This is a genomic window from Amycolatopsis orientalis, assembly GCF_000943515.2.
GTDB lineage: Bacteria > Actinomycetota > Actinomycetes > Mycobacteriales > Pseudonocardiaceae > Amycolatopsis > Amycolatopsis orientalis.
In genome coordinates this window covers 3,078,221-3,191,889 of the sequence record NZ_CP016174.1, presented here as the reverse complement: position 1 = coordinate 3,191,889, position 113,669 = coordinate 3,078,221, and the positions used below count along the sequence as shown (strand labels likewise).

Here is a 113,669-nt window from a genome sequence, read left to right as displayed (position 1 = left end):
ACGCCACGCGTGGTCAAGTCCGAGCAGGAATGGCGGGAACAGCTCAGCCCCGACGAGTACGCCGTGCTCCGCCAGGCGGGCACCGAGCGCCCCTTCACCGGGGAGTACACCGACGAGAAGACCACCGGTGTCTACCAGTGCCGCGCCTGCGGTGCCGAACTGTTCCGCAGCGACACGAAGTTCGAGAGCCATTGCGGCTGGCCGTCGTTCTACGACCCGGCCGATTCCGACGCCGTCCTCCTCCGGGAGGACACCACCATGGGGATGCGCCGGATCGAGGTGCTGTGCAAGTCGTGCCACAGCCACCTCGGGCACGTCTTCGAAGGCGAGGGCTACGCCACGCCGACGGATCAGCGGTACTGCATCAACTCGATCTCGCTGAAGCTCGTTCCCGAGTCGTAACCAACCGAAGCGAACCACCGCCCTCCCTGACGCGTTTCCTGTGCACAGAGCAGCGTCGGGGAGGGCGGTGTTTTCATGAACGAACCCTGGGGAATCTCCGGACCGGCTTTCGCGTGGCTTTACGGCTGCTTGGTCGTCCTGCCCCTCGCGCTCGCCGAACTGCACGCGAGGTGGCTGCGCCGTGACACCGGCGCACGTGAAGTACCCGGCGTCCACCACCTGGCCGCGCTGGCAGGCGGTTCCGACCGGGTCACCGACACCTCCGTCGCCGGTCTGCTCGAACGGAGCGGTATCCGGCTCGACAGCCACGGCGTCCTGTATCCGACCAAGCCCGTTCCGGCCGATCCCTTCGAGCGCGCGGTCGTGTCGACTTTGCCCAGCCTCGGAATCGGCCTGCGCGAGCTGCGCTCGAAGATGGCGCGGCACGAGGTCGTCTTGGAGTTGCGCGCCGACCTGCAGCGGAGAGGGCTGCAGGTCGGCGAGAAACGCCGACGGGTGGGCTGGCAATGCGCGATGGCCGCGTATGTGCCGATCTTCGCGCTGGGGGTCGCCCGACTGGCGAACGCCGTTCCGCTGCGGCGGCCGTCCGACATTCTCATCATGCTGCTCCTCGCCGTGCTCGGGGCGATCGCTCTCGCCGGAGGGCTCCAGTGGCCGGATCGCGCGGGCCGCGCGACCACCGCGGGCATGCTGGCACTCCACTACGGCCAGTGGGACCGAAGCCTCGGCAGGACCACGACCGGCCGGGTCGCCCTGCACGGCTTGGGCGCCTTCCCCGAACCGGTGTTCGCCGCCACGCTGGTCAGGACCGGCGGCTCGCGACAGAGCCGGTCCGCGGCGGGCGGTGCGAGCGGTTGCGCCCAAGCCGTTTCCTCCTGCGGGGGCGGCGATGGCGGTGGCGGCGGTTGTGGCGGATGAGGGTCCAACTGCCGTCGTGAGAACCCACCCCGGCTGTTCGAATCACGGAACCACGACCGGACGGAAAAGCGTCCGACTACGGTAACTGCACCTGCTCGTGAAAGGCCCGTGCGATGAAGGACACCTGGGGCATCCCCGGACCCACTTTCCTGGCGATCTACGGCGTCCTGCTGGTGTTCCCGCTGGTCGTCGGTCTGCTGTGGACGGTCTTGGTCAAGCTGGGCCGCAAGGCACCGCGCCCCGCCGTGCACGGACCGCAGCCGACGGTGTACGAACTCGCCTTTCTGGCCGGAGGACCGGACCGTGTGGTCGACACGGCCATCGCGGCACTGGTCGACCGCGGGACGTTGCGGGTCAGCAGCTCGAAGCAGCTCCAGCTGACAGGCGCCGAACCCGCCGACCCGATCGAAAAGGCCGTCGCCAAGGGCGCACGGCCGGGCTACAACGCCACGACCCGCGGCATCCGCGACCGGCTGCGGATGTCGGGGCCGATGCAGGCGCTCGCCAAGGATCTCCAGGCCCGGGGACTCGTGGCCGCGGACCGGGCGCCCCGGATCCGCCAGGTCGTGTTCTTCCTGTACCTCGCCGTGCTCGTCGTCGGTGTGGCGCGCCTGATCGCCGGGATCTCCGGCGACCACCCCGTCGGCTTCCTCATCCCGCTGCTGATCGTGGCCGGATTCGCGACGCTGGTCGCCAAGGCGGTCAAGAACAAGCGGCAGGGGCCGCGCCCGACCGGCGAGGGTGACCGGGTCCTTCACCGGGCCAGGTCCGCCCACGGACGGGAGCGCAAACGCGGCATCCCGAACGGACCGGGATACGTCGGCATGGCCGGCGGCGCGGTGCTGGGCGGCGCCGCCGCGGCGGTCGCGTTCGGCGGGCTCGCCTCCTTCCCGGACGAGGAACTGAGCGCAGCCTTGATCCCGCCTCCGGTCTCCAGCGGTTTCGGCGGCGGTTCGTCCGGCGGCTCCTCATGCAGCAGCGGCTCTTCGTGCAGCAGCTCCAGCAGTAGCTCCTGTGGCGGGGGCAGCTCCTGCGGCGGCGGGGGTTGCGGGGGCTGACCGGCCCGGACGGCTCGGGATCGGCATCGGCTGGCGGCACGAGCTGGACCTGTCGATCGCGCGGCTGCCCGGCGTCGACTGGGTCGAGGTCGTCGCCGAGAACCTGCACGCCGGGCATCTGCCCGAGACTCTGGTCGCCTTGCGCGACAAGGGAATCCCGGTCCTGCCGCACGCGGTCTCACTGTCGCTGGGCGGCGCGGAACCGCTGGACACGGTCCGCGTCGAGCAGCTCGCGGAGGTCACCCGCGAACTCGGCGCGCCGATGGCCAGCGACCACGTGTGCTTCGTCCGCGCGGGCGGCCTCGATTCGGGGCATCTGATGCCGCTGCCCCGCACCCGGGAAGCGCTCGACGTCCTGGTGGACAACGTCAAACTCGCTCAGTCCATTGTGGACGTACCGTTCGCGCTGGAGAACATCGCCGCGGTACTGGACTGGCCGGACGCGGAGTTCTCCGAGTCGGAGTTCTTGCGGGAGCTGACCGACCGGACCGGCTGCCTGCTGATCATCGACGTCGCCAACCTGTACGCCAACGCCCGCAACCTCGGCACCGATCCCGAACGGTTCCTCGACGAGATCCCGTGGGAACGGCTGGCGTACACGCATATGGCGGGCGGCGTCGAACGCGACGGCGTCTACCACGACACACATGCCCATCCGGTGGTCCCGGAGGTGCTGGACCTGCTGCGCGAACTGCGGCGGCGCACCGAGCCGCCGGGTGTGCTCCTGGAACGCGACGACGACTACCCGCCCGACAGCGAACTGGCGGCCGAACTGGCCGCGCTGCGGGAAGCGGTCTCGCCGTGACGTCGCCCCGGGAACGACTCGCCGGGCAGCAGGCCGAACTGCTCAGGGCACTGCTCGCCGGGGGCGACGCTCCGGCGGGCTTCGACGCGGACAGGCTCCGTATCGAGGCGAACGTCCTGCGGAACAAGCAAAGCAGGCTGGCCGCCTACCTTCGCCCCGATCTCGCCGAAGCACTCGGCGACCGGTTCGCCGCGCTGTTCCGCGAGTACGCGACAGCGCACCCGAAGACCGACGCGATCCGCGCGAGGGCCTACGCGGACGCGTTCGGCACGTGGCTCGTCGAGCGCGGTGAGGTACCGAAGCCGAAGGGCCGCCTGGCGAGGTGGCTACGCCGCGTTTAGTCCTCTGAATGCGTTCTGGGCGACACGCGTTCAGAGGACTAAACGCGAGGTCACCAGACCGCGCGGTCGCTTCCGGGCACGTGCGTCGCTTCCGCCCAGAAGGGATTCGCGCCCGGCAGCGTGCCCGCCATCTTGACCCGGGTCAGCCGGCCGAGCGGGCTGTCGACGTCTTCCAGCCATTCGGCGCCGTCGAAGCCGGAGGGACCGGGTTCCTTGCGCCCCAAGGAGTTCAGCCACTCCCCCGTCCCGGCGAGCGAGGTGCGGACGTGCTGGCTGCCGCCCTCGGTGGCCGCCCGGCGGACGGCGGTCATGATCGCCGCCGCGGTGAGCCAGCCGGTCGCGTGGTCGAGCGCCTGCACCGGAAGCGGACCCGGACCGTCGAGCCCGGCGGCCTTCCCGCCTTCGTCGGCGATGCCCGACGCCATCTGCACCAGGCTGTCGAACCCCCGCCGCCGGGCCCACGGCCCTTCCCAGCCGTAGGCGGACAGGTCCGCGACGACGATGCCCGGCCGGAGCTCGGCGATCGCTTCGGGCGAGAAACCCTTGGCCACCAGCGATCCCGGCCGGAAACCCTGCAGCACGACGTCGGCGCGGGCGATCAGCTTGCGCAGCCGCGAGCGCCCCGCCTCGGTCTCCAGGTCGACGTACGCCGAGAGCTTGCCCATCCCGGTGTCGACGGCCAGCGGCGGCACCGTCGGCAGCTGGGCCGACCCGATGTGCATGACGACGGCGCCGTGCGCGGCGAGCACACGGCCCGCGACCGGTCCGGCGATGACATGGGTCAGGTCCAGGATCCGCACGCCGCCCAGCGGCCGGTCGGAGTCGAACAGCCGCACCGGGTCCGACGGCCCCAGCGGGCGGATCTCGGCGACCGGCAACCCGCTCGACGCCTGTCCCTGCTTGTGCGCCAGCCATTCCTCGCGCGTGCGCATGACGGCGGCGGCCCCGCCGGCGCCGATGACCGCCGATTCGACCTCGTACTTCGACTTGGCCGCCACGACCTTCTCGAACGCCGCCCGGGTCGCGGGCACCCCGAGGCCCCAGCACACGGCGGAGACGTGCCGCGGATAGTTGCAGTGCAGCCGCACCCAGCCGTCGTTCGCGCGGTAGTCGCCGGACAGCGGCGCGCTGAACGGCACCGGCTCCCCGTCGACGCGGAGGTACTGCTCGCTGTGGAACGACGCCGCGGCGTGCCGGGTGTCGACCGACACCTTGCCCGGCTCGATCCCCCGCGACCGCAGCAGTTCCCCCGCCGCCAGGGTCGCCGCGGCGATGCTCGTGACCGCCGCCTCCTCGACCCGGAAGATCCCGGGCAGCACCGACTCGGGACCGGTGACCTCGACGGCGTCCTCGGCGAGCTTGTCGCCGGTGAGCGTGGTCCAGACGCGGGGGTCCAGTGAGGCGTTCACTAGGGCAGCAGGGCGATCAGCTCGGCGGGCGGCACCTTCGTCCCGGTGTAGAACGGGATCTCCTCGCGGACGTGGAGGCGGGCCTCGGTGCCGCGCAGGTGACGCATCAAGTCGACGATGCGGTGCAGCTCGTCGGCCTCGAAGGCCAGGATCCACTCGTAATCGCCCAGCGCGAACGACGCGACCGTGTTGGCGCGGACGTCCGGATAGTCGCGGGCCTCCTTGCCGTGGTCGGCGAGCATCTTGCGGCGCTCGTCGTCCGGCAGCAGGTACCACTCGTAGGAGCGCACGAACGGATAGACGCAGATGAACTTGCGCGCCTCTTCACCGGCGAGGAACGCCGGGATGTGGCTCTTGTTGAACTCCGCCGGGCGGTGCAGCGCGACCTGGCTCCACACCGGCACCGACGCGCGGCCGAGCGGCGTGTGGCGGAAACCGCTGTAGGCCGCCTGGACCTGCTCGATCTCCTCGGCGTGCCACCAGATCATGTAGTCGGCGTCGGCACGCAGCCCGGAAAGGTCGTAGACACCGCGGACGACGACGCCCTTGGCCTCCAGCGCGTCGAGGTACTCGGTGGTCTCCGCGGTCGCCTGGGCGCGGTCGTCGCCGAGCTTGCCCTGCTCGGCCCGGAAGACCGACCAGGCGGTGTAGCGGATGGTGTCATTGAGCTCGTTGTAGTTCAGCCGCGCCATACCGCCATCTTGGCACTGCCGGTGCTCAGGAGCCCTCGTGGGTCGGTGTGATCCCGGCGATGCGCCGGGCGGCCGCGTCGGCGGTGGCGATACAGGCCGGGAGCCCGACGCCGTGCAGGGTCGCGCCCGCCACCGCCAGCCCCGGAACGGCGGCGACGGCGCGTTCGATCCGCTCGACACGGACGAGGTGCCCGGTGCCGTACTGCGGGAGCCCGCCGCCCCAGCGGGTCACCAGGGTGTCGATCGGCTCGGCGGTGACGCCGGTCAGCCGGGCCAGGTCGTCGCGGACCACGCGCACGAGTTCGTCGTCGTCGGCGTGCAGCGCCCCCGGTTCGCCGAAGCGGCCGACCGAGCCACGCACCAGCACCGGGCCTTCGCCGTACTGCGCCCACTTGCGGGAGGAGAAGGTGAACGCCTTGGCGGCGAACGGCTTCCCAGCCGCGTCCCGCTCTCCCGCGCCGATCAGCACTCCGGACGACTCCGGCAACACCGTCCCCGGCGGAAGCGCGAGCGCGACCACCGCCATCGACGCCAGTTCGACCTTGGCGAACACCGACGAGGCCACTCCCGCGACACCGTCGAGCAGCCGTCGTGCCGAAGGCGCCGGGACGGCGAGAAGAACGGAGTCGGCGTCGAGGTCGTCGACCTTCCAGCCGCCGGCGGTGCGCTCGAGCGCCGTCACGGTGGTCCCGGTCCGGATCTCGGCGCGGGACAGCTCCGCGAGCCGGGCGATCAGGGTTCCGAGGCCGCCCAGGAGGGTGCCGAAGACCGGTGCCGTACTCGGCGAGGCGGGCATGAGCGAGGCGGCGCCTTCGGTGAGCGAGCGTGCGCCGCGATCGATCGCGGACGCGAGACCGGGCATGGTCGCGCGCAGCCCGAGCCCGTCCGCTCCCCCGGCGTAGACCCCGCCGAGCAGGGGATCGACCAGCCGGTCCACGAGTTCGTCGCCGAACCGCTCGCGCAGCAGCGGGCCGAGCGGCACGTCACCGGCGGGCAGTTCCAGCGGAGACAACGAGGCCTCGGCCTCGACCAGGACGCGGCCCTTCTCCGACAACACCCCCGCGACCGCTTCGGCCGAGGCCGGAACGCCCATGACCGTGCCCGGCGGCAGGCCGAGCACGGAGCCGCCGGCATGGATCTTGGCGCGGGCCTTGGTGGGGTGGACGAGACTTTCCCCCAGTCCGACCTCGCGGACCAGGGCGAGCGCCTCGGGACGGCGAGCGAGGAAGGCCTCCGCGCCGACGTCGTAGCGTTCCCCGGCGAATTCCACCGTGCGGAGCTTCCCGCCGAGCGACCCTGCCGCCTCGAAGACGACGATCCGGGCGTCGTCGCCGAGCAGCGTCCTCAGACGATAGGCCGCCGTCAGTCCCGAGATACCGCCACCGACGACGGCGATCGTGCTCACGGCTGAAGCTCGTGCACCAGCCCGACCACACGCGTCAGGACGTCGGGGTCGACGCCGGGCAGGACGCCGTGGCCGAGGTTGAAGATGTGGCCGTCGGCCGCGCGGCCCTCGGCGAGGATGCGCCGGACCTCCGCTTCGAGCACCGGCCAGGACGCGTGCAGCAGCGCCGGGTCGAGGTTGCCCTGCACGACCCCGCCGCCGAGCCGCCGGACCGCTTCGTCGAGCGGGATGCGCCAGTCGACGCCGACCACGTCGGCACCCGCGTCGCGCATGGCCACCAGCAGCTCACCGGTGCCGACGCCGAAGTGGATCCGCGGCACGCCGTAGCGCGCCACCGAGGACAGCACCTTCGCCGAATGCGGCAGGACGAACTCGCGGTAGTCCCGCTCCGAGAGCGCGCCCGCCCACGAGTCGAACAGCTGGATCGCGTCGGCTCCGGCGTCCAGCTGCGCGGACAGGAAGGTGATCGCCATATCCGCCAGGCGCCCGGCCAGCTCGTGCCACAGCTCCGGTTCGGAGTGCATGAGCGCCTTGGTGTGCTCGTGGTTGCGGCTCGGCCCGCCCTCGATGAGGTAGGAGGCCAGCGTGAACGGCGCGCCGGCGAAACCGATCAGCGGCGTCTCGCCCAGCGACCCGACCAGCAGCCGGACGCCCTCGGCGACGCGCTCCACCTGCTCCGGATCGAGGACCGGCAGCGCGCGCACGCCCGCGGTGTCGCGGATCGGCGAGGCCACGACCGGGCCGGTGCCCGCGACGATGTCGATGTCGAGGCCCGCCGCCTTGAGCGGGACGACGATGTCACTGAAGAGGATGGCCGCGTCGACGCCGTGACGGCGGATCGGCTGGAGGGTGATCTCCGCGAGCATCTCGGGGTCGAAGCAGGCTTCGAACATCGAGGTGCCTTCGCGTAGCGCCCGGTACTCCGGCAGCGACCGGCCTGCTTGGCGCATGAACCACACGGGGGTGCGGGCCGGGCGTTCGCCGCGCGCGGCGGCCAGGAACGGCGCACCGGGCAGGGCGCGACGGGCCGCAGGGACGGTCTGCGCGGGAGAAGCAGCTGAAGGAGACATCACGGTTCATGGTGCCATGGGCGCTCAGAGGCCTTACTCTCGGCGCGTCTGCGCCCCGAACCGGACTATCGCGTCCTACAGTCAATTGGTGACCGCGATGACGTCAGTACCCGACCTCTTCCGCGAAGCCGTCGCGGCGTTGCAATCGGTCCGCCCCCGTCCCGAAGTGCAGCTGGAGACGATGCGCCCGCCGCAGCGCCTGGCGCCGTGGTCCTACGCGGTGAGCTGCGAGGTGGAAGGCCCCGCGGACGTGCTGGCGTCGGGACGCCTGGTGCTCCTGCACGATCCGGACGGGCAGGAAGGCTGGGACGGCGTCCTGCGGCTGGTCATGTACGTCCGCGCGGAACTCGACCGGGAACTGGCGACCGATCCCTTCCTGCCCGCCGTGGGCTGGTCGTGGCTGACCGACGCGCTGGAAAGCTCCGGCGCGGAGTGGACGGCGCTGGGCGGCACCGTCACCGAGACCTCGTCGGCCCGCTTCGGCGACATCTCCGGGCCCGCGCGCACCGACGATCTGGAGCTGCGGGCGTCCTGGACGCCGACCGACGCCGCGCTGCGGCCGCACGGGCAGGCGTTCTGCCAGGTGATGGCGAGTGTCGTCGGGCTGCCGCCGGTCGGCGTGACGCTCTTCGGGCAGCGCCAGTCCTCCTGACCTTTCGGCCCGCGTCCCCCGGGATGCCTCCGTTGAATCCCAGCCGGACTCGATGATCGCCACAGGCGGCCCACCAGCATCAGCAGTCACCACCGCTGCGCGTGAAGGCCCCCCTCCCTACCGAGAAGGTCAGGGCCCCGGCAGGCCGACGATGAAGGAATTGGGACGTTGAGTGTCCCAATTCCTTCATCAACGCGGGGTTCGCACCCGGTCGCACAGCTTGATCAACACAGGATCAGGGACACCCCCGAGCGTGGAGGATCCGGGACGTTCAACGTCCCGAATCCTCCACGCTCGAACCCGGCCCCGGCCGCCGAGGCCGCGTCGCCGCGCTCCACTCACCGGAGACAGCTCGCCGAGGGCCCGACACGCCGGGAATCCCACTAATCGAGACATAGCATTCGGGTTATTTTGCGCTCCAGGCTCGCTAGCGTCGCTAGTAAAGCTGGCGATACTAAAGGTCCCTTGCTCCCCCCGCCCGATCCGCGACCCAAGGACGTGAAGGACCCCTTCACTGCGTCCGACGCAGTGAAGGGGTCCTTCACGTACTCCCGAAGCGCCCGCGAAGCACCCGAAGGCGCCTTCGCCTACTCCGGACACGAGGCCCTGAGAGCGTCTGTAAGCGTCCAAGAGGTCCCGGGGGGCCATCTGGCCTAGAGCGGCCCCGACCAGCGCGGAGCACGGCAGACAGAGGTCTGGACCACCCCGTTCGTGCTACGCACAGTGTCACGGACCGCAACAAGATCAAGTTCGCCGGAACCGGCCCTCCGGAGGCACCCTGACGCTTCCGGAGCGTTACCATCGCGGTTACCGAGCGAAGCGATCATGACTCTCCGCGAAGTTGATCAAGCCCCATGCCGGAGGGGGTTTTCGCGCTCTGATGGACTGTCGTCCAGCGGTCCCGGGAAGCGGCACCGGCAGGTGCACGGCCCATCTGCACAGTCGGTTGGACCCCGGTAACTCAAGTGCATCGCGTTCATTTGGCGATGTGTTAGCCACCGGCTGTGTACTAGCCCGATCGTGTTACAACGAACTCCCTGAGTAACTACTCGTTTGAGATAGATACCCGTTCGATCCCCCCGCGAAGGCCTCAGGGCGGCTACAGTGCCATCGACGACACCACTTTCGGTCTAAAGCTGGCGCGGCTAAACGGCCGAAAGTCCCGGTGCCGGTCGGGGGGCACGACCGACTCCAGGGAGGTAGTGACGTGGCTACCGTCGGCATTTCTCAGGCCGTCCGATCCACGCCAGCCGGTTCATTGCCGGCGAGCATGGTTCCGCACCCGCGGGAAGAGCTTTTTTCCGTGTTGGTGGTCGATGACCACCCGCTGTTGAGGGAGGCAATCTCAGCAAGACTCGCACAGATGGGTGCGGGCACCGTCCACGAGGCCGCCACGGTGGCCGAGGCGAGGGCGCGAGCACAGGCCACTGGGCCTTGTGATCTGGCGATCCTCGATCTCGGACTGCCGGATGGCAGCGGCATCGAGCTGGTTACGGAACTCCGTAGCCATGGCTGGCCTCGAGTAGTGGTGCTCGCTTCATCAGACGACCCGTACGCGGTCAGGTCGGCGTTCCAGGCCGGCGCCCAGGCATACCTGCTCAAGTCGGCATCGCCGGTCGTAGTGACCGACGGCGTCCGCAGGGTGCTCGAGGGCGGCGTCTACGCGGACCCGAGCGTCGCACCGGTCCTGGCCACCGGCACCCGAGTCGCCGGCACCGACAACACCCCGCGCGAGCTTTCGGCGCGCGAGGTCGAGGTGCTGCAGCTCGTCGCCGACGGCCAGTCCAACAAGGAGATCGGTGAGGAACTCAGCCTCTCCGCTCTCACGGTGAAGTCTCACCTCTCCCGCATCGGGCGCAAGCTCGGCACGGGTGACCGGGCTCAGATGGTGGCGCTGGCCATGCGTGCCGGCGTGATCCGCTGACAAAGGCGAACTGCCCTGCGGGGCGGGCGGACCAGGCGCGGCCCGCTCGTCCCGTAGGGTCTTCACCTATGGAAGGCGACCGACCCGGAGAACCGCAGACGGACTCGAAGACCGCCACCGACGACGTCGGTGCGCCGGTTCTGTTACGCGAGCCCGCCGAGGGCACTCCACCGGTGATCGCCGACGCGACAGCCCTCGCCGAAGCCTGCGTGAAGATCGCGGGCGGCAGCGGGGCCATCGCGGTGGACACCGAACGCGCGTCCGGCTACCGGTACTGGCCGAAGGCCTATCTGGTGCAGCTGCGCCGTGAAGGTGCCGGCTCCTTCCTCATCGACCCCATTCCGCTCGAAGGGCAGCTCGAACCCCTCGCGGAAGTGCTCAACAACGCCGAATGGGTGCTGCACGCGGCCTCACAGGACCTGCCGTGCCTCGCCGAACTCGACCTGCGCCCGAAGAGCCTGTTCGACACCGAACTCGCCGGGCGCCTGGCCGGGTACGAACGCGTCGCCCTCGGCACCCTCGTGGAACTCCTCCTCGGCTACCAGCTGGAGAAGGGGCACAGCGCCGCCGACTGGTCGAAGCGCCCGCTCCCGGTCGACTGGCTCAACTACGCCGCCCTCGACGTCGAGCTGCTCATCGAACTGCGCGAGAAGCTCGAAGCCGACCTGGCCGCCCAAGGCAAGCTCGAATGGGCCCAGCAGGAGTTCGAGGCCGTCCGCACCGCGCCGCCGCCCGCACCGAGGGCCGAGCCGTGGCGCCGGACCTCCGGGGTGCACAAGATCCGCAGCGCCCGCGGGCTCGCCGCGGTGCGCGAGCTGTGGCAGGCACGCGACGAACTCGCCCGCAAACGGGACAGGGCACCGAGCCGGATCCTGCCCGACAGCGCGATCATCAACGCCGTCACCGCGGATCCGAAGACCATCGAACAGCTGCAGGCACTGCCGGTGTTCAGCGGCCGGGTCCAGCGCAAGTACACCGCGAGCTGGCTGCGGCATCTGCAGAACGCCCGCTCGCTCCCGGCCGACGAACTGCCGACCCCTGCCCAGCAGACCGACGGCCCGCCGCCGGTGAACCGCTGGTCCGACAAGGATCCCGACGCCGCCGCCCGGCTTTCGGCCGCCCGCGCCGCACTGTCCGCGATCGCGGAGGAGCGCCGGCTGCCGGTGGAGAACCTGCTGCTGCCGGAACTCGTCCGCCGCACCTGCTGGCGCCCGCCCGCCGACCTCAGCGAGGACTCCGTCGCCAAGGTCCTCGGCGACGGCGGCGCCCGGCCTTGGCAGATCGAGCTGACCGCGGCGGCGCTGAGCAAGGCGCTCCAAGCCACCGCGGCCTGACGAGAGACGAAAGCGTCCTTCGCCTCATCTCACGCGGCGAAGGACGCTTTCGTCTCATCGCATGAGGGGAAAGTCCCCTTCAGCTCTCCAGCAGCGACCGGGCCGAAGCACGCAGCCCGGCGTCCGGTTCCCCGAGACCGGCGAGCCTCAGCACGCTGTCGGCACCTTCGACGGCGTGCGCCTCGACGTCCAGATCCGGCCGGTCGCGCCGGACGATCGCGATGCTCTCCACGAGCCCGAACACCAGGTCGGTCCGGATCCCCGACAGGTCACCGGGGACCCCGGCCGCCGCGACGAGCGCGCCGTAGACGCGTTTGAGTTCCGCCCGCTCGGCCCGGAACCGCGCCAGCCTCGGCGAGGAGATCTCCGGCAGGAGGTACAGGGCGCCGAGGTTGTGCCGCGCGCTGCCGAGCAGGTGGATGTCCGCGTAAGCCAGCGCCCACAGCCGTGTGCCGACCGGCGCGTGCTCGGCCGAGAGCCCGCCCGCCACGTCGAGCGACGGCCGGACGGTGTCCTCCAGCAACGCGGCGAGAATGTCCTCTTTGGACGGAAAGTGGTAGTAGAGCGACGCCTGGCGCAGGCCGGCGCGTTCCGCGATGGCCCGTGTGGTCGTCGCCGCGTATCCGGCTCCGGTGAACAGCTCCCCCGCCGCGTCCAAAACCGCGAGCCGCGCCTCCCGCTTGCTCGCCGCCGCGCCACTGGCCCTCGGTCTGCCCACCCCGGTCGTTTTCGTCATCTATCCGATCCTGCCATTTCTTCGCGGCGATCTTTGTTACGTCCGGTGGTCGGCCCAGGTTACCGAATCCGGTAGTTGTTAACACCGCGCTTACCCGGCGGAGATCAGAAGGACCCCGCACGCGCTTAATTTCGGTCGGCCGATCGAAATTCGGTCCTTCAGACAGGAGCCCCCGCAAATGCCCGCCGAAGACCTTTCCGCCTTCGGGTACCGCCAAGAACTCCGCCGGACGCTCGGCGGCTTCTCGGCCTTCGCCGCCGGTTTCTCGTTCGTTTCCATCCTGACCACGGTGTTCCAGCTCTTCGCCTTCGGCTATTCCTTCGGGGACACGCTGTTCTTCTGGACCTGGCCGCTGGTACTCGCCGGGCAAATGCTCGTCGCGCTCAGCTTCGCGGAACTCGCCGCCCGTTTCCCGCTGGCCGGATCCGTTTACCAGTGGGCGAAACATCTGTCGCCCGGATTCGCGGGCTGGCTCGCGGGCTGGATGATGCTGCTGGGCTGCGTCGTCGCGCTCGCCGCGGCCGCGATCGCGCTGCAGGTGGTGCTCCCCTCGGTCTGGAGCGGGTTCCAGCTCGTCGGCGGCGACCCGGCGGTGACGTCGCCGACGGGCGCCACCAACGCGGTCCTGCTCGGCGCCCTGCTGATCGTCTTCACCACGGCGGTCAACGCCGGCGGCGTGCGGCTCATGGCGCGGATCAACGACGTCGGTGTCGCGGCCGAACTCGCCGGCGTCCTGGTGCTGATCGCCGGTCTGGCGCTGTTCGCCGTCCGCGGCCCGCAGGTCGTGCTTCAGCCCGCGGGCGAAAACCCGGGCGTGGGCGGCGTTCTCGCTTCGGCGCTCATGGCCGCGTACGTCCTATACGGGTTCGACACCGCGGCCTCCGTCGCCGAGGAGACCAAGGACGCCCGCCGCACCGCCCCGCGCGCCGTGCTTCGCGCGCTCCTGATCTCCGGGCTCGGCGGGCTCGCGGTGGTCCTCACCGCGCTGATGGCGGCACCGAGCCTGACCGACGGGCAGCTGGCCGGAAAGGGCCTGCCGTACGTCATCACGGCCGTCTTCGGTGACACGCTCGGCAGGATCTTCCTCGCCGACGTCGCGATCGCGGTCGTCGTCTGCACCCTGACCATCCAGACCGGCACCGTCCGGCTGATCTACGCGATGGCCCGCGACGGCGCGCTTCCCGGCGCGCACCGGCTTTCCGCGGTCAACGCCCGCACCGGGACCCCGATCGCGCCCGCGATCCTGTCCGGCGCGCTCGCCATCGGCCTGCTGCTGCTGAACCTCGGGAATCCCACCGTCTTCAGCACCATCACCGGCACCTCGGTGGTCGTGGTCTACCTCGCCTACCTCCTGGTGACCGGGCCGCTGCTGAGGCGCCGCCGCCAGGGTCGCTTCACCGCCGAGCCCGGCCATTTCTCCCTGGGACGATGGGCTATTCCGGTCAACGTCGCGGCAGTAGGGTACGGCGCGATGATGATCGTCAACATCGCTTGGCCACGAGCCGAGATCTACGACCTCGCGGGCACCGGCTCCGTCTGGGTCCGGTTGTTCCCGATCGAATTCGTCGGCGCCGCGCTGCTCACCGGCTACCTCTGCTGGCGCCGCCGCTCCGCGCTCACCACGGTTCCCGTCCCCACGATCTGAAGGAAGGTTCCATGAGCACGACATCGACCACGTACGGCGCTCGCGACCACGCCCGCGCCCAGGCGGGGAAGGTCGCCGACGCGATGCCGTCCATCCCGGCGTCCACCTGGCCGGATCCGCCGCCCGGGATCGACCCGGCGAAGCTGGTCTGGGCCGAGACCGTCGCCGGTGGCGGCTACACGCACAAGGTCCTCGCCCGCGGCACCGAACTCCGGCTGACCGACGTCGAGGGCGACGCCTGCGCGCATCTGCTGCTGTTCAACGCCGACCAGCCGTGGGAGCGGCTGAACGTGGCGGACACGGTGAAGGTCCAGTGGAACGCCTACCTCGGCGAAGGGATGGCGCTGCTGTCCGATCAGGCCCGCGTGCTCGCGACGGTCGTCACCGACGAGAGCGGCAAGCACGACGCCCTGTGCGGAACGTCCACTGTGGACGGGAATGCCGAGCGCTACGGTGACGGCAGCCCGCAGGGCGGTTCGCCGTCGGGGAACGCGCTGTTCACCCTGGCCGCGGCGAAACACGGCCTCACCCCGCGCGATCTCCCGCCGAGCCTGTCCTTCTTCCAGGGTATCCACGTCGAGGCCGACGGCGGGCTGACCTTCACCGGCTCGGCCGGACCGGGCAAATCCGTGGTCCTGCGCACCGAACTCCCGGTCGTCGTCCTGATCGCCAATGTCGCGCATCCGCTCGACCCGCGCCCGGACTACACGGTCACCCCGTTGCGCGTCCTCGCACAGCGCGGTACCCCGTCCACTCCGGACAGTACTGAATGGACAGCGACGCCGGAAGCCCAGCGCGCCTTCGAGAACACCGCCGACTACCTCACCGCCAGGGGGATGGCATGACCACCACGATCATCTCCGACGCCGAGGTCCCCGCGCGGGCGCCGTACTCCACCGTCCTCCGGCGCGGTGAGACCCTCTCGATCATCGACCTCGGCGGCAACCAGGCCGTCGACTTCCTCTGCTACGACGCCGCCGACACGGCGAAGAGGTACTCCGCGGCCGCCACGATCGCCGCGCAGCGCAACATCTTCCTCACCACCGGCAGCGTGCTGCGCACCGGTGAGAGCGCGCCGCTGCTGACCGTCGTCGAGGACACCTGCGGGCGGCACGACACCCTCGGCGGCGCGTGCAGCAAGGAGTCGAACAGCCTCCGGTACGGCCAGCACACGCGGTACCAGCACGCCTGTGTGGAGAACTTCCTCACCGAGGGCGCGAAATGGGGTCTCGGCAAACGGGACCTGGTCAGCAATGTCAACTGGTACATGAACGTCCCGGTCGAACAGGACGGCACGCTCGGCATCGTCGACGGCATCTCCGCGCCCGGCCTCGAAGTCAAGCTCCGCGCCGAGACCGACGTCCTGGTGCTCGTGTCGAACTGCCCGCAGATCAACAATCCCTGCAACGGTTTCGACCCGACGCCGGTCAGGATGATCGTCACCGGTGGTGGCGAGTGAAGCTGCTCGTCGCCAACCGGGGGGAAATCGCGGTCCGGATCCTCCGGACCGCGAAGGAGATGGGCATTCCGACGGTCGCCGTCCATTCCGACGCCGACCGTGCGGCCGCGCACGTACGGCTTGCCGACGAAGCCGTCCGGCTCGGCCCGGCACCGGCGAGGGAGAGCTACCTCCTCGCCGACGCCATCATCGAGGCCGCGCTGAAGACCGGGGCCGACACGATCCATCCCGGCTACGGTTTCCTGTCCGAGGACACCGCTTTCGCGAGGGCGGTGGAAGCGGCCGGGATCCGGTTCGCCGGGCCCACCGCGGCCCAGCTGGAGGTCTTCGGCAGCAAGCACACCGCACGGGACAGGGCCGTGGCCGCCGGTGTCCCGTTGCTGCCGGGCACCGGACTGCTGGACACGCTCGCCGACGCCGAAGCCGCGGCCGCCGAGATCGGCTATCCGGTGATGCTCAAGGCCACCGGGGGCGGCGGCGGGATCGGCATGCGCGCCTGCGCCTCGGCGGGAGAACTGCGGGACGCCTGGGACGCGGTCCAGAGCATCGCGGCGAAGAGCTTCTCGACCTCGGGTGTGTTCCTCGAACGGCTGGTGACCCGCGCCCGGCACGTCGAGGTGCAGGTGTTCGGTGACGGCGCGGGTGAGGTGCTGGCGCTGGGCACGCGGGACTGCACCCTGCAGCGGCGCAACCAGAAGGTGCTCGAAGAATGCCCCGCCCCCGGACTTTCCGAAGCGGTACGCGGGAAACTGGTCTCGGCGGCCGTCGATCTCTGCGCGTCGGTGCGCTACCGGTCGGCGGGCACGGTCGAATTCATCTACGACCCGGTCCGCGAAGAGGCCGCCTTCCTCGAAGTGAACACGCGGCTGCAGGTCGAGCATCCGGTCACCGAAGCGGTCTACGGCATCGATCTGGTGGCGTGGATGCTCCGGCTCGCCGACGGCGACACCGGGATGTTCGCCAGCGCACCGGAACCACGCGGGCACGCGGTCGAGGCCCGGGTCTACGCCGAGGATCCGGCGGCCGGGCACCGGCCGAGCGCCGGCCTGCTGACCCGCGCCGACTTCCCCGCCGGGGTCCGCGTGGACACGTGGGTGGAAGCCGGGACGAAGGTGACCACGCACTACGATCCATTGCTTGCCAAGGTGATCGCCGTCGGCGAGGACCGGGCCGGAGCGCTGGCCGCGCTGGGCACCGCGCTCGGGGAAAGCCGGGTGGACGGTGTCCGCACGAACCTCGGGCAGCTGCGCGCGGCCGCCGCGGACCCGCGGCTGCGTGCGGCCACGCACGACACCGCGACGCTCGACGCGATCACCGATCCCGAGCCGCGGATCGAGGTCCTGCGGGGCGGCACGATGACCACCGTGCAGGAATGGCCGGGACGGCTGGGCTTCTGGCACGTGGGCGTGCCGCCGAGCGGGCCGATGGACGACCTTTCGCTCCGGCTGGGCAACCGCGCGCTGGGCAATCCGGAAGGCGCGCCGGGACTCGAGTGCACTGTGGACGGTGTCTCGCTGCGGTTCACCGACGCCGCAATCGTTTGCGTCACGGGTTCCCCGTCACCGGTCACCGTGAACGGCGAGACCGTTCCCCAGTGGACACCGGTCGAGGTGCCCGCGGGCGGCGTCCTCGACGTCGGCACCGGCACCGCCGGGCTCCGCGCGTACGTCCTCGTCCGCGGCGGGATCGACGTGCCGGCTTTCCTGGGCAGCGCGGCGACGTTCACCCTCGGCGGTTTCGGCGGGCACGGCGGACGCGCGCTCGCGACCGGCGACGTCCTCTCCCCCGGGCCACTGCCGGAGAACGCCGTCACCGGTCCGGTTCCCGAGGCCGAACGCCCCGTTTTCGGGACGCGTTGGGAGATCGGCGCGGCCGAGGGACCGCACGCCGCCCCGGAGTTCTTCACCCCGGACGACGTCGAAACTTTCTACGCCACCGACTGGGAAGTGCACTTCAACTCCGCGCGCACCGGTGTCCGGCTCGTCGGGCCGCGGCCGCGCTGGGCACGGGAGGACGGCGGCGAGGCGGGCCTGCATCCGTCGAACATCCACGACACGCCGTACGCGATCGGCGCCGTCGACTACACCGGCGATCTGCCGATCCTGCTGGGCCCGGACGGGCCGAGCCTCGGCGGGTTCGTCTGCCCGGCGACCGTGGTGACCGGGCAGCGCTGGAAACTCGGTCAGCTGCGGCCGGGGGACACCGTGCGGTTCGTGCCGATCACCATCGACCACGCGGCTTCGCTGCGGAAGGCCCCCGGCACGGCGGTCAAGGCGAGCCGGAAGCCGATCGACGACGGCGGCATCTTCGGCCGTCTGTCCACATCGGACGAGAACCCCGAAGTCACCTACCGGCGCAGCGGCGACGACAACCTGCTGATCGAGTACGGGCCGATGAAGCTCGACCTGGCCTTGCGGATGCGGGTCCACGCGCTGGCCGACAGGCTGGCCGCGGAAGGCCTCGACGGCGTCGTCGACCTGACGCCGGGCATCCGCTCGCTGCAGGTCCACGTCGATCCCGACGTACTGCCGGTCTCGAAGCTGCTCGGCCTGGTGCGGGAGGTGGAACACGAGCTGCCGCGCACCGGCGATCTCGTGGTGCCGAGCCGGACCGTGCGGCTGCCGCTGTCCTGGGACGACCCGGCGACCCGCGAGGCGATCGAGCGGTACATGGCCGGCGTGCGCGACGACGCGCCGTGGTGCCCGTGGAACATCGAGTTCATCCGGCGGGTCAACGGTCTGTCCAGTGTGGACGATGTCTACCGGACGGTGTTCGACGCGGAATACCTGGTGCTGGGCCTGGGCGACGTGTATCTCGGCGCACCGGTGGCCACTCCGCTGGACCCGCGGCACCGGCTGGTCACCACGAAGTACAACCCGGCACGCACCTGGACCGCGGAGAACTCCGTCGGCATCGGCGGTTCGTATCTGTGCATCTACGGAATGGAAGGTCCCGGCGGCTACCAGTTCGTCGGGCGGACCACGCAGGTGTGGAGCGGCTGGCGGCAGCGCGGCTCCTTCGAGCCGGGTTCGCCGTGGCTGCTGCGGTTCTTCGACCGGATCTCGTGGTATCCCGTCTCCGCCGAGGAACTGCTGGACCTGCGGGCCCGAAGTGAGGCGGGGGAACTGGAACTCGACATCGCCGACGGCGAATTCGCGCTGGCCGACCATGAGCGGTTCCTGGCCGACAACGCCGCCGACATCGCGTCGTTCCGGGCGAAACAGAGCGCGGCGTTCGAAGCCGAACGCCGGGCGTGGGCGGCCGCGGGCGAATTCGACCCGAGGCCGGAACCGGTGGGCGCGAAGGTCCCGACCACGAAGATCGAAGCCCCGCCCGGCGGGCACGTCGTCGAAGCGCCGTTCGCCGCGACGGTGTGGCGGGTGGACACCGAGCCGGGCAAGCGGGTCGGCGCGGCGGAGACGCTGGTGATCCTCGAAGCGATGAAGACCGAGGCGCGGATCCCCGCGCCCGCCGCCGGGGAGGTCGTCGAGGTGCTCGTCTCCCCCGGCGATCAGGTTGCCCCCGGTACGCCGCTGGTGGTTCTGGGAAGGAGCGCGGGATGAGCGTGCTGGAACGGGTACGCGCCGCGTACCACCGGATCGCCCGGGTCGACCGGCCGGAGATCTGGATCGACTTGCGTCCCGAGGCGGACGTGCTCGCCGACGCCGAAAAGCTGGAAGCCCGTCGCGCGGCCGGGGAGCCCTTGCCGCTGTACGGGAAACTCGCCGCCGTCAAGGGGAACATCGACGTCGCCGGGCTGCCGACGACGGCCGCTTGTCCCGAGTACGCCTACCTTCCGGACGAGGACGCGCCTGTGGTGGCGCGGCTGCGCGCGGCCGGGGCGCTGATCCTGGGCACGACCAACCTCGACCAGTTCGCGACCGGGCTGGTCGGCACGCGCAGTCCGCACGGCGCGGTGCGGAACGCGATCGACCCGGCGTACGTCTCGGGCGGGTCGAGTTCGGGTTCGGCGGTCGCGGTGGCGCTCGGGATCGCGGACCTCGCGCTGGGCACGGACACCGCCGGCTCCGGGCGGATCCCGGCGGCGTTCAACGGGATCGTCGGCCTGAAGCCGACGCGGGGACTCCTGCCGACGGCCGGGGTCGTGCCCGCGTGCGCGAGCATCGACTGCGTGACGGTGTTCGCACGGACGGTCGACGAGGCGGTGGCGGCGTTCGACTGCCTGAGCGAGCCGCGCGAGCTTCCCGCGGTCAACCGCCCCGTCCGGATCGGCGTGCCGGACGCTCTCGGTCCTTTGCAGGACGGGTGGGCCGAGGCGTTCTCCGCGGCGGCTCGGGAATTCCGGGACGCGGGCGCCGAACTGGTCACTGTCGACATATCGGCGTTCCTGGCCGCGGCGCGGCTGCTGTACGAAGGCGCGTTCGTGGCCGAGCGGTATTCGGCGGTCGGCGAGTTCATCGACGCGCGTCCGGACGCCGTCGATCCGGCCGTGCGCCGGATCATCGGCGCGGCCAAGGACATCCCGGCGCACCGGTTGTTCACCGATCTGGCGACGCTCGGCGGCCTGGAACGGGAAGCGGCCGCGGTGCTGTCCACGGTGGACTGTCTCTTGCTGCCCACGACGACGGAGCATCCGACGATCACCGAGGTCGAAGCCGATCCGCTGGGCGTGAACGCCCGGCTGGGCCGGTTCACGAACTCGACCAACCTGCTGGGCCTGTCGTCGCTGGCCGTGCCCGCCGGAACCGTCGCCGGCCTGCCGTTCGGGGTGATGCTCGTCGGAGCCGCCCACGCCGACCGGATCCTCGCCGACGTCGCCCGCCTGGTGCCGCGCCGGACGCGGATCGCCGTCGTGGGCGCGCATCTGCGCGGGCAGCCGCTGAACCACGAACTGACCTCGCGGGGCGGCCGGTTCGTTTCGGCGGGGGCGGCGGCGGCCGAGTACCGGCTCTACGCGCTGGACACCGTCCCGCCCAAACCCGGCCTCGTCCGGGTCGCCTCGGGTGGCGAACCGATCGAGGCCGAGGTCTGGGACCTGCCACTCGCCGGGTTCGGCGAATTCGTGGCGGGTGTGCCCGCGCCGCTGGCGATCGGGAAGGTGCGCCTGGCCGACGGGAGCGAGGTGCCCGGATTCGTCTGCGAGCCTTCAGCCATCGAGGGTGCCGAGGACATCACGCGCTTCGGCGGCTGGCTCGGCCACCTGGCCCGTTAGGCGCTGGTGCGGCGCGGGCCAGGCTCGCGCCGCACCAGCAGACAGGCCGCCGCACCGAGCGCGACCACCGCGATGGGCAACGCCAGTGTCGGGCGCAGCGCGTCGGTGAACGCCGCGTGGTGGGCGAGGCGGTTCTGCAGCAGGGCACCGACCGCGGCGCTGCCGAGCACCGTGCCGACCTGGCGGATCGTGTTCAGCACCCCGGACGCGGCCCCGGTCAGTTCCGGTGCCACGCCCGCCATCGCGAGCGAGACCATCGGGCCGAACACGCAGCCGATCCCGGATCCGGCCACGATCAAGGCGGGCTGGAACGCCCACCAGGCGCGGCCGTCGTCGGCGAGCACCGCGAACCACGCGAGCCCGGCCGCGAACAGGACCAGCCCGGTCATCAGGACATACTTGCCACCGAGCCGGTCCGCGACCCGGCCCGCGATCGGCGAGAGGACCGCCGACACCACCATCGCGGGCGCCATCACCAGCCCGGCGACGAGCGCGCTGAAGTTCAGCACCGTCTGCAGGTACAGCATCACCGGGAGGAAGAGGCCGATCATGCCGACCTGGACGGTCGCGGCCACGAACCCCATGACCGCGTAGCCCCGGCTGCGGAAGAGCGCGAACGGCAGCAGCGGTTCGCCGTCCTGCCCACGCCGCTGATGGAGCAGGAACACCGCCAGCAGCACCACCGAGCCACCCAGCAGCGCCCAGATCCCGGTGTTCCAGCCGTAGCGCTGGCCTTCGGTGAGCGCGAAGGTCAGGGAGACCAGCGCCGCCGTCACGAGTCCCGCGCCCAGCAGGTCCAGTTTGTGGCGGGTGCCGCGCCGGACGTCCGGGATCAGGGCGAGCGCCAGGACGAGCACGAGCACCCCGATCGGCACGTTCACGAAGAAGATCCAGCGCCAGCCGACGGTGCTGACCAGCAAGCCGCCGAGCGTCGGCCCGGCGATCGTCGCCACCCCCGCGACCGCTCCCCAGACCCCGAGCGCCGTCCCCCGGCGTTGCGGCGGGAAGGTGGCGATGATGAGCGTCATCGACTGCGGGATCAGCGCCGCCGCGCCGAGTCCCTGCAGCGCGCGGGCGGCGATCAGCTGGGCCGGGTCATCTGACAGTCCACAAAGGATGGACGCGACGGTGAACAGCGCGACCCCAACGACGAACATCGTGCGCGGCCCGCGCAGATCACCCAGCCTGCCCGCGGTGATCAGCAGGGCGGCGAGCACCAGGACGTAGACGTTGATGACCCACAGCAGCTCGTCCAGCGGCGCGCGGAACTCGTCGAGCATGCCCGGGAGTGCGACGTTGACCGCCGTCAGGTCCAGCAAGGTCATGAAGAACCCCAGGCTGAGGATCAGCAGGACCACCCAGGGGCCACCGCGCCTCATGCCGTCTTGGCGGCCTGGAGACTCCAGATCCGGCCGTCGGGGTCGCGGACGGTCATCTCCCTCGTGCCGTAATGCGTGTCCTCGAACGGCGTGACCACCTCGACGACCGGGTCGGGGCGGAAACCGTCCTCATCGGACACCTTCAGCGCGATCTGCAAACCGGGGTCACGGTTCTCGGGGACCTCGACGACGACGAAGTACGCGCCCTCGCCGTTGCGGAAGACCCCGGAGCCGTCGCCGCTGGTGAGTTCCAGCTCGAAACCGAGTTCTTGGAAGAACTTCGCGGTCTTGCCCCAGTTCCTGGTCTCCAGGAAGACCGCTTCGATTCCTTCGGTCGCCATGTCAGTTCTCCTTGCCTTCGTCGTCTTCATCGAGGTAGGCGCGCAGGGCGTCGGCGACCAGCGCCGACAGGGACGAGCCCGACTCGATGGCGCGGAACTTGACCTGCTTGATCAGCCCGACCGGCAGGTACACGTTGAACTGCTTGACCTCCTCGTCACCCATGACCCGATGCTAGCACCCTAGGTTGCTAGCAAGCTAGTCCGGCGACACAGTGCGCTCACGGTCTCGTGAGTGGTAACGACGGCTATTGAGGGGTAAGGCAGATGTGGCGCGCCCCGGCGCGGGTCCGGACTGACTGACGGAAGCCGGGCCGTGATCACGGGTGTCCACAAGGGACACTTTCCCGACGATCAGTGTCCGACCTGAGCAGTTTGCCCGGTATCGCAAGGTGGTCGTGAGTGGCAAACAGCGTTCTAACCCTCATTGCCACTCACGACCCCGTCCAGGACCGGACGAATAAGCACCAATCGGACAGCGATTCGCTGGAAACTGTCCCTTATGGACAGTCATGAGGCGAACCCCGCCTCCTCGGGTAACCCCTCGCCGGGCACACGGTAGTGAAGGCCTCCTTCACTACCGTGAGGGCAGACAAGGGGACCTTCGCGGCAGCGAGCCGATCGCGCCAGGTTTGCCTTACCCCTCTGTAGAACCGTCATTACCACTCACGAGGCGGCCCGCTCACCTGGTCTTTTCCGATTTGGTTGGCCTGCCACGGCAATCTGGGAAGAAGGTCACAAACCCTGGCGGCTCGCCGGGCGCTGGGTAGCTTCGGAGTGGTGCCGACCACATCCGCCCCCAGCCGCAGAACCGTGATCAGCGTGCTCGTGGCGCTGGGGCTCGCCGCCGTCGCGATGGCGACGCTGGGAGCCACCGGTGTCACCGCCAAGCCGGTGAGCGGGCAGGCACTCGCGGTACTCGAGGAGGTCCCCGGCCCCGAGACCGGACCGACGTGCGCCGTCGACAAGCGCTATGTCGACGAGCAGACCTACGGTATGCGCCCGGACGTGGTCGACGCGTGGAAAGCCCTGCTGGCCAAGGCCAAAGCCCAGAACATCACGCTCTGCGTGAACGACGGCAAGCGCAGCCGGGCACAGCAGCAACGCGAGTTCGACAAGGCCGTCGAGCGATTCGGTTCGGTGGAGCAGGCCAAGAAGTGGGCGCTGCAGCCGGAGACGTCCATGCACGTCAAGGGGATCGCCGTCGACATCCAGCCGCTGAACTCGGCTATCTGGGTGGACAAGAACGGCGGCGCGCTGGGGTGGTGCCGCCGCTACGACAACGAGAAGTGGCACTTCGAGTACGACCCGGCCTACGCCACCAACGGCTGCCCGCCCCTGCTCCCCAGCGCGACCGGCAACTAAGCGGTCGGCCCAGTGCCTCGTGAGTGGTAATGACGGTTAGAACCGTCATTACCACTCACGAGGCAGTGAGCTTTTCGACCACGTACTTCGCGGCCTCGGCGAGCAGCGCCTCGTCGTAAGGGGCGTCCTTGGCCGCCTTGCTCGACATGATCGCCACGACGATCGGCGCCTTGCCCGGCGGCCACACGATCGCGAAGTCGTTCATCGTGCCGTATTCGCCGGTGCCGGTCTTGTCGGCGACGGTCCAGCCGCCGGGCAGGCCCGCCCGGATCCGCCGGGCGCCGGTGACGTTGCGCCGCAGCAGATCACTGAGGAAGTCGCGTTTGTCAGCCGTCAGCGTGTCACCCAGCACGATCTTCTGGTAGTCGGTGCCGAACGCCCGGGGTGTGGTGGTGTCGCGCGGGTCGCCGGGGGCGGCCTCGGTGATCGCCGGTTCGATCCGGTCCATCCGCGTGACGGTGTCGCCGATGCTGCGCGCGAAGGCCGTCAGCTCCCCGGGGCCGCCGAGATCCCGCAGCAGCAGGTTGCCCGCGGTGCCGTCGCTGAACCGGACGGCGGCGTCGCACAGCTGGCGGATCGTCATCCCGGTGGCCACGTGCTGCCCGGTGACCGGGGCGTGCTTCATCAGGTCGTCCCGCGCGTAGGTGACCCGGGTTTCCAGATGCGACAACGGATTGCGCTGCAGGACCGCGGCGGCTGCGACGCCTTTGAAGGTCGAGCAGAACGCGAACCGCTCGTCCGCGCGGTGTTCGACCGTGGCGCCGCCCTCGGTGTCGAGCGCGTACACACCGAGTCTGGCGTCGAACTTCTTCTCCAGCTCCAGCAGCCTGTCGTGGAACTGCCGGGTGGGCGGAGGCGGCGGAGCGGGGACCGACGACGGCGCGGGCGGGGCGGCCCGGGTGCAGGCGGCCAGCGGCATGAGGACCGCCACCCCCAAGAGCGCACGACGGGTGACGGCCGGCCCCGGCGTTGTCATCGTGATCCCTCCCCCTGATCACCTCGAACATAGCAACTTCCCCACGGCCTCCGGATCGGCCAAGCGGCCGACGCCGATGAACCCGTGAGTGTGCCTTCGCCCACTCGACCGGGCCACCATCCTGGTTACCGACCGGTAACCAGGACTAGGGTGCGGTCAGGACTACCTCTACTTCAGGAGCATTCGTGGCCGCAGGAGCAACACCGCTCGCGCCGAACGCGCGGTCGGTACGCAATGTCGCCTTCGTCGAAGGGGTGCGAACGCCCTTCGGCAAGGCAGGCGAAAAAGGTATGTACGCCGGCACCCGTGCCGACGACCTCGTCGTCAACGCCATCCGTGAACTGCTGCGGCGGCATCCCGAGCTGCCGCCCGAGCGCATCGACGAGGTGGCGATCGCCGCCACCACCCAGATCGGCGACCAGGGCCTGACCATCGGCCGCACCGCCGCACTGCTGGCGGGCCTGCCGAAGTCGGTGCCCGGTTTCGCGCTGGACCGCATGTGCGCGGGCGCGATGACGGCGGTCACCACGACCGCGAGCGGGATCGGTTTCGGCGCCTACGACATCGCCATCGCCGGCGGCGTCGAGCATATGGGCCGTCACCCGATGGGCGAGGGCGTCGACCCGAACCCGCGCATCATCGCCGACAAGCTCGTCGACCCGACGGCGCTCGTCATGGGCCAGACCGCGGAGAACCTGCACGACCGGTTCCCCGAGATCACCAAGCAGCGCACCGACGCCTACGCCGCGCGCAGCCAGGAGAAGTACGCCGAGGCCGTGAAGACCGGCAAGATCGGCCCCGAGCTGGTCCCGGTCGCCACCCGGTCCAAGGAACTCGGCTGGGGTCTCGCGACCGAGGACGAGCCGCCGCGCCCGGGCACCACCGTCGAGCAGCTCGCCGGGCTGAAGACGCCGTTCCGCCCGCACGGCCGGATCACCGCGGGTAACGCGGCGGGCCTCAACGACGGCGCCACCGCCGCGCTGCTCGCCGACGAGGACACCGCCCGCGAACTCGGACTGCCGATCGGCATGCGGCTCGTCGGCTACTCCTTCGCCGGCGTCGAGCCGGAGGTCATGGGCATCGGCCCGGTGCCCGCCACGGAGAAGCTGTTCAAGCGCACCGGCCTGTCGATCGACGACATCGGCCTGTTCGAGATCAACGAGGCGTTCGCCGTCCAGGTGCTCGCCTTCCTCGACCACTTCGGCATCGCCGACGACGATCCGCGCGTCAACCAGTGGGGCGGCGCGATCGCCTGCGGTCACCCGCTCGCGTCCTCCGGCGTCCGGCTGATGACGCAGCTTTCGCGTCAGTTCGCCGAGCGCCCCGACGTGCGCTACGGCCTGACCACCATGTGCATCGGCATCGGCATGGGCGGCACCGTGATCTGGGAGAACCCGGCCTACAACGGCTCCGAGGGGGCGAAGTAATGACTTTCACCGCTGAGCAGGCGAAAGCCGCCTTCCCCGACGAGGTCGTCACAAACGCGGTCACGCGTCTGGTGAAGGTGCCCGGGCTGGAGAAGCCGGTCGCGCTGATCACCTTGGACAACGGCCACGACCACACCCGGCCGAACACCTTCGGCCCGCAGGGCCTGGTGAGCCTCAACGCCGCGATCGACGCGGCCTTCGCGGCCGGGCCCGCCGCGATCGCGGTCACCGGCAAGCCGTTCATCTTCGCCGTGGGCGCCGACCTTTCCGGTGTCGAAGCGGTCTCGGATCCGGCGCTGGCGCGGGAAATCGCGCAGACCGGGCACGACGTGTTCCGGCGTCTCACCGAGTCCGAGATCCCCACCTTCGGATTCATCAACGGCGCGGTGATGGGCGGCGGGCTCGAACTCGCGCTCTCCTGCCACTACCGCACGCTGTCGGAGAACACCGCCGCGATCGCGTTCCCCGAGGTCTTCCTCGGCCTGTTCCCCGGCTGGGGCGGCACGCAGCTGCTGCCGAACCTGATCGGACCGGACGCCGCGGTCACCGTGATCATCGAGAACGCGCTGGCGCAGAACAAGATGCTCAAGGTCGCGCAGGCGGCGGAGCTCGGCATCGTCGACGAGGTCTTCGGTTCGGCGGACTACCTGGAGCAGTCGCTGCTGTGGCTGGCGAAGGTCGTCAACGGCGAGATCACCCCCGCCCGTCGCGAGATCGACCGCGGCGCGGGCTGGGACGCCGCGATCGCCCGCGCCAAGTCCATTGTGGACGGCCGCACGAAGGGCGCCTCGCCGGGCGCGACCAAGGCCGTCGAGCTGCTGGAGCTGGCCCGCGAGAACGACCTCGACCGCGGCTACGCGGCCGAGACCGACGGGCTCGCCGAGCTGCTCATGGACGACACCCTGCGGGCCGGGCTGTACTCGTTCAACCTGGTCAACAAGCGGGCGAAGCGGCCGGCCGGCGCGCCGGACAAGTCGCTGGCGCGCAAGGTGAACAAGGTCGGCATCGTCGGCGCGGGCCTGATGGCCAGCCAGATGGCGCTGCTGTTCGTCCGCCGCCTCAAGGTGCCCGTGGTGCTCACCGACGTCGACCAGGAACGGGTCGACAAAGGTGTGTCCTATGTGCACGGTGAGATCGACAAGCTCCTGGCCAAGAAGCGGGTTTCGCCGGACGGCGCGAACCGGCTGAAGGCACTCGTCACCGGTTCGCTCGACAAGGCCGCGTTCGCCGACGCCGACTTCGTGATCGAAGCGGTGTTCGAGGAACTGGGCGTCAAGCAGAAGGTCTTCGCCGACCTGGAGCAGTACGTCTCCCCCGAGGCGATCCTGGCGACGAACACCTCGTCGCTCTCGATCACCGCGATGGCCTCGCAGCTCAAGCATCCGGAACGCGTGGTCGGGTTCCACTTCTTCAACCCGGTCGCGGTGATGCCGCTGCTGGAGATCGTCCGCGCGGAGAAGACCGACGACGCCGCACTGGCCACCGCGTTCGCGCTCGGCAAGCAGCTCAAGAAGTCGAGCGTGCTGGTCAAGGACGCGGCCGCGTTCGTGGTCAACCGGCTGCTGCTGCGTTTCCTCGGCGAGGTGCTGGTGACCGTCGACGAGGGCACGCCGTTCGAGGTCGCGGACAAGGCGCTGGAACCGCTGGGCCTGCCGATGACCCCGCTGACGCTGATGCAGCTGGTCGGCCCGGCGATCGCCCTGCACGTCGGGGAAACCCTGCACGAGGCGTTCCCGGACCGGTTCACCGTCAGCGAGAACCTCGACCGCTTCGTCAAGGCGGGCAAGAAGGGCGTCTGGCAGTGGGACGCTCACGGCACCGCCACCGTCGACCCCGAGGTCGACGAGCTCTGGCAGCGCGGCGACTCGCCGTCGACGTCCGAGCAGGTGCGTGACCGCGCGCTGGCCGCGATCGCCGAGGAGATCCGGATCATGCTCGACGAGGGTGTGGTCGCCGAGGCGCAGGACATCGACCTGTGCCTGATCCTCGGCGCGGGCTGGCCGTTCTGGCTCGGCGGCATCACGCCGTACCTGGACCGGGCCGGGGTGTCCGAGAAGGTCAACGGCAAGCCGTTCCTGGCCCCGGGTGTGGCGAGCGTGCCGCTCTCCTGAGCCTGTGACGCAAAAGGCCACCGTCGGCGATCTTCTGGTCGCCGACGGTGGCCTTTTGCGTATTTCGTGACTTCTGTGGCGAGATACCGCGTTTTCCGGAACACTCGGCCTACACCTGGTTCTTCCAGGTACTGGGGAACAACAGAAAAGGGAAGGAAAGCCGATGAAGAAGATCGTCGTGCGCGTGGGCCTGGGGGCCGGCGCGGCGGTTCTGGGGTTGATGCTCGGAGCGGGTGTCGCGGGCGCTGACGACAGCGTCCGGATCACCGGCGACGAGACCGGCAGTGTCCGGATCACCGGAGTGGACAACCGCGAGTTCGGCGTCGCTCCGGCGAACCGGGACTTCTAGCGGGGAGGCCCGGCTCCCCAGCCATCCTCCGGGGAGCCGGGCTTTCAGCGTTCGCCGCCCGGCGGGCAGGGCGGGAGCGTGGTCTTCATCTGTTCGGCGATCGGCGCGGGGTCGAGCACCTCGACCTTCTCCGCCTGGGGGAAGCGTTGTCGCAGGTCTTTCGCCCAGGCTTCGGCGTCGGTCCCGGCGACGGGCACGAGGTGCACGGCCGCCGAGAGGGTCTCCGGCCGTACCACCTCCAGTAGATCCGGCCTGTCCGCGAAAAGCTTCTTGAAGCGCTCATACGCCTCCGCCTTGGTTTCGGTCAGCACCCGGCGGGCCTTCTGATCGTCCTGGAACGCCTGAGCGGCGAGAGTCATGCTTTCGTCGCTCTCCAGGTACATGAGCAGGTGGATCCCGCAGAACTCCCGCTTCCCCAGTGGGACGGGCACCGTGTCGCGCGGCAACGCCGCCGGGGCGGGCGGATCGGTGACCCGGTTCAGGACGACGACGGCCGTCGTCACGACGGCGGCGGCGAACAGGACCGCGACGATTCCGGCCACCCAGAGCAACCGCCGCGGCGCCTTGGGTATCCGTTCCGGTTCTTCCACGGGGACAATCGTCACACGGCGCGGTACATTCGCCTTCCGGACATCACCCGTTCAGCCGGGCTCTTTAGCGTGCCGCCGGTGAACAGCGAAAAACCGGGCGTCGACCGCCGCGGATTCCTCAAACGCGCGGGCCTCGTGTCCGCGGCGGCCGCGGGCGCGCCGCTCGCCGCCACCGCCCCGGCGGAAGCCCTCGATTTCGACCTCGATCTCGGCCGCCTCTTCGGCCGGGACCGGTACCAGTGGCTGGTGGGCGATCACCACATCCACACGCAGTACTCCTACGACGCGATGTACACAGTGGACGGAATCGCCGACGCCGCCCGCGCGCACGGCGCGGACTGGGCGGTGATCACCGACCACGGCCACGCGACCCACGAGAAGTCGTCGGTGGAGCGGACGAACGCCGCGGTCCGGGCCGCGCAGCGCGAGCACCCTGATCTCCTGCTGTGGCAGGGCATGGAGTGGAACGTGCCCGGTGCCGAGCACGCGACGCTGTTCTTCCAGGCCGGTGCGGACCAGGCCGCGAAGCTGCGTGAGTTCGAGCGCTCCTTCGACTGGCGGCTGACCGGCACCGAATCGGGCACGCCGGACAACGAGGCCTTGGCCGTGCGGGCGATCCGCTGGCTCGCCGCCGAAGAACGGGCACGCCGGATCCACGCGCCGGTGGTGGTGATCAACCATCCGCTGCGCAACGGCCGGATCGCGCCGCACGAGATCCGCGCGCTGCGCGACGCCGCGCCCGGCATCGTCATCGGCATGGAGGGCGCCCCGGGCGCCCAGGCCGACGGTTTCCCCAAACCGCTCGGGAGCGGCGGTGGCGCGCGTGGCGGGTACGGCAACTCCCCCGGCTCGAACTCGTGGCCGGGCTTCCCGGAGTCGGCCTACCGCACTTACGGCGGCTTCGACTGGAGCACCGCGACCGTCGGCGGGTTGTGGGATTCGCTGCTGGCCGAAGGAAAGCCGTGGTGGATCACCAGCAACTCCGACTCGCACTACAACCGCGGCGACACGCACGTGCGACCCGGTGTCCCCGACGGCTACTACGACGAGCACGGCAACTACCCGGACCCGATCGACACCGGTGTCCCGCAGACTCTCCCCCCGTACGCGGATTTCGCCCCCGCAGAGTTCAGCCGGACGGTCGTCGGTGTGACCCGCCGGAGCCACGAAGGGGTGCTGGAAGGGCTGCGCGCGGGACGCGTCTGGGTGGTGCACGGCGGGCTCGCCCAGGAGCTGGAGTTCGGCGCGCACAGCGGCTGGAGTTCGGCCACGATGGGCGGCAGGCTGCGGGTCCGGCGCGGGGACGACGTCACGGTCGTCGTCTCGGCGAAACTGGCGGCCCGGCCGAACGGCGGCGGCGCGATCCCCCGGCTCGCGCGGCTCGACCTCGTCTCCGGACCGGTGACCGGCCCGGCCGCCGACCGCGACACGCAGACCGCCCCGGGCACCCGGGTGGTGCGGTCGTTCGAGCCGCGGTGGGCGCCCGGGCGGCGGGTCGTCTTCCGGCACACCTTCCGTGACGTGCGCGAGCCGTTCTTCGTGCGGGCACGCGGAACGGACGGCAGGGAGCACGTGCCCGGCGGGATCGAGCCGAGCGCCGACGTCATCGGGCGGTCGAACCCGTTCGAGGATCTGTGGCTCTACGGGAACCCGATCTTCGTGGACGTGCGGTAACCCCTGGCGCCTCGTGAGTGGTAATGACGGTTCTAACCGTCATTACCACTCACGAGCCGAGTGTGTCCGGATCCGGTCCCAGTCGCTTCCCCTGCTCCAGGGTCGCGATCGCGGCGCCGTCGTGCGCGTCGAGCGCGAAGTCGAAGACGTCCATGTTCTCCTCGATCCGTTCCGGCGTGACGGACTTCGGGATCACCAGATGGTTCATCTCGATATGCCAGCGCAGCACGACCTGCGCCGGGGTCTTGCCGTGTTTTCCCGCGATCGTGGTGATCTTCTCGTCGGCGAGCAGATCCCCGCCGCGGGCCAGCGGGCCCCAGGCCTCGGTGACGATCTCGTGCTTCTCGTGGAAGTCGCGCAGCAGCGGCTGCTGCAGCCACGGATGGCACTCGATCTGGTTCACCGCCGGGACGGTCCCGGTCTCCTCGATCAACCGCTCCAGATGCGGGATCTGGAAGTTCGACACGCCGATCGCCTTCGCGCGGCCGTCGGAGGCGATCTTTTCCAGCGCCCGCCACGTTTCCACGTACTTGTCCAGCGACGGCAGCGGCCAGTGGATCAGGTACAGGTCGACGTAGTCCAGGCCGAGTTCGCTCAGGCTGGTGTCGAAGGCGCGCAACGCCGAGTCGTAGCCGTGCTCGGTGTTCCACAGTTTCGTGGTGACGAACAGCTCCTCGCGGGGTAGTCCGCTGGTGCGGACGGCCTCACCGACGCCCCGCTCGTTGGCGTACAGGGTCGCCGTGTCGATGGCGCGGTAGCCCGCCTCGATGGCGGTGCGGACCACGCCGGCGACCTCGTCGTCGCCGATCTTGTACACCCCGAACCCGAGCTGGGGCAGGGACGTTCCGTTGTTCAGCCTGATGCTGGGGACCATCCTTGAACCGTAACCCCGGCGGCGGGTCAGGGCAGAGCGGGCAGGTGGACGGTCACCGAAAGACCGCCGCCTACAACGGGTTCCGCGGACACCGTGCCGCCGTGGGCCTGGACGGCGGCGCGCACGATCGAGAGTCCCAGCCCCGCCCCGGTGCGGGCGGTCCTGGCGACGCCGGCGCGGCGGAACGGTTCGAACAGTTCGGGGACCGCGGCCGGGTCGAGCAGGCCGCCGGACGACCGCACCCGGAGCACCGACCATTGTGGACCGGCCTGGGTGACGACGTCGAGCCAGCCGCCCTCGACGTTGTGCCGCACCGCGTTCTCCAGCAGATTGCCCGCGATCCGTTCCAGCAGCGCGGGATCACCGAACGTCGGCGCCCCCGGTGTCGCGAATTCGGTGCGGATACCGCGTTTCTCGGCTTCGGCCCGCACCGCCCGCCACGCGCTCGCCACGATCACCGCGAGGTCGACCGGTTCCCTGGCCACCAGTCCCGCACCGTCCGTGCGCGCGAGCAGCAGCAGCGAGCCGACCAGCCGCTCGGCCCGTTCGGTCGCGTCGCGGACCACCCCGGCCATCCGCCGCAGTTCGGCTTCGTCGGCGTACTCGTCGGCCAGGGTGACGTCGAGTTCGGTGCGGATGACCGCGAGCGGCGTCCGCAGTTCGTGGCTGGCGTTCGCGACGAAATGCCGCTGCGCGTCGAACGCGGCCTGCAGGCGGTCGAGCATGTCGTCGAAGGTCTCGGCCAGTTCGGCGAGTTCGTCCTTGGTGCGGACCTCGCCGATCCGCTCCCCCATCGACTCGATCGACAGCCGTCGGGCCGTACCGGTGATCTCGCGCAGCGGCTGCAGGACCCGCGCGGTGAACGTCCACGCGAGGATCCCCGCCGCCAGCACGACGAAACAGAACGCGACCGCGCCGAACAGCAGCACCCGGTTCCGCGAGTACACCCGCAGATGCTCGGTGACGGCGGAGGCGTCGACGTCGATGCCGTCCACCCGCACCGTGGTCCCCGGCGGCAGTTGCGGAACGGCGGAAACCGCGTCGCCGACCAGGTTCCAGGTCAGCCAGAGCAACAGGAGGCTGACCAGTGCCACCAGCCCGGTCGCGAGGAGTGTGACCCGCGCGCGCAGGCTGCGGGCACCGGAGGGGATCACCCGCGTGCGGTCCCTTGCTCCGGCACCCGGTACCCGGAGCCGACGACGGTCTCGATGATGCCCGGCTCGCCGAGTTTCTTCCGCAACGTCATCACGGTGACGCGGACGGTGGTGGTGAACGGATCGGCGTTCTCGTCCCACACGCGCTCGAGCAGTTCCTCGCTGCTGACCACCGAACCGGCGGCCGACAGCAGCACCTCCAGGACGCCGAACTCCTTGCGGGTGAGCTCCACCGGACCGCTCGCGCGGCGTACGGTCCGCTTCGCCGGATCGAGTTCGACGTCGCCGGAGGTCAGCAGCGGCGGCGCGGCCGGGGTGGCGCGACGGCCCAGTGCCCGCACGCGCGCGACGAGTTCGGGGAACGCGAACGGTTTGGCGAGATAGTCGTCGGCGCCGAGGGAAAGCCCGTCCACGCGGTCCGACACGGAACTGCTCGCGGTGAGCATGAGCACGCGGGTCAGCTCGCCGGACGCGACGATCTCGCGGCACAGGTCGTCACCGGACATGCCGGGCAGGTCGCGGTCGAGCAGCACGACGTCGTACCGGGTGACGGCGGCCTTCTCGTGCCCGTCGTCACCGGTGAGCGCGATGTCCACCGCCATCCCCTCGCGCCGCAGGCCGCGTGCGATCGCGTCGGCGAGGGGTTCTTCGTCTTCGACTACCAGAATTCGCACGACCCTACGTTGCCACAGATTCCTGAGAGTGACCTGATTGGACTCGTGAGTGGTGATGACGGTCAGAACCGTCTTTACCACTCACGAGGCCCAGCGCAAAGCGAACCACAGCCGCATCCGGATCTCCGGATCCGCCAGATCCGCGCCCAGCGCCCGTTCGATCTGCCCGATGCGGTGCCGGACGCTGTTGCGGTGCACGCCTAGTTCGGCGGCCGTCCGGTCCCAGCCGCCGTGGTGCGCCAGCCAGGTCCGCAAGGTCTCGACCAGTTCGCGGTCGCCCTTCGTGTCCAGTTCGCGCAGCGGCGCCAGCACCTGTGCGGCGAACCCGGCCGCCGCCTCCGGCGTGATCAGCGCGTCCAGCCCGAGTCCGGCCGCCTCCGCCACCACCGGCCGTTCCAGCGCGGCGGCCCGCTTCAGCAGCAACTCCACCTCGGTGGCCGCCTCGGGGAGGCGATCGGGCGGGACGGGGGAAGCCACCACGGCGAGCCAGCCGTCGGCGCGCAGCCGGTCGAGATCCCCGATCTCGGGCGCCTCACGGACGATCGCGTCGAACCTCGGCCCCGGCCGCAGCCGCACGAACGGGGTGTCGAGCCGGGCGCGCAGCCAGTCGTAGCGGGCCGCGACCTCGTCCGGCCCGCGGCGGTAGGCGATCCCCGCGACCAGCCGGCGTTCCTCCCCGCCGATCGCGTCGGTCTCGCCCAGCAGCAACGCGGTGGCGGCGGCCCCCGGTCCGGCCGCGTCCGAACCCGCGCGGCCGACCAGTCCGAGCAGGGCCGCGCCGACCGACAGGATCGACCGGTCCGCGCCGTCGAACCGGCCGGGGCGGCCGACCACGACCAGATGCGAGGCCGTCGCCTGCGGATACACCGGCTGCGCGACGACGTGCGTGCCGTCGGGCAGCTCCGTCGTCGCGCTGCGGATCCCCCGTCCGGCCCGCAGTGTGGCGAGCAGCTCGCCGACCTCGGCGGGCAGCGGCGACGGCGTGCCGTGGTCGGCCGCGAGGACGTCGCCGGCGCCGACCAGCGCCACCCACGCCCGCAGCCGCCCGCCCAGCGTGCTCGCCAATTCGCCGAGCCCGGCACCGGCCGCCCTGGTCAGCGCCTCGCGCGCGACCGCGATCCGCCGTTGTTCCCGCTTCCCGGCCTCGGCCAGCGCGACCGAAACCGCCCGGCTGATGGCGAGGAACGGCGTCCGCGGCGGGACGATCAGCAGCGGGAGGCGGTACCGCGCGCACGCCGTCCGCAACGGCGGCGGCAACGTCTCGTAGGTGCCGGGGGTGAGCCCGAACCCCAGCGCGGAGATCCCGCTGTCGGCCAGCCGCCGGACATAGCGGTCGATCTCGCGCGGCTCCACCGGCAGGTTCACCCCGGCGGTGAGCAGCAGTTCCGCGCCGAGGAGGTACGGCGCAGGATCCCGCAGCTCGCTGACGTGGGCCCAGCGCACCGGGGCGTCGAGCGCGCCCGGCCGCAGCGTCTCCACGACCGGGTCGAGTGCCAGTTCCGGGTTGCCGACCACGGCCCGTAACGGGACATTCACATCCGAACCGAGTGGATCGTGGGCTTGGGTCATTTCGTCCTCACCTGAGCGCAACTTTGGACGGATCATCCCATGTCGTTCACCGGGCGAACGAACCTACGGTGACCCGGACGAAGCGAACAGCCCAAGGCAAGGAGGACACCGTGGCCGGTGACTACGCGGTGATCGCGCTCTACATAGCGGGCATGATCGGGGTCGGCTGGTTCGGTCTGCGGCTCGCCAAGACCAAATCCGACTACCTGGTCGCGGGCCGCCGCCTCGGCTGGTTCATGTACTCGGGCACGATGTCCGCGGTCGTCCTCGGCGGCGCCTCGACGGTCGGCGGGGTGAAGCTCGGCTACACCTACGGCATCTCCGGCGCCTGGCTCGTGATCGCGATCGGCGTCGGCATCCTGGTCCTGCACACGCTGTTCGCGCGGCGGCTGGTGAAACTGCGCGTCTACACCGTCGGCGAGATGCTCGACCTGCGCTACGGCGGTTCCACCAGCACGATCTCCGGCGTGGTCATGTGGGCGTACACGCTGATGCTGACGGTCACTTCGACGCTGGCGTTCGCCACCATCTTCAAGGTCCTCTTCAACGTCCCGAGCTGGGCGGGCATCGCCATCGGCGGGTCGATCGTGGTGCTCTACTCGGTGCTCGGCGGCATGTGGTCGATCACGCTGACCGACATCGTCCAGTTCGTCATCAAGACCATCGGCATCCTGCTGATCCTGCTGCCGGTCTCGATCGTCTCGGCGGGCGGTTTCGACGGGATGGCCGCACGGCTGGACGAGAGCTATTTCGAACTGACCGCCATCGGCGGCGACACGATCTTCACCTACTTCCTCATCTACAGCTTCGGCCTCCTCATCGGCCAGGACATCTGGCAGCGCGTGTTCACCGCCCGCACGCCGGGCATCGCCACCGGCGGCGGCGTCATCTCCGGCGTCTACTGCCTGGTCTACGGCCTAGCCGGCGCGCTCATCGGCACCGCGGCGAAGACGCTATACCCGAACCTCGCCAGCGCGCAGGACGCGTTCGCGACCATCGTCGAGCAGCAACTGCCCGCCGGGATCCGCGGCCTGGTGCTCGCGGCCGCGCTGTCGGCGATGATGTCGACCGCCAGCGGCGCGCTCATCGCCTGCTCCACGGTCAGCACCTCGGATCTGCTTTCCAAGCTGGGCCTCAAGAAAGCCGCCTCCGAGGTCGGCAGGAACCGGCTCACCACCCTGATCCTCGGCGTGGTCGCGATCGGCATCGCCATGGTCGTCGACGACGTGGTCAACGCGCTGACCATCGCCTACGACATCCTCGTCGGCGGGCTGCTGGTGGCGATCATCGGCGGGCTGGCCTGGAAGCGCGGTACCCGGCAGGGCGCGCTCGCGTCGATGGTCGTCGGCACGGTGGTGGTCGTGGCGTTCATGTTCATCGACGGTGTCGAGGCCAACAGCCCGATCTACTGGGGCCTCGGCTCCAGCCTGGCGGTGTACCTGCTGGTCAGCTTCCTGACACCGCGCACCTCGGACGAGATCCTCGCCGTGTGGACCCGCCGCCTGAACGGCAGCGCGGTCGCCGAAGAAGAAGAGGCGGAACTCGATGAGGCTAAGGCGACGAAGGTCCCTTGATCTTTTGAGGTCGCGCGTTTTGGCCGACAGGCCCCGCTATCACGATGGCAGGGCGCCCTACTACCCGACAACCACCTGACCGCGAAAGTCGCGCCCTGGTAGCGCGATAGCGGTCGCGCGATAGGAGACACAGTGGCTGTGCAGAACCCGATCGGACCCGTCGACTCCGCGAAGGTGCCCCGGTTCGCCGGTTTCGCGACCTTCGCGAGACTGCCGAGGATCGATCAGGTCGAGCGTGCGGACGTCGCCGTCGTCGGGGTGCCGTTCGACGCCGGCGTGTCCTACCGCCCCGGCGCGCGGTTCGGCCCGGCCGCGCTGCGTGAGGCGAGCCGCCTGCTGCGCCCGTACCACCCGGAACTCGACATCTCCCCGTTCGCGGAAACACAGGTGGTCGACGCCGGTGACATCGCGCTCAACCCGTTCAACATCGGGGAGGCGATCGAGACCCTGCAGGACGAGGCCGAGGCGCTGACCGCGGACGGCACGCGGCTGGTGACCATCGGCGGCGACCACACGATCGCGTTGCCGCTGCTGCGGGCGGCGGCGAAGAAGCACGGACCGGTGGCACTCCTGCACTTCGACGCGCACCTCGACACCTGGGACACCTACTTCGGTGAGCCGTACACCCACGGCACCCCGTTCCGGCGGGCGTCCGAGGAAGGCCTCCTCGACACCGAAGCGCTGTCCCACGTCGGCACGCGCGGCCCGCTGTACGGCAAGCGGGATCTGGAAGAGGACCGCCGCCTCGGCTTCGGCATCGTCACCTCCGGCGACGTCCTGCGCCGCGGGGTCGCCGAGACCGTCGACGCGCTGCGCCAGCGCATCGGCGGCCGCCCGCTCTACATCTCCGTCGACATCGACGTGCTCGACCCCGCGCACGCCCCGGGCACCGGCACCCCCGAAGCGGGCGGCATGACCAGCCGCGAGCTGCTGGAGATCCTGCGCGGCCTGCGGGACTGCAACCTCATCGGAGCCGACGTGGTGGAGCTGGCCCCGGCTTACGATCACGCGGAGATCACCGCCATCGCGGCCTCCCACGTCGCCTACGACCTGGTGAGCCTGCTCAGCTTGGGGAAGGGCGAATGACCGACGCACAACGGATAGGCGGCGACGTCGTCGTCGAAACCCTCCGCGCGCTCGGCGCGGACACCGTGTTCGGCCTGCCGGGCCAGCACGCGCTCGGCTTGTTCGAAGCATTGCGGCGCGCGGAAAACGTCCGGGTGATCAGCTCGCGGGTGGAGAACAACCTGGCGTTCGCGGCCGACGGGCACGCCCGTGCCCGGCTCGCGGCGGATCCCGACGGCCCGGTCCCGGTGACCCCGATGATCGTGTCGACCGGCCCCGGTGCGCTGCTGACTTTGGCTTCCCTGCAGGAATCCCGGGCGGCGTCGGTGCCGGTGCTCGGGATCTCCAGTCAGATCCCGGTCGCCGGGCTCGGCGGCGGACGGCACGGGTATCTGCACGAACTGCCCGATCAGCAGGCCAGTTTCCGCGATGTGGTGAAGTCGGTGCACGTGGTGCGGACCGTCAGCCAGATCCCGACGGCGCTGCGCGAGGCGTGGGAATCGGCGTCGACGGCGCCGTACGGCCCGGTGTGGGTCGAAATCCCGCAGGACGTCCTGCTGGAGCCGACGGAGCTGCCCCGGATCACCTCGGTGACGGCACGGCCCGCGCCGCTCGCACCGCTGCCCGAGCTGCTCACCGAGGCCGCGAATCTCCTGGGAGCCGCGAAGAAACCGGTGATCCTCGCCGGCGGTGGCGCGCTGCGTTCGGGTTCCCACGCCGAACTGAAGGCGCTCGCCGAGGCGCTGCGCGCGCCGGTGCTGTCGACCTTCGGCGGCAAGGGCGTCTTCGGCTGGGAGCACGAACTGTCCGGGCAGTCGTGGCTCGAAGACTGGCACAGCACGGAATTCCTGGCGGACGCCGACGTCCTGCTGGTGCTGGGGTCGGGGCTGGGCGAACTGTCCAGCAACTACCGCGAGTTCGCCCCGCGCGGACGGCTGATCCAGGTCGAGGCCGACCTCGGGAAGCTGGAGTCGAACTACCCGGCGCTGGGCATCCACGCCGACGTCCGCCTTGTCCTGCAAGGACTTCTGGAGCAGGTGCCGTTCCGCCGCGCCGACGGTGCGGCCGAGACCGCGGTGGCCGCGTTGCTGGACAAGGTGCGCGAACGGCTCGACGGCCAGCCGCTCGAAGCCGAGCGCAAGCTCATCGACGACATCCGCGCGGCGGTCCCCGAGGGCACGCAGACGTTCTGGGACATGACGATCGCGGCCTACTGGGCCTGGTCGGCCTGGAACCCCGATGGCGCGCCGATCCACACCGCGCAGGGGGCGGGAGGGCTCGGTTACGGTCTGCCCGGGGCGCTCGGCGGCGCGGCCGCGACCGGCAAGCCGGTACTGGCGGTGTCCGGCGACGGTGGCGCGATGTACGGCATCGCCGAACTCGCCACCGCGGTCCAGCACGGGCTGGACGTCACGTGGCTCGTCGTCGACGACGGCGGGTACGGGATCCTGCGCGAATACCTGACCGGGGCCTTCGGGCAGTCCACCGCCACCGAACTCGCGCGACCCGATTTCGAGGCGCTGGCGCGCTCTTTCGGCGTCCCGGCCACGGTGTCCTCTTTGGACACTATCGGCAAGGACCTCGCCAGTGCACTGGGCACTCCCGGCCCGTCGGTGGTCGTCCTCCCCGCTTTGCTGAAGATGTTCGAGCCGACCCACCTGGAGAAGAAATGACTCAGGTCCTGAACTTCGTCGACGGCACCGAGGTACCGGTGTCGGGCACGCGGACGCTCGACCTGGTGGATCCCGCCACCGGCGACGTCTTCGGCACCAGCGTGCTGTCCGAGCAGTCCGATGTGGACACCGCGCTGGCAGCCGCGGAACGGGCGTTCGCGGTCTGGCGCAAGAGTACGCCCGCCCAGCGTCAGCTGGCGCTGCTGAAGATCGCGGACGCGGTGGAGGCCCGCGCGGAGGAGTTCGCCGACCTCGAGATCCGGGAGACCGGCAAGATCCGGTCCGTTGTACTGGACGAGGAGATCCCGGAGTGCGTCAGCGCGCTGCGGTTCTTCGCCGGCGCGGCCCGGCAGCTCGACGGCACCGCGGCCGGGGAGTACCTGCCGGGGCACACCTCGGTGATCCGCCGCGAGCCGGTCGGCGTCTGCGCGCAGATCGCGCCGTGGAACTACCCGCTGATGATGGGCGTCTGGAAGATCGCCCCGGCGCTGGCCGCGGGGAACACGGTCGTCCTCAAACCCGCGGAGACCACCCCGTCGACGGCCGTGCTGCTGGCGAAGGTCGCCGCGGAGTTCCTGCCGCGGGGCGCGTTCAACGTCCTGTGCGGCGACCGCGACACCGGCCGCGCGCTGGTGCGGCATCCGATCACCGAGCTGGTGTCGATCACCGGGTCGACGCGGGCGGGGATCGACGTCGCCACTGTCGCGGCGGCCGATCTCAAGCGCACGCACCTGGAACTCGGCGGGAACGCGCCGCTGCTGGTCTTCGGTGACGTGGACCTGGCCGAGACGGCGGAAGGCATCGTCGGCGCGGCGTTCTACAACGCCGGGCAGGACTGCACCGCGGGCAGCCGGGTGCTGGTGGACGCGGCGATCCACGACGAATTCGTCGCGGAACTGACCAAGGCGGCCGCCGCCCAGGCTCCCGGCCGGGACTTCGGCCCGCTCAACAGCGAGGCGCAGTTCGGCCGGGTCCGCGGACTCGTCGAGCGGCTGCCGTCGCACGCTCGCGTGGAGACCGGCGGCAACCCCGCCGGTGACCGCGGTTTCTTCTTCTCCCCCACCGTGATCTCGGGTCTGAAGCAGGACGACGAGATCGTGCGGGAGGAGATCTTCGGCCCGGTGATCACCGTCCAGTCCTTTGTGGACGAGGACGAAGCGGTGAAGCTGGCCAACGGCGTCCCCTACGGGCTGGCGTCGTCGATCTGGACCAACGACCTCGGACGCGCGACCCGCGTCTCGGGCGAACTCGACTTCGGCTGCGTCTGGGTCAACACCCACGGGCCGCTGGTCGCCGAAATGCCCCATGGCGGCTTCGGGCACTCCGGCCACGGGAAGGACCTCTCGTCCTACTCCTTCGCCGAGTACACGCGCGTGAAGCACGTCATGACCCGCTTCGCCTGACCGGGTTTCGTACTTGGAGGTCCCCATGGGTGACAAGGTCACCGAAGTCGAGCAGCACGGTATCGCGCCGATCCCGCCGGAGGAGCAGACGTCGCGGCCCCGAGACCTGTTCCGGATGGCGTTCGGCGGCGCGAACACCTTCGCCACCATCATCCTCGGCACGCTCCCGATCGCCTTCGGCCTGAGCTTCTGGTCGGCGGTGACGGCCACTGTCGCCGGGGTGGTCGTCGGCGCGCTGGTGCTCTCGCCGATGTCGTTGTTCGGCCCGCTCACCCGGACCAACAACGCCGTCTCCTCCGGCGCGCATTTCGGCGTCGTCGGCCGTTGTGTCGGCTCCTTCCTCTCCCTGCTGACCGCGATCACCTTCTTCGCCATCTCGGTCTGGGTCAGCGGTGACGCCGTCGCCGGTGCGGCACAGCGGCTCTTCGGCTTCGACGGCGGCGAGGTGCTCCGCGGCGTCGCATACGGCGTCATCGCGATCGCGACGCTGGTCGTGTGCATCTACGGCTACCGGTTCATGCTGCTGGTGAACCGGGTCGCCGTCGTACTGGGCACGGCGATCATGCTGCTCGGGATCGTCGCCTACGGCGGCACGTTCGACCCCGGGTTCGCCGGCACCGGCGCCTACGCGCTCGGTGAGTTCTGGCCGACGTGGATCCTGGCCGCGCTCACCACGATGGCGAACCCGATCTCGTTCGGCGCCTTCCTCGGGGACTGGACTCGCTACATCCCCGCACGCCACAGCCGCCGTTCCCTGCTGGCCGCGCCGTTCCTGGCGCAGGTGGCGACGTTGCTGCCGTTCGGCTTCGGCATCGCCACCGCGACCCTGGTGGCCGACCCCGGCGACTACATCACCGGCCTGACCGCGATTTCCCCGCTCTGGTACGCGATCCCGCTGATCGTGGTCGCGCTCATCGGCGGGCTCTCGACCGGAACGACCTCGCTCTACGGGACGGGGCTGGACTTCAGTTCGATCTTCGTGAAGCTGAGTCGCGTCCAGGCGACACTGCTGATCGGCTCGCTCAGCGTCGTGTTCATCTTCGTCGGCAATTTCGTGCTGGACATGGTCTCCAGCATCAACGCCTTCGCCACGCTGATCGTGCTGTGCACGTCGCCGTGGATGGTGATCATGATGATCGGCTTCGTGCTGCGGCGCGGGTTCTACGACCCGGACGACCTCCAGGTGTTCAACCAGGGCCGCAAGGGCGGCCGCTACTGGTTCACCCGTGGCGTGAACTGGCGTGCGATGGCCGCGTGGATCCCGGCGACGACATTGGGCCTGCTGACCGCCAACACCCCGATGATCGCCGGGCCGTTCAAGGACATCGCGGGCGGCGTCGACGTCAGCATGGTCATCACGCTGTGCACGGCGGCCGTCGCGTATCCCTTGCTCGTGAAGCTCTTCCCCGAACCGCGTGAGGTCTACTCGTACGCGGAGCCCGTCGCGGAACCGGCCGTCGCGGTCTAGGCGAACCGGCGCAGCGCGCCGAGGAACAGCGCGTCGAAGGCGCGGTCCGGGAGCACCCGGCGCACGAACAGGATCGGCTTGGCCCCCAAGCCCGCCGCGTAGCGGGTCTTCGGGCGCCGGGCCCGGACCGCCTTCACGATGACGTCGGCGATCACCTGGGGCTTGGAGCCGCGAGCGGCCTGCTCGAAGAACTTCGCCAGGGCCTTCGCCTGTGCCCCGTAGGCGGTGTCGCCCGAGGTCTTCATCAGGTTCTCGACGGCGATGCCGCCCCATTCGGTCTTGATGGCGCCGGGTTCGATCACCACGACGTCGATACCGAACGGCTTGAGTTCCAGCCGCAGCGAATCACTCAAGCCTTCGACGGCGAACTTCGTCGAGTGGTACCAGCCGCCGAGCGGTTCGTAGATCTTGCCGCCGATCGACGAGACGTTGACGATCGTGCCGGAGCCCTGTGCGCGCATATGCGGCGTGGTGAGCTGGACCAGCCGCGCGAGCCCGAAGAGATTGACCTCGAACTGGTACTTCCCCTCCGAGAGCGGCACGTCTTCGAAGGCACCATACGAGCCGTAGCCCGCGTTGTTGACCAGGACGTCGATGCGGCCGGTCTCCTCGATGATCCGCTCGATCCCCGTGACCATCGACGCGTCGTCGGTGACGTCCATCTTGAGAACCTTGACGCCCCGCTCGGCGAGCCCGCTCATGCGCTCGACCCGCCTCGCGGCGCCGTAGACCGTGTAGCCCGCGTCCCGTAGTGCGAGCGCGGTGGCTTCGCCGATTCCCGCGGAAGCGCCCGTGACCAGTGCGACCTTCATGTCCGTCTCCTAACTAACCAGTTGGTTGCCAATTCAGGCTGCCATGTGTCCGGGCTGGCTGTCAACCAACCAGTTAGTTAGACTGCGTGACATGGTCAGGGACAAGGAAGCGACCAAGCGGAAACTGCTGGACGCGGCGACGAACGAGTTCGCGACGTACGGCATCGCGGGCGCCAGGGTGGACCGCATCGCGAAGAACGCCGGCGCCAACAAGGCGCTGATCTACGCCTACTTCTGCAGCAAGGAAGAGCTTTTCGAGAAGGTCGTGCAGGAGCAGGTGGACCTCGCCATCAGGTCCGTCCCGATCACTCCCGACGACCTCCCCGGCTACGCGGGACGGCTGTTCGACCGGTACATCGAGCATCCGGAGGTCCTGCGGCTCATGGGCTGGCTCCGGCTGGAGAACGGGTTCGACGCCGCCCCCGACGCGGAAATCCGGGCGCACGCGGACAAGGTCGCGGCGATCCGGGACGCGCAGCGAGCGGGGTCCGTGCCGGACCACTTCGACGCCGAGGAGTTGCTGAGCCTCGTCGTGCACCTGTCGATCCTCGGATTCTCCTCCCCCGCCGCCACCCGTGACCTCGTGGTCCGCGCGGTCGGCCGGATCGTGGGAGTCTGAGGCACTTTTCGCGCGACCACTGGGTAAATCACCTGGGAGGTCGTCTTGCAGCGCCGAACTTTTCCGCGTGCTTCAGCCTTGTCCGCCGGTCTCGTGGGCGTCACCGCGCCCGCCGCTTCCGCCGCCGCCCCGCCGTGGCCACCTCGCTCGTGGCCGCGGGACGGCCCGGACCCGTGAAATGCACTTATGGCACCGTCGTCGAGGTCCCGCGCGGCTGGGTCGCCCGGCGAGGCCGACGTCCTCGTGGTGCCCGGCGCAACGCGACGACACACAACGGCGCGAAGGCGGATCTGGCCGCGCAGGGCGCGAAGGTGATCGACGCACGTGTCATCGACGACGGGGACCTGATCACCGGCGGCGGGATCACCGCGGGGCTTGAGGTTTCGCTCTGGCTCGTCGAGTGGTTCCTGGGCGCGAAGACCACGCAGCGGGCCGAGGTGGTGCTGGAGTACGAGCGACGAGGCACCGTCTGGCGGGCCTAGCGCGTGCCATGAAAGGTCCTTTCCTTGCAAATTTTGCAAGGAAAGGACCTTTCATGGCGCTTGTCGGCTCACAGCGTTGCTCAGCTGTGCGTGTCCTCCGGCGCCGGAGTCCGGCTGGCCAGCTTGGCCGACCACTCGGTGACCCGCCGCGCGACGTCCTGCGCGGTGAGGCCGACGCGGGCCAGCACCTCCTCGCGCGAGCCGTGGTCGTGGAACACCTGCGGCACCGCGAGGTCGCGCAGCGGCACGTCGCATTCGGCGTCGCGGAACAGCGCGGCCAGCGCGGATCCGAAGCCGCCGTGGCGGCCGCTGTCCTCGACGCTCACCACGAGCTTGTGCTGCTCGGCCAGCGCCACCAGTTCGGCGGGCGCCGGGACGACCCAGCGCGGGTCCACCACGGTCACGCCGATGCCCTGGTCGGCGAGCCGGTCCGCGGCGGCGAGGCCGAGCATGGCGAAGGCGCCCACGGCGACCAGCAGCACGTCGGCGTCACCGGTGGGCTTGCGCAGCACGTCCACAACGCCGACGCGTTCGACGGCGGGGACGGAGTCGATCACGCCGCCCTTGGAGAACCGCAGCGCCGTCGGCCCGTCCTGGACGGCGATGGCCTCCCGCAGTTCCTCCCGCAGCGTCCCGGCGTCGCGCGGGGCGGCGACCCGCATCCCCGGCACCATGCCCAGCAGCGAGAGATCCCACATGCCGTGGTGACTCGGCCCGTCCGGACCGGTGATGCCCGCCCGGTCCAGCACCAGCGTCACCGGCTGGCGGTGCAGCGCGACGTCCATCAGGACCTGGTCGAAGGCCCGGTTCAAGAAGGTGGAGTAGACGGCGACGACCGGGTGCTTGCCGCCCATCGCCAGGCCCGCCGCCGAGGTCACCGCGTGCTGCTCGGCGATCCCGACGTCGTACCAGCGGTCCGGGTACGCCTCGGCGAACTTGTGCAGGCCGGTCGAGCGCAGCATGGCCGCGGTGATCGCGACGACGTCCTCGCGGTCGGCGCCGATCTTCACCAGCTCTTCGGCGAAGACACCGGTCCAGCTCGGGCCCTTGACCGGCGGCATGCCGGTCTCCGGGTCGATCGGGTCGGTCTGGTGCATCTGGTCGGCCTGGTTGGTGACCGCCGGCTCGTACCCGTGGCCCTTCTCCGTGACCACGTGCACGATGACCGCGCCGCCGAAGTCGCGGGCGCTCTGGAACGCCTTCTCCAGCGCGGCGAGGTCGTGCCCGTCGACCGGGCCGAGGTACTTCAGGCCGAGGTCGGAGAACATCATCTGCGGGCTCAGCGCGTCCTTGAGCCCCGCCTTCGCCGCGTGCAGTGCCGCGTAGATCGGCTTGCCGACGATGGGGGTGTGCCGCAGCAGTTCCTTGCCGCGGTCCAGAACCCGCTCGTAGCCGGGCTTCAGCCGCAGCGACGCGAGGTGGTCGGCGACGCCGCCGATGGTCGGCGAGTACGAGCGACCGTTGTCGTTGATGACGATGACGACCGGGCGGCGCGGGTTCGCCGCGATGTTGTTGAGCGCCTCCCAGCACATGCCGCCGGTCAGCGCGCCGTCCCCGACGACGGCGATCGCGTGCCTGCCGCCACCGCCGAGTTCGAACGCCTTCGCCAGACCGTCCACATAGGACAGGGCGGTCGAGGCGTGGCTGTTCTCGACGAGGTCGTGCTCGCTCTCGCAGCGCGCGGGATAGCCGGTGAGGCCGCCCAGCTGGCGCAGCTTGCCGAAGCCGTCGTGACGGCCGGTGACGATCTTGTGCACGTACGCCTGGTGACCGACGTCCCAGACGATGGCGTCGTGCGGCGAGTCGAAGACCCGGTGCAGCGCCATCGTCAGCTCGACCACACCCAGGTTCGGGCCGAGGTGACCACCGGCGAGCCGCACCTTTTCGACGAGGAAGTCCCGGATCTCCGCGGCCAGCTCGCCGAGCTGCTCCTGGTCCATCCGCTTCAAGTCAGCCGGTCCGTGTACGGACTCGAGCAACGTCACTCTCCCACCTCGCCTGGTTCCTCTTCCGCCGTTCCAGCCAGTCTACGGAGGGCCCCTGAGAACCTTCCCGCGCCCGCGTCACGAGTCACATGTCAGAAAATCACCACACGGCACCCAACAGTGTGAACATGGTCTCTTTTGCCAAGTAGCGGTCACGTCAGGTGGCCGACATAATCGCTCTTCGACGGTTAAGAAGAAGCCCGGTTGGAGTGGCTTGATGGCGGATTTTTTCATCGGTGGCGAGTGGGTCGACGCGGTCGGCCGCGGTCGCAGGGAAATCCGCTGCCCGGCGGACGGATCACTGGTGGCGGAGGTCGCCGAGGGCACCCGCGAGGACACCGAAGCGGCCATCGCCGCCGCCAGGAAGGCGTTCGACACCGGCCCGTGGCCCCAGACACCCGCTCCGCAACGCGGTGACCTGCTGCTGAAGGCCGCCGACCTGCTCGACCGCGACGTCGCGGCCTTCGCGCGCGCCGAATCGCTCGACACCGGCAAACGGCTGGTCGAGAGCGAGTACGACATGGCGGATATCGCCGCCTGCCTGCGCTACTTCGGCAAGCTCGCCGCCAACGACGCCGGCCGCGTGGTCGACACCGGCAACCCGGACGCCTTCAGCCGGATCGTGCACGAACCGGTCGGCGTCTGCGGGCTGATCACGCCGTGGAACTACCCGCTCCTGCAGACCATCTGGAAGGTCGCCCCCGCGCTCGCGGCGGGCAACACGTTCGTCCTCAAGCCCAGCGAGCTGACGCCGCACACCTCCGTCATGCTGATGAAACTGCTGACCGAGGCCGGGCTCCCCGCCGGCGTCGCGAACCTGGTGCTCGGCGCCGGCGGGGAGGTCGGAGCGCCACTGTCGGAACATCCGGACGTCGACCTGGTGTCGTTCACCGGCGGCCTCGCGACCGGCAAGATCATCGCCGCGTCCGCCGCCGCCACCGTCAAGAAGGTCGCGCTGGAGCTGGGCGGGAAGAACCCGAACGTCGTCTTCGCCGATTCCGACTTCGAAACCGCCGTCGACTACGCGCTGACCGCGGTGTTCCTGCACTCCGGGCAGGTCTGCTCGGCGGGTGCCCGGTTGATCGTCCAGGAGGAGTGGCACGAGAGGTTCGTCGGCGAGCTCGTCCGCCGCGCCGAACTGATCCGACTGGGTGGACCTTTCGACCCGAAGGCTGAAACCGGTCCACTGATCTCGGCCGCCCATTTGGAAAAGATCGAACGCTACGTCGCCGCGGCCCTCGACGAGGGCGCCGTCCTGCGGACCGGCGGCAAACGCCCCGACGATCACGAACTGGCGAAGGGGCATTACTACCTGCCGACGATCCTCGACAACGTGAAGCAGGGCAGCAGCGCCGTCGTCGACGAATCGTTCGGCCCGGTGCTCACCGTCGAGACCTTCACCGACGAGGACGACGCCGTCCGCATCGCCAACGACACGCACTACGGCCTCGCGGGCGCGGTGTTCACCTCGGACGCCTCCCGCGCGCAGCGGGTCGCGAACCGGCTGCGGCACGGCACGATCTGGATCAACGACTTCCATCCGTACCTGCCCCAGGCGGAATGGGGCGGCTACAAGCAATCCGGCTTCGGGCGCGAACTGGGCCCGACGGGTTTGGCCGAGTACACGGAGGCGAAGCACATCTATCAGAACCTCCGGCCCGCACCACAGCGCTGGTTCTCCGGGGAGCCTGCCGCATCCAACTGAAGACGGGAAACTGCCGATGAGCACTCCTTCCGACGACGGCCTGGCCGGTTTCGGCTACAAACAGGAACTCGAAAGAACCCTCGGCAACTTCCACACCTTCGCCGCCGGGATCAGCTACATCTCGATCCTGACCGGCACCTTCCAGCTGTTCTACTTCGGTTTCAGCTTCGGCGGGCCCGCCTACTGGTGGTCGTGGCCGATGGTGTTCGTCGGCCAGCTGATGGTGGCGCTGTCGTTCGCCGAACTGGCCGCGCACTATCCCGTCGCCGGGTCGATCTACAACTGGTCGAAACGGCTCGGCAGCCCGCACGTCGCCTGGCTGGCAGGCTGGATGATGCTGACCGCCTCGATCGTCAGCATCGCCGCGGTCGCGCTGGCCTACCAGATCACGCTCCCGCAGATCTCGTCGTTCTTCTCGTTCTCCGGCGACAGCGCGGTGAACGCGGTCATCCTCGGCACCGCCCTGATCCTGTTCACCACGCTGGTGAACGCCTGGGGGGTCAAGCTGATGGCGCGGATCAACAGCGCCGGGGTGTTCATCGAACTGATCGCCGCGGTCCTGCTGATCGTCGCGCTCGCGGCGAACATCACGCGGGGTCCCGAGGTCGTCATGCAGACCAACAACACCGGAGCCGACCAGCCTTGGGGTTACTTCGGCGCGTTCCTGGTCGCCTCGCTGGCGTCGACGTACGTCATGTACGGCTTCGACACCGCCAGCTCACTCGGTGAGGAGTCCCACGACCCGCGCAAGAACGCGCCCAAGGCGATCCTGCGCGCGCTGATCGCGTCGTTCGTCATCGGCGGGCTCATCCTGCTGCTGGCGCTGATGGCCGTCGGCGACATCAACGACCCCCAGATCGCGACGGGCGGCCTGCAGTTCATCGTGCTCGACGTCCTGGGCAGCACCGTCGGCACGATCTTCCTGCTGGCCGTGGTCATCGCCATCACGGTGTGCAACCTGGCCGTGCAGTCGGCGTCGATCCGGATGATGTTCGCGATGGGCCGCGACAACAACCTGCCGGCCGGGAAGCATCTGGCGAGGGTGTCGCCGAAGACCAAGACCCCCGTGGTCCCCGCGATCGTCTCCGGCGTCATCGCGGTGCTGATCCTGGTGGTCAACGTCGGCCAGCCGCAGATCTTCACGGTGATCACCAGTATCGGCATCATCATGATCTACCTGGCGTACCTGCTGGTCACCATCCCGATGCTGGTCAAGCGGCTGCGCGGACAGTGGCCGCCGCCGAAGGTCGAAGGGACCAAGTACTTCTCCCTCGGCAAGCTCGGGCTGCCGGTCAACATCCTCGGCGTGCTGTGGGGCGGCGCGATCGTGGTGAACCTGGCCTGGCCGCGGCGTGAGGTCTACAACGCGACCGAGCCGTATCACTGGTACCTCGAATGGGGGGCCGTGCTGTTCGTCGGCGCGGTGGCGGTCGTCGGTTTCGCGTATTACTGGTTCATCCTGCGGCACAAGAGCGGCGTCCTGGCCGATCACGCCGCGGCGGCACTTCCCGAGGAGGCAGCACAGTGACCGGAGAGTTCGACTACATCGTCGTCGGCGGCGGGACGGCGGGGTCGGTGGTCGCGGCGAGACTCTCGGAGGACCCGGACGTCACCGTGGCATTGCTGGAAGCGGGGCCGTCCGATGTGGACGACCCGGCGGTGCTGGAACTGACGAAGTGGATGGCCCTGCTGGAATCCGGGTACGACTGGGACTACCTGGTCGAACCCCAGGAGTCCGGGAACTCGTTCCTGCGCCACGCCCGCGCGCGGGTGCTGGGCGGGTGTTCGTCGCACAACTCGTGCATCGCTTTCTGGGCCCCGGCGGAGGACCTCGACGAGTGGTCGTCACTGGGCCTGCCCGGCTGGTCTTCGAAGGATATTTTCCCGCTGTACCAGCGTCTTGAGACCAACGACGGCCCCGGCGACCACCACGGCCGTTCGGGTCCGGTGACCATCCGCTCGGTGCCGCCGAACGACCCGACCGGCGTCGCGCTGCTCCAGGCCTGCGAGCAGGCCGGCATCCCGCGCGTGGAATTCAACTCCGGCAAGACCGTGACGCACGGCGCGAACTGGTTCCAGATCAACGCGCGCGAGGACGGCACGCGCTCGTCGGCGTCGGTGTCGTACCTGCACCCGATCATCGGGAAGCGGCCGAACCTGGAGATCATCACCGGCGCCCGGGTCCGGCGGCTGCTGTTCGACGGCAAACGCTGCACCGGCGCGGAATACCTCGCCGACGACCTGATCCACGGCGTCCCGTTGCGCGCCCGTCGCGAGGTGATCCTGTCCGCCGGCGCGATCGACACGCCGAAACTGCTGATGCTGTCGGGAATCGGCCCGGCCGGGCATCTGCGCGAGGTCGGCGTGGACGTGCTGGTGGACTCCCCCGGCGTCGGCGAGAACCTGCAGGATCACCCGGAGGGCGTCATCCAGTGGGACGCGCTGCAACCGATGACCACCGAATCCACGCAGTGGTGGGAGATCGGCATCTTCACCACCACGGAGGAAGGGCTCGACCGGCCGGACCTGATGTTCCACTACGGCTCGGTGCCCTTCGACATGAACACCCTCCGGCAGGGCTATCCCACCACGGAGAACGGCTTCTGCCTGACCCCGAACGTCACCCGGTCGCGGTCGACCGGCACCGTCCGGTTGCGCAGCCGTGACTACCGGGACAAGCCGAAGGTGGATCCGCGGTATTTCAGCGATCCGCACGACATGCGCGTGATGACCTACGGAATCAAACTGGCGCGCAAGATCGCCGAACAGCCCGCGCTGGACGAGTGGGCCGGAACCGAACTGGCGCCGGGCAAGGACGTCAAGACCGACGACGAGATCGCCGACTACCTGCGCAAGACGCACAACACGGTCTATCACCCGTCGTGCACCGCGAAAATGGGCGGCGACGACGACCCGATGGCCGTACTGGACGCCCGGCTGCGCGTGCGCGGCGTCGAGGGCCTCCGGGTCGCCGACGGTTCGGCGATGCCGTTCCTGGTCGCGGTGAACCCGTGCATCACGACGATGGCGATCGGTGAACGCTGCGCGGACATGCTGAAGGAGGACGCTCGCTCCTGAGGTGGGAGCTGTGGCTTTGCTGACGCGGCATCGGTTGCCCGGGCCGTGGGTTTGTTGAGGTGGGGCGGATCCTTCGGGATTCGCCCCACGTTTTCTTGCCGGGGGTTTCGGTGGGTGTCGCCGTTTTTTGGCGATAGGGCTGGTGGAGCCGTATCGGTCGCGCTGGTGGTTTGGGGGGGCGACCAGCTCAAGGTTGAAGAGTGGATGGAGGCCGTTGCCGTTTTTCGGCGATGGGTTCTCTTGCTGGTGGCCATAGGACTGAGGGGCGGCACTTCTCGGACTGCCAGAGTCACACCGGTCGCCGCTGCCTCCGCCGGGAAGGTGCCCTGAAAGGGGTTCGCTTCAGCTCCAGACCGGAGATCGCCGTTTTTCGGCAATCGGGTCCTCGTGCTGGTGGCCGTAGGAATGGGGGGCGGCACCTCTTGGGCTGCCAGAGTCACACCAGTTACCACTCCCGCCGCAACGAAGGCGCCCTGAAAGTACTCCCTTCAGCTCCAGACCGGATATCGCCGGTTCTCGGCAATCGGGTCCTCCTGCTGGCAGCCGTAAGACGGACGCACGCCGCACCTCCCCGGCCCAGAACCACACTGGCTGCCGCTGCCGCCGCAAGGAAAGCGCCCTGAAGGGTTCCCTTCAGACCAACGCCGGAGAGCAGGTGAGCTGTCGCCGCTTTTCGGCGACAGGTTCTCGTGCTGGTGGCCGTAGGCCGGACGCCCGCACTCCTCCGCCTGTTAGAGCCACAGCAGTCACCACTACCGCCGCAACGAAGGCGCCCTGAAAGTATTCCCTTCAGCTCCAGACCGGAGATCGCCATTTTTCGGCAATCGGGTCCTCGTGCTGGCAGCCGCAAGCCGGACGCCCGCACCTACCCGACCGCCAGAACCACACCAGTCGCCACTACCGCCACAAGGAAAGCGCCCAAGCCTGCTTGAGCTGTTGCCGTTCTCCGGCAATAGGGTCCCGCCTGGCACCGCAGACGGGGCCGCAGGTCGCAAGCCCGGATCAAGCCGTCGCCGTTTCCCGGCGACGAGGGCTCAGAACGGCGGCGGTTCCTCACCCAAAAGATCTTCCGGGCGCGGCTCATGAAGCGGCGGCGGTGTGCTGTCGAAGCTGTGCCCCGTCGGCGTGGTGACCGTCAACGTCCCATCCGACCCAAGCCGATACACCCAGCCGGGCTCGTCCTTGAGCCGATGATCACGACGACAGAGATCCACCAACTCACCGGCAGCGGTATGACCACCGAACTGCCACGGCACCACATGATCCAGATCACACGCCTGCGCGGGACGCCCGCACCCCGGTCTTCGGCACTCACGATCCCGCACCCGCACAAACTCCCCCAAACCCGCCGACGGCCGATACCGATCCCGCCCCACATCCAGCACCTGCCCCGACAACGGATCCGTGACGATCCGCCGCAACACCGTGTCCGGCCCCGCCGCGATCTCCCGCGCCAGCCCAGCCGGGATCCGGCCATGCCCAGTCAACTCCGCCGGATCATCGTTCAGCCCCAGATAGGTGAACAAATCCAGATAAAGAAACACCTCCGCCCGCTCACTCGCGCCGCCCTGCCCACCCAGCAGCAGATCGAGCGCCACATCCGCACGCAGCTGATCCAACGTCCGGGTCTCCCCACCCTTCCGCAAAGCACGGGCCTCACGATCAATCCGCCGGTACGCGGCCGTGACCTTCTCCACCGGGCCGTCTTCGACCTCGATCGACGCCACCCCCGTCTCCCCCTGCCGCAGACTGAGACGACGCCCCTCCCGGTGATGCGCGGCACGCTTATCCGCACCCTCCCGGTCAACGCTGATCGCCGCGTGATTCGCCGCCTTCCGCACCTGATCGGCATTCCTGCCCGCCAACCGATCCTCCAGCAACGCATCCGCCGCACGCGCGTTCTCATCCGACAACCACGCCGTGGCGGTGGCGACCTTCATCGCACCGAAACCACACAACTTCCCCTGATCCATCAACCCCAGAGTCCGCGGCAGACGTGTCGTCAACGCCTCGGCGGCCGCGACCATCGCACCCGCGTGATTGTCCACAAGAGACAGCTCGAACGCCACCTCCTGCACCACACTCCGCACACCCCCACGATGACGGCTCAACTGCGCCAACGCCCGAAACCGCACCGCCTCCAACCGCGCGATCCCCGCCGACGCCGCCCGCGCCACAGCCACAGAATCCTTGTCGTCCAACGAAACTACCGAAGCATTGACCAACTCCAAAACGGAAGGATCGGTAAGCTCTTCGAGAAGCGCCACCGGCGCCTTGAAAGTATCCACCCGACGAACATACGACCGACCACCGACAATTCCCGATCACACGCACACCACAGCCATTACCGTTTTCCGGCAATGGGACAGGCCTTCAGGGAAGCGAATCCTTGACGACGGCCGGAGTGCCCCTGCGGCCGGTCATCTGCTCCACCGCCCACGCCTGCCCGAACTCGGCCAACGCCGGCCCCGACCAGAAAGCGGAGATGCTGACCCCTTTCCACAGCAGCATCTTCGGTCCGTTCAGGGTGCCGTGACTGACCTGTACCTGGACAGCGCCCTCGGCCCAGGCGAAGACGAAGTGGGCGTACATGAACATCCACGCCTGCCTGCCCAGCAGGTCCCGGACGAGCACCGGCCCTTCGGAGACATAGGGCGCCGTGTAGATGACCTGCTTCCGGCCATTCCGGTAAGTGATTTCCTGCGCCGTTACTCCAGGCGGCAACATCGAAGGAAGATAGTCCACCTCGACACAGTTATCGAGCACCCGGCACCTGGGCAAGCCGAACGAAGCCCCACCATTCCTACGGTCTACAAATGTGCCGTTATTGCAACAAGGCAACACATTCGACGTGCTGGGTCATCGGGAACGCGTCGAAGGCACGCAGATCACTGAGGCCGTAACCGTGCGAGGCGAACAGCGCGATGTCCCTGGCAAGCGCCGCCGGATCGCAGGCGACGTAGACGATCCGGTCCGGCGAACCCTCCACAATGGACTCGACTACCGCCTTGCCCGCACCCTTGCGGGGCGGGTCGAGTACGACCACGTCGACAGGTTTCGGGGCATCGGCCAGTAGGTGTTCGACGCGGCCGGAGCGCCAGCGGATCTGCGGAAGGTCCGCCAGGTTCTCCTCACCGTCGGCGACGGCGCGGCGGCCGGATTCCACGGCCAGCACGCGGCCGCCGGGGCCGACCTGGTCGGCCAGCACCGAGGCGAACAGGCCGACGCCGGCGTACAGATCCCAGGCCACGCCGTCGCGCGGGGCCTCGGCCCATTCGGCGACGACGGCGGCGAGCGTGTCCGCGGCGGCCGGGTGGACCTGCCAGAAACCGTGGGCGTCCAGCCGCCAGTCGCGGCCGGCGGCGTGCTGGACGGCGAGCCCGCCGGCCAGTTGCCGGGACCGGGTCTTGCCGTGGACCGTCGACAGGTCACGGAGGTGCACCTTGCCGTCGCCGTCCTTGGTGACCTCGATTTCGGAGCCGGGCCGCCAATTCCGCGAAACCACGTCGTCGAGCGCGCCGGGGACGGTGATCGGGCAGTCGTCGATCGCGATCACCCGGTGGCTGTGGTGCGCCCGGAAACCCGCGCGGCCGTCCTTGCCCGCGACCAGCCGGACGCGGCTGCGCCAGTCCAGCGGACCGCCCTCGAGCGCTTCGACGACGACCTCGCGCTCGATCCCGGCCAGCCTCTTCAGCTGTTCCGCGACCACCGCGGCCTTGAGTTCACGCTGGTAGGCGGGCTCGGCGTGCTGCCAGTCGCAGCCGCCGCACGCCCCCGGCGCCGCGAGCGGGCAGGGCGGCTCGACGCGTTCCGGCGACGCCTCCAGGACCTCGATCGCGTCGGCGCGGCAGAACGAACCGCCCTTGTCCTCGGTGACCGAGGCCAGTACCCGTTCGCCGGGCAGCGCGTGCCGCACGAACACGACCCGCCCCTCCGCCCGCGCGACGCAGTGCCCGCCGTGCGCGACCGCGCCGACCTCCAGCTCGATCGTCCGCCCGAGCCATGTACCGGTCGACGCGTCCACTGTCATTCTGTTTTGTCCTTAGTCTTTTCGGGCTGCTTGACCACCGGGGATAATCCGCGCCGCACGTCCCCCGCGGCGGGACGTGCCTTCCGGTCGCGGTCGATCGCCTTCGCCGAGGATTCCAGCTGCCACGGCACGCTGGTCACCATGACGCCGGGTTGGAACAGGAGCCGCCCCTTGAGCCGCAGCGCGCTCTGGTTGTGCAGGACCTGCTCCCACCAGTGCCCGACCACGTATTCGGGGATGAACACCGTCACCACGTTGCGCGGATTGTCCCCGCGCACGCGCTTCACGTAGTCCAGCACCGGTTTCGTGATCTCGCGATACGGCGATTCGATCACCTTCAGCGGCACCTTGAAATTGTGGTCGTCCCAATCCTGGACGAGCTGGCGCGTTTCGCCGTCGTCGACGTTCACCGTCACGGCTTCGAGGACATCGGGACGGACGGCCTTGGCGTAGGACAGCGCGCGCAGCGTCGGCAGGTGCAGTTTCGAAATCAGCACGATCGCGTGATTCCGGGACGGCAGGACGGCCGGTTTGCGCTCCATTTCGCGCAATTCTTCGGCGACCCGGTCGTAGTGTTTCCGGATCGCGGTCATCAGGATGTAGATGGCCACCATCGCCGCGATCGCGATCCAGGCGCCGAGGAGGAACTTCGTGATCAGCACGATGATCAGCACGGTGCCGGTCATGGTGAGACCGACGCCGTTGACCGTCTGCGAACGCCGCATCCGCCGCCGCACCGCCGGGTCGGTCTCCCTGGCCAGCAAGCGATTCCAGTGCCGGATCATGCCCGCCTGGCTGACCGTGAAGGAGACGAACACCCCCACGATGTAGAGCTGGATGAGCTTCGTGACCTCGGCGTCGAACGCGATGATCAGCACCAGGGCGAAGGCGGAGAGGAACAGGATCCCGTTGGAGAACGCCAGCCTGTCGCCCCGCGTGTGCAGCTGGCGCGGCAGGTAGCGGTCCTGCGCGAGGATCGAGCCGAGCACCGGGAAGCCGTTGAACGCGGTGTTCGCCGCCAGCAGCAGGATGATGCCGGTGGAGAAGGAGATGTAGTAGAACGCCGGCGGGAAATCGGGGAACACCGCCTGCGCGATCTGGGCGACGATGGTCTTCTGCTCGTACCCCGCCGGCGTGCCGGACAGCTGGGTCTCCGGATGCTCGGCGAATTTGACGTCGGTGATGATCGCCAGCGTGATGATGCCGACCAGCATCGTCACCGCGAGCACACCCATCAGCAGCAGCGTGGTCGCCGCGTTCTTCGACTTCGGTTTCCGGAACGCCGGGACGCCGTTGCTGATCGCCTCGACCCCGGTCAGCGCCGCGGCGCCGGAGGAGAACGTCCTCAGCAACAGGAAAAAGAACGCGAAACCGGTCAAAGAGGCTTCTTCATGCAATTCGAACCCGGCGCTCTCGGCCCGCATGTCGGCGCCGGAGGCCGCCTCGATCAGGCCCCAGACCACCATGCCGAGAATGCCGATGATGAAGCCGTAGGTCGGGATGGCGAACGCTTTGCCCGATTCACGGACTCCGCGGAGGTTCAGCGCCGTCAGGACCGTCACGATGATGATCGCGGCGGGCACCTTGTTCTGCGCCACCCACGGCACGGCCGAACCGATGTTCGCCACGCCGGACGAGGTCGACACGGCCACCGTGAGCACGTAATCGACCAGCAGCGCGCTGGCCACGGTGAGCCCGAATTTGCCGCCGAGGTTGGTGTTGGCGACTTCGTAGTCACCGCCGCCGCTCGGATAGGCGTGCACGTTCTGCCGGTAGGAAGCGACCACGACCAGCATGACGAGTGCGACGGCGACCCCGATCCAGGGCGCGAAGGCGTACGCGGACAGGCCGGCGACGCTGAGGGTCAGAAAGATCTCCTCAGGCGCGTAGGCGACGCTCGACAACGCGTCGGACGCGAAAATCGGCAGCGCGATGCGCTTCGGCAGCAGCGTATGCGAGAGGCGGTCACTCCGGAATGGACGTCCGAGGACGAGCCGCTTCACCACGGTCGGGAACTTCGACACCACAAGAGAGTAACGGCGACGCACAGCGTCTCCGTTGAGGGTGGTGGCGGGGAGGACGGTTGGAAGTAACGGCGACGCGCAGCGTCTCCGTTGAGGGTGGTGGCGGGGGGAGGACGGTGGAGATGACGGGCGACCCACACGGTAGGTTCGGCGCTGGTGTGTCCGGGTACCTGCGGACGGGTGAAGTCCGAAACTAAGGAGGCAGGGCGTGCACGTGGTGATCATGGGATGCGGCCGGGTCGGCGCATCCCTGGCCGCGGCGCTGGAGCGACTGGGGCACGACGTCGCCATCATCGACAAGACCCAGCAGGCGTTCCGGCGGCTCGGCAGTGATTTCCACGGTCAGCAGGTGGTCGGCGTCGGATTCGACCGGCAGGTGCTGATCGAGGCCGGGATCGAACGCGCGGGCGCCTTCGCGGCGGTCTCCAGCGGCGACAACTCCAACATCATCTCGGCGCGGGTGGCCAGGGAGAACTTCGGCGTCGACAAGGTCGTCGCCAGGATCTACGACCACAAGCGCGCGGCGGTCTACGAGCGGCTGGGCATCCCGACGGTGGCGACCGTCCCGTGGACGACCGACCGGTTCCTGCGCAGCCTGCTGCCCGACGGCGTCGCCTCGGCGTGGCGTGATCCCTCCGGCAGCGTGGCGCTCCTGCAGCTGCCGCTGCACGAGGGGTGGGTCGGGCGCAGCGTGCGCGACCTGCAGGACACCACCGGCGCGCGGGTCGCGTTCATCATGCGGTTCGGTACCGCCGTGCTGCCCGACACCAAGTCCGTGATCCAAGCCGACGACGTCGTGTACGTCGCCGCGAAGTCGGGCACTGTCAGCGACGTGACCAGCGTCGCCCTTCGCGAACCGGAAGAGGAGAACTGATGCGGGTCGCGATTGCCGGGGCCGGCGCGGTGGGCCGGTCGATCGCCGCGGAGCTGATCGACGGGCGCCACCAGGTGATGCTCATCGAGCGTGAGGCCGACCAGTTCGAGCCCCATACGGTCGAGCAGGCGGACTGGGTGCTGGGCGACGCGTGCGAGGTGTCGATCCTGGAGGAGTCCGGGATCGAGCAGTGCGACGTCGTGATCGCCGCGACCGGTGACGACAAGGCGAACCTGGTGGTGTCGCTGCTGGCGAAGACCGAGTTCGCGGTGCGCCGGGTGGTGGCGCGGGTGAACAACCCGGCCAACGAGTGGCTGTTCAACGACGCCTGGGGCGTCGATGTCGCCGTGTCGACACCGCGGATGCTCGCGGCGATGGTCGAGGAGGCGGTGAGCGTCGGCGATCTGGTGCGGCTGATGACGTTCCGGCAGAGTCAGGCGAACCTGGTCGAACTCACCCTCCCGGAGGAGACCCCGCTGGCGGGCAAGGCGGTCAGCGAGATCAACCTGCCGCGGGACGCGGCGCTGGTGACGATCCTGCGCGGAGACCGGGTGATCGTGCCGCAGCCGGAGGACCCCCTGGAGCCGGGTGACGAGCTGCTGTTCGTGGCGACGTCGGACGTGGAACCGGAGATCCGGACCGCGCTCGGCTACTGACCTCCCGCGTTCAGTCCTCTCGATGCGGTAGTTGCACGCGCAAGTACCGCATCCAGAGGACTAAATGCGTGGGTTGTCGACGGCGGGCGCCTGGGCGTACTTCTCCCGCAGTCGCGCCTCGATCTCTTCGTCGGTCTCTTCCGGCGGGGCCTCTTCGGCCTGCGCCTTGAGGTGCTTCTCCGACCGCCGCACCGCCCAGACGACGGTGAGCAGGCCGAGCGCGTACAGCGGGTACCCCATCGCGATCTTCGCGAAGGCCAGCCAGCCGGTGTAGTCCTCGTCGTACAGCCAGCGCTGGACGACGAACCGGGCGCCGAAGATCAGGGCCATGGCGGCGGTCGCGATCGAGTAGGAGATCAGCGACTTCTTGTCCTTGCGCCAGGCGTGGCCGTTGCCGTTGAGCGCGTTCCACACCACCCCGGCGAGTGGCCAGCGGACGACGATCGACAGCAAGAAGACCCCGCAGTAGACCAGGCTCGTCCAGATGCCGAACAGGAAGAAGCCCTTGGCCGAACCGGTCCGGTAGGCGATGAACGCCGCGATCGCCACCCCGAAGAAGCCGGAGATGGCGGGCTGCAGCGGTTCCTTGCGGACGATCCGCAGCACCGTGATGGCCACGGCGCTGCCGACGGCTGCCCAGATGCCGACGGTCAGGCCGAAGATGGCGTTCGCGATCACGAACACGATGACCGGCAGCGAGGAATAGAACAGCCCCGACAGCCCGCCCATCTGTTCCAGCAGGGTGGGCTGCGGCTTCTTGTCGTCGGTCTTCTCTTCGCCGCCGGCGGGTTCAGTCACGATGCGGGATCAACTCACAGGGCTCTGAAGTTCGTAATAGGGGTTGTACAGCACCTTCTGACCATCACGTTCGGCCATCCGGCCGCGCACCTTGATGGTTCGCCCGGGTTCGATCCCGGGGATCCGGCGGCGTCCGAGCCAGATTAGCGTCACACCCTGCGTGCCGTCGAACAGCTCGGCCTGCAGTGTCGCGGCCTCGTTGGTCGGGCAGAGTTCCACACTGCGGAGTCTGCCGAGCACCGTCACCTCTTCGCCCGACCGGCAGTCACAGGCTCGCTGAGCCCCGCCCGCCTCGGATTTTTCGGATAGGTCGTCGGCGTCGAGATCCTCGACGTCGCTGGTCAGCTTGCGAACCAACCGGCTGAAGTAGCCGCCGTCTTTGGCGGGCATAACGGTGCTCCTGTGCTCCGGGGCCCCCGACTCGAACGGCCCGTGCGTAATCCAGCGTAACTGTGTTCAGCCAGGGAAACCGGTTTGGGAGAAGATCGCAACGTGACCTCCGCTATTCCGCCTACGACGGCAGTAGTGCTCCCCGGCACCGGGTCGGACGAGGTGTTCGTCCGCAGCGTGTTCTCCGGCCCGCTACGGGCGCTCGGCATCCGGTTGCTCGCCCCGCCGCCCCCACCCGGAGACCGGCTCGCGGACGGCTATCTCGCGGTACTGGACCGGCTGTCGGCCGAACACGGCCTGCTGCTCGTCGGCGGTATCTCGTTCGGCGCGCACCTCTCCGCGGAGTGGGCGGCCCGCAATCCGGGGCACTGCACCGGCCTGCTGGCCGCGCTCCCGGCCTGGAACGGCCCGGCCGGGCAAGCACCCGCGTCGCTCGCCGCGCGGCTGTCAGCGGATCTGGTGGCCGAAAACGGCGTCGACGGCGCGCTGGCGAAATCGTCCGACGGCGTCCCTGACTGGCTTTCGGCGGAACTGGGCCGGGCGTGGCGGCGGCACGGCGACGGGCTGGCGGCGAGCCTGCGGACGGCGGCGGCCCGGGCTGCCCCGGAACTCGAAGACCTGAAAGGCCTCGACGTGCCCGCCGGGATCGGCGCTTGCGTGGACGATCCGATCCATCCGGTGGCGGTCGCGCGGGCCTGGGCGGACGCCCTGCCGCGCGCCGAGGTCGGCGAGTCGACACTCACCGCCCTCGGCGCGGACCGGGAATCCCTGGGCCGGGCGACCGTGCTGGCCTGGCTGAAAGCCTGCCGCTAACCCTGCTGCTCGGCGATGTGCTGGGCGACGGCGTCAGGCAGCGTGATGGTCAGCGGGGTGCGGACCGGCATCGGCGCGTCGCCGCGGTCGACGATGGTGTGCCGCACGATCTCGCGCAGCACGGCGGGCGCCTGCGACGACTGCGACTGCGGCCCGGCGATGACGCCGCGGAGCATCCAGCGCGGCCCGTCGACCCCGACGAACCGCAGCGCGACGTCACCGACGATCGCGGACAGCTCCAGGCCCCACTCCCCCATGCCGACCGAGACCTTGGCGCCGTCGGCGCGCAGCTGCTCGGTGAGCTCGGTGCTGACGTCTTTCCACAGGCCGCCCGACCGGGGCGCCGCGTAGCCGCTGACGGTGATCTGGCCCTGTTCGGTGACGACGTGCACCGCGCGGACGCCGCCGCTCTCCGGGTCCATCTCGACCTGGACCTGGGAACCGTCGGGTACCGGCACCTTCACCGAGCCGAGGTCGATCCGCGGGATGCCGTCCTCGGGCGCGTCGGCGATGTCGAACGGGCCGTCGGCGGTCTCCGACAGCTGCGGCTCGAACTCCTCGGCGTCGTCGACGTCGCCGGGGCGGTCCTCGACCTCGGGCGCGGCGTGCCGTCCGCCGGGCTTCGCCCCGCGCTTGCGACCGAAAATCCCCACTAGTTCTCCGTTCCTTCCCTGGCTCCGGCTCCCAGTGTGGCGTGTCCGCCCGTGGAGCCATACCCTCCCTCGCCGCGCTCGGACGACGCGAGCTCGGCTACCTCGACGAACTCGGCCTGTTCGACCCGTTGCACGACCAGCTGCGCGATCCGGTCGCCGCGGGTGAGCACGACCTTCTCGGAGAGATCATGGTTGATCAGGCAGACGCGGATCTCACCGCGGTACCCGGAGTCGATCGTGCCGGGGGTGTTCACGACGGAAAGTCCGACGCGGGCCGCCAGGCCCGAGCGAGGGTGGACGAAGCCCGCGTACCCGGGGGGCAGGGCGATCGCGACGCCCGTCCCGACCACGCCGCGTTCGCCGGGGGCGAGCACGAGATCCGAGGTGGTGACGAGGTCGGCGCCCGCGTCGCCGGGGCGCGCGTAGGCGGGAAGAGGGACCGACGGATCGATCCGGGAAAGCAGTACCTGAACGGTGGACACGGGCGGCGAGACTACCCTGAAGGCGTGGGTGAAAGCGTGAGCACGGCCGAAGGCGGCGCCGTCAAGCATTCAGAGCGGCTCTACGTCCCGTGGTGGGGCTGGCCGTTGCCGCTGCTGGGCGGCGGGCTGCTGGCGGCGGAGATCGACATGGGCTATCCCGGGCTCCGCGGCTGGCTGCCGTACGTGGTGCTGCTCCCCGCCGTGATCGCGCTGATGATCTCGCTTGGCCGCTCGAAGGTGAAGGTCACCGGCGGGGACGAGCCGGAACTGTGGCTCCGCGACGCGCACCTGCCGCTGAAGTTCGCGGGTGACGTCGAGGTCATCGGCAAGGAAGAGAAGCGGAAGGCCCTCGGCCGCGACGCCGATCCGGCGGCCTTCGTGCTGCACCGGGGCTGGGTCGGCCCGGTCGTGCGGGTCTGGCTCACCGACCCCGACGACCCGACGCCGTACTGGCTGTTCAGCACCCGTCACCCGGAGAAGGTGGCCGCGCTGCTGCGCCAGCCCGCCTCGAAGGCCTAGACAACAGGAAAGGGGGCCGGCCACCAGGCCGGCCCCCTTATTCCTGTTTTGAACCCCGAAACCCCCTGTCGCGCCGTCCCCTGTGCCCGTAGGCTCAGGCGCAGTCGCGGCAGATGAGCCGTCCGCCACTCTCCTCCGCCAGCCTGCTGCGGTGATGCACCAGGAAGCAGACGGAGCAGGTGAACTCGTCGGCCTGCTTGGGCACGACCTTCACGGTCAGGTCCTCACCGGAAAGTCCGGAGAGGTCCGCGCCCGGCAGCTCGAAGTTTTCGGCGGTCGCGTCCTCGTCGACGTCCACGACGCCGGACTGGTTTTCGTTGCGCCGTGCCTTGAGCTCTTCCAACGAGTCTTCGGCCAGCTCGTCGGCTTCGCTGCGGCGCGGAGCGTCGTAGTCGGTCGCCATTTGTCCCTCACCCCTGCGATCAGCTTCGATGTCAGATGGCCCGGACCCGCGAGCGCGTGGCTCGTGAGTCCTTCGTGCCGCTGGTTAACGTCCCAGCGCCCCTGTTTGTGCCCGGCTCGGCAGTGAGCGAGGTCTCTCTTTTGCGCCTCTTACTGCCGCCTGAGCCCGCGAAGGGTAGCTCACGCCGATACCGGCTCTGCAACGAGTCAGACATTGCCGCGAATACGTCACCCAACAGGGGGAACCTGGCCGAGGGCGGAGAAGCTGTCCTAAAGACGCCCGTCGTCCGAATGGGTTGCCCCTGCGTCGGGAACCTCACCGACCGGGCCCGGTCGCTTGCCCGGAGTGGCCGTCGCGTGGTGCTATCCGGAGGCCCGCGCCGACGACCTTCGCCTCAACGCATAGGCTGATCGGACACGACGGTGTGACTGAAGGCACCGTCCGGGGAACCGGGCTTTGGGGAAGGGACTGGCAGGTGGCGTCGGGGAACGGCATCGGGGACCGCGGGGCGAAGCCGTATCGCAAGCACAACCCGCTGCCCGCGCTCATCGTGATCGGGGTGCTGGCGCTCGGCGCGGTGATCGTCTGGGTGAACGTCGTGGCGAGCGGCGCCGACGTCGACGCCAAGATCCGCTGCGATCCACCGCCTTCTCCGCAACCGGGAGTCACCTACACGTCGCTGGCGCACAACGGGCTGGACGATCGCACGCCGGTCCCGCCCGACAAGGTCGCCCTCCAGGTGCTCAACGGCTCCAAGATCCGCGGCCAGGGCGGCATCGCCACCAGCACGCTCAAGGAAATGGGCTTCTCCCAGGCCCTCGAGCCGATCACCGACCCGGCCTACAAGGACGCCGAGGCCAAATGCCGCGGCCAGATCCGTTTCGGCGAGATCGGCGCGGCGGCGGCCCGCACGGTGAGCCTGGTGGTCCCGTGCGCGGAACTGGTCAAGGACAACCGCAAGGACGCTTCGGTCACCCTCACCACCGGCACCCTGTTCGGCGACATCCGCCCGAAGGCGGAGGCCCGCAAGGTCCTCGACCAGCTCACGCAGTGGTCGAAGGCGCAGCAGGGCACCGGCGGCGGCGAGCAATCGGCGGGCGGCGGCGCCCCGGTGATCGACCAGGCACTGCTGAAGGCCGCCCGCGAAGTCCCCTGCTGAGCCCGTACTCAAATGCCATGAAAGGTCCTTTCCTTGCGAATTTCGCAAGGAAAGGACCTTTCATGGCGTCTGCCGGAGCCTCAGATCGCGCCCGCACCGGACTCGATCAGCGCCTGGCGCAGCGGCGCGGCGATCGACGGCGCCACCGCGAAGGTCGCGTCCGGTCCCAGCCCGGCGTCCTCTCCCGGAAGGGACACCAGGGCGCCCGCCTCGGCGGCGATGAGCGCGCCCGCGGCCCAGTCCCAGTGCCCGAGCCCGTGTTCGACATAGGCGTCCAGCCAGCCCGCCGCGACAGCGCACAGGTCGAGTGAGGCGGCGCCGTTGCGCCGGACGTCCCGCACCCGGGTCGCCAGCTCGGCGACGAACCGCGCCTGCTTCGTGCGCCGTTCGACCTTGTAGGCGAACCCGGTGCCGACGAGGGTCAGGTCGAGCCGGTCCGGCGCGTTGACCCGCAGCGGCCGCCCGTCGAGGAACGCGCCCTGCCCGCGCGCGGCGCTCCAGCGGCGGCCGCTGACCGGTTCGGCGACGGCGCCCGCGACCGAGACCCCGCCGACCTGCGCGGCCACCGAAACGGCGAACCACGGCAGCCCGTAGAGGAAGTTCACCGTCCCGTCGATCGGGTCGACCACCCAGGTCACCCCGTCACCCGCGCTCCCGCCGCCCTCCTCGCCGAGCACAGCGTCGTCGGGGCGCAGTTCGGCCAGCCTCGCGCGCACCAGCCGTTCCGACTCGTGGTCCACGGCGGTCACCACGTCGGTGTCGGCGGACTTGGTGTCCACCCGCACCTCGCGGCCCGCGTTCATCCCGGTCCAGGCCTCGTGGACCAGTTCGGCGGCCTCGTCCGCGACACGCTCGGCGACACTCTTCAGCAACGTCTCGTCAACTCCCACGTCCGCCATGTCACCACATCCGGTTAAAGTCTCCGAGGCAGGCTTCTGAATCGTGCGAGAAGGGACCACGTCCGTGGTGGAGGCGACCCGAGGTTTCGGTATCGACATCGGCGGCAGCGGGATCAAGGGCGCGCTGGTCGACTTGGCGCAGGGACAGCTGATCGGCGACCGGATCCGGTTCGACACGCCGAAGCCGTCGACGCCCGAGGCGGTGGCCGACGTCGTCGCGGAGATCACCGGCCAGGCGGGCTGGGACGGTCCCGTCGGGGTCACCCTGCCCGCGGTCGTCAAGAAGGGCGTCGCGCACACCGCGGCCAACATCGACCGCGCGTGGATCGGCACCGACGCCGACGCGCTGTTCGCCAAACGCCTCGGCCGCGGGGTGGACGACATCGCGATGCTCAACGACGCCGACGCCGCCGGCATGGCCGAGATCCGCTGGGGCGACCCGGCCGCGCGGCGCGGCGTGACGGCGCTGCTGACCTTCGGCACCGGCATCGGCAGCGCGGTCTTCCAGGACGGCAAACTCGTGCCCAACACCGAGTTCGGCCACATCGAGGTCGACGGCTTCGACGCGGAGAAGAAGGCCGCGGCGTCGGTGAAGGACAACGAGGAACTGTCGTATCCCGAATGGGCGGAACGGGTGAACAGGTATCTCAGCGTGCTGGAAAACCTGATCTGGCCGGACCTGTTCATCGTCGGCGGCGGGGTCAGCAAGAAGTCGCACAAGTGGGTCCCGCTCCTGGACATCCGGACCCCGGTCGTCGTCGCGTCCTTGCAGAACAACGCGGGCATCGTCGGCGCGGCGGCGGCCGCCGCGGAGGGCATCGAGCACTGACGCGCCCGTGCTGACATCGAGGTCATGGGTGTCACTTCGGCGGGTCGGACGGCGTGTCGCCCCCGCCGGGCGGTGATCCGCGCCGCGACGCTCTCACGTATCGTCGTTACAATGGAACACGGCCCACGGCGGCGGCACCCACGAGAACGAGGGAAACCGCAGGCCGAGGGGTGTTCCCCGAAGTTTGAGGCAGCCGAGACCATCACGCCTCGGCTCGTCATGATCGACCGCTGCGAAAGGGCGTAAGTGGCAGCCGCAAGAACCGCAACCCGAAGCGGGACGAAGACAGCGACCGCAGCCGGCGAGCCGGCCGACGAGGCAGCCACCGGCGCGGCGAAGCCCGCGGCGCGCAAGACCGCCACCAAGGCGGCAGGCGCGAAGAAGGCCCCGGCGAAGAAGGCTCCGGCCAAGAAACCCACCACCAAGGGTGCCAAGGTCGAAGACGGCGACCCGGAAGACGGTCCGGTAGACCTCGACGAAGCCGACCTCGAAACCCCGGATCTGTCCGACCTGGAAGAGGTCGAGGTGGACGTCGTCGACGCGACGGTCACCGAAGACACCGAAGAGGACGCCGAGTCCGACGAGGACGCCGAAGAGACGCCCCCGCGGCGCCGCACGGTGGCCGACAAGAACGCCGGAAAGACCTCCGACAACCCGGACTTCGTCTGGGACGAGGAAGAGTCCGAGGCGCTGCGCCAGGCCCGTAAGGACGCCGAGCTCACCGCTTCGGCCGACTCGGTCCGCGCGTACCTCAAGCAGATCGGCAAGGTCGCCCTGCTGAACGCCGAGGAGGAGGTGGAGCTCGCCAAGCGCATCGAGGCCGGGCTCTACGCCGCCGAACGCGTCCGCAACGCCGAGGAGGAGGGCGAGAAGCTCGTCACCCAGATGCGGCGCGACCTCAAGTGGATCGTGCGCGACGGTGAACGGGCGAAGAACCACCTCCTGGAGGCGAACCTCCGGCTCGTGGTCTCGCTGGCCAAGCGCTACACCGGCCGCGGCATGGCGTTCCTGGACCTGATCCAGGAGGGCAACCTCGGCCTGATCCGCGCGGTCGAGAAGTTCGACTACACCAAGGGCTACAAGTTCTCCACGTACGCCACCTGGTGGATCCGTCAGGCGATCACCCGCGCGATGGCCGACCAGGCCCGCACCATCCGTATCCCGGTGCACATGGTCGAGGTCATCAACAAGCTCGGCCGTATACAGCGTGAACTGCTGCAGGACCTCGGTCGCGAGCCCACTCCCGAAGAGCTCGCGAAGGAAATGGACATCTCCCCGGAGAAGGTCCTCGAGATCCAGCAGTACGCCCGTGAGCCGATCTCGCTCGACCAGACCATCGGCGACGAGGGCGACTCGCAGCTCGGTGACTTCATCGAGGACTCCGAGGCCGTCGTCGCGGTCGACGCGGTGTCGTTCACGTTGCTGCAGGACCAGCTCCAGTCGGTGCTGCAGACGCTGTCCGAACGTGAAGCCGGGGTGGTGCGGCTGCGGTTCGGCCTCACCGACGGTCAGCCGCGCACGCTCGACGAGATCGGCCAGGTGTACGGGGTGACCCGTGAGCGCATCCGGCAGATCGAGTCGAAGACGATGTCGAAGCTGCGTCACCCGTCGCGTTCGCAGGTGCTGCGCGACTATCTGGACTGATTTTTTTCTTTCACGGACACGAAGAACCCCGTCACCTGGTGGCGGGGTTCTTCGCGTCCGGTGTCGAATCGCGGCCCGGCCCGCCCGTTCGACGCGTGGGTATGACAAAACCTCACGTCACCAAGAACCTCGACCGCTACGGATCCGCGGAACTCCCCTGGAGCCGCGCGCGGGCCGTCCGCGCCGAGGACACCCCGACCGCCGACCTGACTTTCTTCGTGACCGGTCCGTGAAGGCCTGGCGGATTCACATGGTGGTTGCAACACGCATTGTTTGTTGGTCTGAGAGTAGTGCTTCGAGGGCTTCGGCGGGTGTGTGCCAGCCGAGGGTCTCTCGGGGTCGTCCGTTGAGTTCGGTGGCGACGCGGGCGAGGTCGGCTGGGGTGTGCTGGGTGAGGTCGGTGCTTTTGGGGAAGTATTGGCGGAGCAGGCCGTTGGTGTTCTCGTTGGTGCCGCGTTGCCAGGGTGCGTGAGGGTCGCAGAAGTAGATGTCCAGGCCGGTGGCCAGGGTGATCTGCTGGTGGTGGGCCATTTCTTTGCCTTGGTCCCAGGTCAGGGACTTGGCCAGCAGTGGTGGCAGGGTGTGGATGATCTCGGTCATGGCGTGAGCGACGGTGGCGGCGTCGCGTCCGTGGGGCAGGTGCAGCAGCATCACGAACCGGGTCGAGCGTTCGACCAGGGTTCCGATCGCGGACTTGTTGTCCTTGCCCAGGATCAGGTCGCCTTCCCAGTGCCCGGGGACCGCGCGGTCGGCGGCCTCGGCGGGCCGGGCGGAGATGTTGACCATGTCCTTGAGCCCGCCGGGGGTGCGTTCCCGGCGGGCCTGGGCCTGACGGCGTGGCATCCGCAGTGCCCGCCCGGTCCGCAACGCGGCGGTCAGTTCGCGGCGCAGCGCACCCTTTCCCTGGACATACAAGGATTGGTAGATCGTTTCGTGTGACACCCGCATCTCCGGCCGGTCGGGGAACTCCAGCACCAGTCTCCGGGAGATCTGACGCGGGGACCATTTCCGGTCCAGTCCGGCCTGCACCACCTGGCGCAACGAGGCGTCCGCGGCCAGTTTCGCGACCTTCGGGCGTTTCGCGCGTTCCTCAGCCGCGTGCTGGGCACTGACCGCCCGATAGGCACCGGAGGTGCCGGTGTTACGGGCCACCTCGCGTGACACCGTCGAGGCCGGGCGGCCGATCACCCGCCCGATCGCGCGAGGCCCCTGCCCCGCCGCGGTCAGGCAGGCGATCTCTTCCCGCTCGGCCAGGCTTAACCGGACCGGACCAGGCCGGGTGGGTGCGTTACCGATCACCCCGCCAGCCTGCCGGAACAACCGCACCCCCGTCGTCGGGGACAAGCCCACCGCCCGGGCCGCCGGCTTCGCCGCCACCCCGGCCCGGACCCGATCCCAAAACGCCACCCGCACCGACCGCGGCAACCACCGATGAACCCGCACCACCACAACCCCGCCCTCCATCAGACGGTGTTGCAACAACCCCATGACTCCGAGCCTCCTTGAGGGACCCAGGGTCCCTCAAGGAGGCCTTCACGGACTTGATGGCCGCGCCCGGAGTTGTTCGTGCGCATCCGGCAGATCGAGTCGAAGACGGTCACGAAGAACCCCGTCACCTGGTGGCGGGGTTCTTCGTTTTCGGGGAGGTTGGAAGAACATCTCTCTTCCTTCCAGGAGCCTTCATGAAGATCGGCATCGGCCTCCCGAACCAGGTCCGTGACATGCGCCCGGCCGTCCTGCCCACCTGGGCCGCCCGGTCCGAGGAAGCCGGGTTCTCGACCCTCGGCACCGTCGGCCGGATCGCCTATCCCGGCGTGATGGACACCGTCGCGCTCGCCGCCGCCGCGGGCGCGACTTCCCGCATCGGGTTGATCTCCAACGTCCTGCTCGGCACCGTCTGGCCGCCCGTGTTGCTGGCGAAGGAGATCGCCGGGATCGACGGCGTCTCCGGCGGGCGGCTCACCCTCGGCGTCGGCATCGGCGGGCGGACGGACGATTTCGTCGCCGAAGGGCTCGGTCCGAAGGGACTCGGCAAGCGGATCGACGCCGACCTCGAGGTCTACCGCGACGTGTGGGCCGGCGAGCCCGTCGGCGGCGGGGACAACGCCGCCGTGCCGCCCGGGACTCGCCAGGTTCCGTTGCTGTTCGGCGGTTTCGCGCCGAAAGCGCTGGCAAGGATGGCGAAGTGGGGCGAGGGCTACGTCGGCGGATCGATGCCGCCCGAGATGGTTTCCGGGGCGTTCGAGCAGGCCCGCACCGCCTGGCGGGAGGCCGGTCGCGAAGGCGAGCCGCGGCTCGTGGCGATCACCTACTTCGCCCTCGGCGAGCCCGACACCGGACGCGCGAAGGTCCGCGACTACTACGGCAACATGGGTGCCGAGTCGGCCGAGTTCATCGCTTCCGGCGTGCGCACCACCCCGGAAGCGGTCCGCGACGCGGTGAAGGCCTTCGGCGACATCGGCGCGGACGAGCTGATCTTCAACCCGGCCACCGACGAGCTCGACGACATCGCCAGGCTCGCCGAGCTCGTCCTGTGACTCAGGGCCTGCCGGTCAGTGTCGTCCACGGGACGTGCACGGTGACCCGTTCCCGGAGTTGCTCGTTCATCAGCCACAGTTCCCCGGTGGCAGGCCAGTAGGAGAGGTTCTGGCTGTTGACCGGCGCCTGCCCGGACAGTCTCGACGTCGTGGTGCCGCCGACCCCGCCGTGCAGACAGGACGGATGATCGCCCGCCACCCCGGCGTACTCCGGGCAGACGCCGGTCATCACGAAATATCCGTTGCGCGACACCGCTCCCTGCATGCCCCACACCGGCGACACGAACCCTTCCTTCGCGTGCACGGTCCCGTCGGCCGACAGCTTGGGCAGACCCGTCGCGCGTTCGAACGGCCAGCGCAGCACCCGGCCCCCGGCGGCGTTGGGCACGTGTTCCGCGGTCACGATCGAGCCGTCGCCGTGGTCGAAGGACATCGTCGCGAGACACGGCCGCACCCCGGGAGCGCCGGTGCAGGATCCGCCGCCGGGGTACCAGTAGGCGCCGATCTGCGGCATCGCGTAGTCGTAGAACGCCGCGTGGTACTTGCCGTCCGTGCCCTTGCCGACGACACCGGAGCTGTCGTCGACCTTCCAGAAGCGCGTCGTGTCGAAGACCCGGACCACTCCCCCGGTGGTCGCGACGAACAGCCGGTTCCCGATCCAGGTCATCCCGTGCCCGTGCCCCTGCACGACGGCGAAGTTGTCGTCCGACGTCGGCTCGACCAGCAGCACGTGGCGGTAGCCGAGCCCGGTCGCGTCCACAAAGGACAGCCGGACCATGGTGTCGCCCGGGGTGTGCCAGGAGGCGGCCACGACCCGTTTGCCGCCGACCTTCCCGGTCGCGGCGTCGGCGTCCCCGGAGCCGGTGAGGCCCTGCGGGATCCAGTCGTTGGTCTTGTCGTCGTTAGCGTCCTCCCAGCAGAATCCCGCCGGTTTCAGCGCCGCCGCGAGATGGGTGCCGTGGCACAACGGCCGCGCCGACCGGTTGGCCGACGACAGGATCTCCGGCAGGCCGCGCGGCGGGAGCTTGGCCTCCAGTGCGGCGATCCGCGCGCCGTAGACGTCGAAGCTCGAACCCGGCGTCCAGCGGAAGCCGTCGACCGTGGCCGCGTCCAGCCGAGGGAAGGCGGCCGCGGCGGAGGCGACCCCGGGAACGAACGCGAACACCAGCAAGAGTGAAGCGAGAAGTCCCAACCTCTTCATGCCCGCGAGCGTCCCGGCCACCCGCATACGTTCGATACAAACCGCGTCAGGACACCGAAACCCCGCGCTCGGCCAGCGATTCCTCGACGCGCAGCCGTTCGATCCCGCGGTCGAACCCCTCGGGCAGCTTGTCCAGCCGGTGGTCGACCTCGACCTCCCGGCAGGCCTGGACGAGCAGCGCGTCGTACGCCTGCCTGGTGCCGTGCCGCCGGACGGCCGAAGCGCCGGGAGGGAGTTCGGCCAGCAGCCGGTGCACCCGGCGGAGATCGGCGGCGAGTTTCTCGATGGGCGGGCCCGCCGGCGGCTCCGGTTCGCGGCGGCGGCGCCACCGGCGCACCACCACGGGCACTTTCAGCGCGCACCAGAAAAGGGCCGACGGCGCCACGGCGACGACGGAGTACAGCAAGACAGGCACGGTGGCCATGACCCATGGTAATCCCGCACGGAGAGCCGGAGAAGCCCGCGAATCCGGCTATATTCGCGACTGTGCTGACCGAGAGCTACCGCTATCCGGACACCGGCGACCACGTCACCGGCACGTTCATCCGACGGCACGAACCCTACGACGGCTATTGGACGGCAAGCGAGGACCGCGCGCTCGGGAAGGTCGCCGGACAGCTCACCGCCACGCTCGGTGCGCGGGCCGGGATCAAGGCGCTCGACGCGGGCTGCGGCGAGGGCCGCCTCCTGCCCTGGGTCGCCCGGTTCTCCGCCGACGTCACCGCCGCGGACCCCGACCAGGAGAGGCTGGCCAAGGCACGCGAGACCGTCGTCGAAGACACCCGGTTCTCCTTTACCGCGTCGCCGATCACCGAACTGGACGGCGGCCCGTACGACCTCGTGGTCTGCAGTCATGTCATCCAGCACGTGCCGACGTCGGACGTCGCGCCCATCCTGCGGCGGCTGGCCGGGCTCACCGCGCCCGGCGGCGCCCTGGTGCTGGCCTACAGCCGGTCACCGATCGGGCAGGGCGCCTTCAGCCTCGACAGTGTCGAAGGCGGCGAAGTCCGTTCACGCCGGATCGGCCGCGAACAGTTCGACAAGGCCTTGCGTGAGGGTGAGGGGCCGGCGCTCCCGGTCCGGTATCTCGATCCGGCGGAGGTCGCCGCCGAAGCCGCCGAAGCGGGCTGGCGCACGGAGTGGGAGTGGACCTATCACGTCCTCGACGACCTCGGCCCCGCCGACGAGCACGTCGACCGCGACGAACTGGTCAACGCCTCCGGTCCACTGCGCCGCCACCTCGGCCGGGACCTGGTCACCCTGCTGCGCCGCGAACCCGCATGACCGCGGTCCTCCTCAGCTTCGCCTGGGCGGTCCCGCTGTCGGAGCGGGAGGCGGGGAAGGTCCTGGACGGCGGCCGGGATCGCGGCCTGCTGACCCACCTCGACGGGAAACTCGGCGAGGAATGGACGGCCGCGGAGAACTTCCTCACCAGCTACACGACCCCGCCGCTACGGCGGGTGCTGCGCAAACGCACCGGGGGTTCCCGGCTGGCGATCCGCCTCGGCGCGCTCAGCCTGCCGTGCGAACTCGTCGTCACCTGGCATCCGAGCTACCACGCGATGACGCTGATCCTCACCACCACGGTCACCGCGCCGACGGCCGACCGTCCCGCCGCGGAGTTCGATCTCGCCATCGCCGTCCTGCAGAGCCTCCAGGGCCGGGAGACGGCGAACGGGACGGCCGGACTGCACGGCGGCTACGGCGAGAAGACCTTCCCCTCGCTCCTCAAGGCCGTCACCCACATCTTCGAGGACCTGACCAAGGGCTGCGGGCTCACCGAAGGGCTCAGCCGCAAGGGCTGGTGTGTCGAACTGCGGTCCCACGACGGACATCCGCCCGCGCAGCGGGTCGCCGCCGACCCCCGGCCGTTCTACGGGATGGCGACCAGCGACGAAGGCTGGCGGTTCGTGCCCCGCGAGGTCGCCAGGGAGGCGCTCGGCCCGTCCTGGGGGACCCGGTCCTTCGTCGCCGCCTACACCATGGCGGGCGGCATCGTCTGCCTCAACAGCAAGGATTCCGAGTACGTCGAGCACCAGGACGAGCTGATGCGCGGCCCGTTCGGCGAGGCCGAACCGTACTTCGGCATCGACAGTGACGTCGGCGGGCTTGACCACGGGATGCTCTTCATCCTCGAACGGGTCCTGATCCGGATGGCGCTGGCCGACCAGTGGCTGCGCACCGCCCAGCACGAGATGCGGACGCTGGCGGGGAAACAGAAGGCGGCGAGCCGCACCCGGCTGCTGCGCGGCTCGCTCGACGACATCCTCGAAATGCTGCATTCGGTGCTCCCGCCCGAAATCGATTCGCTGGAGCGCCGCCTGGTCACCAGCATGGGCGTGGAGCGGATCATCGCCCAGCTCGACCGCCAGGCCGAGGCGATGGACGAGGAGACCCGGTACACCTACGAGAACACGGTGAGCGCGCGGGTCACGCGGCTCACCGTGGTGACCGTCGTGCTGACGATCGTCACCATCGTCCTCGGTGTCCTGCAGGTGGTCGTGTCACTCTGATCCGCCGTCGCGGCGTTGTTTGCGGGCACGCTCGGCGAACAGGACCGCCACGCCCGCCGCCACCATCAGCGCGCTCGCCACGAGGTGCGTCCCCGGCGGGAGCAGGTGGAGCTGGACGAACCAGCTCGGCCCGGAGCCGCCCATCAGCCGGTTGATCAGCCCTCCCGCGCCCTGGACCAGCAGCAGGATCCCCACCACCTCGATCATCGCCGCGCTCCTTCCGGACGGTGGGCCTCTTCAGGGTCACTTCCAGCCCGGTCGTGACGCGGGGTGAACTGCTGCCACAGCGGGCCGGTCGCGAACCAGATGGCCGTCACGACCCCCAGCCGCGGCAGCCACCCCCACAGCGGCGCGACCTGCTCGGTGTCGCCGACCAGGAAGATCAGCCCGAGCAGCACCACCGCGGCGAGCGCGCAGGCCGCCACGCATTTCCCCCAGTCACGCCATTCGGCGCGCAGCTTCTCCCGGCCGTCCGGCTTGCGCGGCGGCGGCCCGCCCGCGAACCGGTGGGCGAACCGCACGTCGGCCCACTTGATCATCGAGTGCCCGAACACCACGCTGAAGCCGAGGTAGACCGCGGCAAGGCCGTGCACGAAGTTCGCCTTGCCCCCGTCGCGCAGGTCGATCACCGTCCCGGCCAGCACGACGAGGTCGATCACCGGCGTGAGCAGCAGCAGGACGACGCTCGTCCGCCGCAGTTTGAGCAGATAGCGGGCCACCAGGCCCGCGGCGATGGCGACCCAGAAGGCGATCTCCCCGCCGGCGACCACCGCCGCGATGGGGTTTTCCTCGATGAAGTCCCAGATCTTGTTCACGGTCCGAGTCTTGCCCGCGCGGCGACGCGGCCGCGTCGGTGATCGGCACGACAGCACCGTCATCACTTCGTAGGACCCCGGCGCGCGCCGGGGTGTGCTGGGATGGACGGGTGTCCTCGTTGGTGCCGCGCCTGACCCATCTTCCCGAGTGGAAGCAGGACGCCGTCATCGCAATCGGCACCTGGGTACTGGGTCTGCTGGTCTACCTCAGCGGGATGCAGGTCCTGCTCAACGGCCGCGACGACACCCCGCTCTGGATCCGGCTGACCGAGCTGACCGTGTTGTGCGGTCTGGGAATGCTGCGCCGCAAGGTCCCCTTGGGACTGTTGTGCGCGCTGGTCGTGGTCGGCGTGGACGTCGCGCTGGGCACCTCGCTGCCGATCATCCTCGTCTTCACCGACTTCCTCTACGCGACGACGCTCTACGGTTCCCGGCGCGTCAGCCGGGTGATGATCGGGGTCGCCGCGCTCGGGACACTCGCGGTGGTGGGCCTGGCGCTGCTGATGTCCTCGCAGTGGCGGACGGCGATCCTCGCCGCGTTCTCGCTGCTGCCGTTCCTGATCACGCCGGTGTGGTGGGCGGCGACCGTGCGGCAGCAGCGGGACGTCGCCGACACCGAACGGGCGAACGCGGTGCAGCTGGCCACGATCGGCGAGCTGGACCGGCGGGCCTCCGTGGCGGGGGAACGCTCGAAGATGGCGCGGGATCTGCACGACGTCATCGCCGGGCACCTCTCCGCGATCGCCATCCAGTCCGAAGCGGCGTTGTCGATGGCGGAGGCCGACCCGAAACTGTCCAGGACGGTCCTGGAATCGGTGCGGGAGAACAGTGTGAGCGCGCTGGAGGAGATGCGCGCGATGATCGGGCTGCTGCGCGCCGATCCGTCCACAGGGGACCCGGAGATCGAGCCGACGGCGCCGCCCCGGCTGGCCGAACTGTCCAAACTGGTCGAATCGGCGCGGGCGAGCGGGCTGGCGGTCGAGGTGGTCTCCGCAGTGGACGAAACGCCGCCGCTGCCCGCCGCGGTCGATCTGACCGCGTACCGGATCGCACAGGAGGCGCTCACCAACGCGGCGAAGCACGCCGCGGGCGGGCGCGCCGTGCTGGGCATCCGCGTGCACGGCGGCATCCTCACCGTCGAAGTACGCAACGATCTTCGTCCCGGCTCCGGTTCGGGCGACGACGGCGGGACCGGACTCGGCCTGCTGACCATGCGGGAGCGCGCTGCCGCGGTGGGCGGCGTCCTCGCCGCCGGGCCGTCCGGCGGTGGCTGGCTCGTCCGCGCCGAACTGCCTCTGGAGGGGTCTTGACCATCAAGGTGCTCGTCGCCGACGACCACGGCGCGATCCGGGCGGGGCTGATGATGATCCTCGGCAACGCCGAAGGCATCGAGGTCGTCGGCGAGGCCGCCGACGGCGCCACCGCCGTCCGCCAGGCGAAGGCGCTGAAACCGGACGTCGTGCTGATGGACGTCCGGATGCCCGGCGTCGACGGCATCGCGGCCACCCGGGAACTGACCACGGAGGGGCTGTGCGAGGTCCTCGTGCTGACCACCTTCGACCTCGACGAGTACGTCCACGCCGCGCTGCGGGCGGGCGCGGCCGGGTTCCTGCTGAAGTCGGTGGAGGCTTCGCGGCTGGTCGAAGCGGTGAAGCTGGTGGCGGCGGGCGAAGGGGTGCTCGCCCCGCAGGTCACGCGGAAGCTGATCACCGCTTTCGCCGCGGGGACGCGGGAACCGTCCCCTGTCCCCGACGGGCTCGGCCAGCTGACCGACCGCGAGCGCGAGGTGCTGGCGTGCCTGGGCGGCGGCCTGTCCAACGCGCAGATCGGGACCCGGCTGCACATCGGCGAGACGACGGTGAAGACCCACGTGTCGCGGGTGCTGACGAAGCTCGACCTGCGGTCGCGGGTACAGGCGGCGATCCTCGCCCAGGAGAACGGGATCACCCTCGAGAGTCCTTGAGGGCCCTGCACCCGGAAGCGCCTCTAGAGGACTATTGCCAGGTAAGGAAATATGGCGTTTCCCGGTGGGGTCACGGACTGACTGACGTAAGCCTGTCCGCGACCCAGGGTGTCCACAAGGGACACTTTTCCGGCTATAGATGTCCGACTTGAGCAGTTTGCGCGGTCTCGCTAGGTGGTCGTGAGTGGCGAGCAGCGTTCTACCCCTCTTTGCCACTCACGACCCTGCCCAGAGCCGTACATGTAGACATAAATCGGACATCGATGCGTCGGAAAATGTCCCTTGTGGACAGTCATGGGCGCGTTTGGGCGGGCGAGCGATGATCAGGAGGGCTGTCGAGGGTTGCAAGGGGGACCGCCGCCCGCTGAGTTCCCACCGATCTGCGGGCCGGGCGGCGATCTTCTAGCGTGACCCTTCATGCGGCGAACTCTGGACGTGGACGAGGTCCTGAAGCGACAGGACTCGGGTGAGCTGAAACGCCGCCTGCGCGGGCGCGACCTGATCGGTTTCGGGGTCGGCATCATCATCGGCACCGGGATCTTCACCCTCGCCGGTGTCGAAGCCAAGACCCACGCGGGCCCGTCGGTGACGCTGTCGTTCGTGCTCGGCGCCGTCGTCGCCGGGATGGCCGCGCTCTGCTACGCCGAACTCGCCTCCAGCGTGCCGACAGCCGGAAGTGCCTACACCTACGCGTTCGCCACCCTCGGCGAGACGTTCGCCTGGATCATCGGCTGGGATCTCCTGCTGGAGTTCGCCCTCGGCGCGGCTGTCGTGTCACGGGGCTGGTCCGGCTACCTCGCGAACCTGATGGGGCTCTCCCCCGAATGGTTCGGTGAAGACGCGAAGGTGAACATCGGCGCGGTCGTGATCATCGCCGTGCTGACCGTGATCGCCGTCATCGGGATCAAGGAGTCGGCGCGGGTGACGAATCTGCTCGTGCTGGTGAAGGTCGCGGTCTGCGTGCTGATCCTCGCGGTCGGCGTGTTCTACGTCCGCGGTGAGAACCTCACCCCGTTCATCCCGCCGGCCCAGCCGCCGACGGAGACCGCCGGCGCCCTGCATCAGCCGATCGTGCAAGCCGCGCTCGGCCTCGAACAGTCCGTCTACGGCATCGCCGGGATGGTCACCGCCGCCGCGGTCGTCTTCTTCGCCTACACCGGGTTCGAGGCGCTCGCCAACCTCGGCGAGGAGACCGTGAACCCCAAACGGGACCTGCGGGTCGGCATCCTCGGCGCGCTCGGGGTCTGCGCGCTGCTCTACATCGGGGTCTCGCTGGTGCTGACCGGGATGGTGCCGTTCGCCGAGATCGACGCGGGCGCCCCGCTCGCCGACGCCTTCGACCGGGTCGGTCAGCATTGGGTGGGCGCGCTGATCTCGCTGGGCGCGGTCACCGGGCTGACGTCGGTGATGATGGTGGAGCTGGTGACGATCGGCCGGATCGGGTTCGCGATGGGCCGCGACGGGCTGCTGCCGAAGAAGTTCGGCACGGCGCATCCGCGGTGGGGCACACCGCACCGGATGACCATCGCCGGTGCCGTGCTGATCGCGACGCTGGCCGCGTTCATCCCGATCTCCGAACTCGCCGACATGGTCAGCATCGGCGCGCTGTCGGCGATGATCATCGTCGCGGTGGCCGTCCCGGTGCTGCGGAAACGCCGTCCGGACCTCGAGCGCCCGTTCACTGTGCCGTTCTCGCCGTACCTGCCGATCGCGGCGGCGGTGGCGTGCTTCTACCTGATGCTCAACCTCGACGTGATGACCTGGCTGCGGTTCGCCGCGTGGCTGCTGCTCGGCCTGCTGATCTACGTCTTCTACGGGCGCAAGCATTCGCGTTTCGCCGAACCGGCCGAAGACGTCAGCTCCACAGACCGGCCGACGTGATCGCGGCGGCGACGGCCCCGGCGTCGCCGCCGTCGACCACGATCAGCATCCGGCTCAGCGCCGCGGCCACCCATTCGACCGGCTGGTCGTGCGATCCGTTGTCCCCCAACGACGGATAACCGTCCATAATGGACAGCAAGGTTCCTTCGGTGCCGATCCGCAGCCCGGTCACCAGGACGAAATGCGCGGCCGCCGGACGCCAGCGCGACGACCACAGCGGCGGGACCCCGGTGTCGAGATAGTCGAGCAACGCCCGCTCCGGGGTGTCGTGCGCGCCGAATTCGGCCGGATCGACCTCCGCGATCACCGCGACCCGCGGGAGCCGCCACAGCGCGGTCAGGAGCATGAACAACGTCCTCGGCGTCCAGTCCCCGGTGGCGGGTACCGCGGCGAGCTGTCCACCCGACAGTGTCCCGATCGCCCGGGCGAGCCCCTCCATCGTGGTGCCCGCCAGCGCGGCGACCTCGTCCTGGCCCGCGACGTCGAACCCCGCGGCGCGCAGGGCGGCCAGCGCGGTGAACGGCCCGGCGAGCCCGTCCCGCTGCGGAAGTTCGGCTCGGGCGACGGCGACGAGGTGCTCGCCGCCGGGGAGCCGGCGCGGCCCGGACACGGCCTAGTAGCGCCAGAGGTGCGCGGCGATGACCTCTTCGGTGCTGCGGTCGGCGGCCCACGCGGCGTCCGAGGCCCGGACGGCGCGGAACGCACCGAGAAGCTCGTTCCCCAGCGCGCCCGCGACCCTGGGCGAGGCGAGGAGGGCCGCGTCCTGCGCAGCCGGGTTCTCCGGCAGGCGGACCACTCCCCGGCTCTCCCGGTCGCCCTCGGTCCAGCCACCCGGATCGGTGCCGATCGGTTCCGGGGCCACCAGGGCGTCCTCGATCCCGGCCATCCCGGCGGCGAGGACGGCGGCGAGCGCGAGATACGGGTTGGCCGAGGCGTCGGAGGTCTTGAGTTCGACGTTCGCGTGCGCGTCGCCGAGCAGGTCGGAGCCCGGCACGTAGCGAAGCGGGGCCTCGCGGTTCTCGACGCCCCAGAAGGCGTACGCCCCGGCGAAGTAGCCGGGCCGCATCCGCAGCGTGGAGGGGACGCTGGGCGCGGTGACGGCGGTCAGCGCGGGCAGGTCCCGCAGGAGGCCCGCCAGGTACGCGGCGCCGTCGCCGCCCGGAACGCCGTCGCCCGCGAGCAGGTTGCGGCCCTTGCGGCGGACGGAGGTGTGCAGATGCCAGCCGTTGCCCGCCGTCCCGAGGCCGACCATCGGCGCGAAACTCACGACGAGCCCATGGGCGTGCGCGGCGGCGTGGATGGTCTGCCGGGCCAGCAGCTGGTCGTCGGCGGCGGACACCGGATCGGTGGCGGGCAGCGAGAGTTCGAGCTGCGCCAGGCCGTACTCGGCGTGCAGCTGGCCGAGGTCGAGGCCGTTGGCGGCGAAGTCGTGCAGCAGCGACGCGATGAACCCGTCCAGCGGGACCAGCGCGTGCGGGCTGTAGGCCGGGCCCGGATGTCCCGGCGAGCCGACGATGCCGGGGCTCCCGGCGGGCGCGACGGCGAACTCCAGTTCGTAGCCCGCCCGGAACTCCAGGCCCCGCTCCGCGGCGATGGCGACCTGACGTTCCAGAACGCCGCGCTGGCAGTACGGCCAGGGCGAGCCGTCCGCGGTGATCTGCCGTCCGGGTGCCCAGGCGAGCGCGGGCTGGCCCGCCAGCCGTCGGAGGCGTTCGAGCACCGGGACGAGCCGGACGTCGCCCGAAGGCGTCGCCAGGCCCGTATGCGCGAACGTGATCGCGTCGTGGCTGTCGAAGACCGCGAACAGCGACGTCACGCCGACACCCCGGGTCGCCGCGTTCGCCAGCCCGGCGATGGGGACGATCCGCGAGCGCGGGATGCCGTTGTTGTCCGCCCACGCCAGGTGGACACCGCTCACCCCGGCCGCGGCGAGGTCCTTCGCCGCCGCCGATGCCGCCTTCGTCATCGGCTCAGTATCCCGGTCGGGGCGGCGCCGGGCCATCGGGTCACGCGGGCGGTTCGGCCGCGGTCCGGTCGCGTTTCTCCGGCGAGCGCAGCGCCACGCCGGCGACGACGGCCAGCGTGCCGAGCGCCTCGGGCACCGTCGGGACCTGCTTCAGCCAGAGGAAGCCGATCACCCCCGCCGTGACCGGCAGCAACGCCAGCAGCAGCGCGAACCGCGCCTGCCCGGCCCGGCGCAGCACCACCTGGTCGAGCGCGTACGGCACGACGGTCGACAGCACACCCACTCCGATACCCAGCAACAGCAGACGTGGCGAACCCCACACCGCGCCGGTGCCGAAGGCCAGCGGGGACAGCACCACGGTGCCGACGGCGAACCCGACGGCCAGCCCGTCGATCCCGGTCCCGCCGACCGCGACCCGCTTCCCGAGCAGGATGTACCCGGCCCAGGCGGCCGCCGCGCCCAGCGCGAAGAGCACGCCGAGCAGGCTGCCTTCGAGCCGGACGTCCGCGATGGCCACCACACCGGCCACCACCAGCAGCAACGCGAAGACGTCACGGCGGGTGCGCGAGCCGAACGCCGCGACCAGCACCGGCCCCGCGAACTCCAGCGCGACCGCCGTCCCCAGCGGCAGCCGGGCGATCGCCTCGTAGAACAGCACGTTCATCCCGGCGGTGACGATGCCGAAGGCGCCGGAGAGCAGGAACACGCGCCCGGTCCACGCCGCCCGGGGTGGCCGCCGCCACGCCAGGAGCACGACCGCGGCGCCGAGACAGCGGAGCCAGGCCACCCCCGCGGGGGAGGCGACCGAAAAGAGACCTACGGCGACGGCCGCACCGGCGTACATGGAAATTCCGCTGAGAACGAACAAGACCGGGGCCGGCACGCTCGAAAGGCGCTTCCGGACGACTGCGATACCCACCCCCGCATGGTGCCTGACATGGGAAAAGGCCATGGAACGGGGCGTCATCTCCTACGTTGCGTGATTACGCTACGGCATCCGAGGTAATTACCAGTGACAAATGAGACACCCGCCCGGGAACACTTGCGGGCCGCCAAACGTCTGGAAGAGTGGAAGCACGAACACGGCGGGGCCGGGAACGAACGTTTCCGGCATCAGTGCCGAAGTGGTCGTAGCTGGATCGATGGCACCGGGTCACCGGTGCCGGGACGGAGGGAGACTCCAATGACTTCACCGACGCTCACCCGCCCCGAACTGACCGCTGCCGACCGATGCGACCGGTGTGGAGCTGCAGCCCAGGTTCGAGCCATTCTCAGCACCGGTGGCGAGTTGCTCTTCTGTGGTCACCACGCCCGCGCACACGAAACCAAGCTCAAGGAAATGTCCGCGGACATTCAGCGGTAGCCACCAGTCCACGACCACCCGGCGGCCGGACGCTCCCCTATGGAGCGGCCGGCCGCCCTGTTTTTGGGCGGCGCGCGCCCCTACCGGAAACATACATACAGCGTGTATGTTTCCGCCATGACGACCACCGACCTCCTGGGCGAGACGCATGAGGTGGACCTCGGCGACGCCCGTATCCGCTACCGCGACCGCGGCGAAGGGCCTCCGGTGGTCTTCGTGCACGGCCTGCTGACCAACGGGCTGCTCTGGCGCAAGGTGGCCCCCGCGGTCGCCGACGCCGGCTTCCGCTGCCTGACCCCGGACTGGCCGCTGGGCTCGCACGAGCTCCCGGTCCCCGGCGCCGACCTGAGCCCGCCCGGCGTCGCCGCGCTCATCGCCCGGTTCCTCGAAGTGCTCGGCCTGACCGACGTCACGGTGGTCGCCAACGACACCGGCGGCGCGCTCACGCAGCTGCTCATGACCACCTCCCCCGAGCGGATCGGGCGGGTCGTGCTGACGCCGTCGGACTCCTTCGAGCGGTTCCTGCCACCGATGTTCGCCCCGCTGAGCACGCTGGCGCGGATCCCCGGCGGCTTCGGGCCGGTGATCCAGGCGCTGCGCTCGCGTTCGCTGCTGAAGGCGACGAAGTTCGTGTGGCTGGCCAAGCATCCGGTCCCGGATCACATCCTCGACGCCTACCTGCTCCCCAGCAGACGGAATCCGGCGATCCGCGAGGACGTCGTCCGGTTCGCCGCCTCGATCGACAAGCGCTACACGCTGACCGCCGCCGAGCGCCTGCCCCTGTTCGGCAAGCCCGTCCTGCTGGTCTGGGCGCCCGAGGACCGGCACTTCCCGCTGTGGCTGGGCAGGAAACTCGCCGGTGTCCTGCCGAACGCCGAATTGAAGACGATCGAGGACTCCTACGCCTTCGTGCCGGAGGACCAGCCGGAGCGGCTGAGCGGCATGGTGGTGGAATTCCTGCGTGCCCACGCCACGACGTAGCCAGACCGAGCGCTCGCAGTCGACGCAGACCGCCCTGATCACGGCGGCGCGGAGACTGTTCGCCGAACAGGGCTACGCCGCCGTGCCCGCCGACGAGATCGTCCGGGCGGCGGGGGTCACCCGTGGCGCGCTGTACCACCACTTCGGGGACAAGCAAGGACTGTTCCGTGCCGTGGTCGAGCAGGTCGAAACGGAGATCACCGCGGAACTGCAGGCCGTCCTGCGGGCGGCGGACGATCCGTGGACGGCGGCGCTCAGCGCGCTGAGCCGCTTCCTGGACCTGTGCCTGCGGCCCGAGGTGGTGCGGATCTCGCTCACCGACGCCATCACCGTCCTCGGCTGGCAGGAATGGCGCGAGCTGGAGAACCGGTACGGACTGGGCCTGATCACGGAGCTCCTGGAGGCCGCCGCCGCGGACGGCCGGCTGATCGAGGGGCCCATCCCGGAGCTGGCGCAGCTGGTGCTGAGCGCCTGCGCGGAGGCGGCGTTGATGATCGCGCACGCCGAGGACCCCGACGCGGCGAAGCCCAAGGCCCTGCAAGCTCTGGTGGCCCTGCTGTCCGGCCTCGTGAAGGACCGCGTTTAGTCCTCTGGACGCGGTCCTTGCGCGGGGCAACCACCGCATCCAGAGGACTGAACGCGTGTCAGACGGTGTCCAGGATCATCTCGAACGCCGCTTCGGCCGCGCCCAGGAGCTTCACGTCCGCGCCGAGCGCCGAACTCACGATCTGCGTCCCGCCGACCGCCCGGCTGACCAGGCTCCGCCGCCGGACTTCGTCCGCGACCGACCCCACCACCGAATCCGGCAGCGCGGTGAGCAGATCACCCAGGACGACCAGCTGCGGGCCGAGCAGGTTGACCACGTTCACCAGGCCCACCGTCAGCCACTCGGCGAACTCCGAGAGCCGTTCCCCGGCCGCCTGCGGATCGCCGCCCAGTGCGCGCAGTTCGAACAGGATCGCCCCGCGCGGGGTGTCCTCGGGCAGATCGAGCGCGCGGCACAGCGCCGCCTCGCCGACCTCGGTCTCCCAGCAGCCGCGGGAGCCGCAGTAGCAGGGACGGCCGCCCGGCCGGACCGCCATATGCCCGATCTCGCCGACGTAGCCGGCGCCGCCGCGCAGCGACGAGCCGTCCGCGATGATCCCGCCCCCGACGCCGACGTCCGCGGAGACGTACACGGCGTCGGACGAGCCCCGCGCGGCTCCGCGCAGGTGTTCGGCGATGGCGCCGAGTTCGGCGTCGTTGCCGACGAGGACGGGGACGCGCAGCACACCGCCGAGCCGTTCCCCGAGCGACACGTCGGTCCAGCGCAGGTTGGGCGCCTCGTGCACGTGCCCGTCCACCCGGCGGACGACGCCGGGCACGGAGACCCCCGCGGCGATCGGCTGCACGCCGAGGTCGCCCGCCAGCATGGTGGTCGACTCGATCACATGCGTGATCACCTCGTCGGCCTCCCGCATCCGGCCGCGGAGGTTCCAGCTGTTGCGCCCGAGGATCTGGCCGCCGAACCCGACCAGCGCGATCGCCACGTGTTCGACCTGGAGGTCGACCGCGAGCACCACCGCCGCCTGAGGCTGCGGCAGGACCAGGAGCGAGGGGCGGCCCGCCCCTCGTCCCGGCCTCGGGACCCTCTCCTCGACGACGCCCGCTTCCGCGAGCCCGTCGACGAGGGTCTTGATGGTGCTGCGGTTGAGCCCCAGCTCGGTGGCCAGGGTCGCCCGGGTGCTCGGGCCGCTGACGTGCAGCAACCTGAGCAAGGTCGTGCGGTTGTGCCTGCGCACCTCGTCGGGTCGTGCAACGGGTGTGCTGGTCACGGACTTCATCATTCCATGCGGACTCAGCGCGGTGACGCAGCCGCGCGGCGCCGGGACAGCGCGTCCACCGTGGCCGCGAGCAGCAGCACCAGACCGGTGACGATGTTGACCACCGCCGCCGACTGTTTCAGCAGGCCGAGCGCGTTCTCCACGACCGCCAGCACCAGGCCACCGATCACCGCGTCGACCACCCGGCCCTTGCCGCCGAACAGCGACGTGCCACCGATGACCGCGGCGCCGACCGCGAACAGCAGCGTGTTGAGGCCACCGGCCTGCGGGTCGACCGAGCCGACCTTCGACGAGTAGACGATCGCGCCGATCGCGGCCACCGCCGAGCAGATGACGAACACCGACGCCCGGATCTTCTCGACGTTGATACCCGCGCGGCGGGCCGCCTCGCGGTTGCCGCCGACGGCGTAGATGTGGCGGCCGTACTGCGTGCGGTTGAGCACGTAGGTACCGAGCACCAGCAGGCCGAGCACGATCGGCACGACGTACGGGACGCCGGAGATCACGATGTTCGGGTTGGGCGCGCGGTTCAGCGTCAGCAGGTAGGTCGCCACCGCGGCCACCACGGCGATCGCGCCGACCTTGAACAGCACCATCGGCGTCGGCTGGGTGACCAGGCCGCGCTTGAGCCGCGAGAAGTGCTGGCCCAGCGTCACCGCGGCGAATCCGCCCGCCGCGATCAGGAAGAGGACCCAGCTGCCCACTGTGGACAGATTGCCGTTGGCGACCTTGAACAGCACGTCCGAGGTGCTGATGCCGAGCGTGCCGCCCTCACCGATGAACTGCAGGATGACACCCTGCCAGGCGAGGAAGAGCGCCAGCGTCACGACGAACGAGGGCATACCGATCTTCGAGACCAGGAACCCGGTGAGGACACCGATCGCGCCACCGACGCTGATCGCGAGCAGGATCTCGATCCACGGGTTGGCCGCCGTCCCGGACAGCACGAGCGCGATGGCGAGCACCGCGAACCCGACACCGGCCCAGATCCGCAGGATCACGCCGAGCAGACCGGCGATCGCGAGTACGACGAGGAACGCGATGAAGACGCCGTTCCCCATCCCGCCCAGCAGGTTTCCGTTGCGCACGTAGTGCATCGCGAGTACGGCGGCGGTGACACCGGACGCGGTACCGGCGGACAGGTCGATCTCGCCGAGCAGCAGCACGAACACGATGCCCATCGCGATGATCGCCTTGCCGGCGCCCTGCGCCAGCAGGTTCGCGATGTTGTTCATCGTCAGGAAGGTGTCCGACAGCGAGGCGAACACGATCACCAGCACGAGCAGGCCGAGCAGCGCCGGGAGCGAACCCAGCTGGCCCGCCTTGATCCGGGAGAAGTAGTCGCCGATCGCCTCCGACGTCGACATCGATGTCGTGTCGATGCCGAAGTCCGTGATGGCCGCCGACGGGTTGAGCGCGGCGGCCGCCGACTTGCCCCCCTCCGGCGAGGCGGGCTTTGCAGGTGTCTCAGTCATTTCCGGTTCTTTCTCGCCCGTTTACAGGACGGCGGCTTCGGGGCGGGCAAGGCCGAGATCGCCGGAGCGGCCGGCGGTGATCAGTTCCACGACCTGGCCGTGGGTGACGTCCTTGGTGTGCACGTTGGCCACGAGGCGGCCCAGGTACAGCACCGCGATGCGGTCGGCGACCTCGAACACGTCGGCCATGTTGTGGCTGATCAGCACCACGCCGAGGCCCTGTTCGGCGAGACGGCGGACCAGGTCGAGCACCTGCCGGGTCTGCGCGACACCGAGCGCGGCGGTCGGCTCGTCGAGCAGGACCACCTTGGAGTCCCACAGCACGGACTTGGCGATCGCGACGGTCTGCCGCTGTCCGCCCGAGAGCGCCGAAACCGGGGTGCGGACGGACTTCACGGTGCGGACGGAAAGCGACGCGAGCGTCTCGCGGGCCGCCTTCTCCATGCTGGCCTCGTCGAGCAGCCATTTGCTGCCGCGTTCCCGGCCCAGGAACATGTTCTGCACGATGTCGAGGTTCTCGGCCAGGGCGAGGTCCTGGTAGACGACCTCGATCCCGAGATCGGCGGCGTCGCGCGGACCGTGGATGTGCACGGGCTTGCCCTGGAACCTCACCGTGCCGGAGTCGTAGCCGTGGATCCCGGCGATCGACTTGACCAGGGTGGACTTGCCCGCCCCGTTGTCGCCGACCAGCGCGGTGACCTCACCGGCCCGCACGTCGAAGTCCACGTCGTGGAGGACGTGGACCGGTCCGAAGCTCTTGTTGATCTGCCTCAGTTCGAGGATCGGTTCACTCATGGGGGTTCTCGAATTCTCCCGGCTGGATACCGGGCCGGGGCGCACTGTCTCACGGGAAGCGCCCCGGCCCGGTTGTCTGGATTTAACGGGTCAGGAGATACCGAGCTGCGCGCAAGCCGCGGCCAGTTCGCCGCCACAGATCTCGGCCGCCTTGACGTAGCCCTGCGTCACGACCTCCTTGACCCCGTCCTTGGTGGTCAGCTTCGGCTCGAGCAGCACGGACTTGACCTCACGGTTGCCCTTCGGGTCCTTCGCCTTGCCGGTGGCCAGCGCGTCGGCACCCGCCTTGTCGCCCTTCGCCAGCAGGACGGCGAGCTTCGCCGCGGCTTCGGCCTCTTCCTTGATCGGCTTGAAGACCGTCATGTACTGGTCGCCGCGCAGGATGGCCATGAGGCCGTCCGCGGTGGCGTCCTGACCGGTGACCGGGACCTTGCCGTTGAGACCGTTCTTCTTCAGCACGGTGATGACCGCGCCGGCGAGACCGTCGTTCGCGGCGACGACGCCGTCGACCTTGCCCTTGTTGTCGGTCAGGATCTGCTCGAAGGTCTGACCGCCCTTCTGGTTGTCCCAGTTGTCGATGGCCTGTTCGCGCACGAGCTTCAGGTCACCGCTGGCGAACTTCGGCTGCAGCACCGACTTCTGGCCGTTGGCGAACAGCGTCGCGTTGTTGTCGGTCGGGGCACCCTCGATCATGACGACCTCGGCGCCCTTCTTGTCCTTCAGCGCGTCGGCGAGACCCTGGCCCTGCAGCTGGCCGACCTTCTCGTTGTCGAACGAGACGTAGTAGTCGGAGCTGCCGCCGAGGTTCAGGCGGTCGTAGTCGATCGTCGGGATGCCCGCGGCCTGCGCCTTGCGGGCCACCGCCGCACCGACCTCGCTGTTGATCGAGGCGATGATCAGGACCTTGACGCTCTGCCCGATCATGCCGTCGGCCAGCGTGGTGAACTTCTGGACGTCGCCCTGGGCGTTCTGGACGTCGGCGTCGAAGCCCGCGTCCTTGAGCGCCTTGGTCAGGAACGGCTTGTCGAAGGCCTCCCAGCGGGCGGAGGACGCCGTCTCCGGAAGGATGACGCCGACCTTCCCGCCGGTGGCGGCGCCGCCCGGGGCGGGGGCGGACTGCGAGGAGTTGCTGCTGCCCGAGTCGGCGGTGTTGGCGCCACAGGCGGAGAGCACCAGGCCGGCGCCCACCGTCGCGGCGAGGAGGGTAAGGGTTCTGCTGCGCATCCTCGTTCCTTCCGGATCTTGCTCGCGGGCGGCGATCCTGGCGGACCGGTCGCACCATCGCGCATATGTTGTGGGCGACAACATATGCCGCCGAACGGGGTCCACGGAAGACGGCTGGATCGATTAAGCCTCATCAAATGGACACGGTTTGGCAACGTGGCCGTAGCAAGGCGTACGAAGTCTAGGTGCGCTGACGGTGTGACCGCCACCACTCACGGAGGGTGACCGCGGCTGCCGGGGTGTCTGGGCCCCCAACGCTATGAAAGGTCCTTTCCTTGCAAAATTTGCAAGGAAAGGACCTTTCATAGCACGTCATGGTCCCGTCCCGCGGATGCTGAGTCGCTTCCCGACCGGGGCGCATGGCAACGCACCGTGAGGGCTCGTGTGGGGCGCGGGCCGGGGTGGGCGGGCTGAAGGGGCCCTTCACCGCATCACATGCGGCGAAGGGCGCTTTCCTCGCATGCGATGCGGGGAAAGCGCCCTTCAGCCACGCGTGTACGTCATGAGGGGTCCCCATCAGACGAAATTCGTCCTATGGGGACCCCTCATGACGTTTGTACGGGGCGCTACCAGGAACGCAGGGTGACGATGCGCTCTTCGAGCTGTTCCACCGTCGCCATCGCGGTCGGCGGCCCGCCGCAGACCCGGCGCAGCTCGTTGTGGATCGCGCCGTGCGGCTTCTTGGTCCGGTGGTGGTGCACGCCGACGAGGGCGTTCAGCTCCTTGCGGAGGCTGCCGAGCCGTTCGCTGACCGATTGCGGCCGCGCGACCGGCGCGGCCTCCTCGGCCTTCGGCTTGCGCCGCTTCTCGTCGGCGATCTGCTCTTCCTGCCGCTTCCGCAGCAGGGCGCGCACCTGGTCCGGTTCGAGCAGCCCGGGCAGCCCGAGGTACTCCTGCTCCTCGTCGGAACCGGAGAACACCGCGGTGCCGAACGAGTTGCCGTCGTAGATGACCTGGTCGAGTTCGGCGGAGGCACCCAGCGAGGTGAACGCCTTCTCCTCTTCGCCCGGCTCGTCCTCGGTGCGGTTGGCCTGGGCGAGGAGTTCGTCCTCCCAGCCTTCCTTCTCCCGGTGCGGCTTGCCGAGGACGTGGTCGCGCTGCGCTTCCAGCTCACTGGCGAGTTCCAGCAGCACCGGCACGCTCGGCAGGAAGACCGAAGCGGTCTCGCCGGGCTTGCGGGAACGCACGTACCGGCCGATGGCCTGCGCGAAGAACAGCGGGGTCGACGCGCTCGTGGCGTAGACGCCGACGGCGAGGCGCGGGACGTCGACGCCTTCGGACACCATCCGGACCGCGACGAGCCAGCGGTCGGTCGAGTCGGAGAACTCCTTGATCCGCCCGGACGCCTTGGGGTCGTCGGAGAGGACGACCGTCGGGTTCTGGCCGGAGATGCGCTGCAGGATCTTGGCGTAGGCGCGCGCGGACTCCTGGTCGGTGGCGATCACCAGGCCACCGGCGTCCGGGATGCCGTTGGCACGCAGCTGCGCGAGGCGGGTGTCGGCCGCCTGCAGCACCGCCGGGATCCATTCGCCCGCCGGGTCGAGCGCCGTGCGCCAGGCCCGCGCGTTCTGCTCGGCGGTCAGCGGCTCGCCGAGCCGCGCGGTGAACTCCTCCCCCGCGCTCGTGCGCCAGGAGGCCTCGCCGGAGTAGGCGAGGAAGACGACCGGCCGGACGACGCCGTCGGCGAGCGCGTCGGCGTAGCCGTAGGCGTGGTCGGCCTTGCTGCGCTGGAAACCCGAACCGTCGGGCTCGTAGGTGACGAACGGGATCTGCGAGTCGTCGCTGCGGAACGGCGTCCCGGTCAGCGCGAGACGGCGGACGGCGGGCGTGAACGCCTCGCGGACCGCGTCGCCCCAGGACTTAGCGTCACCGCCGTGGTGGATCTCGTCCAGGATGACCAGCGTCTTGCGGTTCTCGGTGCGCACGCGGTGCAGCGTCGGATGCGCCGCGACCTGCGCGTAGGTGACAGCGACACCCTGGTAGTCCCGCGAGGTGGCACCGGCGCCGTTGCGGAAGTTCGAGTCGATCGCGATCCCCGCGGCCGCCGCCGAGGCGGCCCACTGGTGCTTCAGGTGCTCCGTCGGCGCGACGATGGTGATCGCTTCGACGGTCCGGTCGCTCAGCAGCTCGGCGGCGATCCGGAGACCGAACACCGTCTTGCCCGCGCCCGGCGTCGCGACCGCCAGGAAGTCCTTGGGCTTCTTCGTCAGGTACTTCGTCAGCGCGCGGCGCTGCCAGGCACGCAGCGGCCTCGCGGTGCTGTCCTTCGCCGCGGGAGGCGCGCCCAACGTGCCACGATCACGTTCCACTGTTTCCGACATGCCGGTCACCTCCCTCTCCCTCAAAAGCGCTGTTCACCGCTGTCTGACAAGCGAAAACCCCCACTTTGGTATCCGGCCGCGACGCCGGCGCCTGAGGTGAGGGCACTGGGGTGAGCCTACCCGCCGAGCCCGTGGAACGCCGGAAGCGCCACCCCCGTTGTCGGGTTACTCACCCGAAAACCCAGGGGTGACGAGCCGAATGCCCGGGCATGCACCATGCTGGACATCGTCAAGGGCGCTCGGCGCTGGCGGAGGAGCTGCATGAGCGAGGAGAACGGCCGGGAAGAGACGGCCGCCGGGGTCGCGAAGGTCCGCAGAGGTCCGTTGCGCCTGCTCAGCCGCACGCTCAACAAGGCCTGGGAAGGCAACATCTTCTCCGAGGCCGCCGAAGCCGCCTTCTGGCAGACGCTGTCGCTGCCGCCGCTGCTGCTCGGACTCCTCGGCTGTCTCGGCTTCGTCGGCGACTGGTTCGGCCAGGAGGTCGTGACCGCGGTCCACGACCGGATCATCACCTTCAGCAAGACGATCTTCAGCGACAACGCCGTCCACGACATCATCGAGCCGACGGTCAACAGCATCCTGTTCGTCGGCAAGGGCGAGATCGTCTCGATCGGCTTCCTGATCTCCCTGTGGGCGGGCTCGTCGGCGATGTCGTCGTTCGTCGACGCGATCACCGTGGCGCACGACCAGTACGGCGTCCGCAACGACGTCTGGCAGCGGATCTTCGCGCTGCTCCTGTACCTGGCGGGGCTGGTCATCCTGGTGGTCGGGCTGCCGCTGCTGGCGATCGGGCCCGACCTGCTCCCCCAGTTCTTCCCGAACGAGTGGCGGGACACGGTCTCGTACTGGGTCGGCACGCTGTACTACCCCGTACTCGGCGGGATGATCGTGCTGGCGCTCACCACGCTCTACAAGCTCTCCCTGCCGCGCCGCCTGCCGTGGCACCGCGGGCTGCCGGGCGCGATGCTCGCCATGATCGTGTTCCTGCTCTCCAGTGTCGGCCTGCGCATCTACCTCAACTGGATCACCAAGACGGGCTACACCTACGGCGCCCTCGCCGCGCCGATCGCGTTCCTGCTGCTGATGTTCTTCATCGGGCTCGCGGTGGTCGGCGGCGCCTACTTCAACAGCGCGATCCAGGAACTGTGGCCCGCCAAGGCGACCAAGCGGCAGCGCCGGAAATGGCGGCGGCTGGAGATGGAACGGGCCAGCGAGCGGATCCGCGCCGAGGAGGGCCGCAAACTGTGGGAACGGACCACCGTCCCCCTGCGGCGTCCCCGTCAGGACGACGAAACCCAATCAGAACAGTCAGTGAACGAAGAGGCGCAGAGCGAAGCCGATCAGGTGACAGAACGGCGAAGCTGACCCCGAATGGGGGATAGCCTCATCCCGAAGTCGTACTTCGGTTCCACCCGTGGTGTGAATCCAGTCCACCCTCCGCCATGAAAAGCTCGCGGTATCCCGCACGTTCCCGAACACCTTTCCTGGGGGATCCCGTCATGTCCACGCTGGCCAGACTGAGCCTGCGCAACCGAAGTCTCATCGGGCTGCTCGCCCTGGTGGTGATCGGCTTCGGCGCCTTCGCGCTCCCGCAGCTGAAGCAGCAACTGTTCCCGTCGCTGCAGTTCCCGCAGGCGCAGATCATCACGCCCTACTCGGGAGCGTCCCCGGACGCGGTGGACCGGCAGGTCACCGAACCGCTCGAAGGCGGGCTCCAGGGCCTGAAGGGGCTCGAAGAACTGAGTTCGACGTCGTCGGAAGGCCTGTCGCGGATCACCGCGCGCTTCGAGTTCGGCACGGACATCGACGCCGCCGTCGGGCAGATCCAGCGCGTCGTCGACGGGGTCAAGGCCCGGCTGCCGCAGAACACCGAACCGTCGGTGTCGGCGGGGTCCACCGACGACCTGCCGGTCGTGCTGCTCGCCGCCGGGACCACCGGCGACCCGCAGGCGCTCGCGCCCGCGCTGACCGGGGAGGTCGCGCCGGAACTGCGCAAGATCGACGGCGTCCGCGAAGTCGAGGTGACCGGGGCACGGCAGCCGCGGGTCACCATCGCGCTGGACTACGCGAAACTGGCCGCGGCGGGCGTCGACCCGTCGTCGATCGCCACCACGCTGCAGACGGCCGGTGCCGCGGTCCCGGCCGGGACGCTGACCGAAGGCGACAAGACGCTCACCGTCCAGGTCGGCGGCGGGCCGACCACGGTCGACACGATCCGGGACCTCTACCTGACGCCGTCGCCGCGCCCCGGGGCCCCGGCGGGCAAGCCGGTCAAGCTCGGTGACGTCGCGGACGTCCAGGCGGGCTTCGCGCCGCCGACGTCGATCACGCGCACGAACGGCAAGCCGAGCCTCGGGCTCTCGATCACCATGGTGGAGAACGGGAACGCGGTCGCGATCTCGGATTCCGTGCGGGACAAGCTGCCCGGGCTGTCGAAGAAGACCGGCGCCGAGATGAGCGTCGTGTTCGACCAGGGCACCCCGGTCAAGGACGCGATCAGCGGGCTGACCACCGAAGGACTGCTGGGACTGGCGTTCGCGGTCGTGGTGATCCTGCTGTTCCTGATGTCGCTGCGGTCCACGCTCGTGACGGCGGTGTCGATCCCGCTTTCGGTGGTGGTGGCGCTGCTCGCGCTGTGGACCGGCGATCTGTCGCTGAACCTGCTCACCCTCGGCGCGCTCACCATCGCGATCGGCCGGGTCGTCGACGACTCGATCGTGGTGCTGGAGAACATCAAACGACATCTGGCCTACGGCGAGGAGAAACAGCGCGCGGTGCTCGACGGCGTGCGCGAGGTGGCGGGCGCGGTGACGTCGTCCACCCTCACCACCGTCGCGGTGTTCCTGCCGATCGCCTTCGTCGGCGGATTCGTCGGCGAGCTGTTCTCGCCGTTCGCGATCACCGTCACCGTGGCGCTGCTGGCGTCGCTGCTGGTCTCGCTGACGATCGTGCCGGTGCTCGCGTACTGGTTCCTCAAGCCGCCCAAGACCCCGGCGAACGAGCACGAGGCCGAGCTCACGCGGCAGGCGGCCGAGGACAAGGAACGCCGGGGCCTGCTGCAGCGCGGGTACGTGCCGGTGATCCGGTTCGCGACCCGGCGCCGCGTCACCGTGGTCCTGCTGGCGCTGATCATCTTCGGCGGCACGGTCGGGCTGGCTTCGCGGCTGAACACGAACTTCCTCGACCAGTCCGGCGGGACGACGCTGAACCTGTCGCAGAAACTGCCGCCCGGCACCAGCCCCGAGGCCAAGGAGAAGGCCGCCGGCGCGGTGGAGCAGGCGCTCGCCGCCGAACCGGCGGTGGAGACCTACCAGGTCAGCATCGGCGGGGCCGGCTTCTTCGGCATGGGCGGGACGTCGACCAGCATCTCGGTCACCGTCGCCAAGGACACCGACCTCGACGCGCTCTCGAACCGGTTGCGGGACAAGCTGGAGCGGCCGGAACTCGGCGAGGTCAAGGTCGGCGCGGACGCGTCCGGTTTCAACTCCGACGGGATCTCGATCACCGTCACCGCGCCCGACGAGGCCGCGCTGAAACCCGCCGCCGAGCAGGTCCGGCAGGCCCTGTCCGGGGTGCCGGACCTGACCGAGGTGACCAGTGACCTCGCGCAGGGCTCGCCGCGCGTGCAGGTCGAGGTCGACGCCGCCGCGGCCGCCGCGAGCGGGCTTTCGGCGACGTCGATCGGCCAGATCGCGAACCAGGCGATCGCCGGCCGTACGGTGACCCAGCTGCCGGTGGACGGGCAGCGCACGGACATCGTGCTGCGCGCGGGCACGGCGGCCCCGGCGTCGGTGGACGCGATCAAGGCGCTGCCGATCCCGTCGGCCACCGGCGTCGTCCGGCTGGACTCGGTCGCGAAGGTGTCCACTGTGGACGGCCCGGCCGCGGTGCACCGCACCTCGGGCGAGCTGAGCACCACGGTCACCGCCAAGAACACCGGCGCGGACCTGGCCGCCACCACCCGGGCCATCCAGTCCAAACTGGACGGTCTGACCTTCACCGGTGGCGCGGCGTACAAGCTCGGCGGGGTCAGCGAGGATCAGCAGGAGGCGTTCGGGAACCTGTTCCTCGCGCTGCTGGCCGCGATCGCGATCGTGTACCTGATCATGGTGGCGACCTTCCGCAGCCTGATCCAGCCGCTGATCCTGCTGGTGTCGATCCCGTTCGCGGCGACCGGCGCGATCGGGCTGCTGCTGGCCACCGGGACGGCGCTCGGCCTGCCCGCGCTGATCGGCATGCTGATGCTCGTCGGCATCGTGGTGACCAACGCGATCGTGCTGATCGACCTGATCAACCAGTACCGGGCGTCGGGGATGAGCATCACCGACGCGGTGACCGAGGGCGGCAGGCGGCGGCTCCGGCCGATCCTGATGACCGCCGCGGCGACCATCTTCGCGCTGGTCCCGATGGCGCTGGGGCTCACCGGCCAGGGCGGGTTCATCGGGCAGCCGCTCGCGATCGTGGTCATCGGCGGGCTGGTCAGCTCGACCCTGCTGACACTGATCCTGGTGCCGACGCTGTACACGATGGTCGAGACGCGGAAAGAGAAGCGCCGCGCGAAGAAGGACGCGAAGCGTTCCTCAGCGGCCCCGGCCGCCGAGACGCTGACCCCGGAACCGGCTTCGTAGGTGGCTCGTGAGTGGTAATGACGGTTCTAACCGTCATTACCACTCACGAGACGCGCCCCTACGCCTTCCGGAACCGCCAAGTCTTGCTGTCGAAGGCGACACACCACGACGGCGACAGCACGATCACGCGCAAGGTCCCGTCGGCGGCCACGTCGACGCCCTCGGTCTCGAAGTTCCCGCCGCACATGCTCTTCAACGGCAGCTGGCCCAGCGAGGTCACCCGCCCGGTCACGTCCGAACCGGACAGCGCCCCGGAGAGGTCGACCTGCAGCAGCGGTTTGGTCGTGCCGAACAGCGAGCCCTCGGGGTCGTCGGACGCGCACAGCAGCCGCGTCGCGGTGACGAAGTCGCAGCCCTGGATGTCCCGCACCGGCCGGTCGAGCCGGATCGCGGACGCGTACGGCAGATTCGCCGACGGGTCCGGATGCGCGACGCCGGGCATCGGATGCACGAGGAGCCGGTCCATCGTGCCCCATTCACCCGCCACCATCCAGCGCGCGTCGGGGGTCACGGCGGCGAACGAGTTGTTGTTCGCCTCCCACGATTCCAGCGTGTGCGTGTAGTTCGCCCACGTCCCCGTGGGTGACTCGACGCGGAAGAGCTTCGCGCCCCTGTCGTCGCGCTGGTAGGGCTCGACGTACCAGCCCTGTGCCGAACCCGGGTCGCCGACGTGGTTCCAGCCCTGCGACGACAGGCTCACCGGGACGGTCGCGATCCCGGTGTAGCGGTAGGTGGTCCCGGACGGCCGTTCGATGGTGGCCAGGCCCTGCCCCTCGTCGAGGGGGCGGGCGTTGTCCGAGCCGACCGTGGTCCAGCCGGTGACCGCCTGGGCGGCGGCCGGTGAGAACACCGCGACCAACGCGGCGATGGCGAGCACGATCCCGGTTCTACGCATGAAGGCTCCGTCCCGGCGGGTTTTCGCTGGCGGGTAATGAATTACCAGCGAAAACCGGGACGGGCAGCCGCCATGTGAAGGATTTTCAGATTTTGTCCGGAATCAGACACCGGACGGTCATCACTCAGTCGCCGGGCTTGAGACCGTCGTAGATCTTCTTGCAGTCCGGGCAAACCGGCGAACCGGGCTTCGCCGACTTCGTCACCGGGAAGACCTCACCGCACAGAGCCACCACGTGCGTGCCCATGACCGCGCTCTCGGCGATCTTGTTCTTGCGCACGTAGTGGAACATCTTCGGCGAATCGTCGTCGGTGCCGTCGGTGCCCTCAGGACGGGTATCCGGCTTCGGAAGGGTCTGTGTGCTCACCCCTCCATAATGCCCCAAATCCTCCTGCGCACACCGGCGACCTGGCAGGATCTCGCCCATGTTCCAGAAGGTGCTCGCGACATTCGGTTCGGGCGGAGCGAAGATCGACGCCCGGCTGCTCGACCGCACGGTCTCCCCCGGCCGCCCCCTGCGCGGTGAGGTCCTGCTGCTCGGCGGCGAAGTCGATCAAGAGATCAACGGTCTCTCGGTCAAGCTGCTCGCCCGGGTCCAGACGCCGGACGAACGCGCTCCCGGTGTCGAGGATCTCGAATTCGGCACCCAGCAGCTGGTGGGCCGCGAACGCGTCGCGGCGGGCCAGCAGGTCCGTATCCCGTTCGAGGTCGCCCTCCCCTGGGAGACGCCGATCTCCAGCGTCTTCGGCAAGCCGCTGCCCGGTATGGCCGTCGGCCTGCAGACCAGCCTCGACATCGCGAACTCCGTCACCGACCCGATGGACGTCGACGGTGCCGCGATCGAGCCGTTGCCCGCGCAGAAGCGGATCCTGGACGCCTTCAGCCGGACGGGCTTCGTCTTCCGCGAGGCCGTACTGGAGCGGGGCCGGATCAACGGCGCGGTCCAGCAGCTCCCGTTCTTCCAGGAGATCCGCTTCACCCCGTCGCCGCGGTTCGCGAGCGTCTTCACCTCCGTGGCGGCGACGTTCCTGTCCTCGGCGGCGGAGACGCAGGTCATCCTCGAAGTGACCAAGCGGGTCCGGGTGTCCAAGAGCGGCGGGTTCGGCGGGCGCGGGCAGGAGTTCCTGGGCCTGTTCAAGGTCGACCACGCCGCGCTGGAGCGGGTCAAGTGGGAGCCGCAGCTGGAAGGCTGGCTGCACGAGGTGGCCAAGTCGCGCGGGATCTTCGACTGATGGACTGGCCCACCGCGATCACCCGGCTCGGCGGCGATCACCAGGTCGCCGCCGTCGCGTGGAACGACCTCGAAACCCGGTACGCCGAACCGCACCGCCGCTACCACGATCTCCGGCACGCCACGGCCGTCGCGCGGGACAGCGGCGACCTGGCCGTCGCGTTCGGCCTGGGCTCCCGCGAACGGGCGGTCGTCGCCATCGCCGCCTGGACGCACGACGTCGTCTACGACGCCCGTCCCGGCGACGACGAACGGGCCAGCGCGGCCTGGACCCGCGCCGAGCTCGCCAACGCCGGCGTCCCCGAAGACGGCATCGCCCGCGCCGAGCGGCTGGGCCTCGCCACGATCGACCACGCCGCCCCGGCCGACGACCTCCTCGCGACGGCGCTGCTCGACGCCGATCTCGCCGTCCTCGGCGCCACGCCCGAGGTCTACCAGGAGTACGCGAGCGGCGTCCGGGCCGAGTATTCGATCTACTCCGACGAGGACTGGCGAGCGGGACGCGTGGCGGTGCTGGAGAAGCTGCTGGCCCGGCCGCGGTTGTACCGCAGTGACATCGCGCGGGCACGCTGGGAGAGCAAGGCCAGGGAGAATCTCGCCACCGAACTGACCCACTGGAGTGACGCGGACCCACATCACCGATGATGTTCGTTCGTGACTCCGCAACTGTCCCTTCACGAAGAGGTCGCCTCCGCCCTCGCCGACGGTGACCCCGTCGTCGCGCTGGAGAGCACCATCCTCTCCCACGGTCTCCCGCCCGGCCGCAACCTCGACGTCGCCCGGCGGCTGGAGCAGGTCGTGCGGGACGGCGGCGCCGTGCCCGCGACGATCGCCGTCCTCGACGGCGTTCCTCTCGTCGGTCTCACCGGCGAGCAACTGGAGCGGGTCTGCGCGCCCGGCGCGGACCTGGACAAGCTCTCCCTGCGCGACATCGGCCCGGCCGTCGGCCTCGGCCGCTCCGGAGCGACGACCGTCGCCAGCACCGCGGCGCTGGCCGCCGCGGCCGGGATCGGCATGTTCGCCACCGGCGGGCTGGGCGGTGTGCACATGGGTGCCGCGCAGAGCTGGGACGTCTCGGCGGATCTGGGTGTCCTCGCGAAGGTGCCGACCACGGTCGTGTGCTCCGGGGTGAAGTCGGTGCTCGACATCGCCGCGACCCTGGAGGTACTGGAGACCAATTCGGTCCCCGTGCTGGGTTACCGCACCGGCGACTTCCCGGCGTTCTACCTCCGCTCGTCCGGTTTCGAGGTGCCGTGGCGGGTCGACGACGCCGCGCAGGCGGCCGCGATCATCGCCGCGCACCGGGTGCACGCGAATTCCGGGGTACTGCTGGCGAATCCGATTCCCGAAGCGTCCGAAATGGACAAAGAACTGCACGACCGGCTGCTCGCCGAAGGGCTCGAACTCCTGCGCACGCGGGGAGTCCACGGCAGCGACGTGACGCCGGTCCTGCTGGAGCATTTCCACACCGCCAGCGGCGGCGTGAGCCTCGACGCGAACGAGGCACTGGTGCTGTCCAACGCGGAACTGGCCACCGAGGTCGCCGTCGCGCTCGCCGGGACCGCGGCATGAGCGGCATCGTGGTCGTCGGCGACGTCGGCCTCGACGTCGTCGCGCGGCACGAGGGCCCGATCCCGCACGGCGGCGACATCCGCGCGAAGGTGCACTTCACCAGCGGCGGCGCGGGCGCGAACACCGCGCTCTGGCTGCGCGCCGAGGACGCGGAGACCACGCTGATCGCGCGGATCGGCGACGATTCCGGTGGCCGCATGGTGAAGAGCGAACTGGAGGCGGCCGGGGTCCGCTGCGCCTTCGCGGTCGACCCCGACGAACCGACCTTCTGCGTCGTGGTGCTCGTCGACGGCGACGGCGAGCGGAGCATGCTCGCCGACCGCGGCGCGAACTCGAAGTTCAGCCCCGCCGACATCACCCCGGATGCGCTGACCGGCGCGAGTCACCTGCACCTTTCGGGCTACGTCCTGCTGCAGCCGTCGTCACGGCCCGCGGCGCTCGCCGCATTGGCCGCGGCGAAGAAGGCCGGGCTGACGACGTCGGTCGACCCGCAGGCGGCGACGCTGATCACCGATCCGGCGGCCTTCCTCGACGACGTGCGCGGCGTCGACCTGCTGATGCCGAACACCAGTGAACTGGTCGCGCTGACCGGGTCGAGCGATCCGGTGGCGGCGAAGGAACTGCTGGACTACGTCGGCGAGGTCGTGGTCACCGCCGGTCTCGACGGCGCCAGCTGGGTCGACGCGGGCGGCACCGTCACCTCGGTCCCGTCGCGGCCCGCCGAGTGCGTCGACTCCACCGGTGCCGGGGACGCCTTCGACGCCGGTGTACTGGCGGCGTGGTTGCGCGGCGAGTCGACGGTGGAGGTACTTCGGGCCGGTACGCGGCTGGGTGCGCGGGCGGTCGCGAAGGTCGGCCCGCAACCCTGACGCGCGGCGTCGCTGTTTCGACCGGCGCACTTCGGCACCTGTGTCTTCGTTCGAGGGTTCCAGGGGCCGCATGGTGCGTGGGTCGTGAATGATGAGGAGCGCGGATGTCTCCCGCGCCTCGCCTGGGACGTTCAGCGTCTCAAGTGGGGCGCTCGCGACCCTCTCGCGGAGACGCTGAACGTCTCAAGGGGCCCCTTCGAGACACCTCGCGCCGCCCGGACGTCAGCCGTAGGTACACAAATGAAGGCCTCCTTCCCTACCTTCAGAGTCAGGGTCCCGGCAACCGAGTGTGCCCCGCGTCCATGAAGGAATTGGGACACTCAACGTCCCAATTCCTTCATCGACGACCTGCGCCATGACGAAGAGGTGCCCGACCTGCACGATGCCGACTTTGCCGGGCCCCTGACCTTCAAAGTAGGGAAGGAGGCCTTCACGGACCGCGGTCTGGGGTTGCGGCAGGAGCTGAAGGACGCTTTCACCGCGTGCGATGAGAGGAAAGCCCCCTTCAGCACGGCACGGGTGGCCGCAGCTCGCGAACAGGCGGAACGACCTCGCCCTCGTCTCACGGCGAAGGCCAGCCCGCAGCCGTAGCCGCCCCCGTCACACGCCATGAAAGGTCCTTTCCTTGCAAAATTTGCAAGGAAAGGACCTTTCATGGCACGCGCGAAACGGGTCAGCCGCCGTCGATGACCTGGTGCCCGCCGCTCTCGATGCGGGTCGGCTCGGGCTGGTACCGGTTCACCGGCTCGCTCTTGCGCGGCGGCCGGTCGTTGGCCACCAGGACGGCGATCCACGGCAGCGGGATCGAGATCGCGATCAGCGCCAGCGCGAGCCACCAGGTCTGGTAGAAGATCCCGGCGAGGATGAGGCACGGGAAGCGGAACGACATCATGATGATGTACTTCCGCTTCCGCTTGGCGAGCTGGTCTTCGTAGGACGGGGCGGCTTCGGTGATCAGCACCGGAGCGGGTTCCCTCGGTTCGGGACCGTGGGCGGGCGCGTTCACAGCACCACCTCCGGCTTCCATGCTCCCACTCGCCGGGCTCATCCGACACCCGGGTGGGTGAGCCGGTGCCAGGCCGCGACCACGAGTGCTTCGACGCCGGTCGAAAGCGTCGGATGCGGGACGGGCGCGAACAGCGGCGAGTGGTTCGACGGGATGTCCTGTTCGAACCGGCCGGCGGCCATCGCGGAGATGACCTGCTGCTCGTCCAGCCCGCCGACCAGCCAGAACACCGAAGGTACCCCGGCGGCGCGGCCGAACTCGCTGAAGTCCTCGCTGCCGGTGACCAGCGGCGCGGGCATGACCCGGCCCTCGCCGAAGTGGTCGAGGAAGGCCGCGGTGAGCTTCTCGGTGGCCGCCTCGTCGTTCTCGGTGACCGGGAACGACCCGATCCGTTCGATGTCCGGCGGCTTCGGCGCGCCCGCGGTGGTCGCCTCGCCGTGCACGATCCGCTCGACCGCCGCGACCACCTTCTCCCGCACGGCCTGGTCGAACGACCGCACGTTGACCTCGAGGACGGCGTGGTCGGCGATGATGTTGTGCGCGGTGCCGACGTGCAAGGACCCGACGGTCACCACCGCCGAGTCGGTCGCCGCGATCTCCCGCGAAACGATCGTCTGCAGTTTGAGCACCACGGACGCGGCGAGCACCGCGGGGTCCACGGTCGTCTCGGGGCGCGAGCCGTGCCCGCCCCGGCCGTGCAGGGTGATGCGCAGCGCGTCGGTGGCCGCCATGAGCACGCCGGGCCTGGTCAGCACCCAGCCCGCCGGGCCGGGGACGACGTGCTGGCCGAGGACGACGTCGGGCTTGCCCGCGGGCCCGAAGACCCCGTCGCGGACCATGCCGATGGCGCCGTCCCCGGCTTCCTCGCCCGGCTGGAAGACGACCATCAGCGTGCCGGACCAGTGCTCACGTCCAGCCGCCAGCAGCGAGGCGGCACCCGAGAGCCAGGTGGCGTGCATGTCGTGGCCGCAGGCATGCATCACGGGCACGTCGCGGCCGTCCGCGTCCGTCCCGCGGGCGGTGCTGGCGTAGGGCAGACCGGTCTTCTCCTCGACCGGCAGCGCGTCGATGTCGGCGCGCAGCATCACCTTCGGGCCCGGCCCGTTGCGCAGCACACCCAGGACGCCGGTGCGCCCGATGCCGGTGTGCACCTCGTACCCGTCGGCTTCGAGCCGCTTGGCCAGCTCGGCGGCGGTGCGGGTTTCGGCGAACGACAGCTCCGGATGCCGGTGGAGGTCGGTGTACAGGTCTTCCCATCCGGGCAGCGCCGCCTTCAGCGGTGCCAGGACACTTTCGAGGCTCACGACCTCATCCTGGCAGTATTACCGAACGTGAGCACACGAGCGGCCCTCCCCGACCTGTCCGACGACGTCTGCGCGAGGCTGCGGGACGCCTTCCGCCGGGCGGGATACGACGCCGACGGCGTGGTCGACGTCCTCGGCTCCGCGCACGCCGCCCTCGGCCGCGGCGAGCCCGAACTCGCCTACCGCGCCACGCGCGACGCCGGGGACCTCGGGACGCTGATCCGGTTGTTCCTCCTGGGTTCGACAGAGCCGGAGAAGGACGTCGAGGCCGCTTTCGCCCCACTGTCCCTCGATGACGCGGTCACGGCCACTCTCCTCGTCCCCGCGGCCGACGGCTACCGGGCCGGGCTCGACGTCCGTCCGCACGGCGACGACGAAGGCTCCTGGTGGGTCGTTTCGGATCTCGACGCCGACATCCTGGGCCAGACCGTGCCCGAGGACCACGTGCTCGGCGTCGGGCACGCCTCGCTCAGCCTGATCCGCGCCACCAGCCGCCGCGAGGTCGGCAGCCTGCTCGACCTCGGCACCGGCAACGGCGTCCAGGCCCTGCACGCCACCCGCCACGCGAAGAAGGTCACCGCCACCGATCTCTCGGCTCGTGCGCTGGCGCTCGCCGCGGCCACCTTCCGGCTCAACGAACTGGACGTCGAACTCGTACGGGGCGAATGGTTCGCGCCGGTCGCGCGGCGCCGGTTCGACCAGATCGTCTGCAATCCCCCGTTCGTGGTCGGCCCGCCGAGGGTCGACTACACCTACCGTGACTCCGGCCTCGCCGGTGACGACGCCAGCGCGCTCGTCGTGCGGCAGCTGCCCGGGTTCCTCAACGACGGTGGCACCGGGCAGCTCCTCGCGTCCTGGCTGCACGTCGAGGGTGAGGACTGGGGCGATCGGGTGACCCGCTGGCTGCCCGCCGAGACCGACGCGTGGTTCGTCCAGCGGGACATCGCGGATCCGGGCCTGTACGTCGGCACGTGGCTGCGCGACGCGGGTATCGACCCCCGCTCCCCCGAAGGCCGTGCGAAATCCGGCGCCTGGCTCGACTGGTTCGCCGAAAACGACGTCCAGGGCATCGGTTTCGGCTTCGTCACCCTCCGCCGTGCGGCGGGCAGCACGCCGACGATCGTGTGCGAAGACCTCCGCCAGGCCTACGACGATCCGCTGGGCGCCGAGGCGGCGAACTGGCTGGACCGGGTGGAATGGCTGCGCGCCAACGGGGATTCGCTCCTCGATGTCCGGTTCCGCGTCCCGGAGAGCGTTCTTCTGGAGAGCGTCGCCGAGCCGGGCGAGGAGGGCTGGTCCACCACCGTCCAGCGCTTGCACCGCACCGACGGCCCCGGGTGGTCGCATGAGGTCGACGAACTGGCGACCCGGCTCCTCGCCGGCTGCCAGGGCGCCCTTCCGCTGGAGGACCTGATCGTGCTCCTGGCGGCCGCACAGGGCCTCGAACCGGAGGAACTGGCCGCCGCCGCGCTGCCCGTCGTCCGCGAACTGGTCCGGCACGGCATGCTCCTCCCCGCGGTCTGATGCGGGCGGTGGTGGCGCGGGTCACGGAAGCGAGCGTGACCGTCGGCGACGAGGTGACCGGCGCCATCGAGGAGCCGGGTTTGCTGGTGCTGCTGGGAATCCACGTCGACGACGACGTGACGAAGGCGGCGACGATGGCACGCAAACTTCACGAAGCTCGCATACTTCGCGACGAGGAATCCTGTGCCACCACCGGCGCTCCCCTGCTTGTCGTAAGCCAGTTCACCCTTTATGGCGATACCCGCAAAGGCCGCCGTCCGTCGTGGACGGCGGCCGCCCGCCCCGAGACCGCCGAGCCGCTCGTGACGGCCGTCGTCGACGCCCTGCGCGAACGCGGCGCACGGGTCGAAACGGGCCGGTTCGGGGCCATGATGGCGGTCCGCAGCGTGAACGACGGTCCCTTCACGCTTCTCCTAGAGGTCTAGACCACGTTCCCGCTCCCCCGCGCGGGCATTCTCAGGAAAAGCTCAGGGTTGGTCGAGCAACGCCCCAGGTCAGCCGCCCGTCTCCTCTATAGCGGCCGGGAACGTTTTCGGACCTCCCGGCGTTGAGCCAAGTGTCCAGCCAAGCTGGGCCGACGAGGAGTAGCGGGTTTCCACAGGGCTTGCTACGCCGAGGCGGATCCGGCGGACACATCGCAGCACGTTCAGCCCGTGACCGGGGAGGCAGAATGTCAGTCCAGACTCTCGAACGCGAAGCGCGCGGGATTCGCGAGCGCCGTATCCCGGCGCAATCCACCCAGGAGCCGGTGAGCGCGGGGGCACTCACCGACGCCGACCTCGACGCCCAGAGCCCGGCCGCGGACCTCGTTCGCGTGTACCTCAACGGAATCGGCAAGACGGCGCTGCTGTCCGCCGCCGACGAGGTCGAGCTGGCCAAGCGCATCGAAGCCGGGGTTTTCGCCCAGCACGTGCTGGACACCGCCGAGAACCTCACGCCGAAGCGGCGCTCCGAGATGAGGGCCCTCGTGCGTGACGGCCACGTCGCGAAGAACCACCTGCTGGAGGCCAACCTCCGTCTCGTGGTCTCGCTCGCGAAGCGCTACACCGGCCGGGGGATGCCGCTGCTCGACCTGATCCAGGAGGGGAACCTGGGTCTGATCCGCGCGGTGGAGAAGTTCGACTACTCCAAGGGGTTCAAGTTCTCGACCTACGCCACCTGGTGGATCCGCCAGGCCATCACCAGGGGGATGGCCGACCAGGGACGCACCATCCGGCTGCCGGTCCACCTGGTGGAGCAGGTCAACAAGCTGGCCCGCATCAAGCGCGACCTGCACCAGCAGCTCGGGCGTGACGCCACGCACGAGGAACTGGCCGCGGAATCGGGCATTCCGGCGCACAAGATCTCCGATCTGCTCGACCACTCGCGTGACCCGGTGAGCCTCGACATGCCGGTCGGCACCGAAGAGGACGCCCCGCTCGGTGACTTCATCGAGGACTCCGAGGCGACCGACGCCGAGAGCGCCGTGATCTCCGGCCTGCTCCAGGACGACCTGCGCCGCGTGCTCGCGACGCTGGACGACCGGGAGTCGCAGGTGATCCGCCTGCGCTACGGCCTCGACGACGGCCAGCCGCGCACCCTCGACCAGATCGGCAAGCACTTCGGGCTGTCCCGTGAGCGCGTTCGCCAGATCGAGCGAGAGGTCATGTCGAAGCTTCGTCAGGGTGAGCGGGCGGACCGCTTGCGCGCCTACGCTTCGTAATCCTCATTGCGCCTTTCGGCGCGGGAAAAGCGACACCCGTTCGGCAGCGTTGACTTATGACCTGCGTCACGAGACCGTCGAGCAGGTAATAAGTCTTCGCGGTCGGGTGTTCGCGCCCGGATCGCTTTCCCCGGGAGGTCGGGTCCGTCGGGGTGGGCCCGGCCTCCCGAACCATTTTGTGGAGCGCGTCGACAAATTGCGGAGTGCGAATTGCATTCCCGTCGCCTTCACCTGGACGTGACGCCGGTCACTCGGGGCCCGCCTAGTACCGTGGGCGGGTTCCCGATGCCGGCAAAGGAGCCCGCGCAGTGGCGCCCACCACGTTCCAGCACACCGAAGTCCTTCCGCTCGCGAAGGACACCCACACCGAGTACCGGCTGCTCAGCACCGAAGGTGTCGAGGTCGTCGAGGCCGCGGGCCGGAAGTTCCTCAAGGTCGAGCCCGAGGCGCTGACCAAGCTCGCCAAGACCGCGATCACCGACATCCAGCACCTGCTGCGCTCGTCGCACCTGGCGCAGCTGCGTGCGATCGTCGACGACCCGGAGGCGAGCGGCAACGACCGGTTCGTCGCGATGGACCTGCTGCGCAACGCGGCGATCTCCGCCGGCGGCGTCCTCCCGATGTGCCAGGACACCGGCACCGCCATCGTGATCGGCAAGCGCGGCGAAGGCGTGCTCACCGGCGCGGACGACGAACGCGCGCTGTCGCGGGGCATTTTCGACGCCTATCAGGAGTTGAATCTGCGCTATTCGCAGATGGCGCCGGTGAATTTCTGGGATGAGCGTAATACGGGTACCAACTTGCCCGCGCAGATCGAGCTCTATCACAAAGACGGCCAAGGCGACCCGAGCTATGAATTCCTGTTCATGGCCAAGGGCGGCGGCAGCGCGAACAAGACGTTCCTCTATCAGGAAACGAAAGCGGTCCTGAACCCGAAGCGGCTCGCGAAGTTCCTCGACGAGAAACTGCGCAGCCTCGGCCCCGCCGCCTGCCCGCCGTACCACCTCGCGATCGTCGTCGGCGGCACGTCGGCGGAGTTCAACCTGAAGGTCGCGAAGCTGGCCTCCGCCCGCTACCTCGACGACCTCCCCACCGAGGGTTCGGAGCTGGGCCACGGTTTCCGCGACGTCGACCTCGAACAGCAGGTACTGGAGATGACGCGCCAGTTCGGCATCGGCGCGCAGTTCGGCGGCAAGTACTTCTGCCACGACGTCCGCGTGATCCGGCTGCCGCGCCACGGCGCGTCCTGCCCGGTCGGTGTCGCCGTCTCGTGTTCGGCCGACCGTCAGGCCAAGGCGAAGATCACCGCCGAGGGTGTCTTCCTGGAGCAGCTCGAACGCGACCCGGCGCGGTTCCTGCCCGACGTCACCGAGGACGACCTGTCCGACGAGGTGGTGACCGTCGACCTCAACCGCCCGATGGCCGAGATCCGCGCCCAGCTCTCGCAGCTGCCGGTGAAGACGCGCCTGTCATTGACCGGTCCGCTCGTCGTCGCCCGCGACATCGCGCACGCGAAGATCGCCGAGCGGCTCGACGCGGGCGAAGAGATGCCTCAGTACCTTCGCGACCACCCCGTCTACTACGCGGGCCCCGCGAAGACGCCCGAGGGCTACGCGTCGGGTTCGTTCGGGCCGACCACCGCGGGCCGCATGGACTCCTACGTCGAGCAGTTCCAGGCCGCGGGCGGTTCGCTGGTGATGCTGGCGAAGGGCAACCGGTCCAAGAAGGTGACCGCCGCGTGCAACGAGCACGGCGGGTTCTACCTCGGCTCGATCGGCGGCCCGGCCGCGCGGCTCGCGCAGGACTGCATCAAGAAGGTCGACGTCCTCGAGTACGCCGAGCTGGGGATGGAGGCGGTCTGGAAGATCGAGGTCGAGGACTTCCCCGCGTTCATCGTCATCGACGACAAGGGCAACGACTTCTTCGAGGCCACCTCGGAACCGGTGCTGCAGATCAGCTTCCGGTGATATGAAAGGTCCTTTCCTTGCAAATTTTGCAAGGAAAGGACCTTTCATGGCGCGCGCGAGCGCGTTACCGCATCTGCTTCAGCACCACGGTCCGCTCACCCAGCGGCGCCGCCAGCGCCACCGAGATCACCGGGTACCGGATGTCCATGGTGCACATCTGCCCGGTCTGGCCCTTCAGTTCGGTCAGGTTGACGGTGACCCGGGTCCCGTCCTGCTGCGCGGCCTCGGCCGTCGCGTGCCCGCAGCCGCCTTCCTGGCCGCGGATGTTCAGGATCGTCCCGCCGTTGCTGGTGTACACCTCACGCGGATAGTCCGCGGGGAGCGCCGACGCGTCGAGCTGCTTGTCCGGCACCTTGGTGCTGCCTTCCGGGACCTCCTGGCGCGGCGCACCCGGGACACCGGGCTGGCTCCCCGGCACGGGCGCCGGTGACGAGGACGGCGGCGCGGTCGGCGACGGCGGGACGGTACTCAGGTTGCCGCTCGCGGGTCCGGCCGCGGGTTCCACCGCCTGGTTCTGCGCCCCGCAGGCGGATACCGCAACGACGATCAGGCCCAGGCCGATGACATTCGTTAAGTACCTCATGTGACTGGGACGGAACGAGGCCGTCGTGGGGTTGCACATGGTCTCAACCCGCTTCCAGGACGACGGTCCGCGGACCGAGCGGTTCGGCGAGTTTCACCGGCAGGACGGCGTAGCGGATGACCTGCGGGCACATCTGCCCCGGCTTGCCGTGGTCGATCTTCACCTTGACCACGACCCGCCGCGCGTTCTCCTCGGCGAGGCTCGCCTTCGCCTCGTCGCAACCGCTCAGTTCGAGGTACACGTTCAGGCCGCCGTTCTCGGCGCTGACCTGGGCGGGCACCTTGGCGTCGACCTGCGACGGCGGCAGCATCTTGTCCGAGGGCGGCGGGCCGACGGTCGGCCGCGACATCGGTGGTTTCGCGACCGGCGGGCTGGCCGGGAGCGAGGTGGGCAGATCCGAGGGGGTGGTGACGACTGGCGGGACCTCCGTGTTCGCCGGTGCTCCCGGGCCGCCCGCGCCGCAGGCCGCCGTCGCGGCGAGCACGAGCCCCGCGCCTAGCGTCTTCGCTGCGTTCTTCATGGCGTCAAGACGGAGCGAACACCGTCCGGGGTTGCATCACCGCTCTGTCATTCAACGCTGGGCGGCACGTCCGCGGACCAGCCCGAGGAGCACCACCCCGGCGAGCGTGACGGCCAGCAGCAGCACCGTGCTCGCCGACGCCAGGAACACCTGTCCCCGGTCGGTGAGCGCGAAGATGCTCGCGGGCAGGGTGCGCCAGTCCGGCGGGTACAGCATCGTCGTAGCGCCCAGTTCGCCCATCGACATCGCCAGCGCGAGACTCGCCGACGCCGAGATCGACGGCAGCAGGACGGGCAGCCGCACCCTCAGCAGCACACGGGCCGGTGAAGCGCCGAGACTCGCCGCCGCCTGCGCCAGCAGCGGGTCCATCCGCGCGATCGCGGCGGAGACCGTGCTGTAGGAGAACGGGAGCAGGATCATCAGGTGCCCGAGCAGCACGATCCAGCGTGTCCCGTTGAAGGCCAGCGGCGGACGGCTGAACGCCACCAGCAACGCCAGTCCCAGTACCACCGACGGCACCGCGATCGGCAAATGGAACAGGGTGTCGACGGCCTTCCGGAGCCGTCGCGGCGCGGACGGCGCCGCGAGCGCCGCCCACGTCCCCAGCAGCACCGAGACCGCCGACGCGATGACGCCGGTCTGGATACTCACCGAGAGGCTCGCGAACGTCTCACCGGACAGCGCCTGCGCGAAATGCGAGCCGGTGAGCGCACCCGGCAGCAGGCCCGTCCAGGTCCCGGCGACCGACGCCAGCACGATCATCAGCAGCGGCGCCAGCACGATCACGGTGAACAGCACCGCGAACACCGCCCACAGCAGGATCCGGCTACGTCTCGTCCACAGCAGCACGGCCGCCTCCCTTCGTCAGTCGCCGGTAGGTTCCGTACAGGGCAAGGGAGAACACGACGTTGACCACCGCGATGACACACGCCTGCGGGAAGTCGAAGGTGACGATCCCCTTACCGTAGACCAGCATCGGCAGCGTCGTGACGTCCTTGGCACCGAGGAACAGCACGATGCCGAACTCGTTCATCGCCAGCAGCATGGTCAGGCAGGCGCCGGACGCCAGCGACACCCACGCTTCGGGGAGGATCACCTGACGCAGCACCCGCCCGGGTTTGGCGCCGAGGCTGGCCGCGACCTCCATCTGCGCCGCCGAGACCTGGCCGAAGGCGGCGAGCGCCGGCCGCATCACGAACGGCGTGTAGAAGGTGATCTCCGCCAGCAGGATCCCGGACGGCGAGTACAGGAACCCGCCCGCGCCCAGGATCCCCGCGCTGCCGTAGAGGAAGGTGAACGCGAGCGCGATGAGGAACGAGGGGAACGCGAGCACGGTGTCCACCAGCCGCGAGAGCGTCCGCGCGCCGGGGAACGGCACGAACGCGATCACCAGCGCGAGGAACGTCCCGAGCACCACACAGCCGGCGGTGGCGCCGAGGGCGAGCGCGACGGTCTTCCAGGCGGCGTCCCGGAATTCCGCCGAGCCCAGTACGTCCAGCCACACCGAAAGCCCGAACTCGCCGGTCTTCGATTCCAAGGACTGCAGGACGACCAGCACCAGCGGGTAGCCGAAGAAGCCGAGCAGGACGAGTACCGGTGGCAGCAGGAGCCAGCCGCGGCCGGGCCGGTCCTCCCGTCGCCGCGCCGGTGCCGCCGTGACGGCGAGGGCGAGGCCGGTCATCCGACGCTCACCAGCGGGCAACCGTCCGGAATGGACACTCCGACCTTCTCCCCCACACCGGGCAGCCCTTCGACATCCGGCACCTCGGCCCGGACCTCGCCACCGTCGTGCGCGAGTTCGAGGTCGAGCCGGAAACCCGTGCCGCGCCACTGGACACCGCGCAGGATCGCGGGTACCGCGCCGGGGTCGTCCACCGCGGTGATCCCGACCCGGTGGGGCCGGACGCCGAGCGCGACCGGCCGCCCCGCCCGGATCGTGCCGGCGGGGTCCGCCGCCAGTTCGCGGCCGGCGAGCCGCACCCGGGTACCGTCGTTGTGAATGAGTTCCACCGGGATGAGGTTGGACGCGCCGAGGAAGCTCGCCGTGAACTCCGTCGACGGACGCTGGTACAGCTCGCGGCTCGGCCCGAGTTCGACCAGTTTCGAATCGCGCATGACCGCGATCCGGTCGGCCAGCGCCAGCGCCTCACCCTGGTCGTGGGTGACGTAGATCAGCGTGGTGTCGGGCAGTTCGGCACGCAGCCGCAGCAGTTCCGCGACCATGTCCTCGCGCAGGGCGGCGTCCAAAGCGGACAGTGGCTCGTCGAGCAGCAGCACCCGCGGCCGGATGGCCAAGGCCCTGGCGAGCGCGACCCGCTGCTGCTGCCCGCCGGAAAGCTCCCGCGGGTATCGCCGGGCGTACTTCCCCATCCCGACCAGGTCCAGCGCCTCGGCCACCCGGCTCGCCGTCTCGACGCGCGGGGTCTTCCTCGCCTTGAGCCCGAAAGCGACGTTGGCCTCGACCCGCATGTGCGGGAACAGCGCGTAGCTCTGGACGACCACGCCGAGGCCGCGCCGGTGCGGCGGCAACCCGGTGACGTCCTCACCGTCCAGCAGGACGCGGCCGGTGCTCGGCACCACGAAGCCCGCGAGTGCCTTCAAGGCCGTCGACTTGCCGGAACCGGACGGCCCGAGCATCGCCAGCGTCTCCCCCTTCGCCACGGTGAGGTCCAGCGGGGAGAGCGCCGTCGTCTGTCCGAACCGGACGGACACGCCGCGGAACTCGACCGCCGGGGTCACCGGCCCACGGCCTTCTTGTACGCGGCGAGGTCGGCGTCGAGCTTCGCGAGCACGGCGTCCCAGTCGGGCTGCCAGATCTCGACGCCGTCGAGTGCGGCCTTCACCTTGTCCGCCCGCGGCCCGGACGGCGTGACGTCGGTCCGCGCCGGGGCGCCGAAGGCGTCGACGGCCTTGCCCTGGACCTCGGGCGAGAGCAGGAACTCCAGGAACTTCTTGGCGTTCTCGGCGTGCGGCGCGTTGTTCACCAGGCCCGCGTAGTACGGGAGGGCGAAGGTGGACCGCTTGCCCTGGGAGTCGGCCGGGAAGAAGACGTCGAAACCGCCGCTCTTCTCGATCGACGCGAGGTTCATCTGGACGTCGCCGTTGGCCACCAGGATCTCGGCCTTGGCCACCTTCGGCTGCAGCTTGCCGGTGGAGGACGACGGGCCCGCGTTGTTGGCTTCGAGCTTCGCGAGGTAGTCGAGCGCGCCCTGTTCGCCGAGGACGTGCTGGAGTTGCAGCAGCACCGCGGTGCCGTCGCCCGCCTCGCCGGGCGTCGAGTACTGGATCTTGCCCTTGAGCGCGGGGGCGAGCAGATCGTCCCAGGTCTTGGGTGAGACCTGGGGATTGCGGATGAAGCTGAGGTAGTTGTTCATGATCGCGAAGTACCGGCCCTGGCCGTCCTTCTGCCCGGCGGGGACCTGGTCGATCCCGGCCGGTGCCGTGGCCGCGAGCAGCCCCTGTGAGGCGGCGCGCTGGATGAACGGCGGGAGGGTGACGAGGATGTCGGCCTGGGTGTTGGCCTTCTCCTTCTCCACCCGCGAGGCGACCTCGCCGGATCCGGCGGTCACCGCCTGCACGGTGATGCCGGTCTTGGCCTTGAACTCCTCGACGCGCTGGGCGTACCAGTCTTCGAGACCGTCCACTGTGTACAGCGTTACGGTCTGATCGCCGGACGCGCCACCGGCGGTGCCACCACAGGCGGCCAGGGTGATCGTGAGCAGCCCGGCGAGGGCGGCGGCCGCGAGTTTCTTCATGTCGTCAAAGCTCCTTTTAGGACAGCAGGGCAGGGAGATCGCGGACGGATTCGAGGACGTGGGTGGCCCCGGCGGCTTCCAGTTCCGGCCGCTTCGCCGATCCCGTGAGCACTCCGGCGACGAGCGAGGCGCCGGAGCGCAAGCCGGTCTGGACGTCCGACGGGGTGTCACCGGCGACGGCGATCCGGCGGACGTCGGTGATCTCGAGCCGCAGGGCGGCGGCGAGGACGAGGTCGGGGAACGGGCGGCCCCGGACGCCCTCCCCCGGCGCCAGCACGGCGTCGGCGAGGCCGTGCCAGCCCAGTGCGTCCAGGATCGCGTTCTGCGTGGCGGCGGCGAAACCGGTGGTGAGCGCGACCTTCACGCCGCGGGCGCGCAGCTCCTGGATCGTCGCCTCGGCGCCGGGGACCGGCTCGCAGTGGCCGTCGGCGACGAGTTCGCCGTAGGCGTCCTGGAAGGCGGTGTTCGCCAGCCGGGCGCGTTCCTCGTCTCCGTCGAGCAGGGCGCGGAAGACGACGATCTTGGACTGGCCCATGGTTTCGACCACGTAGTCGAGCATGCCGGGGAAGCGGCTGTCCTCTTCGGACACACCGGCGGTGGCGATCGCCTCGGTGAAGGCCCGGATCACCAGGCCGTCGTCGGCGACGGTGGTACCCGCCATGTCCAGGACGACGAGTTCGGTCTTCACCATGACAGCTCCTCCGCGGTGTCTTCGGCGATGGCGGGGGAACAGGTCATACCCCGGCCGCCCGGTCCGGTGACGAGCCACGCGTTGTCCGCGACGCGGGCGCGGTGGACGATCCGGGAGGTGTCGGTGGTCTGGGCGTAGACCCCGGCCCAGCGGCGGACGATCCGCGGGAGCGGCCGCCCGAGCAGTGCCCCGGCGACTTCGGCCAGGTGGTCGTACGGGTCTTCGGTGGTGTCGAAGGAGAACGGTTCGTCGTACTCGTGGGTGTCGCCGATGGTCAGCGAGCCGTCGAGGCGCTGGACCATGAGCAACTGCATGGCGTTGGCCGCGGCGATCTCGCCCTGCGGCTGGCGTGCGTTGAGGCCGTCGAGCGCCTCGCCGCGATAGGCCGGGTAGTAGCGGAAGCTGTCGGCGTCGGCGACGGTGGTGGTGAGGGCTTCCCCGAGCGGCTCGGTCTGCGCCATCTGCAGCCGGACCCGGCGGACCGGGGTCGGCCCGGCGAGTTCCTTGACCAGCCCACCGGTCCAGGCGCCGGTGCACAGGACGACGACGTCGCCTTCGTGGGTTTCGCCGGTGTCGTCGACGACGCCACGGGAGGTCAGGTCGCGGATCTCGCGGCCGGGCAGCCAGGTGTAGCGGCCGGATTTCGCCAGTTCGGCACGCAGGGCGGGCTGGGCGACGCGCGGTTCGACGGCGGCGTCGCGGTCACACCAGAGCGCGCCGAGGAAGTCGCCGCGCAGCGCCGGATTCAGTGCGCGGGTCTCGGCCGCGTCGAGCAGTTTGAAGCCGCGCTCCTCCGTGCTCGCGGCGGCGGCGCGGGCGACGGCGAGTTCGGCGTCCGTGCGGACGACGGTGAGCGAGCCGTTCGGCCGGAAGCCGATCCCGGGGACGCGTTCGCCGATGCGCTCCCACAGCACCCGCGCCCTGGCGGCGGTCTCCAGTTCCGGGCCGGTGGCGCGGCCGCCGATCCAGACCAGCCCGAAGTTGCGCACGGACGCGCCCCGGGCTTCGGGCTCGCGTTCGATCT

106 protein-coding genes (2 of these 106 running past the window's edge) are annotated in these 113,669 nt (G+C 69.7%); 55 read left to right on the top strand and 51 right to left on the bottom strand.

Going from position 1 to position 113,669, the window contains the following annotated elements; translation table 11 throughout:
- The 5 genes from msrB to SD37_RS14265 all read left to right on the top strand — a co-directional run.
- On the top strand, positions 1-402 hold the 3' portion of the coding sequence (gene msrB, locus SD37_RS14285) for a peptide-methionine (R)-S-oxide reductase MsrB (protein ID WP_037304420.1). Its footprint begins 21 nt before the window's first position; only the last 402 of its 423 coding nucleotides appear in the window; its start codon lies beyond the left edge, outside the window; the stop codon is at positions 400-402.
- Positions 403-477: 75 nt separating this feature from the next.
- On the top strand, positions 478-1,320 hold the full coding sequence (locus tag SD37_RS14280) for a TIGR04222 domain-containing membrane protein (RefSeq protein ID WP_044850460.1): 843 nt from the start codon (positions 478-480) through the stop codon (positions 1,318-1,320).
- Between the two features lie 113 nt (positions 1,321-1,433).
- Complete coding sequence (locus tag SD37_RS14275) at positions 1,434-2,378, top strand: TIGR04222 domain-containing membrane protein (protein ID WP_044850461.1); 945 nt, start codon at positions 1,434-1,436, stop codon at positions 2,376-2,378.
- Entirely contained in the window at positions 2,335-3,183 is an 849-nt protein-coding gene (locus SD37_RS14270; RefSeq protein ID WP_065912832.1) for an MbnB/TglH/ChrH family RiPP precursor modification enzyme, read from the top strand. Before SD37_RS14275 ends, SD37_RS14270 begins: the two co-directional genes overlap by 44 nt.
- Positions 3,180-3,524, top strand: coding sequence for an SCO6045 C-terminal-like domain-containing protein (locus SD37_RS14265; RefSeq protein WP_044850463.1), 345 nt, complete (start codon positions 3,180-3,182; stop codon positions 3,522-3,524). Before SD37_RS14270 ends, SD37_RS14265 begins: the two co-directional genes overlap by 4 nt.
- Positions 3,525-3,574: 50 nt before the next feature.
- On the opposite strand, the gene SD37_RS14260 is transcribed toward SD37_RS14265, so the two are convergent.
- From SD37_RS14260 to hemE, 4 genes are read right to left on the bottom strand one after another with little or no spacing between them, the layout of a single operon-like run.
- Positions 3,575-4,933 carry a CoA transferase gene (locus SD37_RS14260; RefSeq protein WP_418189810.1) on the bottom strand — a complete coding sequence of 453 codons (1,359 nt, stop codon included), beginning with the start codon at positions 4,931-4,933 and terminating at the stop codon, positions 3,575-3,577.
- Complete coding sequence (gene hemQ / locus SD37_RS14255; RefSeq protein WP_044850464.1) at positions 4,933-5,625, bottom strand: hydrogen peroxide-dependent heme synthase; 693 nt, start codon at positions 5,623-5,625, stop codon at positions 4,933-4,935. Before hemQ ends, SD37_RS14260 begins: the two co-directional genes overlap by 1 nt.
- A gap of 25 nt (positions 5,626-5,650) precedes the next feature.
- The gene (gene hemG / locus SD37_RS14250; protein WP_044850465.1) at positions 5,651-7,030 is read right to left on the bottom strand and encodes a protoporphyrinogen oxidase; all 1,380 of its coding nucleotides are present in this window, start codon (positions 7,028-7,030) and stop codon (positions 5,651-5,653) included.
- The gene (gene hemE / locus SD37_RS14245) at positions 7,027-8,100 is read right to left on the bottom strand and encodes a uroporphyrinogen decarboxylase (protein ID WP_044850466.1); all 1,074 of its coding nucleotides are present in this window, start codon (positions 8,098-8,100) and stop codon (positions 7,027-7,029) included. The genes hemG and hemE overlap by 4 nt, the downstream gene beginning before the upstream one ends.
- A gap of 88 nt (positions 8,101-8,188) precedes the next feature.
- On the opposite strand from hemE, the gene SD37_RS14240 reads away from it, so the two are divergent.
- The 3 genes from SD37_RS14240 to SD37_RS14230 all read left to right on the top strand — a co-directional run bounded on the left by SD37_RS14240 (position 8,189) and on the right by SD37_RS14230 (position 12,010).
- Positions 8,189-8,752 (top strand): DUF3000 domain-containing protein, encoded by a 564-nt coding sequence (locus SD37_RS14240; RefSeq protein ID WP_037304423.1) that lies wholly within the window; start codon positions 8,189-8,191, stop codon positions 8,750-8,752.
- 1,207 nt (positions 8,753-9,959) lie between these two features.
- Complete coding sequence (locus SD37_RS14235) at positions 9,960-10,676, top strand: response regulator transcription factor (protein WP_034318331.1); 717 nt, start codon at positions 9,960-9,962, stop codon at positions 10,674-10,676.
- A 68-nt stretch (positions 10,677-10,744) separates the two neighbouring features.
- Positions 10,745-12,010: a ribonuclease D gene (locus tag SD37_RS14230; RefSeq protein ID WP_044850467.1), complete on the top strand. Its 1,266-nt coding sequence runs from the start codon at positions 10,745-10,747 to the stop codon at positions 12,008-12,010.
- A gap of 79 nt (positions 12,011-12,089) precedes the next feature.
- Here SD37_RS14230 and SD37_RS14225 read toward each other — a convergent pair whose 3' ends face one another.
- Entirely contained in the window at positions 12,090-12,746 is a 657-nt protein-coding gene (locus SD37_RS14225) for a TetR/AcrR family transcriptional regulator (protein ID WP_044850468.1), read from the bottom strand.
- Positions 12,747-12,924: 178 nt separating this feature from the next.
- Here SD37_RS14225 and SD37_RS14220 point away from each other — a divergent pair, with 178 nt between their 5' ends.
- Genes SD37_RS14220 through SD37_RS14200 form a run of 5 tightly spaced genes read left to right on the top strand, consistent with a single transcriptional unit; the run spans position 12,925 to position 21,023 of the window.
- Complete coding sequence (locus tag SD37_RS14220; protein WP_037303818.1) at positions 12,925-14,391, top strand: amino acid permease; 1,467 nt, start codon at positions 12,925-12,927, stop codon at positions 14,389-14,391.
- Between the two features lie 11 nt (positions 14,392-14,402).
- A complete protein-coding gene (locus tag SD37_RS14215; protein WP_044850469.1) occupies positions 14,403-15,236 on the top strand; it encodes an urea amidolyase associated protein UAAP1 in 834 nt (277 codons plus the stop codon).
- A complete protein-coding gene (locus tag SD37_RS14210) occupies positions 15,233-15,850 on the top strand; it encodes an urea amidolyase associated protein UAAP2 (protein ID WP_044850470.1) in 618 nt (205 codons plus the stop codon). The genes SD37_RS14215 and SD37_RS14210 overlap by 4 nt, the downstream gene beginning before the upstream one ends.
- Positions 15,847-19,413 (top strand): urea carboxylase, encoded by a 3,567-nt coding sequence (uca, locus tag SD37_RS14205; protein ID WP_044850471.1) that lies wholly within the window; start codon positions 15,847-15,849, stop codon positions 19,411-19,413. Before SD37_RS14210 ends, uca begins: the two co-directional genes overlap by 4 nt.
- Positions 19,410-21,023 carry an allophanate hydrolase gene (locus SD37_RS14200; protein ID WP_044850472.1) on the top strand — a complete coding sequence of 538 codons (1,614 nt, stop codon included), beginning with the start codon at positions 19,410-19,412 and terminating at the stop codon, positions 21,021-21,023. Before uca ends, SD37_RS14200 begins: the two co-directional genes overlap by 4 nt.
- On the opposite strand, the gene SD37_RS14195 is transcribed toward SD37_RS14200, so the two are convergent.
- Genes SD37_RS14195 through SD37_RS14185 form a run of 3 tightly spaced genes read right to left on the bottom strand, consistent with a single transcriptional unit; the run spans position 21,020 to position 22,906 of the window.
- Complete coding sequence (locus SD37_RS14195) at positions 21,020-22,381, bottom strand: DHA2 family efflux MFS transporter permease subunit (protein WP_201788883.1); 1,362 nt, start codon at positions 22,379-22,381, stop codon at positions 21,020-21,022. The genes SD37_RS14200 and SD37_RS14195 overlap by 4 nt on opposite strands.
- A 17-nt stretch (positions 22,382-22,398) precedes the next feature.
- On the bottom strand, positions 22,399-22,743 hold the full coding sequence (locus tag SD37_RS14190; RefSeq protein WP_044850474.1) for a VOC family protein: 345 nt from the start codon (positions 22,741-22,743) through the stop codon (positions 22,399-22,401).
- Position 22,744: 1 nt separating this feature from the next.
- On the bottom strand, positions 22,745-22,906 hold the full coding sequence (locus SD37_RS14185) for a ribbon-helix-helix domain-containing protein (protein ID WP_044850475.1): 162 nt from the start codon (positions 22,904-22,906) through the stop codon (positions 22,745-22,747).
- A gap of 614 nt (positions 22,907-23,520) precedes the next feature.
- Here SD37_RS14185 and SD37_RS14180 point away from each other — a divergent pair.
- Positions 23,521-24,105 carry a D-alanyl-D-alanine carboxypeptidase family protein gene (locus SD37_RS14180; RefSeq protein ID WP_236725364.1) on the top strand — a complete coding sequence of 195 codons (585 nt, stop codon included), beginning with the start codon at positions 23,521-23,523 and terminating at the stop codon, positions 24,103-24,105.
- Between the two features lie 55 nt (positions 24,106-24,160).
- On the opposite strand, the gene bla is transcribed toward SD37_RS14180, so the two are convergent.
- A complete protein-coding gene (gene bla, locus SD37_RS14175) occupies positions 24,161-25,081 on the bottom strand; it encodes a class A beta-lactamase (protein ID WP_044850477.1) in 921 nt (306 codons plus the stop codon).
- A gap of 185 nt (positions 25,082-25,266) precedes the next feature.
- Between bla and SD37_RS14170 the strand changes: the two genes are divergently transcribed.
- From SD37_RS14170 to SD37_RS14160, 3 genes are all read left to right on the top strand, one after another.
- Positions 25,267-26,508 (top strand): thiolase family protein, encoded by a 1,242-nt coding sequence (locus SD37_RS14170; RefSeq protein ID WP_044850478.1) that lies wholly within the window; start codon positions 25,267-25,269, stop codon positions 26,506-26,508.
- A complete protein-coding gene (locus tag SD37_RS14165; protein WP_044850479.1) occupies positions 26,508-28,619 on the top strand; it encodes a 3-hydroxyacyl-CoA dehydrogenase NAD-binding domain-containing protein in 2,112 nt (703 codons plus the stop codon). Before SD37_RS14170 ends, SD37_RS14165 begins: the two co-directional genes overlap by 1 nt.
- Positions 28,620-28,782: 163 nt before the next feature.
- Entirely contained in the window at positions 28,783-28,968 is a 186-nt protein-coding gene (locus SD37_RS14160) for a hypothetical protein (protein ID WP_037303835.1), read from the top strand.
- A gap of 44 nt (positions 28,969-29,012) precedes the next feature.
- Here SD37_RS14160 and SD37_RS14155 read toward each other — a convergent pair whose 3' ends face one another.
- On the bottom strand, positions 29,013-29,558 hold the full coding sequence (locus SD37_RS14155) for a permease-like cell division protein FtsX (RefSeq protein ID WP_044850480.1): 546 nt from the start codon (positions 29,556-29,558) through the stop codon (positions 29,013-29,015).
- Positions 29,559-29,636: 78 nt separating this feature from the next.
- On the opposite strand from SD37_RS14155, the gene SD37_RS14150 reads away from it, so the two are divergent.
- A complete protein-coding gene (locus tag SD37_RS14150) occupies positions 29,637-31,232 on the top strand; it encodes a PHP domain-containing protein (protein ID WP_044850481.1) in 1,596 nt (531 codons plus the stop codon).
- A 49-nt stretch (positions 31,233-31,281) separates the two neighbouring features.
- Here the strand turns inward: SD37_RS14150 and SD37_RS14145 are convergent, their stop codons facing one another.
- The 4 genes from SD37_RS14145 to SD37_RS14130 form a co-directional block, all read right to left on the bottom strand.
- Positions 31,282-32,106, bottom strand: a complete 825-nt coding sequence (locus tag SD37_RS14145; protein WP_044850482.1) for an aldo/keto reductase — start codon at positions 32,104-32,106, stop codon at positions 31,282-31,284.
- Positions 32,107-32,132: 26 nt separating this feature from the next.
- The gene (locus SD37_RS14140) at positions 32,133-33,260 is read right to left on the bottom strand and encodes a sensor histidine kinase (RefSeq protein ID WP_044850483.1); all 1,128 of its coding nucleotides are present in this window, start codon (positions 33,258-33,260) and stop codon (positions 32,133-32,135) included.
- Positions 33,257-33,934 carry a response regulator transcription factor gene (locus SD37_RS14135; RefSeq protein ID WP_044850484.1) on the bottom strand — a complete coding sequence of 226 codons (678 nt, stop codon included), beginning with the start codon at positions 33,932-33,934 and terminating at the stop codon, positions 33,257-33,259. Before SD37_RS14135 ends, SD37_RS14140 begins: the two co-directional genes overlap by 4 nt.
- A gap of 81 nt (positions 33,935-34,015) precedes the next feature.
- Positions 34,016-35,503, bottom strand: a complete 1,488-nt coding sequence (locus SD37_RS14130) for a PucR family transcriptional regulator (protein WP_174567835.1) — start codon at positions 35,501-35,503, stop codon at positions 34,016-34,018.
- Between the two features lie 110 nt (positions 35,504-35,613).
- On the opposite strand from SD37_RS14130, the gene SD37_RS14125 reads away from it, so the two are divergent.
- From SD37_RS14125 to SD37_RS14105, 5 genes are all read left to right on the top strand, one after another.
- Positions 35,614-37,077, top strand: coding sequence for a sodium:solute symporter family protein (locus SD37_RS14125; RefSeq protein WP_044850485.1), 1,464 nt, complete (start codon positions 35,614-35,616; stop codon positions 37,075-37,077).
- A gap of 132 nt (positions 37,078-37,209) precedes the next feature.
- Positions 37,210-38,163, top strand: a complete 954-nt coding sequence (speB, locus tag SD37_RS14120) for an agmatinase (protein WP_044850486.1) — start codon at positions 37,210-37,212, stop codon at positions 38,161-38,163.
- Positions 38,160-39,815, top strand: coding sequence for a thiamine pyrophosphate-binding protein (locus SD37_RS14115; RefSeq protein WP_044850487.1), 1,656 nt, complete (start codon positions 38,160-38,162; stop codon positions 39,813-39,815). Before speB ends, SD37_RS14115 begins: the two co-directional genes overlap by 4 nt.
- Entirely contained in the window at positions 39,812-41,218 is a 1,407-nt protein-coding gene (locus SD37_RS14110; protein ID WP_065912831.1) for an aminobutyraldehyde dehydrogenase, read from the top strand. The genes SD37_RS14115 and SD37_RS14110 overlap by 4 nt, the downstream gene beginning before the upstream one ends.
- A 25-nt stretch (positions 41,219-41,243) precedes the next feature.
- The gene (locus SD37_RS14105) at positions 41,244-42,686 is read left to right on the top strand and encodes a purine-cytosine permease family protein (RefSeq protein WP_044850489.1); all 1,443 of its coding nucleotides are present in this window, start codon (positions 41,244-41,246) and stop codon (positions 42,684-42,686) included.
- Here SD37_RS14105 and SD37_RS14100 read toward each other — a convergent pair.
- Positions 42,683-43,498 carry an oxidoreductase gene (locus SD37_RS14100; protein ID WP_044850490.1) on the bottom strand — a complete coding sequence of 272 codons (816 nt, stop codon included), beginning with the start codon at positions 43,496-43,498 and terminating at the stop codon, positions 42,683-42,685. The two genes, SD37_RS14105 and SD37_RS14100, sit on opposite strands and share 4 nt — an antisense overlap.
- A gap of 91 nt (positions 43,499-43,589) precedes the next feature.
- Here SD37_RS14100 and SD37_RS14095 point away from each other — a divergent pair, with 91 nt between their 5' ends.
- Together SD37_RS14095 and SD37_RS14090 are read left to right on the top strand one after the other, a co-directional pair.
- On the top strand, positions 43,590-44,117 hold the full coding sequence (locus tag SD37_RS14095; RefSeq protein ID WP_044850491.1) for a TetR/AcrR family transcriptional regulator: 528 nt from the start codon (positions 43,590-43,592) through the stop codon (positions 44,115-44,117).
- Between the two features lie 134 nt (positions 44,118-44,251).
- Positions 44,252-44,599: a type 1 glutamine amidotransferase family protein gene (locus SD37_RS14090; protein WP_236725363.1), complete on the top strand. Its 348-nt coding sequence runs from the start codon at positions 44,252-44,254 to the stop codon at positions 44,597-44,599.
- 80 nt (positions 44,600-44,679) lie between these two features.
- Here the strand turns inward: SD37_RS14090 and dxs are convergent, their stop codons facing one another.
- Positions 44,680-46,584, bottom strand: a complete 1,905-nt coding sequence (gene dxs / locus SD37_RS14085) for a 1-deoxy-D-xylulose-5-phosphate synthase (RefSeq protein ID WP_044850493.1) — start codon at positions 46,582-46,584, stop codon at positions 44,680-44,682.
- Positions 46,585-46,801: 217 nt separating this feature from the next.
- On the opposite strand from dxs, the gene SD37_RS14080 reads away from it, so the two are divergent.
- Genes SD37_RS14080 through SD37_RS14070 form a run of 3 tightly spaced genes read left to right on the top strand, consistent with a single transcriptional unit; the run spans position 46,802 to position 51,367 of the window.
- Positions 46,802-48,289 carry an aldehyde dehydrogenase family protein gene (locus SD37_RS14080; RefSeq protein WP_044850494.1) on the top strand — a complete coding sequence of 496 codons (1,488 nt, stop codon included), beginning with the start codon at positions 46,802-46,804 and terminating at the stop codon, positions 48,287-48,289.
- Between the two features lie 16 nt (positions 48,290-48,305).
- Positions 48,306-49,817 carry an APC family permease gene (locus SD37_RS14075; protein ID WP_044850495.1) on the top strand — a complete coding sequence of 504 codons (1,512 nt, stop codon included), beginning with the start codon at positions 48,306-48,308 and terminating at the stop codon, positions 49,815-49,817.
- Complete coding sequence (locus SD37_RS14070) at positions 49,814-51,367, top strand: GMC family oxidoreductase (RefSeq protein ID WP_044850496.1); 1,554 nt, start codon at positions 49,814-49,816, stop codon at positions 51,365-51,367. Before SD37_RS14075 ends, SD37_RS14070 begins: the two co-directional genes overlap by 4 nt.
- A gap of 1,034 nt (positions 51,368-52,401) precedes the next feature.
- On the opposite strand, the gene SD37_RS14065 is transcribed toward SD37_RS14070, so the two are convergent.
- From SD37_RS14065 to SD37_RS14050, 4 genes are all read right to left on the bottom strand, one after another.
- Positions 52,402-53,598 carry an HNH endonuclease signature motif containing protein gene (locus SD37_RS14065; RefSeq protein WP_044850548.1) on the bottom strand — a complete coding sequence of 399 codons (1,197 nt, stop codon included), beginning with the start codon at positions 53,596-53,598 and terminating at the stop codon, positions 52,402-52,404.
- A gap of 142 nt (positions 53,599-53,740) precedes the next feature.
- On the bottom strand, positions 53,741-54,094 hold the full coding sequence (locus tag SD37_RS14060) for a hypothetical protein (RefSeq protein ID WP_044850549.1): 354 nt from the start codon (positions 54,092-54,094) through the stop codon (positions 53,741-53,743).
- A 97-nt stretch (positions 54,095-54,191) separates the two neighbouring features.
- On the bottom strand, positions 54,192-55,397 hold the full coding sequence (locus tag SD37_RS14055) for a class I SAM-dependent RNA methyltransferase (RefSeq protein WP_044850497.1): 1,206 nt from the start codon (positions 55,395-55,397) through the stop codon (positions 54,192-54,194).
- The gene (locus SD37_RS14050) at positions 55,394-57,421 is read right to left on the bottom strand and encodes an APC family permease (RefSeq protein WP_174567834.1); all 2,028 of its coding nucleotides are present in this window, start codon (positions 57,419-57,421) and stop codon (positions 55,394-55,396) included. The genes SD37_RS14055 and SD37_RS14050 overlap by 4 nt, the downstream gene beginning before the upstream one ends.
- A 208-nt stretch (positions 57,422-57,629) precedes the next feature.
- Between SD37_RS14050 and SD37_RS14045 the strand changes: the two genes are divergently transcribed.
- The gene (locus SD37_RS14045; RefSeq protein WP_044850499.1) at positions 57,630-58,295 is read left to right on the top strand and encodes a potassium channel family protein; all 666 of its coding nucleotides are present in this window, start codon (positions 57,630-57,632) and stop codon (positions 58,293-58,295) included.
- Positions 58,295-58,951 (top strand): potassium channel family protein, encoded by a 657-nt coding sequence (locus tag SD37_RS14040; protein WP_007033567.1) that lies wholly within the window; start codon positions 58,295-58,297, stop codon positions 58,949-58,951. The genes SD37_RS14045 and SD37_RS14040 overlap by 1 nt, the downstream gene beginning before the upstream one ends.
- A gap of 60 nt (positions 58,952-59,011) precedes the next feature.
- On the opposite strand, the gene SD37_RS14035 is transcribed toward SD37_RS14040, so the two are convergent.
- A complete protein-coding gene (locus SD37_RS14035) occupies positions 59,012-59,749 on the bottom strand; it encodes a DUF3159 domain-containing protein (RefSeq protein WP_044850500.1) in 738 nt (245 codons plus the stop codon).
- A gap of 9 nt (positions 59,750-59,758) precedes the next feature.
- The gene (locus tag SD37_RS14030; protein ID WP_020637383.1) at positions 59,759-60,139 is read right to left on the bottom strand and encodes an OB-fold nucleic acid binding domain-containing protein; all 381 of its coding nucleotides are present in this window, start codon (positions 60,137-60,139) and stop codon (positions 59,759-59,761) included.
- Between the two features lie 102 nt (positions 60,140-60,241).
- Between SD37_RS14030 and SD37_RS14025 the strand changes: the two genes are divergently transcribed.
- Entirely contained in the window at positions 60,242-60,952 is a 711-nt protein-coding gene (locus SD37_RS14025) for an alpha/beta fold hydrolase (protein WP_201788882.1), read from the top strand.
- Here SD37_RS14025 and SD37_RS14020 read toward each other — a convergent pair.
- Entirely contained in the window at positions 60,949-61,605 is a 657-nt protein-coding gene (locus SD37_RS14020; RefSeq protein ID WP_044850501.1) for a DUF3710 domain-containing protein, read from the bottom strand. The genes SD37_RS14025 and SD37_RS14020 overlap by 4 nt on opposite strands.
- Positions 61,605-62,087 (bottom strand): dUTP diphosphatase, encoded by a 483-nt coding sequence (gene dut / locus SD37_RS14015; RefSeq protein WP_037303862.1) that lies wholly within the window; start codon positions 62,085-62,087, stop codon positions 61,605-61,607. The genes SD37_RS14020 and dut overlap by 1 nt, the downstream gene beginning before the upstream one ends.
- Before the next feature lie 24 nt (positions 62,088-62,111).
- Between dut and SD37_RS14010 the strand changes: the two genes are divergently transcribed.
- Positions 62,112-62,606, top strand: coding sequence for a DUF3093 domain-containing protein (locus SD37_RS14010; RefSeq protein WP_044850502.1), 495 nt, complete (start codon positions 62,112-62,114; stop codon positions 62,604-62,606).
- Positions 62,607-62,700: 94 nt separating this feature from the next.
- Here the strand turns inward: SD37_RS14010 and SD37_RS14005 are convergent, their stop codons facing one another.
- The gene (locus SD37_RS14005; protein WP_005164528.1) at positions 62,701-63,009 is read right to left on the bottom strand and encodes a DUF4193 domain-containing protein; all 309 of its coding nucleotides are present in this window, start codon (positions 63,007-63,009) and stop codon (positions 62,701-62,703) included.
- A gap of 475 nt (positions 63,010-63,484) precedes the next feature.
- Here SD37_RS14005 and cei point away from each other — a divergent pair, with 475 nt between their 5' ends.
- Positions 63,485-64,168: an envelope integrity protein Cei gene (gene cei / locus SD37_RS14000; protein WP_044850503.1), complete on the top strand. Its 684-nt coding sequence runs from the start codon at positions 63,485-63,487 to the stop codon at positions 64,166-64,168.
- 80 nt (positions 64,169-64,248) lie between these two features.
- On the opposite strand, the gene SD37_RS13995 is transcribed toward cei, so the two are convergent.
- On the bottom strand, positions 64,249-65,067 hold the full coding sequence (locus tag SD37_RS13995) for an inositol monophosphatase family protein (RefSeq protein WP_044850504.1): 819 nt from the start codon (positions 65,065-65,067) through the stop codon (positions 64,249-64,251).
- 67 nt (positions 65,068-65,134) lie between these two features.
- Between SD37_RS13995 and ppgK the strand changes: the two genes are divergently transcribed.
- From ppgK to SD37_RS44100, 3 genes are all read left to right on the top strand, one after another.
- Complete coding sequence (gene ppgK / locus SD37_RS13990) at positions 65,135-65,896, top strand: polyphosphate--glucose phosphotransferase (RefSeq protein WP_044850505.1); 762 nt, start codon at positions 65,135-65,137, stop codon at positions 65,894-65,896.
- Between the two features lie 246 nt (positions 65,897-66,142).
- Positions 66,143-67,540 (top strand): RNA polymerase sigma factor, encoded by a 1,398-nt coding sequence (locus tag SD37_RS13985; protein ID WP_044850506.1) that lies wholly within the window; start codon positions 66,143-66,145, stop codon positions 67,538-67,540.
- A gap of 101 nt (positions 67,541-67,641) precedes the next feature.
- Entirely contained in the window at positions 67,642-67,773 is a 132-nt protein-coding gene (locus tag SD37_RS44100) for a hypothetical protein (protein ID WP_256376579.1), read from the top strand.
- A gap of 13 nt (positions 67,774-67,786) precedes the next feature.
- On the opposite strand, the gene SD37_RS13975 is transcribed toward SD37_RS44100, so the two are convergent.
- Complete coding sequence (locus SD37_RS13975; RefSeq protein ID WP_418189822.1) at positions 67,787-69,004, bottom strand: IS30 family transposase; 1,218 nt, start codon at positions 69,002-69,004, stop codon at positions 67,787-67,789.
- A 218-nt stretch (positions 69,005-69,222) separates the two neighbouring features.
- On the opposite strand from SD37_RS13975, the gene SD37_RS13970 reads away from it, so the two are divergent.
- Positions 69,223-70,077, top strand: a complete 855-nt coding sequence (locus SD37_RS13970) for an LLM class flavin-dependent oxidoreductase (protein WP_044854414.1) — start codon at positions 69,223-69,225, stop codon at positions 70,075-70,077.
- 1 nt (position 70,078) lies between these two features.
- On the opposite strand, the gene SD37_RS13965 is transcribed toward SD37_RS13970, so the two are convergent.
- Together SD37_RS13965 and SD37_RS13960 are read right to left on the bottom strand one after the other, a co-directional pair.
- A complete protein-coding gene (locus SD37_RS13965; protein WP_236725361.1) occupies positions 70,079-71,278 on the bottom strand; it encodes a hypothetical protein in 1,200 nt (399 codons plus the stop codon).
- Positions 71,279-71,324: 46 nt separating this feature from the next.
- Complete coding sequence (locus tag SD37_RS13960) at positions 71,325-71,702, bottom strand: hypothetical protein (protein ID WP_044854412.1); 378 nt, start codon at positions 71,700-71,702, stop codon at positions 71,325-71,327.
- 5 nt (positions 71,703-71,707) lie between these two features.
- Between SD37_RS13960 and SD37_RS13955 the strand changes: the two genes are divergently transcribed.
- Positions 71,708-72,562 carry a class I SAM-dependent methyltransferase gene (locus SD37_RS13955; protein WP_236725360.1) on the top strand — a complete coding sequence of 285 codons (855 nt, stop codon included), beginning with the start codon at positions 71,708-71,710 and terminating at the stop codon, positions 72,560-72,562.
- Positions 72,559-73,791 carry a hypothetical protein gene (locus tag SD37_RS13950; protein WP_044854410.1) on the top strand — a complete coding sequence of 411 codons (1,233 nt, stop codon included), beginning with the start codon at positions 72,559-72,561 and terminating at the stop codon, positions 73,789-73,791. Before SD37_RS13955 ends, SD37_RS13950 begins: the two co-directional genes overlap by 4 nt.
- On the opposite strand, the gene SD37_RS13945 is transcribed toward SD37_RS13950, so the two are convergent.
- Together SD37_RS13945 and SD37_RS13940 are read right to left on the bottom strand one after the other, a co-directional pair.
- Positions 73,783-73,998: a hypothetical protein gene (locus SD37_RS13945; protein WP_044854409.1), complete on the bottom strand. Its 216-nt coding sequence runs from the start codon at positions 73,996-73,998 to the stop codon at positions 73,783-73,785. The two genes, SD37_RS13950 and SD37_RS13945, sit on opposite strands and share 9 nt — an antisense overlap.
- The gene (locus SD37_RS13940; protein WP_044854408.1) at positions 73,995-74,606 is read right to left on the bottom strand and encodes a hypothetical protein; all 612 of its coding nucleotides are present in this window, start codon (positions 74,604-74,606) and stop codon (positions 73,995-73,997) included. Before SD37_RS13940 ends, SD37_RS13945 begins: the two co-directional genes overlap by 4 nt.
- A 110-nt stretch (positions 74,607-74,716) precedes the next feature.
- Between SD37_RS13940 and SD37_RS13935 the strand changes: the two genes are divergently transcribed.
- From SD37_RS13935 to SD37_RS13925, 3 genes are all read left to right on the top strand, one after another.
- Positions 74,717-75,916 (top strand): sensor histidine kinase, encoded by a 1,200-nt coding sequence (locus tag SD37_RS13935; RefSeq protein WP_044854407.1) that lies wholly within the window; start codon positions 74,717-74,719, stop codon positions 75,914-75,916.
- Positions 75,913-76,569 carry a response regulator gene (locus tag SD37_RS13930; RefSeq protein ID WP_044854406.1) on the top strand — a complete coding sequence of 219 codons (657 nt, stop codon included), beginning with the start codon at positions 75,913-75,915 and terminating at the stop codon, positions 76,567-76,569. Before SD37_RS13935 ends, SD37_RS13930 begins: the two co-directional genes overlap by 4 nt.
- A gap of 435 nt (positions 76,570-77,004) precedes the next feature.
- Complete coding sequence (locus SD37_RS13925) at positions 77,005-78,450, top strand: APC family permease (RefSeq protein ID WP_044854451.1); 1,446 nt, start codon at positions 77,005-77,007, stop codon at positions 78,448-78,450.
- Here the strand turns inward: SD37_RS13925 and SD37_RS13920 are convergent.
- Genes SD37_RS13920 through SD37_RS13910 form a run of 3 tightly spaced genes read right to left on the bottom strand, consistent with a single transcriptional unit; the run spans position 78,425 to position 81,260 of the window.
- Positions 78,425-79,060: a DUF6885 family protein gene (locus tag SD37_RS13920; RefSeq protein ID WP_044854405.1), complete on the bottom strand. Its 636-nt coding sequence runs from the start codon at positions 79,058-79,060 to the stop codon at positions 78,425-78,427. The genes SD37_RS13925 and SD37_RS13920 overlap by 26 nt on opposite strands.
- 3 nt (positions 79,061-79,063) lie before the next feature.
- The gene (locus SD37_RS13915; RefSeq protein ID WP_044854404.1) at positions 79,064-80,416 is read right to left on the bottom strand and encodes a type I glutamate--ammonia ligase; all 1,353 of its coding nucleotides are present in this window, start codon (positions 80,414-80,416) and stop codon (positions 79,064-79,066) included.
- Positions 80,417-80,456: 40 nt separating this feature from the next.
- On the bottom strand, positions 80,457-81,260 hold the full coding sequence (locus SD37_RS13910) for an EamA family transporter (protein WP_044854450.1): 804 nt from the start codon (positions 81,258-81,260) through the stop codon (positions 80,457-80,459).
- Positions 81,261-81,599: 339 nt separating this feature from the next.
- Here SD37_RS13910 and SD37_RS43745 point away from each other — a divergent pair, with 339 nt between their 5' ends.
- The 3 genes from SD37_RS43745 to SD37_RS13900 all read left to right on the top strand — a co-directional run bounded on the left by SD37_RS43745 (position 81,600) and on the right by SD37_RS13900 (position 83,346).
- Complete coding sequence (locus SD37_RS43745; RefSeq protein ID WP_016332937.1) at positions 81,600-81,779, top strand: DUF7455 domain-containing protein; 180 nt, start codon at positions 81,600-81,602, stop codon at positions 81,777-81,779.
- Positions 81,780-81,896: 117 nt separating this feature from the next.
- Complete coding sequence (locus tag SD37_RS13905) at positions 81,897-82,760, top strand: alpha/beta fold hydrolase (protein ID WP_044854403.1); 864 nt, start codon at positions 81,897-81,899, stop codon at positions 82,758-82,760.
- Entirely contained in the window at positions 82,741-83,346 is a 606-nt protein-coding gene (locus SD37_RS13900) for a TetR/AcrR family transcriptional regulator (RefSeq protein WP_044854402.1), read from the top strand. The genes SD37_RS13905 and SD37_RS13900 overlap by 20 nt, the downstream gene beginning before the upstream one ends.
- 58 nt (positions 83,347-83,404) lie before the next feature.
- Here SD37_RS13900 and SD37_RS13895 read toward each other — a convergent pair whose 3' ends face one another.
- The 5 genes from SD37_RS13895 to SD37_RS13875 form a co-directional block, all read right to left on the bottom strand.
- Complete coding sequence (locus SD37_RS13895) at positions 83,405-84,586, bottom strand: ROK family transcriptional regulator (RefSeq protein ID WP_044854401.1); 1,182 nt, start codon at positions 84,584-84,586, stop codon at positions 83,405-83,407.
- Between the two features lie 11 nt (positions 84,587-84,597).
- Positions 84,598-86,058: a sugar ABC transporter permease gene (locus SD37_RS13890; protein WP_083254961.1), complete on the bottom strand. Its 1,461-nt coding sequence runs from the start codon at positions 86,056-86,058 to the stop codon at positions 84,598-84,600.
- A gap of 21 nt (positions 86,059-86,079) precedes the next feature.
- On the bottom strand, positions 86,080-86,853 hold the full coding sequence (locus SD37_RS13885) for an ATP-binding cassette domain-containing protein (RefSeq protein WP_044854400.1): 774 nt from the start codon (positions 86,851-86,853) through the stop codon (positions 86,080-86,082).
- 90 nt (positions 86,854-86,943) lie between these two features.
- On the bottom strand, positions 86,944-88,077 hold the full coding sequence (locus SD37_RS13880) for a sugar ABC transporter substrate-binding protein (protein ID WP_044854399.1): 1,134 nt from the start codon (positions 88,075-88,077) through the stop codon (positions 86,944-86,946).
- A gap of 566 nt (positions 88,078-88,643) precedes the next feature.
- Complete coding sequence (locus SD37_RS13875; RefSeq protein ID WP_044854448.1) at positions 88,644-90,398, bottom strand: DEAD/DEAH box helicase; 1,755 nt, start codon at positions 90,396-90,398, stop codon at positions 88,644-88,646.
- Positions 90,399-90,659: 261 nt separating this feature from the next.
- On the opposite strand from SD37_RS13875, the gene SD37_RS13870 reads away from it, so the two are divergent.
- Both SD37_RS13870 and SD37_RS13865 read left to right on the top strand, forming a co-directional pair.
- The gene (locus SD37_RS13870; protein WP_044854398.1) at positions 90,660-91,763 is read left to right on the top strand and encodes a YihY/virulence factor BrkB family protein; all 1,104 of its coding nucleotides are present in this window, start codon (positions 90,660-90,662) and stop codon (positions 91,761-91,763) included.
- 134 nt (positions 91,764-91,897) lie between these two features.
- Positions 91,898-95,026, top strand: coding sequence for an efflux RND transporter permease subunit (locus SD37_RS13865; RefSeq protein WP_044854397.1), 3,129 nt, complete (start codon positions 91,898-91,900; stop codon positions 95,024-95,026).
- Between the two features lie 58 nt (positions 95,027-95,084).
- Here the strand turns inward: SD37_RS13865 and SD37_RS13860 are convergent, their stop codons facing one another.
- Together SD37_RS13860 and SD37_RS13855 are read right to left on the bottom strand one after the other, a co-directional pair.
- Positions 95,085-95,921: a hypothetical protein gene (locus SD37_RS13860; protein ID WP_044854396.1), complete on the bottom strand. Its 837-nt coding sequence runs from the start codon at positions 95,919-95,921 to the stop codon at positions 95,085-95,087.
- Between the two features lie 124 nt (positions 95,922-96,045).
- Complete coding sequence (locus tag SD37_RS13855; RefSeq protein ID WP_007033595.1) at positions 96,046-96,288, bottom strand: DUF3039 domain-containing protein; 243 nt, start codon at positions 96,286-96,288, stop codon at positions 96,046-96,048.
- A 58-nt stretch (positions 96,289-96,346) separates the two neighbouring features.
- On the opposite strand from SD37_RS13855, the gene SD37_RS13850 reads away from it, so the two are divergent.
- From SD37_RS13850 to SD37_RS13835, 4 genes are read left to right on the top strand one after another with little or no spacing between them, the layout of a single operon-like run.
- Positions 96,347-97,153 carry a sporulation protein gene (locus SD37_RS13850; RefSeq protein ID WP_044854395.1) on the top strand — a complete coding sequence of 269 codons (807 nt, stop codon included), beginning with the start codon at positions 96,347-96,349 and terminating at the stop codon, positions 97,151-97,153.
- Positions 97,153-97,797, top strand: coding sequence for an HD domain-containing protein (locus tag SD37_RS13845; protein ID WP_065912830.1), 645 nt, complete (start codon positions 97,153-97,155; stop codon positions 97,795-97,797). Before SD37_RS13850 ends, SD37_RS13845 begins: the two co-directional genes overlap by 1 nt.
- A gap of 9 nt (positions 97,798-97,806) precedes the next feature.
- Complete coding sequence (locus SD37_RS13840; protein WP_044854393.1) at positions 97,807-98,724, top strand: pseudouridine-5'-phosphate glycosidase; 918 nt, start codon at positions 97,807-97,809, stop codon at positions 98,722-98,724.
- Positions 98,721-99,593 carry a carbohydrate kinase family protein gene (locus tag SD37_RS13835; RefSeq protein ID WP_044854392.1) on the top strand — a complete coding sequence of 291 codons (873 nt, stop codon included), beginning with the start codon at positions 98,721-98,723 and terminating at the stop codon, positions 99,591-99,593. Before SD37_RS13840 ends, SD37_RS13835 begins: the two co-directional genes overlap by 4 nt.
- A 673-nt stretch (positions 99,594-100,266) precedes the next feature.
- Here SD37_RS13835 and SD37_RS13825 read toward each other — a convergent pair.
- Complete coding sequence (locus SD37_RS13825) at positions 100,267-100,620, bottom strand: DUF3099 domain-containing protein (RefSeq protein ID WP_044854390.1); 354 nt, start codon at positions 100,618-100,620, stop codon at positions 100,267-100,269.
- Positions 100,621-100,637: 17 nt separating this feature from the next.
- Positions 100,638-101,903: an amidohydrolase gene (locus SD37_RS13820; protein WP_044854389.1), complete on the bottom strand. Its 1,266-nt coding sequence runs from the start codon at positions 101,901-101,903 to the stop codon at positions 100,638-100,640.
- A 27-nt stretch (positions 101,904-101,930) separates the two neighbouring features.
- Between SD37_RS13820 and SD37_RS13815 the strand changes: the two genes are divergently transcribed.
- The 4 genes from SD37_RS13815 to SD37_RS13800 all read left to right on the top strand — a co-directional run bounded on the left by SD37_RS13815 (position 101,931) and on the right by SD37_RS13800 (position 107,096).
- The gene (locus tag SD37_RS13815) at positions 101,931-103,427 is read left to right on the top strand and encodes a DUF7782 domain-containing protein (RefSeq protein ID WP_044854388.1); all 1,497 of its coding nucleotides are present in this window, start codon (positions 101,931-101,933) and stop codon (positions 103,425-103,427) included.
- Complete coding sequence (gene dtd, locus SD37_RS13810; RefSeq protein ID WP_065912829.1) at positions 103,427-103,852, top strand: D-aminoacyl-tRNA deacylase; 426 nt, start codon at positions 103,427-103,429, stop codon at positions 103,850-103,852. Before SD37_RS13815 ends, dtd begins: the two co-directional genes overlap by 1 nt.
- Positions 103,853-104,097: 245 nt before the next feature.
- Complete coding sequence (locus tag SD37_RS13805) at positions 104,098-105,129, top strand: sigma-70 family RNA polymerase sigma factor (protein ID WP_037303915.1); 1,032 nt, start codon at positions 104,098-104,100, stop codon at positions 105,127-105,129.
- A 308-nt stretch (positions 105,130-105,437) separates the two neighbouring features.
- A complete protein-coding gene (locus SD37_RS13800) occupies positions 105,438-107,096 on the top strand; it encodes a fumarate hydratase (RefSeq protein WP_065912828.1) in 1,659 nt (552 codons plus the stop codon).
- Between the two features lie 64 nt (positions 107,097-107,160).
- Here the strand turns inward: SD37_RS13800 and SD37_RS13795 are convergent, their stop codons facing one another.
- The 8 genes in view from SD37_RS13795 to SD37_RS13760 are tightly spaced (at most 51 nt apart) and all read right to left on the bottom strand, a layout consistent with a single transcriptional unit that may run on beyond the window.
- Positions 107,161-107,679 (bottom strand): hypothetical protein, encoded by a 519-nt coding sequence (locus SD37_RS13795; RefSeq protein WP_044854386.1) that lies wholly within the window; start codon positions 107,677-107,679, stop codon positions 107,161-107,163.
- A gap of 43 nt (positions 107,680-107,722) precedes the next feature.
- The gene (locus SD37_RS13790) at positions 107,723-108,199 is read right to left on the bottom strand and encodes a hypothetical protein (protein ID WP_044854385.1); all 477 of its coding nucleotides are present in this window, start codon (positions 108,197-108,199) and stop codon (positions 107,723-107,725) included.
- A gap of 51 nt (positions 108,200-108,250) precedes the next feature.
- Entirely contained in the window at positions 108,251-109,048 is a 798-nt protein-coding gene (locus SD37_RS13785) for an ABC transporter permease (protein WP_044854384.1), read from the bottom strand.
- Entirely contained in the window at positions 109,026-109,880 is an 855-nt protein-coding gene (locus SD37_RS13780; RefSeq protein ID WP_044854383.1) for a 2-aminoethylphosphonate ABC transporter permease subunit, read from the bottom strand. The genes SD37_RS13785 and SD37_RS13780 overlap by 23 nt, the downstream gene beginning before the upstream one ends.
- Entirely contained in the window at positions 109,877-110,938 is a 1,062-nt protein-coding gene (locus tag SD37_RS13775; protein WP_065912827.1) for an ABC transporter ATP-binding protein, read from the bottom strand. Before SD37_RS13775 ends, SD37_RS13780 begins: the two co-directional genes overlap by 4 nt.
- On the bottom strand, positions 110,935-111,954 hold the full coding sequence (locus SD37_RS13770; RefSeq protein ID WP_044854381.1) for a 2-aminoethylphosphonate ABC transporter substrate-binding protein: 1,020 nt from the start codon (positions 111,952-111,954) through the stop codon (positions 110,935-110,937). The genes SD37_RS13775 and SD37_RS13770 overlap by 4 nt, the downstream gene beginning before the upstream one ends.
- A gap of 16 nt (positions 111,955-111,970) precedes the next feature.
- On the bottom strand, positions 111,971-112,645 hold the full coding sequence (locus SD37_RS13765; protein WP_044854380.1) for a phosphonatase-like hydrolase: 675 nt from the start codon (positions 112,643-112,645) through the stop codon (positions 111,971-111,973).
- Positions 112,639-113,669: the 3' portion of a TIGR03364 family FAD-dependent oxidoreductase gene (locus SD37_RS13760; protein WP_044854379.1), read on the bottom strand. 82 nt of this gene lie beyond the right edge of the window; only the last 1,031 of its 1,113 coding nucleotides appear in the window; its start codon lies beyond the right edge, outside the window; its stop codon occupies positions 112,639-112,641. The genes SD37_RS13765 and SD37_RS13760 overlap by 7 nt, the downstream gene beginning before the upstream one ends.

Bases quoted from the DNA above. Each gene is read 5' to 3' on its own strand.
- SD37_RS14280 (WP_044850460.1), top strand. From the start codon at position 478: ATGAACGAACCCTGGGGAATCTCCGGACCGGCTTTCGCGTGGCTTTAC.
- SD37_RS14275 (WP_044850461.1), top strand. From the start codon at position 1,434: ATGAAGGACACCTGGGGCATCCCCGGACCCACTTTCCTGGCGATCTAC.
- hemQ (WP_044850464.1), bottom strand. From the start codon at position 5,625: ATGGCGCGGCTGAACTACAACGAGCTCAATGACACCATCCGCTACACC.
- hemE (WP_044850466.1), bottom strand. From the start codon at position 8,100: ATGTCTCCTTCAGCTGCTTCTCCCGCGCAGACCGTCCCTGCGGCCCGT.
- SD37_RS14230 (WP_044850467.1), top strand. From the start codon at position 10,745: ATGGAAGGCGACCGACCCGGAGAACCGCAGACGGACTCGAAGACCGCC.
- SD37_RS14225 (WP_044850468.1), bottom strand. From the start codon at position 12,746: ATGACGAAAACGACCGGGGTGGGCAGACCGAGGGCCAGTGGCGCGGCG.
- SD37_RS14220 (WP_037303818.1), top strand. From the start codon at position 12,925: ATGCCCGCCGAAGACCTTTCCGCCTTCGGGTACCGCCAAGAACTCCGC.
- SD37_RS14215 (WP_044850469.1), top strand. From the start codon at position 14,403: ATGAGCACGACATCGACCACGTACGGCGCTCGCGACCACGCCCGCGCC.
- SD37_RS14210 (WP_044850470.1), top strand. From the start codon at position 15,233: ATGACCACCACGATCATCTCCGACGCCGAGGTCCCCGCGCGGGCGCCG.
- SD37_RS14200 (WP_044850472.1), top strand. From the start codon at position 19,410: ATGAGCGTGCTGGAACGGGTACGCGCCGCGTACCACCGGATCGCCCGG.
- SD37_RS14190 (WP_044850474.1), bottom strand. From the start codon at position 22,743: ATGGCGACCGAAGGAATCGAAGCGGTCTTCCTGGAGACCAGGAACTGG.
- SD37_RS14185 (WP_044850475.1), bottom strand. From the start codon at position 22,906: ATGGGTGACGAGGAGGTCAAGCAGTTCAACGTGTACCTGCCGGTCGGG.
- bla (WP_044850477.1), bottom strand. From the start codon at position 25,081: ATGACAACGCCGGGGCCGGCCGTCACCCGTCGTGCGCTCTTGGGGGTG.
- SD37_RS14165 (WP_044850479.1), top strand. From the start codon at position 26,508: ATGACTTTCACCGCTGAGCAGGCGAAAGCCGCCTTCCCCGACGAGGTC.
- SD37_RS14160 (WP_037303835.1), top strand. From the start codon at position 28,783: ATGAAGAAGATCGTCGTGCGCGTGGGCCTGGGGGCCGGCGCGGCGGTT.
- SD37_RS14145 (WP_044850482.1), bottom strand. From the start codon at position 32,106: ATGGTCCCCAGCATCAGGCTGAACAACGGAACGTCCCTGCCCCAGCTC.
- SD37_RS14130 (WP_174567835.1), bottom strand. From the start codon at position 35,503: ATGACCCAAGCCCACGATCCACTCGGTTCGGATGTGAATGTCCCGTTA.
- SD37_RS14115 (WP_044850487.1), top strand. From the start codon at position 38,160: ATGACCGACGCACAACGGATAGGCGGCGACGTCGTCGTCGAAACCCTC.
- SD37_RS14110 (WP_065912831.1), top strand. From the start codon at position 39,812: ATGACTCAGGTCCTGAACTTCGTCGACGGCACCGAGGTACCGGTGTCG.
- SD37_RS14105 (WP_044850489.1), top strand. From the start codon at position 41,244: ATGGGTGACAAGGTCACCGAAGTCGAGCAGCACGGTATCGCGCCGATC.
- SD37_RS14100 (WP_044850490.1), bottom strand. From the start codon at position 43,498: ATGAAGGTCGCACTGGTCACGGGCGCTTCCGCGGGAATCGGCGAAGCC.
- SD37_RS14095 (WP_044850491.1), top strand. From the start codon at position 43,590: ATGGTCAGGGACAAGGAAGCGACCAAGCGGAAACTGCTGGACGCGGCG.
- SD37_RS14080 (WP_044850494.1), top strand. From the start codon at position 46,802: ATGGCGGATTTTTTCATCGGTGGCGAGTGGGTCGACGCGGTCGGCCGC.
- SD37_RS14075 (WP_044850495.1), top strand. From the start codon at position 48,306: ATGAGCACTCCTTCCGACGACGGCCTGGCCGGTTTCGGCTACAAACAG.
- SD37_RS14060 (WP_044850549.1), bottom strand. From the start codon at position 54,094: ATGTTGCCGCCTGGAGTAACGGCGCAGGAAATCACTTACCGGAATGGC.
- SD37_RS14055 (WP_044850497.1), bottom strand. From the start codon at position 55,397: ATGACAGTGGACGCGTCGACCGGTACATGGCTCGGGCGGACGATCGAG.
- SD37_RS14040 (WP_007033567.1), top strand. From the start codon at position 58,295: ATGCGGGTCGCGATTGCCGGGGCCGGCGCGGTGGGCCGGTCGATCGCC.
- SD37_RS14030 (WP_020637383.1), bottom strand. From the start codon at position 60,139: ATGCCCGCCAAAGACGGCGGCTACTTCAGCCGGTTGGTTCGCAAGCTG.
- SD37_RS14005 (WP_005164528.1), bottom strand. From the start codon at position 63,009: ATGGCGACCGACTACGACGCTCCGCGCCGCAGCGAAGCCGACGAGCTG.
- SD37_RS13995 (WP_044850504.1), bottom strand. From the start codon at position 65,067: ATGGCGGACGTGGGAGTTGACGAGACGTTGCTGAAGAGTGTCGCCGAG.
- SD37_RS44100 (WP_256376579.1), top strand. From the start codon at position 67,642: ATGACAAAACCTCACGTCACCAAGAACCTCGACCGCTACGGATCCGCG.
- SD37_RS13975 (WP_418189822.1), bottom strand. From the start codon at position 69,004: ATGGAGGGCGGGGTTGTGGTGGTGCGGGTTCATCGGTGGTTGCCGCGG.
- SD37_RS13970 (WP_044854414.1), top strand. From the start codon at position 69,223: ATGAAGATCGGCATCGGCCTCCCGAACCAGGTCCGTGACATGCGCCCG.
- SD37_RS13965 (WP_236725361.1), bottom strand. From the start codon at position 71,278: ATGAAGAGGTTGGGACTTCTCGCTTCACTCTTGCTGGTGTTCGCGTTC.
- SD37_RS13960 (WP_044854412.1), bottom strand. From the start codon at position 71,702: ATGGCCACCGTGCCTGTCTTGCTGTACTCCGTCGTCGCCGTGGCGCCG.
- SD37_RS13955 (WP_236725360.1), top strand. From the start codon at position 71,708: ATGGTAATCCCGCACGGAGAGCCGGAGAAGCCCGCGAATCCGGCTATA.
- SD37_RS13950 (WP_044854410.1), top strand. From the start codon at position 72,559: ATGACCGCGGTCCTCCTCAGCTTCGCCTGGGCGGTCCCGCTGTCGGAG.
- SD37_RS13945 (WP_044854409.1), bottom strand. From the start codon at position 73,998: ATGATCGAGGTGGTGGGGATCCTGCTGCTGGTCCAGGGCGCGGGAGGG.
- SD37_RS13915 (WP_044854404.1), bottom strand. From the start codon at position 80,416: ATGACGAAGGCGGCATCGGCGGCGGCGAAGGACCTCGCCGCGGCCGGG.
- SD37_RS13910 (WP_044854450.1), bottom strand. From the start codon at position 81,260: ATGTACGCCGGTGCGGCCGTCGCCGTAGGTCTCTTTTCGGTCGCCTCC.
- SD37_RS43745 (WP_016332937.1), top strand. From the start codon at position 81,600: ATGACTTCACCGACGCTCACCCGCCCCGAACTGACCGCTGCCGACCGA.
- SD37_RS13905 (WP_044854403.1), top strand. From the start codon at position 81,897: ATGACGACCACCGACCTCCTGGGCGAGACGCATGAGGTGGACCTCGGC.
- SD37_RS13895 (WP_044854401.1), bottom strand. From the start codon at position 84,586: ATGATGAAGTCCGTGACCAGCACACCCGTTGCACGACCCGACGAGGTG.
- SD37_RS13890 (WP_083254961.1), bottom strand. From the start codon at position 86,058: ATGACTGAGACACCTGCAAAGCCCGCCTCGCCGGAGGGGGGCAAGTCG.
- SD37_RS13885 (WP_044854400.1), bottom strand. From the start codon at position 86,853: ATGAGTGAACCGATCCTCGAACTGAGGCAGATCAACAAGAGCTTCGGA.
- SD37_RS13880 (WP_044854399.1), bottom strand. From the start codon at position 88,077: ATGCGCAGCAGAACCCTTACCCTCCTCGCCGCGACGGTGGGCGCCGGC.
- SD37_RS13875 (WP_044854448.1), bottom strand. From the start codon at position 90,398: ATGTCGGAAACAGTGGAACGTGATCGTGGCACGTTGGGCGCGCCTCCC.
- SD37_RS13870 (WP_044854398.1), top strand. From the start codon at position 90,660: ATGAGCGAGGAGAACGGCCGGGAAGAGACGGCCGCCGGGGTCGCGAAG.
- SD37_RS13865 (WP_044854397.1), top strand. From the start codon at position 91,898: ATGTCCACGCTGGCCAGACTGAGCCTGCGCAACCGAAGTCTCATCGGG.
- SD37_RS13860 (WP_044854396.1), bottom strand. From the start codon at position 95,921: ATGCGTAGAACCGGGATCGTGCTCGCCATCGCCGCGTTGGTCGCGGTG.
- SD37_RS13850 (WP_044854395.1), top strand. From the start codon at position 96,347: ATGTTCCAGAAGGTGCTCGCGACATTCGGTTCGGGCGGAGCGAAGATC.
- SD37_RS13845 (WP_065912830.1), top strand. From the start codon at position 97,153: ATGGACTGGCCCACCGCGATCACCCGGCTCGGCGGCGATCACCAGGTC.
- SD37_RS13835 (WP_044854392.1), top strand. From the start codon at position 98,721: ATGAGCGGCATCGTGGTCGTCGGCGACGTCGGCCTCGACGTCGTCGCG.
- SD37_RS13825 (WP_044854390.1), bottom strand. From the start codon at position 100,620: ATGGAAGCCGGAGGTGGTGCTGTGAACGCGCCCGCCCACGGTCCCGAA.
- dtd (WP_065912829.1), top strand. From the start codon at position 103,427: ATGCGGGCGGTGGTGGCGCGGGTCACGGAAGCGAGCGTGACCGTCGGC.
- SD37_RS13805 (WP_037303915.1), top strand. From the start codon at position 104,098: ATGTCAGTCCAGACTCTCGAACGCGAAGCGCGCGGGATTCGCGAGCGC.
- SD37_RS13795 (WP_044854386.1), bottom strand. From the start codon at position 107,679: ATGAGGTACTTAACGAATGTCATCGGCCTGGGCCTGATCGTCGTTGCG.
- SD37_RS13790 (WP_044854385.1), bottom strand. From the start codon at position 108,199: ATGAAGAACGCAGCGAAGACGCTAGGCGCGGGGCTCGTGCTCGCCGCG.
- SD37_RS13780 (WP_044854383.1), bottom strand. From the start codon at position 109,880: ATGACCGGCCTCGCCCTCGCCGTCACGGCGGCACCGGCGCGGCGACGG.
- SD37_RS13770 (WP_044854381.1), bottom strand. From the start codon at position 111,954: ATGAAGAAACTCGCGGCCGCCGCCCTCGCCGGGCTGCTCACGATCACC.
- SD37_RS13765 (WP_044854380.1), bottom strand. From the start codon at position 112,645: ATGGTGAAGACCGAACTCGTCGTCCTGGACATGGCGGGTACCACCGTC.